The organism is Pseudoalteromonas sp. M8 (assembly GCF_018141365.1).
In the GTDB taxonomy this organism is placed as follows: domain Bacteria; phylum Pseudomonadota; class Gammaproteobacteria; order Enterobacterales; family Alteromonadaceae; genus Pseudoalteromonas.
This window is the reverse complement of the sequence record NZ_CP047240.1, coordinates 3,687,501-3,802,843: the sequence shown is the minus strand read 5'-3', so window position 1 is coordinate 3,802,843 and position 115,343 is coordinate 3,687,501. Positions and strand designations below refer to the sequence as shown.

At 43.3% G+C, this 115,343-nt stretch carries 109 protein-coding genes, 2 tRNA genes and 1 pseudogene (1 of these 112 only partly in view); 70 read left to right on the top strand and 42 right to left on the bottom strand.

Annotated elements, in window-relative coordinates; genetic code table 11:
- The 4 genes from GSF13_RS21965 to GSF13_RS21950 all read right to left on the bottom strand — a co-directional run.
- Positions 1-984, bottom strand: partial view of a LysM peptidoglycan-binding domain-containing protein gene (locus GSF13_RS21965; protein WP_174170636.1) — the 5' portion only. The gene continues 375 nt to the left of window position 1, outside the view; 984 of the gene's 1,359 nt are visible here — the first part of the coding sequence; its start codon is at positions 982-984; the stop codon falls past the left edge of the window.
- 165 nt (positions 985-1,149) lie between these two features.
- Positions 1,150-2,130 carry a hypothetical protein gene (locus GSF13_RS21960; RefSeq protein WP_211867099.1) on the bottom strand — a complete coding sequence of 327 codons (981 nt, stop codon included), beginning with the start codon at positions 2,128-2,130 and terminating at the stop codon, positions 1,150-1,152.
- Positions 2,130-2,414, bottom strand: coding sequence for a cell division protein ZapA (locus GSF13_RS21955; protein ID WP_010607148.1), 285 nt, complete (start codon positions 2,412-2,414; stop codon positions 2,130-2,132). The genes GSF13_RS21960 and GSF13_RS21955 overlap by 1 nt, the downstream gene beginning before the upstream one ends.
- Positions 2,414-2,641, bottom strand: coding sequence for a hypothetical protein (locus GSF13_RS21950; protein WP_010374211.1), 228 nt, complete (start codon positions 2,639-2,641; stop codon positions 2,414-2,416). The genes GSF13_RS21955 and GSF13_RS21950 overlap by 1 nt, the downstream gene beginning before the upstream one ends.
- A gap of 234 nt (positions 2,642-2,875) precedes the next feature.
- Between GSF13_RS21950 and rlmJ the strand changes: the two are divergent.
- A pseudogene (gene rlmJ / locus GSF13_RS21945) lies at positions 2,876-3,720 on the top strand (23S rRNA (adenine(2030)-N(6))-methyltransferase RlmJ).
- 337 nt (positions 3,721-4,057) lie between these two features.
- Positions 4,058-4,249: a hypothetical protein gene (locus GSF13_RS25010; RefSeq protein WP_320076050.1), complete on the top strand. Its 192-nt coding sequence runs from the start codon at positions 4,058-4,060 to the stop codon at positions 4,247-4,249.
- Positions 4,250-4,256: 7 nt separating this feature from the next.
- On the opposite strand, the gene GSF13_RS21940 is transcribed toward GSF13_RS25010, so the two are convergent.
- On the bottom strand, positions 4,257-4,826 hold the full coding sequence (locus GSF13_RS21940) for an alkylphosphonate utilization protein (RefSeq protein WP_010374208.1): 570 nt from the start codon (positions 4,824-4,826) through the stop codon (positions 4,257-4,259).
- 107 nt (positions 4,827-4,933) lie between these two features.
- The gene (locus GSF13_RS21935; protein ID WP_211867097.1) at positions 4,934-5,671 is read right to left on the bottom strand and encodes a transporter substrate-binding domain-containing protein; all 738 of its coding nucleotides are present in this window, start codon (positions 5,669-5,671) and stop codon (positions 4,934-4,936) included.
- Positions 5,672-5,880: 209 nt separating this feature from the next.
- Between GSF13_RS21935 and GSF13_RS21930 the strand changes: the two genes are divergently transcribed.
- On the top strand, positions 5,881-7,158 hold the full coding sequence (locus GSF13_RS21930) for an HDOD domain-containing protein (protein ID WP_029215901.1): 1,278 nt from the start codon (positions 5,881-5,883) through the stop codon (positions 7,156-7,158).
- A gap of 114 nt (positions 7,159-7,272) precedes the next feature.
- Here the strand turns inward: GSF13_RS21930 and GSF13_RS21925 are convergent, their stop codons facing one another.
- The 3 genes from GSF13_RS21925 to GSF13_RS21915 all read right to left on the bottom strand — a co-directional run bounded on the left by GSF13_RS21925 (position 7,273) and on the right by GSF13_RS21915 (position 11,497).
- On the bottom strand, positions 7,273-8,757 hold the full coding sequence (locus GSF13_RS21925) for an exopolyphosphatase (protein ID WP_211867095.1): 1,485 nt from the start codon (positions 8,755-8,757) through the stop codon (positions 7,273-7,275).
- A 17-nt stretch (positions 8,758-8,774) separates the two neighbouring features.
- Positions 8,775-10,871 (bottom strand): polyphosphate kinase 1, encoded by a 2,097-nt coding sequence (gene ppk1 / locus GSF13_RS21920; protein ID WP_174170598.1) that lies wholly within the window; start codon positions 10,869-10,871, stop codon positions 8,775-8,777.
- A 119-nt stretch (positions 10,872-10,990) separates the two neighbouring features.
- The gene (locus GSF13_RS21915) at positions 10,991-11,497 is read right to left on the bottom strand and encodes an ACT domain-containing protein (protein ID WP_010607154.1); all 507 of its coding nucleotides are present in this window, start codon (positions 11,495-11,497) and stop codon (positions 10,991-10,993) included.
- Between the two features lie 305 nt (positions 11,498-11,802).
- On the opposite strand from GSF13_RS21915, the gene GSF13_RS21910 reads away from it, so the two are divergent.
- From GSF13_RS21910 to GSF13_RS21865, 10 genes are all read left to right on the top strand, one after another.
- Positions 11,803-14,037 carry an ABC transporter permease subunit gene (locus tag GSF13_RS21910; protein ID WP_211867093.1) on the top strand — a complete coding sequence of 745 codons (2,235 nt, stop codon included), beginning with the start codon at positions 11,803-11,805 and terminating at the stop codon, positions 14,035-14,037.
- A gap of 15 nt (positions 14,038-14,052) precedes the next feature.
- On the top strand, positions 14,053-15,702 hold the full coding sequence (pstA, locus tag GSF13_RS21905; RefSeq protein WP_174170600.1) for a phosphate ABC transporter permease PstA: 1,650 nt from the start codon (positions 14,053-14,055) through the stop codon (positions 15,700-15,702).
- 27 nt (positions 15,703-15,729) lie between these two features.
- A complete protein-coding gene (gene pstB, locus GSF13_RS21900) occupies positions 15,730-16,557 on the top strand; it encodes a phosphate ABC transporter ATP-binding protein PstB (protein WP_010607157.1) in 828 nt (275 codons plus the stop codon).
- A 23-nt stretch (positions 16,558-16,580) separates the two neighbouring features.
- Positions 16,581-17,282 carry a phosphate signaling complex protein PhoU gene (phoU, locus tag GSF13_RS21895; RefSeq protein WP_010607158.1) on the top strand — a complete coding sequence of 234 codons (702 nt, stop codon included), beginning with the start codon at positions 16,581-16,583 and terminating at the stop codon, positions 17,280-17,282.
- 142 nt (positions 17,283-17,424) lie between these two features.
- Positions 17,425-18,102, top strand: a complete 678-nt coding sequence (locus tag GSF13_RS21890) for a TIGR00153 family protein (RefSeq protein WP_010607159.1) — start codon at positions 17,425-17,427, stop codon at positions 18,100-18,102.
- Positions 18,103-18,138: 36 nt separating this feature from the next.
- Complete coding sequence (locus tag GSF13_RS21885) at positions 18,139-19,407, top strand: inorganic phosphate transporter (RefSeq protein WP_010607160.1); 1,269 nt, start codon at positions 18,139-18,141, stop codon at positions 19,405-19,407.
- 108 nt (positions 19,408-19,515) lie between these two features.
- Positions 19,516-20,424 (top strand): hydrogen peroxide-inducible genes activator, encoded by a 909-nt coding sequence (locus GSF13_RS21880; RefSeq protein ID WP_010607161.1) that lies wholly within the window; start codon positions 19,516-19,518, stop codon positions 20,422-20,424.
- Between the two features lie 123 nt (positions 20,425-20,547).
- A complete protein-coding gene (locus GSF13_RS21875) occupies positions 20,548-21,087 on the top strand; it encodes an RNA polymerase sigma factor (protein WP_010607162.1) in 540 nt (179 codons plus the stop codon).
- Positions 21,080-21,652: a hypothetical protein gene (locus GSF13_RS21870; RefSeq protein WP_045962626.1), complete on the top strand. Its 573-nt coding sequence runs from the start codon at positions 21,080-21,082 to the stop codon at positions 21,650-21,652. The genes GSF13_RS21875 and GSF13_RS21870 overlap by 8 nt, the downstream gene beginning before the upstream one ends.
- A complete protein-coding gene (locus tag GSF13_RS21865; protein WP_206473670.1) occupies positions 21,649-22,539 on the top strand; it encodes a hypothetical protein in 891 nt (296 codons plus the stop codon). The genes GSF13_RS21870 and GSF13_RS21865 overlap by 4 nt, the downstream gene beginning before the upstream one ends.
- A gap of 107 nt (positions 22,540-22,646) precedes the next feature.
- On the opposite strand, the gene GSF13_RS21860 is transcribed toward GSF13_RS21865, so the two are convergent.
- Together GSF13_RS21860 and GSF13_RS21855 are read right to left on the bottom strand one after the other, a co-directional pair.
- Entirely contained in the window at positions 22,647-22,844 is a 198-nt protein-coding gene (locus GSF13_RS21860) for a hypothetical protein (protein WP_010607165.1), read from the bottom strand.
- Between the two features lie 158 nt (positions 22,845-23,002).
- On the bottom strand, positions 23,003-25,510 hold the full coding sequence (locus GSF13_RS21855) for an EAL domain-containing protein (RefSeq protein ID WP_174170601.1): 2,508 nt from the start codon (positions 25,508-25,510) through the stop codon (positions 23,003-23,005).
- Between the two features lie 320 nt (positions 25,511-25,830).
- On the opposite strand from GSF13_RS21855, the gene queA reads away from it, so the two are divergent.
- From queA to GSF13_RS21815, 8 genes are all read left to right on the top strand, one after another.
- The gene (gene queA, locus GSF13_RS21850) at positions 25,831-26,868 is read left to right on the top strand and encodes a tRNA preQ1(34) S-adenosylmethionine ribosyltransferase-isomerase QueA (RefSeq protein WP_010607167.1); all 1,038 of its coding nucleotides are present in this window, start codon (positions 25,831-25,833) and stop codon (positions 26,866-26,868) included.
- 214 nt (positions 26,869-27,082) lie between these two features.
- Positions 27,083-28,222, top strand: a complete 1,140-nt coding sequence (gene tgt / locus GSF13_RS21845) for a tRNA guanosine(34) transglycosylase Tgt (protein ID WP_010374167.1) — start codon at positions 27,083-27,085, stop codon at positions 28,220-28,222.
- A 20-nt stretch (positions 28,223-28,242) separates the two neighbouring features.
- Positions 28,243-28,581: a preprotein translocase subunit YajC gene (gene yajC, locus GSF13_RS21840; RefSeq protein WP_010374166.1), complete on the top strand. Its 339-nt coding sequence runs from the start codon at positions 28,243-28,245 to the stop codon at positions 28,579-28,581.
- A gap of 24 nt (positions 28,582-28,605) precedes the next feature.
- Entirely contained in the window at positions 28,606-30,465 is a 1,860-nt protein-coding gene (gene secD, locus GSF13_RS21835; protein WP_010607168.1) for a protein translocase subunit SecD, read from the top strand.
- 9 nt (positions 30,466-30,474) lie between these two features.
- The gene (gene secF, locus GSF13_RS21830) at positions 30,475-31,419 is read left to right on the top strand and encodes a protein translocase subunit SecF (RefSeq protein WP_010607169.1); all 945 of its coding nucleotides are present in this window, start codon (positions 30,475-30,477) and stop codon (positions 31,417-31,419) included.
- A gap of 132 nt (positions 31,420-31,551) precedes the next feature.
- Entirely contained in the window at positions 31,552-32,079 is a 528-nt protein-coding gene (locus tag GSF13_RS21825; RefSeq protein WP_010607170.1) for a hypothetical protein, read from the top strand.
- Between the two features lie 112 nt (positions 32,080-32,191).
- On the top strand, positions 32,192-33,973 hold the full coding sequence (locus tag GSF13_RS21820) for a bifunctional diguanylate cyclase/phosphodiesterase (RefSeq protein ID WP_010607171.1): 1,782 nt from the start codon (positions 32,192-32,194) through the stop codon (positions 33,971-33,973).
- Between the two features lie 86 nt (positions 33,974-34,059).
- Positions 34,060-34,863 (top strand): transporter substrate-binding domain-containing protein, encoded by an 804-nt coding sequence (locus tag GSF13_RS21815; RefSeq protein ID WP_211867091.1) that lies wholly within the window; start codon positions 34,060-34,062, stop codon positions 34,861-34,863.
- Positions 34,864-35,495: 632 nt separating this feature from the next.
- On the opposite strand, the gene GSF13_RS24955 is transcribed toward GSF13_RS21815, so the two are convergent.
- From GSF13_RS24955 to GSF13_RS21800, 4 genes are all read right to left on the bottom strand, one after another.
- Positions 35,496-35,618: a hypothetical protein gene (locus GSF13_RS24955; protein ID WP_264484056.1), complete on the bottom strand. Its 123-nt coding sequence runs from the start codon at positions 35,616-35,618 to the stop codon at positions 35,496-35,498.
- Positions 35,619-35,869: 251 nt separating this feature from the next.
- A complete protein-coding gene (locus GSF13_RS21810) occupies positions 35,870-37,501 on the bottom strand; it encodes a methyl-accepting chemotaxis protein (protein WP_010607174.1) in 1,632 nt (543 codons plus the stop codon).
- 126 nt (positions 37,502-37,627) lie between these two features.
- Positions 37,628-38,338 (bottom strand): 16S rRNA pseudouridine(516) synthase RsuA, encoded by a 711-nt coding sequence (rsuA, locus tag GSF13_RS21805; protein ID WP_174170605.1) that lies wholly within the window; start codon positions 38,336-38,338, stop codon positions 37,628-37,630.
- Between the two features lie 23 nt (positions 38,339-38,361).
- Entirely contained in the window at positions 38,362-38,691 is a 330-nt protein-coding gene (locus GSF13_RS21800) for a 5-carboxymethyl-2-hydroxymuconate Delta-isomerase (RefSeq protein WP_211867089.1), read from the bottom strand.
- Between the two features lie 81 nt (positions 38,692-38,772).
- Here GSF13_RS21800 and GSF13_RS21795 point away from each other — a divergent pair, with 81 nt between their 5' ends.
- The 5 genes from GSF13_RS21795 to GSF13_RS21775 all read left to right on the top strand — a co-directional run bounded on the left by GSF13_RS21795 (position 38,773) and on the right by GSF13_RS21775 (position 43,335).
- The gene (locus GSF13_RS21795) at positions 38,773-39,564 is read left to right on the top strand and encodes a hypothetical protein (protein WP_211867087.1); all 792 of its coding nucleotides are present in this window, start codon (positions 38,773-38,775) and stop codon (positions 39,562-39,564) included.
- On the top strand, positions 39,548-40,171 hold the full coding sequence (locus GSF13_RS21790; RefSeq protein ID WP_010607178.1) for a LysE family transporter: 624 nt from the start codon (positions 39,548-39,550) through the stop codon (positions 40,169-40,171). The genes GSF13_RS21795 and GSF13_RS21790 overlap by 17 nt, the downstream gene beginning before the upstream one ends.
- Entirely contained in the window at positions 40,171-40,701 is a 531-nt protein-coding gene (locus GSF13_RS21785; RefSeq protein ID WP_211867085.1) for a gamma-glutamylcyclotransferase family protein, read from the top strand. Before GSF13_RS21790 ends, GSF13_RS21785 begins: the two co-directional genes overlap by 1 nt.
- A gap of 46 nt (positions 40,702-40,747) precedes the next feature.
- Positions 40,748-42,310 (top strand): serine hydrolase, encoded by a 1,563-nt coding sequence (locus tag GSF13_RS21780; protein ID WP_211867072.1) that lies wholly within the window; start codon positions 40,748-40,750, stop codon positions 42,308-42,310.
- Between the two features lie 104 nt (positions 42,311-42,414).
- Positions 42,415-43,335, top strand: a complete 921-nt coding sequence (locus tag GSF13_RS21775; protein ID WP_211867070.1) for a histone deacetylase family protein — start codon at positions 42,415-42,417, stop codon at positions 43,333-43,335.
- Here GSF13_RS21775 and GSF13_RS21770 read toward each other — a convergent pair.
- Entirely contained in the window at positions 43,332-43,631 is a 300-nt protein-coding gene (locus tag GSF13_RS21770) for a DUF4144 family protein (protein WP_211867068.1), read from the bottom strand. The genes GSF13_RS21775 and GSF13_RS21770 overlap by 4 nt on opposite strands.
- 76 nt (positions 43,632-43,707) lie before the next feature.
- Between GSF13_RS21770 and GSF13_RS21765 the strand changes: the two genes are divergently transcribed.
- Entirely contained in the window at positions 43,708-46,224 is a 2,517-nt protein-coding gene (locus GSF13_RS21765) for an EAL domain-containing protein (protein WP_211867066.1), read from the top strand.
- Here GSF13_RS21765 and GSF13_RS21760 read toward each other — a convergent pair.
- From GSF13_RS21760 to rsmD, 12 genes are all read right to left on the bottom strand, one after another.
- Positions 46,197-47,018, bottom strand: coding sequence for a DUF2797 domain-containing protein (locus tag GSF13_RS21760; protein ID WP_010607184.1), 822 nt, complete (start codon positions 47,016-47,018; stop codon positions 46,197-46,199). The genes GSF13_RS21765 and GSF13_RS21760 overlap by 28 nt on opposite strands.
- Before the next feature lie 114 nt (positions 47,019-47,132).
- On the bottom strand, positions 47,133-48,416 hold the full coding sequence (purD, locus tag GSF13_RS21755) for a phosphoribosylamine--glycine ligase (protein ID WP_211867064.1): 1,284 nt from the start codon (positions 48,414-48,416) through the stop codon (positions 47,133-47,135).
- Positions 48,417-48,431: 15 nt separating this feature from the next.
- Positions 48,432-49,268, bottom strand: a complete 837-nt coding sequence (locus tag GSF13_RS21750; RefSeq protein ID WP_102057551.1) for a class I SAM-dependent methyltransferase — start codon at positions 49,266-49,268, stop codon at positions 48,432-48,434.
- Between the two features lie 100 nt (positions 49,269-49,368).
- On the bottom strand, positions 49,369-50,955 hold the full coding sequence (purH, locus tag GSF13_RS21745; protein ID WP_174170610.1) for a bifunctional phosphoribosylaminoimidazolecarboxamide formyltransferase/IMP cyclohydrolase: 1,587 nt from the start codon (positions 50,953-50,955) through the stop codon (positions 49,369-49,371).
- 211 nt (positions 50,956-51,166) lie between these two features.
- A complete protein-coding gene (gene fis, locus GSF13_RS21740; protein WP_010374122.1) occupies positions 51,167-51,457 on the bottom strand; it encodes a DNA-binding transcriptional regulator Fis in 291 nt (96 codons plus the stop codon).
- Between the two features lie 45 nt (positions 51,458-51,502).
- A complete protein-coding gene (gene dusB, locus GSF13_RS21735) occupies positions 51,503-52,468 on the bottom strand; it encodes a tRNA dihydrouridine synthase DusB (protein ID WP_211867062.1) in 966 nt (321 codons plus the stop codon).
- 303 nt (positions 52,469-52,771) lie between these two features.
- A complete protein-coding gene (gene prmA / locus GSF13_RS21730) occupies positions 52,772-53,644 on the bottom strand; it encodes a 50S ribosomal protein L11 methyltransferase (protein ID WP_211867060.1) in 873 nt (290 codons plus the stop codon).
- 74 nt (positions 53,645-53,718) lie between these two features.
- Entirely contained in the window at positions 53,719-55,569 is a 1,851-nt protein-coding gene (gene rpoD, locus GSF13_RS21725) for an RNA polymerase sigma factor RpoD (RefSeq protein ID WP_211867058.1), read from the bottom strand.
- Positions 55,570-55,690: 121 nt separating this feature from the next.
- Positions 55,691-57,430, bottom strand: coding sequence for a DNA primase (gene dnaG, locus GSF13_RS21720; RefSeq protein ID WP_010607191.1), 1,740 nt, complete (start codon positions 57,428-57,430; stop codon positions 55,691-55,693).
- A gap of 177 nt (positions 57,431-57,607) precedes the next feature.
- Positions 57,608-58,054 (bottom strand): GatB/YqeY domain-containing protein, encoded by a 447-nt coding sequence (locus GSF13_RS21715; protein ID WP_010607192.1) that lies wholly within the window; start codon positions 58,052-58,054, stop codon positions 57,608-57,610.
- Positions 58,055-58,074: 20 nt separating this feature from the next.
- The gene (gene rpsU, locus GSF13_RS21710; RefSeq protein WP_010362466.1) at positions 58,075-58,290 is read right to left on the bottom strand and encodes a 30S ribosomal protein S21; all 216 of its coding nucleotides are present in this window, start codon (positions 58,288-58,290) and stop codon (positions 58,075-58,077) included.
- Positions 58,291-58,476: 186 nt separating this feature from the next.
- The gene (gene rsmD / locus GSF13_RS21705; RefSeq protein ID WP_174170612.1) at positions 58,477-59,061 is read right to left on the bottom strand and encodes a 16S rRNA (guanine(966)-N(2))-methyltransferase RsmD; all 585 of its coding nucleotides are present in this window, start codon (positions 59,059-59,061) and stop codon (positions 58,477-58,479) included.
- Positions 59,062-59,323: 262 nt separating this feature from the next.
- On the opposite strand from rsmD, the gene ftsY reads away from it, so the two are divergent.
- The 7 genes from ftsY (at position 59,324) to GSF13_RS21670 (ending at position 67,084) form a co-directional block, all read left to right on the top strand.
- On the top strand, positions 59,324-61,411 hold the full coding sequence (gene ftsY / locus GSF13_RS21700; protein ID WP_211867056.1) for a signal recognition particle-docking protein FtsY: 2,088 nt from the start codon (positions 59,324-59,326) through the stop codon (positions 61,409-61,411).
- A gap of 113 nt (positions 61,412-61,524) precedes the next feature.
- Entirely contained in the window at positions 61,525-62,202 is a 678-nt protein-coding gene (gene ftsE / locus GSF13_RS21695; RefSeq protein ID WP_017218471.1) for a cell division ATP-binding protein FtsE, read from the top strand.
- A complete protein-coding gene (gene ftsX, locus GSF13_RS21690; protein WP_010607197.1) occupies positions 62,199-63,185 on the top strand; it encodes a permease-like cell division protein FtsX in 987 nt (328 codons plus the stop codon). Before ftsE ends, ftsX begins: the two co-directional genes overlap by 4 nt.
- A gap of 298 nt (positions 63,186-63,483) precedes the next feature.
- On the top strand, positions 63,484-64,341 hold the full coding sequence (rpoH, locus tag GSF13_RS21685) for an RNA polymerase sigma factor RpoH (RefSeq protein WP_010374102.1): 858 nt from the start codon (positions 63,484-63,486) through the stop codon (positions 64,339-64,341).
- 194 nt (positions 64,342-64,535) lie between these two features.
- Entirely contained in the window at positions 64,536-65,249 is a 714-nt protein-coding gene (locus tag GSF13_RS21680; RefSeq protein WP_029215903.1) for a 1-acylglycerol-3-phosphate O-acyltransferase, read from the top strand.
- Positions 65,249-65,584 carry a ribonuclease E inhibitor RraB gene (gene rraB / locus GSF13_RS21675; RefSeq protein WP_128727710.1) on the top strand — a complete coding sequence of 112 codons (336 nt, stop codon included), beginning with the start codon at positions 65,249-65,251 and terminating at the stop codon, positions 65,582-65,584. Before GSF13_RS21680 ends, rraB begins: the two co-directional genes overlap by 1 nt.
- Before the next feature lie 225 nt (positions 65,585-65,809).
- Positions 65,810-67,084, top strand: a complete 1,275-nt coding sequence (locus tag GSF13_RS21670) for an HD domain-containing phosphohydrolase (protein ID WP_211867054.1) — start codon at positions 65,810-65,812, stop codon at positions 67,082-67,084.
- Here the strand turns inward: GSF13_RS21670 and GSF13_RS21665 are convergent.
- Positions 67,081-67,398, bottom strand: coding sequence for a hypothetical protein (locus GSF13_RS21665; RefSeq protein ID WP_010374094.1), 318 nt, complete (start codon positions 67,396-67,398; stop codon positions 67,081-67,083). The two genes, GSF13_RS21670 and GSF13_RS21665, sit on opposite strands and share 4 nt — an antisense overlap.
- A gap of 373 nt (positions 67,399-67,771) precedes the next feature.
- Here GSF13_RS21665 and GSF13_RS21660 point away from each other — a divergent pair, with 373 nt between their 5' ends.
- Positions 67,772-69,028 (top strand): outer membrane protein transport protein, encoded by a 1,257-nt coding sequence (locus GSF13_RS21660; RefSeq protein WP_102057547.1) that lies wholly within the window; start codon positions 67,772-67,774, stop codon positions 69,026-69,028.
- Positions 69,029-69,074: 46 nt separating this feature from the next.
- Here GSF13_RS21660 and mutS read toward each other — a convergent pair whose 3' ends face one another.
- Positions 69,075-71,666, bottom strand: coding sequence for a DNA mismatch repair protein MutS (gene mutS / locus GSF13_RS21655; RefSeq protein ID WP_206473685.1), 2,592 nt, complete (start codon positions 71,664-71,666; stop codon positions 69,075-69,077).
- 24 nt (positions 71,667-71,690) lie between these two features.
- Here mutS and GSF13_RS21650 point away from each other — a divergent pair, with 24 nt between their 5' ends.
- The 4 genes from GSF13_RS21650 to GSF13_RS21635 all read left to right on the top strand — a co-directional run bounded on the left by GSF13_RS21650 (position 71,691) and on the right by GSF13_RS21635 (position 75,841).
- Positions 71,691-72,182 (top strand): nicotinamide-nucleotide amidohydrolase family protein, encoded by a 492-nt coding sequence (locus GSF13_RS21650; protein ID WP_102057545.1) that lies wholly within the window; start codon positions 71,691-71,693, stop codon positions 72,180-72,182.
- Between the two features lie 66 nt (positions 72,183-72,248).
- Entirely contained in the window at positions 72,249-73,304 is a 1,056-nt protein-coding gene (recA, locus tag GSF13_RS21645; RefSeq protein ID WP_095729681.1) for a recombinase RecA, read from the top strand.
- 339 nt (positions 73,305-73,643) lie between these two features.
- Positions 73,644-74,960 carry an adenylosuccinate synthase gene (locus GSF13_RS21640; protein WP_211867052.1) on the top strand — a complete coding sequence of 439 codons (1,317 nt, stop codon included), beginning with the start codon at positions 73,644-73,646 and terminating at the stop codon, positions 74,958-74,960.
- Positions 74,961-75,202: 242 nt separating this feature from the next.
- The gene (locus GSF13_RS21635) at positions 75,203-75,841 is read left to right on the top strand and encodes an SEL1-like repeat protein (RefSeq protein WP_010378945.1); all 639 of its coding nucleotides are present in this window, start codon (positions 75,203-75,205) and stop codon (positions 75,839-75,841) included.
- A 347-nt stretch (positions 75,842-76,188) separates the two neighbouring features.
- Here GSF13_RS21635 and GSF13_RS21630 read toward each other — a convergent pair whose 3' ends face one another.
- Entirely contained in the window at positions 76,189-78,060 is a 1,872-nt protein-coding gene (locus GSF13_RS21630; protein ID WP_174170617.1) for a sodium:proton antiporter, read from the bottom strand.
- 571 nt (positions 78,061-78,631) lie between these two features.
- Between GSF13_RS21630 and proB the strand changes: the two genes are divergently transcribed.
- Positions 78,632-79,732 carry a glutamate 5-kinase gene (gene proB / locus GSF13_RS21625; protein ID WP_017218481.1) on the top strand — a complete coding sequence of 367 codons (1,101 nt, stop codon included), beginning with the start codon at positions 78,632-78,634 and terminating at the stop codon, positions 79,730-79,732.
- Between the two features lie 3 nt (positions 79,733-79,735).
- Positions 79,736-80,983: a glutamate-5-semialdehyde dehydrogenase gene (locus tag GSF13_RS21620; RefSeq protein WP_211867050.1), complete on the top strand. Its 1,248-nt coding sequence runs from the start codon at positions 79,736-79,738 to the stop codon at positions 80,981-80,983.
- Positions 80,984-81,127: 144 nt separating this feature from the next.
- On the opposite strand, the gene GSF13_RS21615 is transcribed toward GSF13_RS21620, so the two are convergent.
- Positions 81,128-81,203: transfer RNA gene (locus GSF13_RS21615), tRNA-Ala, on the bottom strand.
- Positions 81,204-81,332: 129 nt separating this feature from the next.
- Here GSF13_RS21615 and GSF13_RS21610 point away from each other — a divergent pair.
- Together GSF13_RS21610 and GSF13_RS21605 are read left to right on the top strand one after the other, a co-directional pair.
- A complete protein-coding gene (locus tag GSF13_RS21610; RefSeq protein ID WP_095729676.1) occupies positions 81,333-81,728 on the top strand; it encodes a hypothetical protein in 396 nt (131 codons plus the stop codon).
- Positions 81,725-82,237 (top strand): prolyl-tRNA synthetase associated domain-containing protein, encoded by a 513-nt coding sequence (locus GSF13_RS21605; protein ID WP_174170620.1) that lies wholly within the window; start codon positions 81,725-81,727, stop codon positions 82,235-82,237. The genes GSF13_RS21610 and GSF13_RS21605 overlap by 4 nt, the downstream gene beginning before the upstream one ends.
- On the opposite strand, the gene GSF13_RS21600 is transcribed toward GSF13_RS21605, so the two are convergent.
- On the bottom strand, positions 82,196-83,329 hold the full coding sequence (locus GSF13_RS21600) for an MFS transporter (protein ID WP_211867048.1): 1,134 nt from the start codon (positions 83,327-83,329) through the stop codon (positions 82,196-82,198). The two genes, GSF13_RS21605 and GSF13_RS21600, sit on opposite strands and share 42 nt — an antisense overlap.
- Before the next feature lie 188 nt (positions 83,330-83,517).
- On the opposite strand from GSF13_RS21600, the gene GSF13_RS21595 reads away from it, so the two are divergent.
- From GSF13_RS21595 to GSF13_RS21580, 4 genes are all read left to right on the top strand, one after another.
- Positions 83,518-84,054 (top strand): DUF2058 domain-containing protein, encoded by a 537-nt coding sequence (locus tag GSF13_RS21595; protein WP_010378951.1) that lies wholly within the window; start codon positions 83,518-83,520, stop codon positions 84,052-84,054.
- A 72-nt stretch (positions 84,055-84,126) separates the two neighbouring features.
- Entirely contained in the window at positions 84,127-84,450 is a 324-nt protein-coding gene (locus GSF13_RS21590) for a c-type cytochrome (protein WP_010607213.1), read from the top strand.
- Positions 84,451-84,571: 121 nt separating this feature from the next.
- Positions 84,572-85,339, top strand: coding sequence for a class II aldolase/adducin family protein (locus tag GSF13_RS21585; protein ID WP_010607214.1), 768 nt, complete (start codon positions 84,572-84,574; stop codon positions 85,337-85,339).
- Between the two features lie 8 nt (positions 85,340-85,347).
- On the top strand, positions 85,348-86,523 hold the full coding sequence (locus GSF13_RS21580; RefSeq protein WP_211867046.1) for a mandelate racemase/muconate lactonizing enzyme family protein: 1,176 nt from the start codon (positions 85,348-85,350) through the stop codon (positions 86,521-86,523).
- 129 nt (positions 86,524-86,652) lie between these two features.
- On the opposite strand, the gene suhB is transcribed toward GSF13_RS21580, so the two are convergent.
- Positions 86,653-87,456: an inositol-1-monophosphatase gene (gene suhB, locus GSF13_RS21575; protein ID WP_010607217.1), complete on the bottom strand. Its 804-nt coding sequence runs from the start codon at positions 87,454-87,456 to the stop codon at positions 86,653-86,655.
- Positions 87,457-87,671: 215 nt separating this feature from the next.
- Between suhB and trmJ the strand changes: the two genes are divergently transcribed.
- The 16 genes from trmJ (at position 87,672) to GSF13_RS21495 (ending at position 101,451) form a co-directional block, all read left to right on the top strand.
- Positions 87,672-88,400, top strand: a complete 729-nt coding sequence (gene trmJ, locus GSF13_RS21570; RefSeq protein WP_010607218.1) for a tRNA (cytosine(32)/uridine(32)-2'-O)-methyltransferase TrmJ — start codon at positions 87,672-87,674, stop codon at positions 88,398-88,400.
- A gap of 291 nt (positions 88,401-88,691) precedes the next feature.
- Positions 88,692-89,183: a Fe-S cluster assembly transcriptional regulator IscR gene (gene iscR, locus GSF13_RS21565; protein ID WP_010378960.1), complete on the top strand. Its 492-nt coding sequence runs from the start codon at positions 88,692-88,694 to the stop codon at positions 89,181-89,183.
- A gap of 23 nt (positions 89,184-89,206) precedes the next feature.
- Positions 89,207-90,421, top strand: a complete 1,215-nt coding sequence (locus GSF13_RS21560; protein WP_010378962.1) for an IscS subfamily cysteine desulfurase — start codon at positions 89,207-89,209, stop codon at positions 90,419-90,421.
- Between the two features lie 60 nt (positions 90,422-90,481).
- Complete coding sequence (gene iscU, locus GSF13_RS21555; RefSeq protein WP_010607219.1) at positions 90,482-90,865, top strand: Fe-S cluster assembly scaffold IscU; 384 nt, start codon at positions 90,482-90,484, stop codon at positions 90,863-90,865.
- 9 nt (positions 90,866-90,874) lie between these two features.
- Positions 90,875-91,198: an iron-sulfur cluster assembly protein IscA gene (iscA, locus tag GSF13_RS21550; protein ID WP_010378967.1), complete on the top strand. Its 324-nt coding sequence runs from the start codon at positions 90,875-90,877 to the stop codon at positions 91,196-91,198.
- A 60-nt stretch (positions 91,199-91,258) separates the two neighbouring features.
- A complete protein-coding gene (hscB, locus tag GSF13_RS21545; protein WP_010607220.1) occupies positions 91,259-91,783 on the top strand; it encodes a co-chaperone HscB in 525 nt (174 codons plus the stop codon).
- A 41-nt stretch (positions 91,784-91,824) separates the two neighbouring features.
- Positions 91,825-93,687 carry a Fe-S protein assembly chaperone HscA gene (gene hscA, locus GSF13_RS21540; RefSeq protein ID WP_010378972.1) on the top strand — a complete coding sequence of 621 codons (1,863 nt, stop codon included), beginning with the start codon at positions 91,825-91,827 and terminating at the stop codon, positions 93,685-93,687.
- A gap of 1 nt (position 93,688) precedes the next feature.
- Complete coding sequence (fdx, locus tag GSF13_RS21535; RefSeq protein ID WP_010607222.1) at positions 93,689-94,027, top strand: ISC system 2Fe-2S type ferredoxin; 339 nt, start codon at positions 93,689-93,691, stop codon at positions 94,025-94,027.
- Between the two features lie 88 nt (positions 94,028-94,115).
- The gene (locus GSF13_RS21530) at positions 94,116-95,549 is read left to right on the top strand and encodes an NAD-dependent succinate-semialdehyde dehydrogenase (protein WP_211867044.1); all 1,434 of its coding nucleotides are present in this window, start codon (positions 94,116-94,118) and stop codon (positions 95,547-95,549) included.
- Positions 95,550-95,659: 110 nt separating this feature from the next.
- Positions 95,660-96,541, top strand: a complete 882-nt coding sequence (locus tag GSF13_RS21525; protein ID WP_211867042.1) for an NTP transferase domain-containing protein — start codon at positions 95,660-95,662, stop codon at positions 96,539-96,541.
- Between the two features lie 46 nt (positions 96,542-96,587).
- Positions 96,588-97,661, top strand: a complete 1,074-nt coding sequence (locus GSF13_RS21520; protein WP_211869058.1) for an aminoglycoside phosphotransferase family protein — start codon at positions 96,588-96,590, stop codon at positions 97,659-97,661.
- Positions 97,662-97,802: 141 nt separating this feature from the next.
- Positions 97,803-99,179 (top strand): Gfo/Idh/MocA family oxidoreductase, encoded by a 1,377-nt coding sequence (locus GSF13_RS21515; RefSeq protein ID WP_211867040.1) that lies wholly within the window; start codon positions 97,803-97,805, stop codon positions 99,177-99,179.
- Between the two features lie 80 nt (positions 99,180-99,259).
- Entirely contained in the window at positions 99,260-99,760 is a 501-nt protein-coding gene (locus GSF13_RS21510; RefSeq protein ID WP_227386846.1) for a nuclear transport factor 2 family protein, read from the top strand.
- A 29-nt stretch (positions 99,761-99,789) separates the two neighbouring features.
- Positions 99,790-100,056, top strand: coding sequence for a YkoF family thiamine/hydroxymethylpyrimidine-binding protein (locus tag GSF13_RS21505; RefSeq protein ID WP_174170626.1), 267 nt, complete (start codon positions 99,790-99,792; stop codon positions 100,054-100,056).
- Positions 100,056-100,676, top strand: a complete 621-nt coding sequence (gene pnuC / locus GSF13_RS21500; protein WP_039493061.1) for a nicotinamide riboside transporter PnuC — start codon at positions 100,056-100,058, stop codon at positions 100,674-100,676. The genes GSF13_RS21505 and pnuC overlap by 1 nt, the downstream gene beginning before the upstream one ends.
- Positions 100,639-101,451, top strand: a complete 813-nt coding sequence (locus GSF13_RS21495) for a phosphotransferase (RefSeq protein WP_249122725.1) — start codon at positions 100,639-100,641, stop codon at positions 101,449-101,451. Before pnuC ends, GSF13_RS21495 begins: the two co-directional genes overlap by 38 nt.
- A gap of 66 nt (positions 101,452-101,517) precedes the next feature.
- Here the strand turns inward: GSF13_RS21495 and GSF13_RS21490 are convergent, their stop codons facing one another.
- Positions 101,518-101,700 (bottom strand): helix-turn-helix domain-containing protein, encoded by a 183-nt coding sequence (locus GSF13_RS21490; protein ID WP_010607231.1) that lies wholly within the window; start codon positions 101,698-101,700, stop codon positions 101,518-101,520.
- 197 nt (positions 101,701-101,897) lie between these two features.
- Between GSF13_RS21490 and GSF13_RS21485 the strand changes: the two genes are divergently transcribed.
- Positions 101,898-101,972 (top strand) — tRNA-Arg (locus tag GSF13_RS21485).
- Between the two features lie 14 nt (positions 101,973-101,986).
- On the opposite strand, the gene GSF13_RS21480 is transcribed toward GSF13_RS21485, so the two are convergent.
- Positions 101,987-102,952, bottom strand: coding sequence for a zinc transporter ZntB (locus tag GSF13_RS21480; RefSeq protein ID WP_010607232.1), 966 nt, complete (start codon positions 102,950-102,952; stop codon positions 101,987-101,989).
- A gap of 277 nt (positions 102,953-103,229) precedes the next feature.
- Between GSF13_RS21480 and GSF13_RS21475 the strand changes: the two genes are divergently transcribed.
- The 3 genes from GSF13_RS21475 to GSF13_RS21465 are packed head-to-tail and all read left to right on the top strand — an operon-like array spanning position 103,230 to position 105,581.
- A complete protein-coding gene (locus GSF13_RS21475; protein WP_088531788.1) occupies positions 103,230-103,664 on the top strand; it encodes an ATP-dependent zinc protease in 435 nt (144 codons plus the stop codon).
- Positions 103,661-104,566: a 30S ribosomal protein S6--L-glutamate ligase gene (gene rimK / locus GSF13_RS21470; protein WP_010378991.1), complete on the top strand. Its 906-nt coding sequence runs from the start codon at positions 103,661-103,663 to the stop codon at positions 104,564-104,566. The genes GSF13_RS21475 and rimK overlap by 4 nt, the downstream gene beginning before the upstream one ends.
- Positions 104,553-105,581 carry a succinylglutamate desuccinylase/aspartoacylase family protein gene (locus GSF13_RS21465; RefSeq protein WP_010378992.1) on the top strand — a complete coding sequence of 343 codons (1,029 nt, stop codon included), beginning with the start codon at positions 104,553-104,555 and terminating at the stop codon, positions 105,579-105,581. The genes rimK and GSF13_RS21465 overlap by 14 nt, the downstream gene beginning before the upstream one ends.
- On the opposite strand, the gene GSF13_RS21460 is transcribed toward GSF13_RS21465, so the two are convergent.
- The 4 genes from GSF13_RS21460 to recQ all read right to left on the bottom strand — a co-directional run bounded on the left by GSF13_RS21460 (position 105,571) and on the right by recQ (position 110,113).
- Positions 105,571-106,134: a mechanosensitive ion channel domain-containing protein gene (locus tag GSF13_RS21460; RefSeq protein ID WP_211867038.1), complete on the bottom strand. Its 564-nt coding sequence runs from the start codon at positions 106,132-106,134 to the stop codon at positions 105,571-105,573. The two genes, GSF13_RS21465 and GSF13_RS21460, sit on opposite strands and share 11 nt — an antisense overlap.
- Before the next feature lie 58 nt (positions 106,135-106,192).
- The gene (locus GSF13_RS21455) at positions 106,193-107,860 is read right to left on the bottom strand and encodes a POTRA domain-containing protein (protein WP_130127004.1); all 1,668 of its coding nucleotides are present in this window, start codon (positions 107,858-107,860) and stop codon (positions 106,193-106,195) included.
- 151 nt (positions 107,861-108,011) lie between these two features.
- Entirely contained in the window at positions 108,012-108,299 is a 288-nt protein-coding gene (locus tag GSF13_RS21450) for a DUF3630 family protein (protein WP_039493070.1), read from the bottom strand.
- Positions 108,299-110,113, bottom strand: coding sequence for a DNA helicase RecQ (gene recQ / locus GSF13_RS21445; protein WP_029215907.1), 1,815 nt, complete (start codon positions 110,111-110,113; stop codon positions 108,299-108,301). Before recQ ends, GSF13_RS21450 begins: the two co-directional genes overlap by 1 nt.
- Positions 110,114-110,357: 244 nt before the next feature.
- On the opposite strand from recQ, the gene rarD reads away from it, so the two are divergent.
- Positions 110,358-111,197, top strand: coding sequence for an EamA family transporter RarD (gene rarD / locus GSF13_RS21440; protein ID WP_211200999.1), 840 nt, complete (start codon positions 110,358-110,360; stop codon positions 111,195-111,197).
- Here rarD and GSF13_RS21435 read toward each other — a convergent pair.
- Positions 111,186-112,421, bottom strand: a complete 1,236-nt coding sequence (locus GSF13_RS21435; RefSeq protein WP_029215908.1) for a response regulator — start codon at positions 112,419-112,421, stop codon at positions 111,186-111,188. The two genes, rarD and GSF13_RS21435, sit on opposite strands and share 12 nt — an antisense overlap.
- A 229-nt stretch (positions 112,422-112,650) precedes the next feature.
- A complete protein-coding gene (gene maoP / locus GSF13_RS21430; protein ID WP_010607241.1) occupies positions 112,651-113,022 on the bottom strand; it encodes a DUF413 domain-containing protein in 372 nt (123 codons plus the stop codon).
- A gap of 87 nt (positions 113,023-113,109) precedes the next feature.
- Here maoP and GSF13_RS21425 point away from each other — a divergent pair, with 87 nt between their 5' ends.
- Positions 113,110-113,955 carry a LysR family transcriptional regulator gene (locus GSF13_RS21425; RefSeq protein WP_010607242.1) on the top strand — a complete coding sequence of 282 codons (846 nt, stop codon included), beginning with the start codon at positions 113,110-113,112 and terminating at the stop codon, positions 113,953-113,955.
- A gap of 148 nt (positions 113,956-114,103) precedes the next feature.
- Positions 114,104-115,033, top strand: coding sequence for a porin (locus GSF13_RS21420; RefSeq protein ID WP_010607243.1), 930 nt, complete (start codon positions 114,104-114,106; stop codon positions 115,031-115,033).
- Positions 115,034-115,343 lie beyond the last annotated feature (310 nt).

Genomic DNA, 115,343 nt, shown 5'->3' with positions numbered 1-115,343 from the left:
AACTCGGATCAAATCAGAGCGCTTATTGTTCAGCGCTTTTAGTGCACTAACACTCATCCCCGCATTTAATGCGATGCGGTAGAGTGTGTCGTTAGCTTTGACAGTGTAGCCTTGGCTGAAGTTTTCCCTGAAAAATGCACTTTCCAATAATGCTTGCTCGGATAATGGCAATAACACTTTGTGTGGACCGTTTGGAGAGCTTCTATGTTTTAAGATCCCTTGATTGAGTGCGTATAGTTGACGCTTTTTGATACCACTGAGTTTAGCCAGTTGATTGACGTCAAATTGCTGTCCAATATCAAGTATCGACGTAGTGGCCTTGTTGGGCAAACTTGGTATCTTAAAACCCTTGGGTGAGGTTTTTAGTAAGTGGCTGAGCGCTAAGAGTTTGGGCACGTAGTCTGCGGTTTCTTTTGGTAATGTTAAGTGCCAAAAGTGGGTCGACTTTCCTGCTTTTTTATTCTTTGCGATGGCTTTTTTGACACGCCCTTCACCTGTGTTGTAGGCCGCAAGCGCGTGTAGCCAGTCGCCATCAAAGCGTTCATGCAAATACAGCAAATAATCAAGCGCGGCGTCAGTCGATGCTAACACATCCTGTCGACCGTCATACCATTCGTCTTTCTTGATGCCGAAATGGTAGGCAGTGGCATCCACTAACTGCCAAACTCCAACAGCATTTTGTTGCGATTTGGCCTTTGGTCTAAAGTCACTTTCGACAAAAGGAAGTAATGCGATTTCAACAGGAAGACCTTTGCGCTCTACCTTTTTTACTACGTGATAAAAGTAGGGGGCGGCGCGCTTATTTACCACATTGAGATAATTAGGCTGTGATAAATACCATTTTATGCGCTTATCAAGCCTTGGGTGAGATGCAGTATTAAAACTGAGCTTTTGGCGTATGTGTTGCCATAAATCATCGTCTCTGAGGGGGGCTTTAACGGTAGTGGCTTTGGGTGGTTTTACCTCAACTATAGCTGGAGGCATGACTGGCTTTTCTACGGGCACTTGTGTGAGAGCCGACAAAATGGCTTGCCTACTCACTTGTGGACTGCTACTGCTTTTACACCCAGAGAGCATGGTTAGTAATATTAACCCGCTTAGCTGTATTAATACTCTGTTCATCCTTTAACTATACCGAGAGGTTAAGTTTTATTCAAAATTTCTTTGCTGCTGAAAGTGTTGCCACTGTAATAACGCGCGTTGCTGCATGTGTTTATTTGGATATAGAATGCTTATCTTTTCAACCACTTGTTGACTATCTTGTAACGCTAATAAAGCCAAAAATTGTGCTGGAGTGCTCAGCATTTCAGGACGATAGGGTTTTCCTGTTGCAGGTAATATCCAATCGAGTGCATAGCGATTAAAGCGAGCAATAGTTTGCTGCCACTGTGTAGTATGCGGTAAATGTGCAAGTGGGATCTGATCCACGCTATAACCTGCTATCAAGCCTTGATATTTTGGCAGATAAACACTGATGTCATGACCGCTAAAGCCCGTGACTTGAGTAAGCTCAACCACTACACCTCCTAGCTCCACGGTTTTAGGCGCGTTATCAATGGCTTTACTTGATGGTGCTTGTGTGGCGAGCTTGGACCACGTTGCAATCCTACTTTTTGCCAGTGCAAGTTTGGTTTGCCACTTCGTTCGTTCACTTGGTTCTAGAGACGCGATACGATTTTCACTAAGCATGACGCTTTGGTTAAAAAGCTCAAGCTGTGCGTGAAAGGCAGTCGTCAATGCGTTGGCTGATGTTGCCGTTGGGCTTAGCCATTGTAAATTTGGATAAGCATGCTTGAGTAGCACTATGCTGGTGTCTTGTTTGATATCGGCATGCAAAGAGATTACGTAACAAAGCGGAACGGTGAGGCGCTTTTCTAATTCGTGGATCAAGGCCTCTGTGGTGACAAGATCGCCATGTGTGGATGCCAACAGTGCACACTGTTTGCCGATAACTAAAGCTTGATTGGGCTGTAAAGCGCTATCTTTTCCTTTGATAAAATAAACCGCGTCATTGACTTTATGGAACTGATTAGCATTGGCGGCAGTACTTTGAAAACTCGCCGCCAATAGAATGAGACCCCAAACTAGAGAGATGCTACATAAGATAGGGTTGCTCCAGTATGTCGGCATTATTCGCCTGCAGGCAGCACTAACTTGTCGATGAGCGTGGAAACGAACTCTGCGTCTTGCTGTTGCTTTGCTTCCAATGCTTGTAAATCATGACAAAGGTGTAAGGCTGCGAGTAGTAACGCATTGTGATCATTGCGAACGGTTGAGCGTTTACGCATTTCTTCTACACGTCGGTCTAAAAGCGCTACGGCGTTATGCAGCGCTTCTTCTTGATCTGGCGCACATGCAAATTGATGTGACTTGCCAAGTAACGTCACTGTTACTTGGTTATTCTGCTCAGACATTAGCTAGCCTGTTGAGTTTGCAACTTATCAAGTAGGCCAGATAAAGATGAACTAAATTCTTTTTGCTTTTCTTCGCTTTCTAGCATTTCAAGCTGTAGGGTTTCATTTTCATCGATGAGTTTTTGATTTTGTTCCTTCAGTGCCGAAACTTCCGATTTTAACTGGTTATTTTGGCTCAAAAGTTGGTCAATCAACTGGTCGAGTTTTTGGAGATCTTGGTTATTCATAAATGCGCTCATATGACTGTGATTTGTCATGCAAATGTAAAACAAAGCGGCTAAGGATGCTAGTGTTTACGCGACTTTCTGCTGATTTTTCTCAACTTTTAAGAGATAATGCCGATATTGGAATATTTTGTTCAGAAGTGATTCAGTCTAAAGTTAAAAATTGATGAATCATTGCTCAAATTTAGCTCAGGTTTATTTCACCTGTGTTGTTATTATTTTTATCAAGGCGGGGTTATGCTCAGTTACCGACATTCTTTTCATGCAGGAAACCCTGCCGATGTGATCAAACATTTAGTATTGGCAGAAGCTTTGTCATATACATGGCTAAAAAAGATAAGCCGTACGATTACGTGGATACGCACTCTGGCGCTGGTTTTTTTGAGCTAGCGAGTAGTGATGCACAAAAAACTCAGGAGTATCTGCAAGGCATCGCTAAGCTGTGGGATTATTCTGGATCCGTGTCGGCAATTAGCGATTATGTTGCATTAATCAAATCATTTAACGAAGGCGATAAATTAAGCCATTATCCCGGTTCTCCTAAGGTAGCGGAGCACTTCTTACGTCGTCAGGATAACGGTTGGTTTTTTGAGCTACATCCAAAAGATCTTGAGCTGTTAAAGCAAAATACGGCACATAAAAAGTCACTGCGCGTCACTGGGAGTGACGGTTTTAAAGGGCTATTAGGATTGGTGCCTCCAGCTTCACGCAGAGCCTGCGTGCTAATGGATCCTCCTTATGAGATCAAATCCGATTATGATGTTGCGGTCAAAAGCATCATAAAAGCGCACAAAAAGTTTGATTCCGGCGTCTATATGATCTGGTATCCCGTTGTTGACCGTGAACGCATTGATGCAATGGAGTCGAGTCTGATTGAATCTGGAGTGCGTAATATTCAAGTGTTTGAACTTGCCACCCGCGCAGATACACAAGAACGAGGCATGACGGCTTCTGGTATGATGGTGATCAATCCGCCTTGGACCTTAAAGAAAATCATGGATAAAGTGTTGCCTGAGCTGGTTTCGTTATTGGCTGAGGATGATGGTGCGTTTTACCGCAGCATTCAATTAGTAGAAGAATAGTAAAAATAAACTGCTAAGCTATCTAACCTGAGGTTTGGATAAGGAATGTTCCAACTCATTGTTTCTAAAGAACAGATTAGTTATTTCCTTTTCTAGCCAGAGAGTTTTAGGGAAAACAAGGCGAATTTACGCACCAATAGCTGGCTATTGGAAGTGAATTCAACGCAGTTAGCGCTAAAACTGGCTGCTAGAAAGGCATTAATTATCCGCAGCTCAGGTTATCTAGGGCCTGTTTACCTTTCAAGTTTGTTTTTGCAGCAGTTTGATTGGAATTTGTACAAGGCAGAGCCTGCGTAGCATAGTTATTCTATGTGAGTCAGGCGAGAACACAGTAGAAATGCTAATCAAGCGCTGCCCTTTGGGTTCACCTGAGTGCGCTTCGTTCATTGTTGCTCAACTTTTGCCTAGATTACTAGGCGGCAAGTCGAGCGTCGCGACCAAAACACACTCAGGAGAACAAAAATCAAACAGCAAAGATCAACAGGCCCTAGTCGATAAAGTATTGAAGAGACTTAGCAGTTTATCTTAGGGCCTAGTTATTTCTTAACAAACTTCGTTAAAATAACGATGTTTTGACCTTCTACACGACCTTCAATATGCTCTGGGTTTGAAGGCGAGAGGCGAATGTTACGTACCGCAGTGCCGCGTTTTGCAACTAGGCTACTACCTTTAACATCCAAGTCTTTAATCAAAGTCACTGTGTCACCAGCACTCAGTTTCACCCCGTTACTGTCTAGGTGAACAAGGTCGTCATCCTCTGCAAGTGCTTGATCTGCCCATGCTCGAGTCTCATCTTCTAGATACAGCATGTCTAATGCATCTTGAGCCCAACCATTATCTGGCGCGAGGCGTTTAAGCATACGGTAGGCAACAACCTGAACGGCAGGAACTTGGCTCCACATACTATCGTTTAAACAGTGCCAATGGTTGGCTTCTAAATCCTGTTGACCTTCAACCTGTGGTTTGCACTGGCTACAAAGATAAACACATTTGTCAGAATGCGCCTCGGCGACTGGTGGTACTTCGTATACTTCGAGACCATCCGTTGAGGTACATAGCTCACATTGATTGTTACTGCGCTCAGCAAGCGCGGCAGCGATAGTCATAATGATTTCCCAAGCTGTAAAAGCGCCATTATACCAAATGCGTCAATTGATGCTCAATTTATGGGAAGAATTTATGCGTATAACTTGATCTATGTCCAGAGCAGAGGTTATCTGCCACCTTTTGCGTGTATAGGTAGTTGGGAAATATACTGCTGTTCTATTTTTTCGATTTCACCTGAGAGTTTGAGTTGTGCGATAGCTTGATTTATCCGCTTAAGTAATCCTTGATGCTTAGCTAACAGGCGTAGCTGCAACATCCCTTCTGAATGTAGCTGGTTGAAGCTAAAAGTAATACCAAGTTGTTCTGACCAATATAATGCGGGTAAATCACCAATGATAATATGCTCAATCCGCCGTAAGTTTAAGGCCTGAAGTAGTTCCTTTTCGGATGCGAAATCAACTCGCTCGAATAGTTGGTCATCATGGTAGTAGTAGCCTCTCACTGTGCCAACTTCGATACCCGCTAGGGTTAGTACTGGTGGTTGAGACTGACGGGTAACAACGTACTCTTTAATAGGTAGAATGGGGTCTGAATAGATAAATCTATCATCTTGCTTTTGCTGTTCGTTCAACCAATCTGGGCTGATAATATCAAAATCAATTTGCTGCTTTTCTAAATAAAAGTTAGTACGTTTAGCTGGGAGAAGTAAGTTTTCGCCTTTGATATTTGCCTTTACCAAAATGGCTTCCACCATTTCGGGTAGGATCCCGGGCGCATCTTCGCTGTGAGTAAAATAAGGGTAAAAGCTTCCCGAGCCACTTAAACTGTATTTTAAGTAGGGGACTTGTTCTGCCTTAGTCAAACCGGCAAAGGCGAATAACCAGACGATCAAAACTTGCTTCATGCACTCATCTTAGCTTAACTTTTCTTAGACAGGCAAGCCGCTGGCGTTCTGTGAATTAAAAGCCTACTCTTTATAAGGACTTAGTTTAATAAGTTGGTAACTTTTGGTTATAAGTGTTGTAAAATAGCGAAACTTTTTTATTGCTCGGGGCGTTACCATATTATACGCTCCATGATACGTGGTTTCCTTTTACCTAATAAAGGATACGAATGTTAATGAGTGGTCCGGTGACTGAAGTACGTAAATCAGCAGTGCAGTATATTGCACGACAGGCCATTTTGCGGCCAGATCAAGAAGTCTTTGCCTATGAGTTGCTTTACAGAGACTCAGATAACAATGCTTTCCCTGTAGGGGTGAGCGATGGGCAAGCGACTGGGCGAATGTTTTTTAACTCCTTAATGTTTATCGGCGTAGACCGTTTGGCCGCGGGACAGCTTGCCTTTATAAACCTATCCGACGAATCCTTGCTGCAGGAATTACCTAGCTTATTAGCGCCACAGAAAATTGTGGTGGAAATCGTTGAGCGCTCTAAAAATATTCCTTCACTGGTGAATACGGTGACTAAGTTAACAGAGAAAGGCTACCGCTTTGCGCTAGATGACTACGATGGCACGTCAAAGTGGGATCCGTTGTTACCACTCATGGAATTCGTCAAAATAGAGGTTGAGCAGCCAATTATAAAAACCAATATGACGGTAAAAAAGCTCAAGCGTCAGTATCCAGATATTAAGGTGATTGTTGAGCGTATCGAATCAAAAGAAGAGTTCGAGATCATCAAATCATCTGGAGCAGACTTTTTCCAAGGTTTCTTTTTCGCCAAGCCTGAAATGCTCAACCATGGCAACGTGGAACCGTCGAAAATGGTGGTGTTTCAGCTGCTACAAGCAACAGCAAGAAAGTCTTTATGCTTCAAAGAAATACAAACTAGAGTAAGTAAAGATCTGAGTTTAACCGCACGACTACTAAAACTGGCGAACGCGAAAGCCGGTGAAGACAGGTTAGAAATTAAGTCTATCTCTCAGGCCGTAGTGTATTTAGGTGAAGACGCAATTAGGCAGTTTGTTAAAGTACTCGCGTTGAGCGAATTGGGTTCAGATAAACCCAGTGAGCTGACAAGAATGGGGTTAACTCGTGCCAAGTTTGTGGAAACATTTTTGATGCCAGGGGGCGAAGAAATGGCTGAAACCGGCTATTTGCTTGGTCTTATGTCCATCCTTGACGTGATACTTGATGTTGATCTTGCTGTGATAGCAGCAGAATTTTCACTCGATGATTCGCTTTCCAGCGCGCTACTGAGTTATCAAGGGTTGCTTGGTGGAGCGCTACGTTTAGCATTCGAAATTGAGCGCAATGACTGGCGAGAAGCTGAGCTTATTTTACAAGCCATTCGACCTGCTACACCGACCAATTATCTCTATGATATGGCGCTTTCTAGTCGAGCTTACGCAGATGAAATCCTCTCTATTGTGGCAGGTGATGAACAGTAGCTCTCACCTGTCAATGTGAGAAGGTAAGTAACTTGAGCTGTGGATAGTTAGCGCCTTTCTAGCAACCTGTTTCAGTTCTAACGACGTCGAATTCCCTTCCAATAGCCAGCATACTTATCCAAAGCTCAGGTTAAATTGAATACCTATTGTTTTTAAGTAGTTTTGTTCTTGCTCTAAATCTGCTTGAAACAGTGAATGTGATTCGAGCCACTCAGTTGCTATGTGAAGTATCAAGGCGTTATCAACAGCCGTGATGCTGAGCTCTGGAAGTTGGTCTTGTTGGCGTTTTTGGTTCACTAAAACGCTGAGACGAAACACAGCCAAAATACGGTTGAAGTGTATTAGCTCTTCTTCGATTAACTCTGTTAACTCTGGCATTTTTATCTTTTTTCGATAAAAGCGTACAAGTGCACTTAGCCTTAATTGCTGGGCTTGAGTAAAGCCTGGAAGTTGACTGTGCCTGACAATATAAGCACCGTGTTTATGCATGCCAGAAGAGTTAATGGCAAGCCCAACTTCGTGGAGTTTTGCTGCCCAACATAACATTTCGACATCATAAGAGGATAGTTGCCATTGCGCTTTTAGTTGAGTGGTAAAAAGTTTGATGGTTTCACAAATATTTTCGGCGTGTTGTTTATCAATATTATAGTGATCGCTGAACGTGTTAATTGTGCGAGTTCGAATATCAAACTCGTCGGTTTGATGCATTTCAAACAATAAACCTTCTCGCAATGCATATTCACTAAGGCGCATGCGCTCGAGTCCTAACTGTCTAAACAGTGCTATCAATACAGCAAGGCCGCCAGCAATACTGGTTTTTCGCTCCTCTGGTAGTGCTTTTAAGGAGACGTTGTCTATGTGTCCTGCATCAATAAATAACTGCTTAATTTGCTCCAAAATAGGCAGGGTAATTTCATCGGCTTGAGTGAGTTCGTGAACCATGGCCGCAATCGCTTTAATGGTACCAGAAGTACCGATAACGGTATTCCAGCCGAGTCTTAAGTAGCTCGCGGTAATACTTTCAATTTGTTGTTCTGCTTTTATTTCTGCCTTTTTGAATCGTTTTGCAGATAATTTACCATCAGCAAAGTAGGCTTTTTGCATGGTTACGCAGCCCACATTGCGACTACTTAACAGTTTGTGTGTAAGGTGCTGACCAATGACCAACTCTGTGCTGCCTCCACCGATGTCGATAACCAAACGGTTATGACTATCATGTTCATGGTTGGCGACCCCTTGGTAAATAAGACGAGCTTCTTCTTGACCTGAAATCACATTGATTGGATATGGAAAAACTTGTTTTGCCTTCGCGAGAAAATAATTAAGGTTTTTGCAATTTCGCAGCGTATAGGTTGCTACTACTTGCACGGACTCTTTCGGAAAATCATGTAGTGTCGTCGCAAATTGCGAGAGGGTATCTAATGCTCGGGCGATCGCGTCGTCACTTAAATTAAAATCATCATCAAGGCCCGCGGCCAAGTACACACGCTGCTTTTCTTTATGGAGGAGTTGAAGGCGACCATCTACTTCTCTTGCTACAACAAGGTGAAAACTATTTGAACCTAAGTCTACTGCGGCAATAGAAGGGTAGTCGCGCATATATTCTTCCTCAACGGTTATTCTTTCGCTTCATTTAATTGGTGTAACTCCCATTTTTTTAAATGGTCATAAATCGCGATCTGAGAGCGAATTTTTTTACGGTTACCTCGGCGAACGTACAGATTCTTCTGTTCGGCGTCAATAATTCTGGCTTTGGTGCGATCTTTAAACTGCAGTTCAATAATATCGATAATTAGTTTCTTCAAATGCTCGGCATAAATAGGCGTGCCTACTTCAACTCGGTGGTCGAGGTTACGGGTCATCCAGTCTGCTGACGAAATATACACCTTGGGGTCGCCGTTATTATCGAAAATCATCACTCGCGGGTGTTCTAAGAAACGATCGACGATACTAATGATCTTTATATTATCGCTAAACTGTGTAAGGCCTGGTACAAGGGCACACATACCTCGCACAATGAGGCGGATCTTGACGCCTTTACGTGATGCTTCGTAAAGTTTATCAACGAGCTGCTTGTCAACTAAATTATTGATTTTAATTGTTACTTTTCCTGTTCTCCCTTGCTCTGCATGAGTTATCTCTTCATCGATCAACTCTACAATTCTACTGCGTGCATTGATGGGGGAAATCATCAGGTGTTCGAATTTAAACGGTAGATAACTACTCTCAATAAAGCGAAACACGCTATCGCATTCTTCCGTAATATCGGGGTGTTTGGTAAACAGACTGAAATCAGTATAAATCCGAGCCGTCTTTTCGTGGAAGTTACCCGTTCCTATGTGTGCATATTTGACGATTTTGCCTTTTTCTCTACGGTGAACCACACAAAGCTTACTATGGACCTTAAGCGCTGGTATGCCAATCATGACCTTAATACCGTATTCACTCATGAGTTTTGCCCACTCAATATTATTTTGCTCATCGAAGCGGGCTTTCAATTCAACCATCACGGTGACTTTTTTGCCATTTTTTGCTGCATTGATCAATGAAGCGATCAATCGAGATTGCTTTGCCACACGATAAATGTTGACCTTGATTTGCGTCACTCTGGGGTCAAACGCCGCTTGGCGGATATATTCCAGCATGTGATTGAAGGTATGGTAGGGGTAGTACAGTAAGATATCTTGAACTGAAATTGCGCGAAAGACACTGCTATATTTTGAAAAGGCTGCGCTTTTAAGCGGCGGCAGGGGCTTGTTTTCTAGATAGCCGCGACCAACATTTGGAAAAGAAATAAAATCCCGAAAATTGCGATATCTACCGCCTGGGATCATGGCATCTTGACCTGTCACTCCTAAGCGCTTTTTCATCAGCTTGATCATTTCTTCCGGCATAGATTCTTCATATACCAAGCGCACTGGTTCGGCATATAAGCGCTGTTTGAGACCTTTAGACATGGTATCTAACACGCCTTCTTCAAGCTCATCATCTAAGTTGTATTCAGCGTCACGAGTGAGTTTCATCGAATAGGCGTCAATGCGTTCAAATTTGAAGAAACTCTTAAACACATCGGCTATAAAAAATCGAATAACGTCATCGAGCAACACAATCGTTTTATGCCGACGAGTTTTTTCTGGCGGCAGTTGGACAAAACGATTCAGGCGATCAGTAGGGACTTCCAAAAAAGCGTGATGCTGCTTTTCACCATTTAGCTCCACAAAAAGGTGGGTCATGGTGTCATTGATATTGTCTGAATAGTCCTTACTTTCGTTAATCATCATTGGCAATAGGTGAGGTAGTACTTGGTCTTTAAAATAGTTGGCTAGCCAATTCTTATGGAAATCCGATAGCGCATCCGGTTGCTTAATATGAATGTGATGCTCATTTAAGTCGATGAGGATCTGGTCATAAATAGCATTAAACTTTTTACCTAGTTCCAACACTTTCTTCTGAATGTCGGCGAGCAGTGCTTCGTCTTCGTCGAAATTCGTTTCAGGAAGGTTATTTAATAAGATACGGCGTTTTACATCTGCAACTCGTACTTGGAAAAACTCGTCTAAGTTGTTGGAAAATATACCAAGAAACCGGATCCGTTCAATGATCGGGTTGGTTGGGTCCTTGGCTTCTTGTAAAACACGTTCGTTAAAAGAGAGCCAGCTTAATTCTTTGGCAAAGTACGTGATAGTTTTATGCTCTGGAGATACGGCCTGCATGGTTCTTTCCATAGGTACAGCTTATTTTTACAGCTTAAGCAGGGTGTGTGACATAATTATGACAAACACAACGCGCCTGTCGTGTTTGTCATGTAACTATCATGAGTATAGTGAAGGTTTTAGCTTTCTTCTATGTCCACGATCAAATCACTGGTGATTGACTCGAGTGCTTCAATTACGTTTTCCTTGACCGTGCCTGCAGGTAAAGTCACGGTTGCGAAAGCGCTGAAAATAGGTAGTCCCCAGTTTGGAGCACTACGTTGTTTTGAGGTTAGGTGCGTGATGTTTGCGCCTTTGTGACGAATAACCGTAGCAAGCTCTTGCACAATTCCCGGTCTATCGTTGCCTGTAATGATTAAATTTAATGTGTCTGGCTCATCCTGCACTTGCAAGCTTTCGCCTGATTCAACGCTAACGTCTAAACCAGGCAATTTATGCAATGCATCTTGTATTTCTTGCAAATGTTCTTCTGCAACTTCAACCTGTACGATGCCCGCGAATTGTCCGGCAAGATGGCTTAAGTTACTGGTTAACCAGTTGCCATGGTTAGAAAGAATAGTGGAAGAGATTTCCTCAACGAGACCCGGTCGGTCCTTACCTATAAGTGTTAATATTAACTGCTTCATATCATGTCTCTTTTTTTGTGGCGCCCGTGGGCGAAAAAACGAATTCGGCGCATGATTTAGACTAGTCTAAAAACTTACTTTGTCCAGTGTCTAAAAACACTTAATGTAAAGAAATGCAACGGAATTTTTGTATTTACTCTAGGCTAACAATCAGAGCACTTTTTGAGCCGATTAGTTCCATTATTTTTATAATGAATTTGAAGGCCAAGACCGATTGAAGAAAGTGCAATTGTGTCTCGGGTGTAACACAACTGTCATCTTGATGAAATATAATGCCCCCAATTTTTAAACCAAAGGGTATATTGATGACTTCAAATCCGCAAAAGCCATCCTTTAAAACGGATAGAAGCCGTCTCTTTAAAGACAGGTTTGCACAATTTGGCATTACTTCTGGTGGAGTAATGGTATTAGTCGCACTTTTACTTATCTTCTTCTACTTACTATATGTTGTTCAACCAATCTTTGAATCGGCAAAGGTTGAGAAGCGTATGGATATTCAGCTTACACAAGACAAAACATATTTAGGTGTAGGGGTAGAAGAACAAACGGAAATTGCGTACTTACTCGGCAGCAGAGGTTCGGTAGATTATTACCAGATCAAAGGTGAAAGCGCCGGTAAATTACTAGATACATTGGATGTTGAACTTGACGGTAATATTACAGCATTTGCAGAAAGTGCGCCTTTCTTAGGGCAATATGCATTTGGTCTGGATAACGGTCAGGTACAACTGGTGAAGCCGATGTTCACGATAAGCTTTCCGGGAAATCAACGTGTCTTAACTCCTCGCTTAAGTTATCCACTTAATGCGAAGCAACTAATTGTTGATGAACAAGGGCAAGCAATTCGTAAATTCGCCTTTAGTCACTTCGAAGACAAAACCGCTGTTGTTGCACAGACTGCGGATAAACGTGTGATTTTTGCCTCCTTTGTTGCAGAAGAAAACATGTTTACTGGAGAGGTTGAATGGGCGGTTGAGCGTACCGAGCTAGATATTGATGGTCGCGTTGATGAGTTACTTATTTCTCCAGACACGTCGCGCACATTTGTTCGCTCAGCAAATCAAGTTTACGTCTTTGATTCTCGCTATGCTTCTGAAGTTGAGTTATTCCAGTTGCTTGCTGCAAATGAAGAAAATGCCAACTTGGTCGATATGAACCTGCTAGCGGGTGCCAACTCATTAATGCTTGCTAACGACAACGGTGAGGTTTCACAGTGGTTTGAAGTCAATACCGATGATGGACGCCAGTTTGCTAAGATCCGCTCTTTTGAAACGCCAAAAAGCAAACAGGTCAAACTATTTAGTGAATATTATCGTCGTACTTTCTTCACGACTAATGAAAATGGTCAATTAGGTCTATATTACACCACCAGTGAAGCACACTTATGGCAAGGTAAAATCACAGATAAAGCTGTACAAAAGTTTGCGGTAGCACCACGTGCTAATGCGGCTTTGTTACTCGCCGATGATACGTTAACGGTGGTAGAACTACACAATGAACACCCAGAAGTAACTTGGTCTGCTTTGTGGCAAGAAGTGTGGTACGAAGGGTATCCTGAGCCTGCTTACACTTGGCAATCAACCTCTGCGAGTGATGACTTTGAGTCGAAATTCTCATTAGTGCCTATTTCATTTGGTACCATTAAAGCGGCGCTTTATGCCATGTTGTTTGCTGTTCCTATTGCATTAGCGTCAGCAATCTACACCGCCTATTTCATGTCGAGTGAATTACGCCGTGTGGTGAAACCAACAGTCGAGATAATGGAAGCACTACCAACGGTTATCTTGGGCTTCTTGGCGGGCCTTTGGCTTGCTCCTTTAATTGAAACGCATCTACCTGCCGTGGTCGCTTTATTGGTGCTATTGCCAATCGCGATGATAGCAACGGCATTTGGCTGGACTAAGTTACCTGCAAAAGTGAGACACGTTGTGCCTGAAGGCTGGCATTCAATCTTACTGATCCCTGTTGTGCTTATCGTAGGCTGGATTTCATTTGCCATGAGCGCTGGTATTGAGTCTTGGTTGTTTGGCGGTAATGTGCGTCAGTATCTAACCAATGAGTTAGGTCTAACATTTGACCAGCGTAACTCGCTAGTCGTGGGTATCGCGATGGGTTTTGCGGTTATTCCTACAATCTTTTCTATTGCAGAAGACGCGGTATTTAGCGTACCTAAGCACCTTTCTAATGGCTCATTAGCACTCGGTGCCACGCAGTGGCAGACTTTGGTTCGTGTTGTATTACTAACAGCAAGTCCTGGTATCTTCTCTGCGATAATGATGGGTCTTGGCCGCGCCGTAGGGGAAACCATGATTGTATTGATGGCAACCGGTAACACGCCAATCATGGACTGGAGTATCTTCCAAGGTATGCGTACGCTTGCTGCAAACATTGCGGTGGAAATGCCGGAGTCTGAAGTTGGCAGCTCTCACTATCGCATCCTGTTCCTAGCTGCCTTTGTATTGTTTATTTTTACTTTCGTATTTAACACCGTTGCTGAGTTTGTTCGCCAGCAGCTGCGTGAAAAGTACAGCTCAATGTAATTGGAGTGACATGACATGGTAAAACAGTGGTTTAAGTCAGGTTCTCCGTGGATCTGGATGACAGGTGGCGCGGTCAGTATTAGTTTGATTTCAGTAATTGGACTACTTGCGATGATAGCGTGGAAAGGACTGAGCTTCTTTTGGCCATCAGAAGTTGTAGAAATGCATCTCGACGGTTCTGTTGCTAAGCAGACTGTTATTGGTGAAATATATGATCGCGAGATGGTGCCGAAGTCTCGCCTTGAAGCGGCTGGATTCGACCTTTCAGGCTACAACAGCGAGCAAATCGAGCGTTTACTCATTAAAACGGGTAACCGTGAATACGTAGAACTTGATTTCCGTTGGGTGTTATCAACAGACATCAAAAGCCAGTCTACGCCAGCGGAATTAGCGGTATTTGAGCGTAGTAAAAATGGTAATTTCTATGGTTATGTTGCTCGCGTTTTAGAAGACGGTAAAGTAGTAACTGACCAGCCGATAGAAAGGTTACATGAGCTTGTTGAGCGTGCCGTTGACCTTAATGACGAGGCGCTTGATCTACAAAATAGCGAAATCGGGCACATTAACTATGAGCTTGAACGTCTACGTTTAAAAGAAAAGTCGTATCAACTCGGTAATGACCTGACAGAGGAAAAGTTAGCAGAGTTAAATGCACGCCGTGCTGAGCTACGTGAAGATTACAAAGTCTTCGAAAAACGTTTATTTGAGCTAAGGAAGCAAGCAAAGCGTGACCAAGTTGTAGTGCGTGATATGCGTGGTGAAGAAGTGACTTTGCCGCTGTACCAAGTGTTGGACGTTTGGTTTCCAAATGACATGGGCTTTTTTGCCAAAGTGGGTCACTACTTAGTGCAAATCAGCAAGTTTGTGAGCGATGACCCGCGTGAAGCAAATACCGAAGGTGGGGTATTCCCTGCAATCTTTGGTACGGTATTTATGGTTATGCTGATGGCGGTGATCGTGACCCCATTCGGTGTTATTGCCGCAATTTATCTTCATGAATATGCAGCAAAGAACGCTGTGACTAAGATGATCCGCATCGCGGTGATCAACCTTGCAGGTGTTCCATCCATTGTATATGGGGTGTTTGGCTTAGGATTCTTCGTTTATATGCTAGGTGGGTCAATTGACGAACTTTTCTACCCTGAGGCTGCGCCAAGTCCTGTATTTGGTACACCAGGTGTGATTTGGTCTGCACTTACACTTGCTATCCTTACTTTGCCTGTGGTTATTGTATCCACGGAAGAAGGTCTGTCTCGGATCCCAAGCTCAGTACGTCATGGTTCACTTGCGCTTGGTGCGACTCAAGCTGAAACCCTATGGCGGATCATTGTACCAATGGCAAGTCCGGCAATTATGACTGGTCTTATTCTTGCTGTTGCGCGAGCAGCGGGTGAGGTAGCTCCTCTGATGTTGGTTGGTGTAGTAAAGATGGCACCTACACTACCACTAGACGGAAACTTCCCCTATATTCACTTGGATCGTAAGTTTATGCACTTAGGGTTCCATATTTATGATGTTGGCTTCCAAAGCCCGAATGTTGAAGCTGCTAGACCTTTGGTTTATGCAACCGCGTTCCTACTGGTTACGGTGATTATTGCACTGAATATCACAGCGATTGGTATTCGTAACCACTTACGCGAAAAATTCAGATCGTTAGAGCATTAATAGTAAAGATTTTTAATAGGTAAAAACATGATTACAGTAGCGCCAGAAGTCAATCAAGCAAACGGCAATAACAAGCTTGATTTAGCAAACTTAAGTCCAGAACTCACCGCACTAGAGATCAAAAACCTAGATCTTTACTATGGTGATAAACAAGCCCTTAGCAACGTTAATATGTTGATCCCAAAAGGGCAGGTAACCGCGTTTATCGGTCCATCAGGTTGTGGTAAGTCAACGTTACTGCGTTGTATTAACCGTATGAACGACCTTGTTGATAGCTGTCGTATTGAAGGAGAAATCAACCTTCAAGGACAGAACATTTATGACAAGAGCGTAGATGTTGCGGCACTGCGCCGTAACGTAGGTATGGTATTCCAAAGACCAAACCCTTTTCCTAAGTCTATTTATGAGAATGTGGTTTATGGTCTGCGTCTGCAAGGTATCAAAGATAAGCGCAAGTTAGACGAAGTGGTTGAAAAGTCACTCCGTGGCGCCGCACTTTGGGATGAAGTAAAAGACCGACTTCACGACAGCGCATTTGGTTTATCTGGTGGTCAGCAGCAGCGTTTGGTGATTGCTCGCTCTATCGCGATTGAACCAGAAGTATTGTTACTTGATGAACCAACATCAGCACTCGATCCGATTTCAACATTGGTTATCGAAGAACTCATTAACGACCTGAAAAACAAGTATACTGTAGTTATCGTTACACATAACATGCAACAAGCTGCGCGTGTATCTGATCAAACTGCGTTTATGTACATGGGTGAGTTAATTGAGTATGCAGATACCAATACCTTATTCACCACGCCGTCTAAGAAGAAAACAGAAGACTATATTACAGGTCGTTACGGTTAAGGCGAGCTTGCGAGGAGAATATAATGGAACACAATATTAATAAGCACATTTCTGGCCGCTTTAATGAAGAGCTAGAAAACGTGAGAAACCACGTACTCAGTATGGGTGGATTAGTAGAGCAGCAACTAAACACTGCGCTTGATGCGGTTAACCACAATGATGCTGAAAAAGCGAAAAAGGTCAGTCAGAACGATTACAAAGTCAATGCGATGGAAGTGAATATTGACGAAGAATGTACACGTATCATCGCGAAAAGGCAGCCTGCAGCCAGTGACTTGCGTTTGGTTGTTGCCATCGCAAAAACGATTGCAGATCTTGAACGTATCGGAGACGAAGCGGAGCGTATTGCTAAAGTTGCATTGGATTCGTTTACCAAAGATCAGCAAGATCTATTGGTGAATATTGACAATATGGGTCGCCAAGTGTCACAAATGCTGCATGATGTGCTCGATGCGTTTGCCCGGATGGACGCGCAAAAGGCATTTGAAGTGCATAAAGCTGATGCCAAAGTGGACCGTGAATACGAAGCAGTAACACGCCAAATTATGACCTACATGATGGAAGACCCACGCTCGATTCCAAAAATTATGGATTTAATTTGGTCTGTGCGCTCATTAGAGCGTATCGGCGATCGTTGTCAGAATATTGCGGAATATGTGATTTATTTCGTAAATGGCAAAGATATTCGTCATACATCTCAAGAAGATATCGCAAAAACCTTGTGATGCTTATCAATTAGTTGCGCGCTTTCGGCGCGCAATTTCATAGTAAGTTCATCTAAACTTGCAATAAAACCGTTCACAACAGCGCTCAATGCTGTAAAATTACACTTTGCACATGCATACAAATATGATTTAAGGGTCAGTTATGCCTAGTAACGCGTTTTTAGGAGTATTTGCTAAATCTCCTATTAAGCCAATTGAAGAGCATATAAAAATAGTCCATCAAGCCAGTGCGGCTTTGATCCCATTTTTTAACCATGTCTTCAAAGGGGAGTGGACAGAAGCGGATGCAATTCGCATTGAAATCCGCAACCTAGAGCGTGAAGCAGATGAACTAAAACGTGAAGTACGTTTACATTTGCCTCGTGGTTTATTCATGCCAGTAGAACGGACTGACTTACTGGAACTTATCACCCACCAAGATAAGATAGCCAATAAAGCGAAAGATATCGCAGGTCGCGTTATCGGTCGTGAAATGGTCATCCCTGAATCCATTCAAAAAGACTTTCTTGCTTACGTCACTCGTTGTGTGGACGCAACTAAACAAGCATCAGAAGCGATTAATGAGTTTGATGAACTGCTTGAGACAGGCTTTAGAGGCCGTGAAGTCACTTTAGTTGAAAAAATGCTAGTTGAGCTCGATGCCATCGAGCAAGATACCGACGATATGCAAATTAAAATTCGTCGAGAGTTACGCGCTGTTGAAAGCGAGCTTAACCCAATTGATGCGATGTTTTTATACAAGATCATCGAATGGGTCGGTGGGCTTGCAGATATCGCAGAGCGCGTTGGTTCACGTCTTGAGCTGATGTTAGCTCGTTAATAAAAATCGATCTTTTAAAATAAAGTAAGGTTTCTTATGGATATCATTGCATCCTACGGCACAGTATTGGTTTTAATTGCCGCAGCAGTTGGTTTCTTTATGGCTTATGGTATTGGCGCAAACGATGTTGCGAATGCTATGGGTACTTCGGTAGGTTCAAAAGCACTTACCATCAAACAAGCAATTATCATTGCTATGATCTTTGAATTCGCTGGTGCTTATCTTGCGGGTGGTGAGGTAACATCAACGATCCGAAAAGGGATTATAGATTCAACCCCTTTCATTGATATTCCTGAACTGATGATATTAGGAATGATCTCCGCGCTTTTTGCTGCAGGCGCATGGTTATTAATGGCTTCAATGCTAGGTTGGCCTGTATCTACGACGCACTCAATCATAGGTGCAATCATTGGTTTTGCGCTAGTAGCTGTGGGCAGCGAAGCAATCCAATGGGGCAAAGTTGCAGGCATTGTTGGGAGCTGGATTGTCACCCCTGCCATCTCCGGCTTTATTGCTTACCTCATCTTTATGAGTGCCCAAAAGCTCATTTTTGATACCAATAAGCCACTAGAAAACGCCAAACGCTTTGTGCCTATTTACATGGGTCTTGCGGGCTTTGTTATGTCTTTGGTTACAATCAAAAAAGGTCTTAAGCATATTGGTATCAAGCTTGGCACATTCGAAGGTTTTGCGCTTGCTATCGGTATCGCTATTATCATTGCTATTATCGGTAAGATTGCGATTTCTAAGCTGAAAATGGATCCTAATGCAGACAAGCAAATGCAGTTCAACAATGTTGAAAAAGTATTCGCTATCCTTATGGTACTAACAGCATGTTGTATGGCGTTCGCGCATGGTTCGAATGACGTTGCTAACGCAATTGGTCCATTAGCTGCAGTGGTAAACATTGTTGAAAACGACGGTGAAATTGCTAAGAAAGCGGCGCTAGCTTGGTGGATCTTACCACTAGGTGGTTTAGGTATTGTTGCGGGTCTTGCGATTCTTGGTAAGAAAGTTATCAAGACCATCGGTGAAGGCATCACGCATCTTACTCCTAGCCGTGGTTTCGCAGCTGAACTTGCAGCTGCTTCAACAGTTGTAATCGCATCAGGCACAGGCTTACCAATCTCTACAACTCAAACCTTAGTTGGTGCGGTATTGGGTGTGGGTATGGCACGTGGTATTGCGGCATTAAACATGGGTGTTATTCGTAACATCGTAGTTTCTTGGGTAATTACATTGCCAGTTGGTGCTGCCCTTGCTATTGTTATATTCTATATTTTGAGATTAGTGTTCGGCGTATAAAAATAAACCGCACTTTTCAAAAAGACAGACTTTTAGCTTGAAAAGATCTCAACACCTTTGGTGTTGGGGTCTTTTTATTTGTGCTGTTGAAAATTAAGAGTAAAGCTTGTGACGAATTTACCTAGTATCAAACAACTACAATACCTGCTTGCGGTGCATCAGCACCAACATTTTGGTCGTGCAGCGGAAGCATGCTTTATCGGCCAATCGACGCTAAGTAGCGCGATACAAAACCTTGAAGAGACATTGGGATGTCAGCTAATTGAACGCGAAAATCGCAGCCTAATGTTTACCGATATTGGTGAGGAAGTGGTTGAACGAGCGCGGAAAATTATCGACGACACCATGAGCGTTAAAGAGCTGACTAAAAGCTATAAAAATCCATTATCTGGCAAGTTGACGTTAGGGATCATTCCCACCATTGCGAGTTTTATTGCTGCGCCACTTTATCAGGCGTGTAAAAAGGAGTTTGCAGCACTTAATTTGGTACTGGTTGAAGATACCAGTGATAACTTACTGGACAAATTAGAGCATGGCCATATTGATATGGCCATGTTAGCGCTGCCATATAGAACCGATAAGTTTCATACTCAAGTGCTTGCAAAAGATCACTTTAGCTTGGTTCGCCATACCGAGTACAGCGTACCAGAGCCGATTGAGGACTTTAACCTGTTACCTGAGCAAAGTGTATTTTTACTCGAAAAAGAGCACTGTATGACGGGACATGCTCTTAGCGCTTGCCACTTAAACCGTAGCGCGTGCATTAATCCATTTGAGGCGGCAAACCTACATACTTTATTAAGTATGGTGGAATATAAAAATGGCGTAACCTTTTTACCTCAAATGGCGATCAATGCAGGGATTTTGGAAGGGAAACCTTTAGTGGCTATGCCACCACAAGATCATGCATATCGTGAGATTGGCTTAATTTGGCGTCGTACTACGGGGCGGATCAGAGATTTTAGACTGTTTAGCGACTTTGTTGGTGGCTACATCAGCGGCCAATGTCAGCCATAGTAATAGTAATGATAAGAAGCACCCCCTCGGTGCTTTTTTTTTCAAAAAACTTTCCCGTCTGAACAACTTTTTTTGCAGCCGCTACGATTAATAGTTAGTGAGAAGATTGGATGAGTGAACTGCGTGTTTTTTAATAGCGAAAAACAATTAATAAAAAGAGCACTGCAAGGTAATCAAAGAGCATGGTCAAAGCTTTGCGCCCAGCATCATAGCCGTGTGTATAACCAATGCTTGAGGCTGGTTGGTAACCCGCAAGACGCGCTAGATATAGCTCAAGATGTATTTTTAAGTATGTATCGAAATCTGCATACCTTTAATGGTGATGCTAAGTTCTCGACTTGGGTATTTAAAATCACCCATGCAAGGATAGTGGATCACATGCGAAAACATAAGTTTGAATCGATTGAAGGTAAAGAACCTGAGACGCCGCAACACGGACCTGACAGCAAAATAGCGCAACAACAAAGTAATGAAGAGATATATATCGCGCTGAAACAACTACCATTTGAGCAGCGCATTGTCGTGGAGCTAAAGTTTTTCCAGCATTACACCTTTGATGAAATTGCGCTGCAGCTTGAGTTATCAAGTAATACGGTGAAGGCTAGGCTATACAGTGCGTTAGGTAAGATGAAAGGGCAACTAGAGGTGCAAAATCATGGCTAAATTAGCACACTTATTTGAGCAGTGGTTAGATGGCAAAGTGCTGTCTGAGGCAGAGTTGGCCGAACTTCAGGCAGATAGTGAATATCGAGAAATGATGAGTGCTGCTATTACTTGGCAACAGCGAGCTGCTAGCTTCGAAGAGCAAGCGCCACCCCCACAGCTCACTTTGCAGCATCAAACTCGCGCTTGGCCAGTGGCTGCCGTCGCAGCTTGGCTGGTCGTTGGGCTTGGTGTGTCAGGACTTTGGCTACAGAACTTAGGCTTACATCAACAGTTGAGTGCTCAACAAACACAACTGGCACAGCAGCAAAGCGCTATGCAGGCCATGCTTGCAAAACTTGATGAGACTAAGCCAATAGATCAAGCTACGCTTGCCAAGTTAGCAACGCAAGTGGTTGAACAAAATCGTAAAGAGCGCAGTTTGGCAATGAATAATCTCGTTGATCTGATCCAAGCACAAAGAGCGCAAGATCAAGCCCTACTTAGGCTGCAATTGAATGAATTGGCAGAGCAAGTAGAGCAAACACCGACACAAAATTTAGCACAGTATCGAGGTAAACCATGAAGTTAATTCCACTTTGTTTTGGCGCTGTCGCAGCCATTGCTACAAGCTTTGCTCAGGCCCAAGTTGTTGATGAAGCGCTAAAGCGTGAGGTTGCTATTTTTGAGCGGGTATTAATGAGTGCACTACAGCATGATACACAAGATCAAGTTCGTAGTGTTTCTGGCTATTATTTAAAAGATCAGGGAGTTGTGTTTGAACTGGCATTAAAACGCCGGCACCGTTTAGAGTGGATCTCTCATATCGATAATCTCGATGATGTGGCTGCAATAGGGGAGTTTGAACTGCCGGAATTTGATATGGACATCGCGGAGATTGAGATTTCACAGCCGATAGCTGAAGCTTTTTCTCAAGCTTATTCGGATGCAGCTGAGAAAGTGAGAGCAGGAGCCGAGAAGGTCCGCGAAGCCGTAGAGCAAGAAAGAGAGAATAGAATTCAATTGAGGGAACTTGAACGCCAAAAAGCGGAGCTGGAGTTTGCGAAAAGGCACGAAAGTGAGGATCAAGTAAAAGAATTTACGGAGTCATTGAGAGAAGTTGAGAAACGCATAGAAAAGCTTTCACTTAAGGATTCGGAATTAAAAGAGCTTAAGGATAAGCTGAAAGCAAGTCTTGAAGCTTCTCGGGTCAAACGAGCGAAAGAGAAAGCAGAAAAGCAGCAGGCGCTTGAAAAAATGCTAGTAACCAGCTTAGCCCGAAGTTTATGTGACTATGGTGCAGGTTTAAGAAGTTTACCTAGAGATGAGCATATAAGCTTTATTTACAATGAACTCAGCAACCCAAACAATAAACAGGTGTTTGTTTATCCAAAATCCTTGGTGCAGCAATGTGTAAAAGGTGAGAAAACGGCTAAGCAGCTTGCCGAGATAGTAACTAGCTATCGCTTTTAGTTAGCCTAATTTTGGGATAAAAAGCGCCTTCTTCGAACTTGGGGGCAAGAAAATGACAACACAAAAAACAGCATGGCTGCATGCTGTTTTGTTTTAAAAAGGAGCTATTAAGCCTGCTCGATGTTTTTTGCAGTAGTTAAATTTGGTAAAAAGAGTAAGTAAACCCAAACCACTAGATTAAAGTAGGGTAGCAAACCGAGCCCTGTGAACAATTTTACCGGATATCCTTTTGTGTTGGCATAGCGGTAACATTGATAAGCAATGAGCAAGTTTGCAAGTAGTAAAAACAGTGATAATGACAGCATAATTTACCCCTTGAAGTCCATAGCAAGATGTAACTCAATCCTTTGAATGTCTATAAAATTAAGGTGTTACCTTAAAATTTGGTGACATTTTAAACTGGTATCTTTAATTATAGTGGACTTTGCAAGAAGTAAAAGTAACCTTTAGTATAAAAATGTTACTACGCTGTTTTTAGAGATAAAATAGTTTTTGCACTGCTCGCTAGTTGTTCAATAGGGAGCGGTCTAGAGATAAAGTAACCCTGTCCATAGTCCACACCTATTTCCTTAAGTTGTTGAAATATTTCTTTGTTTTCGACATATTCGGCAACTGAACACTTATCTAACGAGTGACTAATATCGTTTACAGCTTTGACCAGCGCCAGGTCAATTGGGTCGTTGAGCATGTCTCGAACAAAGGAGCCATCTATTTTAACATGCTGTGCGGGTAGCTGTTTTAGGTAGCTAAAAGTGCTGAAGCCTGTCCCGAAATCATCAATAGCGAAATGGCAGCCAAGATCGTTCAGATTTTTAATCATTGTCTGGGTTGCGTTAAGGTTATTGATACTGGCAGATTCTGTGATTTCAAAAATAACGCGATTAGCTGAAACTTGATGCTCTTTTAAACAAGCCTGAATGTGGGGTTGCAGTCGTTCATCTAAAAATGAATGAGCAGATAAATTAATCGCCACTTGGCTCAAAATCTCATGTTCAGCCAGTGCTTTAATGGCAGTTCTGATCACACATTGATCCATCAAAAATGTATCATTAAGTAGCTCTAATGCAGGAATAAACTGATTTGGGTAAACTGTCTCACCGTTAATCTTTAATCTAAGCAGTGCTTCGTAATAGGCTATTTGTTGTTTTTTGAAATCCCAGATCGGTTGATAGTGGAGTTCTATGCTGTCGTTCTGAAGCGCTTGCCTAACACTATGGCCCCATTCTAAACCGGTTTGCAGTGTTTGGTTTTGTTCATCTTCTTTATTATAACAATGAACCAAGTTGCGGCCGAGATTCTTGGCGATATAAAGGGCTATGTCAGCTTGTTTCAAACACTCGCTGGGATCCGCATTTTCATTGGTAATTTGCGTTAACCCGATAGAACAACTGAGAGAGTATGCATTATTTTCAAAGTGAAATTTATGTTCTTCGATAGCCATGCAAATGCTTTCAGCGCACATATGAGCATCAAGTAAATTGGTGTGCTTAAGCAGTACAGCAAATTCGTCTCCACCAATACGGAAAGTGAGATGCTCTTCACCTATTTTGTCACCAAACAACTCAGATACTTCTTTGAGTACAATATCTCCTTGCTGATGGCCTTTACTGTCATTGATGATCTTAAAGTGATCTAAGTCGATGTAAATTAGTGCATGTTCTATCTCTTGTGCAGACTTTACTTCATTGCACAGCTGATTCAGTTGTTGGTCGAAGTAGTAGCGGTTGTGTAAGCCGGTAAGCGTATCATGCAATGCTAAGTGTCTGAGTTGCAGCTCAGCTTGCTTGCGTTCGTGAATATTATCGAGTGTTGCAGTTATTGCGACCGAACTTGAGGTATTCTTGATAAGTTGTAGGCGACACTCGACCCACACTAGATGTCCTGCTTTGTGGCAGAGTTGCAGCTCTAATTGCGCATGTTGCCTGACTCCATTTTGAATTTCTTGAATGACTTTGTTGAAGGTCGGCAATTCATCTTTGGCAATATAATCGCGGAGCTGGGTATTGAGGCTTGACTTAATACCAAAGCCTGAGAGGTATTCCCATGCTGGGTTTATAAAGCGGATCGCGCCTTCCAATTCCAATTCAACGACAACTGTTCTCAGGTGGAGTAAAATCCGTTGGTGTGCAGAAAACAAATCTTTATAGCGACTTTCACTGCGACTGAGTTGCTCGACTTTATTAGCAAACTCGGCATAGCTCACCATAAAATCTTCTCGCCGCGCTGCATGGTCGCATACTTTGCTTAAAAAGGGCATATCGTATGGTGCTCGAACAAAGTCGGTAACACCTAACAATAATAGTTGTTCGGCATGGTCGGCATCGCGTTTGTCAATAATGGTTACAATGGCTTGGCTTGGACGATGTTTGAGAATACTTTCGACTAAGCTTTCTGCGGAACCTGATAAATCAGACGTAGTGTCCATTAAAACAATGGCGTAATGATCTTGTAGAAATAGTGATAAAGCGCTGGCCGCCGAGCTTACATGTGTGCAAACGAAATTGTGCGATAGGTGCTCACATATTTTTTGCGCACGTTGTTGGTTGGGCTCTAACAAGAGCAAGTTGAGGCGGCTGCTTTTATCTAAATGCGTTGACAACACATTGGCCAAAATTTGCGGCAACATGTCTTGACGTTCAAATGGCAGCACGGCATCAATACTGTAGCTACGAGCGGTGGTTTCGGCTATTCGTTCACAATAAGTCGGTGGAATAAGTACGATGGGTGTATTTTTGGGCGTTGCCAGCAGACCTGAGCGGATCATGCGCGAGAATCGCCAGCCGTCAATTTTGCCAACATCCAAGCCGGTGATCACTAGATCTACAGCTTGCGTCTTTAGTAAGCTTAGGGCATCTTGAGAGTCGGATTTGGCAATGATAGTAAAGACATCTAATGCACTAAGAGTTTTAGTCAAGGTTTGACGCTCGTGAGCACTGGCGTTAACAATGAGCAACGTTAGTTGTCTAGACACAATAAAAAAACCTCACCAGATACTGCGACACAATCATTGGGCTTGTCTTAAAGTTAGCAAATCGTACTTAACCGCTGCTTGATAATAATCAAACAGTGACACGAACTTTGCTCGGTAATCATAGCCGATAGCGATAAGTTATTGTTTAAACGTAAAGAATAAAGAACGTACTAAACAAAGGTGCACACCGTACAAAATTTTACATGGTGATTACCGTTTTAGACTCGCTAGGTTAAAGGTATTTACGCAAGGTTACAAGCACTTGATTTCGCCAAAACACCGCACTAGACTTGGCGCACTTTTAGAAATGAGGCCTTTCCATGCGCGTAGCAGACTTTAGTTTTGATCTTCCTGATGAGTTGATTGCCAGACACCCAATGAAGGAACGCTCTAGCAGTCGTCTTCTTACCTTAAATGGCAATAGTGGTGAAATAGAACACAAAGTATTTAGAGATATTTTGGCACTCATTAATCCAGAAGACTTAATTATCTTTAATAACACTAAAGTTATTCCTGCGCGTATGTTTGGTCAAAAAGCCAGTGGTGGAAAACTAGAAGTACTGGTTGAGCGCGTTGTAGATGAGCGGACTGTGCTTGCTCATGTAAGAGCGAGCAAGTCGCCAAAACCTGGTACTAAAATTGAGCTTGAAGGCCAAGCAACCGCAGAAATGGTTCAGCGCCACGGTGAATTATTTGAGTTGAGATTCGAGGGCGAAGAAAATGTATTGGCTATTTTAGATAAAATTGGCCATATGCCTTTACCTCCTTATATCGACAGACCGGATGATGAAGAAGATAAAGAGCGTTATCAGACTGTGTATGGTGAGAAACCAGGCGCAGTCGCTGCACCTACCGCCGGACTGCACTTTGATGATGAATTGATGGCTAAGCTAAAAGACAAAGGTGTTGAGATGGCCTTTGTTACTTTACACGTGGGCGCAGGTACGTTCCAGCCGGTGCGAGTCGATTCGGTGGAAGAGCATGTTATGCACTCAGAATATATCGAGGTCTCAGCAGAAGTCGTGGAGGCAATCAAAGCGGCAAAAGCCAGAGGAGGACGCGTCATCGCGGTAGGTACTACGTCGGTGCGCTCACTTGAGTCTGCGGCTAAAGCAAACGGCGGTGAAATTGCTCCACTTTACGGCGATACCGATATTTTTATTTATCCGGGCTACCGTTTTAACGTGGTAGATGCAATGGTGACTAACTTTCACTTACCAGAATCAACGCTAATCATGTTAGTGAGTGCGTTTGCAGGGCAACAGCATATTATGAAGGCTTACCAAACCGCCATTGAACAGAAATACCGCTTCTTTAGTTACGGTGATGCGATGTTCTTGCAAAAGCAAGATAAGTAACTCACGCCATACAACTATTAAAATGCCCAGTGTTGCTGGGCATTTTGCGTTTTATGGCTGTAAAGTTGCAAGCTCGATATGGACTTTGTGTTTTTTATCCCAATATTAGAATTGCGCTAGTAATCTTGGTAGAATCGAAAGATCACTGCCCTAAGCATTGGCTTAGCACGTTTTTTAGTCAAGGTTGGACTGTTTTTCCGACAACGAGGTAACAATGAAATTTGAATTAGATAGCAAACAGGGTAAGGCTCGCCGAGGTCGCTTGATTTTTGACCGTGGTGTGGTAGAAACGCCTGCATTTATGCCTGTTGGTACTTACGGCACAGTAAAAGGCATGACCCCTGATGAGCTCAAAGAAACGGGCGCACATATCTGTTTAGGAAATACCTTCCATTTGATGCTAAGACCTGGCACTGAGATCATCAAGCAGCACGGCGATCTGCATGATTTTATGAACTGGGATAAACCGATTCTGACCGATTCAGGCGGCTTCCAAGTATTTAGTCTTGGTGCAATGCGTAAAATTTCGGAAGAAGGTGTGTTGTTCAAGTCACCAGTTAATGGTGAGAAAATCATGTTGTCTCCAGAAAAAGCGATGGAAGTACAGCGCGACTTAGGGTCAGATATCGTCATGATTTTTGACGAATGTACGCCGTATCCAGCGACAGAAAAAGAAGCAAAAGACTCGATGGAGCTAAGCTTACGTTGGGCTAAGCGCTCCAAAGATGCACATGCTGATAATCCTTCAGCGCTATTCGGCATTATTCAGGGCGGTATGTACCCAGAGCTTCGTGCCGAGTCGCAAAAGGGCTTAGAAGAAATCGGTTTTGATGGTTATGCACTTGGTGGTTTATCAGTTGGTGAGCCAAAAGAAGACATGATCAATATTCTTGACCAATGTGCCTATAAAATGCCAGAAAACAAGCCACGTTACTTAATGGGCGTTGGTAAACCAGAAGATTTGGTTGAAGCGGTACGTCGCGGTATCGACATGTTTGACTGTGTAATGCCAACGCGTAACGCTCGTAATGGTCACTTATTTGTGACAGGTGGCGTGGTAAAAATCCGCAATGCAGCACACAAAACAGATACTAGCCCACTAGATGCGGAGTGTGATTGCCACACTTGTAAGAATTACTCTCGAGCGTACTTACATCACCTAGATAAGTGTAATGAAATTCTAGGCGCTCGACTCAATACCATCCATAACTTACGTTATTATCAACGTCTGATGGAAGGAATGAGAAACGCCTTATCTGAAGGTACATTTGATGAATTTGTCGAAGACTTTTATGCGCGCCGTGGCATTGCGGTGCCAGAGTTGGCTGACGTTGGTTTGACAGAAAATAATTAATTTATAAACGAGGAAGTGAAATGAGCTTTTTTATCTCAAACGCGCATGCTAGCACCGCAGCAGCTGCACCTGCTGGTGGTGGCATGGAAATGCTAATCATGTTAGGTATTTTTGGTCTGGTATTTTATTTTTTAATTTACCGTCCACAAGCTAAGCGTGTTAAAGAACACAAAGACCTAATGGGTGCATTAGGCAAAGGTGACGAAGTACTAACTCAAGGTGGACTTGTGGGTAAAATCACTAAAGTTGCTGATGATAAAGACTTTGTTGTAATCGCACTAAACGACCAAACTGAAGTAACAGTGCAAAAGTCAGCGGTTTCAGCTGTGTTACCTAAAGGTACAATGAAATCTCTATAAGAATAACAATAAAGGGATAGCCCAGTGTTAAACAAGTTTCCAATGTGGAAGTACTTACTTGTTCTCGCTGTGTTGGCTATCGGTATTCTTTATGCCACACCTAACTTGTATGGTCGTGATCCGGCCATACAAGTTTCTGGCACAAAAGGTGCTGATGCGACGCTCAGTGTATTAGATCAAGTTAACGAAACCCTACAAAAGAACAACCTTGCCGTAAAATCTTCTGTGTTAGAAGACGGTCAAATCCTTGTTCGCTTCAAAAATGTTGAAGATCAGCTTAAAGCACAAGATATTTTGCGTAATAGCTTAAGCGATGATTACATTTCAGCAATCAATATGTCTCCGGCACAACCTGAGTGGTTAAAAGACTTAGGTGCAAATCCAATGAAGCTTGGTCTAGATTTAAGCGGTGGTGTTCACTTCACTATGGAAGTGGATATGGTCACGGCGATGGACAATGCACTTGAGCAAATGGAGCAAGATTTCAAGAGTGATTTACGTGAAGAAAAATTGCGTTATCGCTCGGTGCGTCGGGTTTCTAATAGTGAACGTGTACAAGTAACGATGCGTTCGGAAGAGGACAAAGACGCGGCAATGAGCTTCTTGAGAAAGCGTTACCCGGGTAACGACTTTATCAATGATAGCAGCGACAGCCTTGCTTTCTTCTCAAGCCTTAGCGACCTTAAATATAAAGAGCTGCGTGAATACGCTATCAAGCAAAACGAAACCATTATTCGTAATCGTATTAACCAACTAGGTGTTGCTGAACCAAATGTTCAACGTCAAGGTGGTGAGCGCATAATTGTTCAACTTCCAGGTGTTCAGGACACGGCTCGCGCGAAAGAAATTCTCGGTGCCACGGCGACGCTTGAGTTCCGTGAAGTAGACGAAAATGCCGACGTGCGTGCAGCAGCACAAGGTCGCATTCCTCCAGGCACAGAAGTGATCCCACATAAAGATGGCTATCCTGTTGTGCTTAAAAAGCGCGTTATTCTTGAAGGTACGCATATCACAGGTGCGCAATCTGGTATGGATGAATATCAGCGCCCTCAGGTGAATATCAAACTTGATAGCAAAGGTGGGGCAAAAATGAATGCCTTTACTAAACGCGCCATCGGCAAACGTATGGCGACGGTTTTCATCGAATACAAACCATCTGGCAAGAAAGATGAAAATGGCAAAGCGTTACCACCAATCAAAGTGGAAGAAGTGATTAACGTTGCCACGATTCAAGCGCGTTTAAACAGCTCTTTCCGTATTACCGGTATTGATAGCCCAGCAGAAGCGCATAACTTAAGCTTGCTACTACGTGCAGGTGCACTGGTTGCGCCAATTCAAATCGTTGAAGAACGTACTGTAGGTCCAAGCCTTGGTCAGGAAAATATCGAAGCGGGTATGACTGCGGTTGTGCTTGGTTTTGCTTTTGTTCTTGCCTTTATGTTGCTGTACTACAAAGGCTTTGGTCTGGTAGCAAACTTGGCGCTTGCGGCTAACCTCATCATGATTGTGGGTGTGATGTCGATGATCCCAGGTGCGACGCTGACGCTGCCAGGTATTGCCGGTATCGTATTAACCGTCGGTATGGCCGTTGACGCTAACGTACTTATCTTTGAGCGTATTCGTGAAGAAATTGCGGAAGGTCGCAGTCCACAGCAAGCCGTTCACCATGGTTACGATAGTGCATTTAGTACGATTTTTGATGCAAATATCACCACTTTAATTGCAGCTGTGATCCTATTCTCTGTCGGTACAGGCCCAATTGCAGGCTTCGCGGTAACCTTAGCTATCGGTATCATTACCTCGATGTTTACAGCGATTGTTGGTACGCGTGCAGTTATTAATGCCATCATCGGTGGCAGACGTATCACAAAGCTATCAATCTAGGAGACGGACATGCAATTATTAAACTTAAAAGGCACTATCCGTTTTATGTCGGCAAGAAAGCTTTCAATGGCTTTCTCGGCATTGTTGATCTTGGCTTCAATCGGCTCATTTATGGTGAAAGGACTAAACTTTGGTTTGGATTTTACCGGTGGTACGGCAGTTGAAGTTGGATTTTCACAGCCAGCAGACTTAGCAAAGGTACGTAGTGTATTAGCCGAGAGCGGTTTTGCCGATGCCTCTGTGCAACTTTTTGGTTCAAGCCAAGAGGTATTAGTACGACTCGCCCCTCGTGGGGACGACGTGAAAGCTGAAGTATTAGGTAACCAACTCATCTCCGCGCTGAAACAAGCGGATGAAAGTGTGGTGATGCGCCGCATTGAATTCGTAGGTCCAAGTGTTGGTGAAGATCTCAAAGAGCAGGGTGGCTTGGCGATGCTAACCGCGCTTATCTGTATCTTGATTTACGTTGCTTTTCGTTTTGAATGGCGCTTTGCAGTAGGTGCTGTATTTGCACTTTTCCACGATGTTGTACTGACAATGGGTCTGTTCTCAATCTTAGGTCTGGAATTTGATTTAACGATTTTGGCGGCAATATTGGCGGTAATAGGTTACTCACTCAACGATACTATTGTTGTGTCTGACCGTATTCGTGAAAACTTTCGTAAAGTACGTATTGATGACACCTTAGAGATCATCAACATTTCACTGACACAAACGCTTAATCGTACATTAGTGACCTCAATCACGACTATTCTCGTTTTGATTGCGCTATTCGTATGGGGTGGTCAAACCATTCATGGTTTTGCGACGGCCTTGCTGTTTGGTGTGTTTATCGGTACATATTCTTCTGTTTATGTAGCGAGCTCAGTTGCAGTAGCAATGGGCGTTAGCAAAGAAGATTTGATCCCGGTAGAAGTTGAAAAAGAAGGTGCAGACCTAGACGCTATGCCTTAATCATGGAATTTGATGTAATAATCGAAAGCGGCTTTTTGGCCGCTTTTTTGTTGCCTGTAAAACGTCATTTTATTGTTTCTAAAATATTACATTACTATATAATGATAATCGTTATCAATAAAGGAGATACTTATGTACAAATTTGCGATGGCGGTTGGTGCACTGACATTAATGGCCGCATGTTCTAAGCAACCTGAGCTTGAGCAACAAACCGGATCTGTAACTACAGAAGCAACCTCATCTTTAGCACAATACAAAGTTCAAGCAGAGGCCTTACTTGCAGATATTCGTATCGAGAAAGATGCTGCAGCACTTGAAACACAATCCGCCGATCTTGTGGCTCTCTCTAGAACTTTGCTAAATGAGTTTGTGGCTAAGTACCCTCAGTGCCAGACTTATCTAGATGCCTTGGATAAGGCTGCGGATATCATTCCTACTTTACCACTTGAAGAGATCGAAACGGGCTATCACGCAGATGGTAAATTACCCAAGTTTGATGACCCTGTTTGCTACCATGCAAAAGATTTATTAGTGCATCCAGCAACGGTTCAAGCGATTGCGATGAAAGGGTTTAGTGGCGCTGAAGACTATAAGAGCGCAGAGATGGAAATTGTGGAAGTGATTGCACACTTTGATCAGGTAGAACGAGCGCTGAAGTAAGCGGTTGAAAATCATTCAATTGCAAATTGGGTACATTTCACCCGATTGACATATATCTGTCATACTCTGTTGCTACCGTGCGCGATTATACTTTTACAGTGAGTTTAATGCTGTGGATCCTTCGCGCACGTTAGTACTTAATACAATAATAAAAGAAAAAGCTGTATTTACTCTGTTTCAGCCAATCTACGATCTTGCGAAACGGCAAATCTTAGGGTTTGAAGCATTAAGTCGCGGCATGTCCGGCTCATTGTTGGAATCTCCAGACAAGCTTTTTGCGATCGCAAGTAAGCAGGAGCGTTTGTCAGAGCTGGAGATTATCTGTCGTGAAGCTGCTATTAAGCAGTTCGTTTCACTCAACCTTCCTGGTAAGTTATTTTTAAACGTTAGTCCAAAAGCGTTACTTGATCCGAGCCACCCAAAGGGCGAAACCAGACATCTTACAGAAGTGTATGGGCTCGATCCCAAGCGTGTCGTCATTGAAGTGACTGAGCAAGACAAAGTAGATGACGCGAATCTGCTACTAACTACAATTACCCATTATCGTGAACTTGGGTTTCAAATTGCGATTGATGATTTGGGAGCTGGTTATTCTGGTCTCAGAAAGTGGTCGGAGTTATGCCCTGACTACGTCAAAGTCGACAGATATTTTATCGACCATTGTGACCAAAGTGTGGTGAAACGCGAGTTTTTAAAGTCTATTATCGAGCTTGCTAAAGCCACTAGCACTCAAGTAATTGCCGAGGGAATTGAGCGGATGGAGGAGCTAAAGCTGATAGAGCAGCTCGGTATTGTAAACGCTCAAGGCTTTCTGCTCGCGAAGCCAACTCGAAAGCCACCGACAGAGCTGGCGTTGTTAAAATCCCTTCATTCGGAAGTTCGTTCCAGTGTCAATCAATTTGAGCAGTCGATGGCAATCGGTTGGCTTGCCAAAGAGGCCAATGCTATCCATGAATGTACGCAATGTATCGATGCTCATAGGCTGTTTGAACAAGATCGCAAGCTAACCAGCCTTGCAGTGGTTAATGATGCTAGAGAGCCTGTTGGGCTGCTACACCGAGATCAACTGACTGAGGTCTTTGCGGCACCATATGGCCATGCACTCTTCGATAAGAAATCAGTGATTAAGTTGATGGATAAACAGCCGTTAGTGGTGGATGAGCAGCAAGAGCTTGATACGGTGAGTAAGCAAATAACCGACCATGAATTTGATATTCGACGTCATATCATTATTACTAGAGATGGTCGTTATCTTGGCTTAGCGCCCTTGAGAGACATACTCAAGCACATCACAGAAGAAAAAATTCGTCATGCTCAACATGCCAATCCATTAACCATGTTGCCGGGCAATGTCGCGATAAATGAGGCAATAGAGCAAAGGTTACGTTCACATCATGACTTTTCTCTTGCATATATCGACCTTAATCATTTTAAACAGTTTAATGATTTATATGGATATGCCAGTGGCGATAGCGTGATTAAGCTACTTGCCGAGGTGACAGTTGATGTATGTGTACAGAGCTCAAGTTTTGTTGGGCATATCGGGGGTGACGACTTTATGGTGGTGTTCGATAATAATGATGCAGAAGTGTTGTGTCATGAGATCATCACTCAGTTTGAGCTTAAATCAAAAGCCTTTTTTACTCCCGAGCATGTTAGTGCTGGCGGTTACTGGGCAACAAATCGTGAAGGGCAAAAGCAATTTGTACCTTTACTCACTTTATCGATTGGTTTAGTGAGACCAGATTTACAACACTGTATCAATTCGCACCAAGTTGCAGCTTTAGCAACGGATGCTAAGAAAGAAGCAAAGCGCTATCGTAATAGCTATTTATTTGTATGTAACCGTCGCAAGCCGACAGTATCGACTGTACGATTGGAAAATGCAGGTTGACTATATTTTTAATTACGCAATAGTAATAGCAATCCGTAAGAATACTCTTGATTGTAGTATTGTTTCCCCTAAAAGAGGGTTGTGCGATGAAGTTAAAGTCGAGTGTAATTATCTCTGCTCTGGTGTTTCAAAGTGCTTGTATTGCAGCGCAATCCCCCGAGTTAATCTATGTCGCGAAAGAAGCGCGAACCTTGTACGATCGCGATCTTTATCTTTATGAATTACTAGAAAAGGCACTGGCTGCTGCTAAGTACTCAGCTCAAATCGAACACATCAAGATCCATCCTCATCAACAGCGTACGTTAATGGCACTAAGCCGAGGTAAGGTTGATTTACACTGGTCTATGACCAGCCCCGCACGCGAGCAAATCGCTATTCCCATTAAAGTCCCACTGTATGATGGACTTATTGGTAAACGCGTGCTGATTGTTCATAAAGATGTTTATCCAGCCATAAAAACGGTTCGTTCGCTTGATGAATTAAAGCGCTTTACCGCGGTACAAGGACACGATTGGCCCGATACTAAAATTCTTAGTTATAACGGTCTGAAGGTCAGGCCTATTTCCGATTATCAAACCATGTTTAATTTAATCGCGGATAAAAAAGCGGATTATTTTCCACGCTCGGTGATTGAGGCAAATTCAGAATTGATCGCACAAAATAACGAAAATCTCATGATCGTACCTGATTTTCACCTTGAGTATTCAACCGCTTTTTACTTCTTTGTGAATAAAGACAAGCCAAAACTTGCTTATGCACTCGAGGAGGGGCTTGCTAAGCTTAAAGAGTCTGGTGAATTAAAACGATTAAAACAAAAATATCGTTTAGTGTTACCGCCTGAAGGTGAAGGCATCAAATTGAATAACCCTTACTTTGCAAAAAACTACTAGCGTTTCTTGCGCAAGCTTGGGAGTGCGTAATCGTACTCTTCTTTGTATGTTAGGGCTGTTAAAGCTATCATAATTCCACATTTTGCTGAGTACAGAATATATCCTGCAATATCGGAAGAGTAGAAAAAGAAAGTCACATCATAGCCTTTACCATTTCTTAGGTAATTTTCGACAATAGTAGCGAATGTGAACAAAGCTCCTAAGATAGCCAACCATGGAAATATATTATCCGCAAAGGTGTATTTAATTTTATATCTTGGGAAAAGTTTTTTGGTTAATTCTGTCCGGTAAGTGAGTGGGGCGAGCACTATTAACTCGATAATTAGGTGAATGCCGAAAATCAAACTATTCTGAAATAATCTATTCTCAGGGGAAGATGATAGGCTAATTAATCCGGTTGAAAACACGAGTGTTTCAAGAACAAAGGGAGTCAGGCATAAGATGGACAGAATACATATGTTCACATCCTTCAGTCGTAATCCCACACCAAAACAGAGAGATATAAGTGCCGTGTACGTCAGAAAAAAGTGAAAATTAACATCGTGTATAATGAAGACTCCTACTACAACTAAGACATATGGTAGTAGTAAGTCTCCGAGTGCGAATTTTCTTTCCATAACTAACAATAATCTTTAATTGGCTTTGCTAGATTTGGTATTTGCATTAGCTTCAGCACTGTTAGCTGCTGGTTCATCTGGCATCCAAATACCACCACCAGAAACTTTTTTACATTCTTTCAAATTTAGTTTTTGCATTATCATAGTCCTTATTAAGTTTGCTTGATCTCTACGCAATCAAGCATTCAAACTTTAGGTTGCATATATTATTGCAATTATAACAAACAAAGAAGTCTCTTGAGACTACTAAAACTGAAACTCTCTGTGGGTACAAACTTAACACCAAATAAACACAAGGTGAATGAAAAATTAAAGAAATTTTTCAATTAACAGTTTAAATAAATTTACACTTGGCTAATTGTATGAAAAATAAGAATAAAGTTGACTTATTACACTTTGAATTTGGCCATCTCAATCTCTAGATTTCCAGATAAAGATTTAATTGTATCAGTCGCTTTATGTGCTTTTTCAGACACACTTGCCGTCTGTGAGGCCGTGTCAGAGATAACAACGACACGTTTGGCTGTATCTTCTCCTGCATCCAACTGTTCTTTGGCTGCTTGAGCTATTTGATGACTCATCTGCGATATAGATTTTAAAGAATCGGCGACTTGTACAAGCGCTTGAGATGCCTTAGATGACATACTCACCGTTTTTTCGCTTGTTGCAATGCTCAAGCTTACAGAAGCCTTCGCATCTTGAGTTGCACTTTGCAGTTTAGTGATCATGGTACGGATCTCTTCTGTACTGGTTTGAGTGCGCTGAGCAAGCTGTCTGACCTCGTCCGCTACGACAGCAAAGCCTCGTCCTTGCTCTCCAGCTCGAGCAGCTTCTATTGCAGCATTGAGGGCTAATAAATTGGTTTGCTCGGCGATAGATTGGATAACGGTAAGTACATTAGCGATATTAGATACTTCTTCATCTAGTACTTGAATATTATTACCAGCGCTGTCAATTTGTTGCTCTAATAATGCAATTTCAGTTGCTGCTTGAGCTGTCAGTTTGTCGGCAGCATTACCTTGCTTTTCAGCCTCTTGAACTGAATCCGCAGCTTGCTCCGCATGTTCGACAACGGTTTGTGCTGATGCTGTGAGTTCGGTAATTGCTGAAGCCACCATTTGAGTTTCTGCATTTAAACTACGAGTTAGATTCTCAAGTTCTACTGAGCGTACCTCACTGTCTGATGTTTGGTTTTGTAGCGCCTTAGTTGCTTCTTTAAGCCCTTCAACTACTCCTTTTAATCCGCCTTGCATATAGTCCATGGCTGCGAGAATACTATAATCTTGGCAGTCAGCAGTATTGATAGGTGTAGTTAGGTTTCCTCTTGAAACATGTTTTACGATTTCGAGCACATCATTGATTTCAGCACCAAGTTTGTTATTCAAAGACAGTCCAAACCGCGCAAGTGCGGTGGTCAATGCAATGGCAACCGCTAAAGAAAGTGCGACTAACCAGATTGCGGTGTCCCAATAACGATCGTTTACTTCTTTGTAGCTAATACCTGTGCCGACATACCAGCCAAACCCTGGTGTTTTTTGTACCACTGAAGTCAGGTCGACAACTTCTCCATCTCGCAGTGAAGTCCAATTGTAGGTAATGATCCGATCAAATTGGTTACCGACTAAGCGCTTCACCATGCTGCCTATGCTTTTGCCGTCAGCATCTTCAAAGTCATTAAAGCTGGTGTTATGCAGCTGGGGGTCATGAGGTGTTGCTACGAAGTCCATTTTGTCATTAACAACATACACATACTCAGAGTCATGGTATTTATTTTCTCTTAAAACCTGAATTGCCATCTCTTTTGCTTGTTGCTCAGTCAGTTTCCCTTGCTCTGCAAAGCGCTCAAACTGTTTAACAATATTAACGGTGCTTTTCATTAATTGGTTGATACGCGCAATATTATCGCTTTCACTGGCATGGCGCAGAGCTTGAAGACCTACAAAGGCAACGGCAAGTAATGAAACAAATATTGCGGCGGCAAAGGTAATTATTTTTGCTTTTAATGTGAAACTAGAAAACACAGGATCGCCCCCTAAAAATACTCTCACTACATGATTTAGCATGTTTAGGGGGAAGTTGTAAGTAGGTTAATGCCCTAAGGAGGCGATTTTGAGATGATATTTACTCATACTACCTAAAGACGATGACTAACTTGCATTAATTATGCTTATTTCTTCATCAGTTAATGGGCGGTATTCGCCCTCAGCAAGGGTTGGATCAAGTTCGATCCCTGCAATATTTTCTCTATGAAGTTCAACTACTTGGTTGCCAACTGCGGCAAGCATGCGTTTTACTTGATGATATTTTCCTTCGCAAATAGATAAGCGTAGTGCAAATTTATCAATAAGCTCCGCTTTTGCTGGCAGGGTTGCTTGTTTCTCACCATGTAGTTCAACGCCTTGTTCAAGCTGTGTTAGCGCTTCTTCAGTGAGTTCGTCGCGACTTTCTAGTACATAGGTTTTAAACTTTTGTTTCTTCGGCGAGGTGATTTGATGAGACCAATCACCATCGTTAGTGAGCAGTACTAAACCCGTGGTATCGATGTCCAGTCGACCTGCAACATGAAAATCTTTTAAGTTAGGTTCTTCAATTAAATCGAATACTGTTGGGTGTAATTCATCACTATTTGCACATACATAACCTTGTGGTTTGTTTAGCATATAGTAGCGTAAACCCAAATACTCTAGGCGTTCGCCATCAAAAGTAATGTGGTCTGCTGGGGTGACTTGGATGTCGCCTTTTTTGACGATATTGCCATTGACGGTAACGAGACCTTTTTTAATATTAATTTTGACCTTGCTGCGTGGCATCTCTGCAACGTGGCTCAAAAATTTCTCCAATCTACATGGAAATTTCATAGTTAAATAACTCGAATAATAAATTAGTTTTTGCGATAAATATCGGATAATAAATCATAGCAATGGACACTGAGCGCAAAATGCTCCCCGACCTTTGCGAGCAAAAGCTTCAGAGCACCTTCCGTGAGCATTTGTTTTTGCTCTAATGTTCTACCAGCCATCATATGGATCTGCAGGTGAATAAACCCTTGTTTGCCATCACCTAACTGAAAATGCTCAAAAGCAACAGCACGGGTTTTGACGGAAGTTGGATCAAACAAGCCACTTGCACAGGCAAATTGCTGCACCTGTAATACTAACGCCTCGGTTTCAATTGGCAAATTAGCTGAGTGTTCAAGAATAAAGTGTGGCATGTGAAACTCCATGTTTTTGCATTAGGCTCAGAGTTTATGCTATTTATCAGGGGTTATTCCAGAAAAGAGTGAATTATTAGCATGCTGTCCTTATTTAAAGTCTCACCTTTGCTTAGCGATGAAGAAACCCAATGGTTAATTGATACCTTTGTCTGGGCATTTGAGCATTTTGATGGCGAGTACTTTTTAAATGAAACGCAGATCATTACTCCGACTCTCAGTTGTTTTCCTGAGCCGGTATCCAGTATTGAAGAGATGGCGGCGGTGGTTTTCTCCCGCGTAAAGTCCTACGCGGGGTTACAACAGTGGCCAATCACTTTGGTTGCGCCTGAACGCATGCTCGCGTCGACCAGCATGACTAAGCTAAACATTGCAGGGCGTTGGCGCGGTGAGCAAGCGGTTATCGCTGAATCGGCTGCGCCTATTTTGATTTCTTATAATCCTAACCAAATAAATCAGCCTCAAGATCTGATTGCCAGTTATGCAGGTGTCATGGCAAAAGTTTTAATTTTACAGCGTGGCGTGTTACCTCCAGGTGGGGAAGCGCAATTAGACGCGGCTTGTGATGTGCTGGCGAGCTTTTTTGGCTTTGGAGTCATGGTGTCTAATACCGTATATCACTTTAGGGGAGGATGTGGTTCTTGCTACAACCAATATGCCAACCGAAAAGCTGCACTGACGGAGCAGCAGAGTGTTTTTGTGCATGCCCTCGTATGTCATTTTAAAGGGGTGAAAGATGGTCATAAGCATCTTAAGTCACATCTTGTGAGCCAGTATAAAAAGGCGAAAAAGCAAATTAATACCTTAATGGATAACTCAGAGCGGGGTGATTTACTGGCCTTACAGGAGCATGCACATGCTCGTTTATCTTGATGAGTTTATTTTAATTGCGCTGGCACATTTTTTTGCTGTCGCAAGTCCAGGTCCCGATTTTGCGATAGTGCTTAAACAAAGTGTACAGCAGGGCAGAGCAAACGCCCTTTGGACAAGTTTTGGGGTTGGTCTTGGTATTTTAGTACATGTCAGTTATTGCTTATTGGGAGTTGCGTTACTGCTATCTCAATCTGAAACCTTGTTCACAGCAGTAAAATATATAGCCGCGCTTTACCTTGCTTACCTTGGTGTGCAAGCGTTGCGATATGCAAAACCCAATTCAGAGCAAGAAAATATCACTGCACATGCTGTTACTGAGTCTAATTGGACTGCGTTAAAACGGGGTTTTTTGGTCAATGCCTTAAATCCTAAAGCAACGCTGTTTTTCTTATCGCTTTTTACCCTAGTGATTGAGCCAACCACACCAAGCAGTGTGCAGTTGTTTTACGGTGTTTATATGGCATTGGCTACGTGGGCTTGGTTTTCGTTTTTATCTTTAGTTTTATCAAAAACAACGGTAAGACAATTTTTTCGTCGTGCAGGACATTGGTTTGATCGCGGGATCGGTGTGATCATGTTACTGCTTGCAGTAAGATTGGTGATCTAATGTGTGACAAAAACATTATTAACTTTAGCTTTGGTTCAAATATGTCGACTGCACGTTTGCTTGCTCGCTTACCACAAGCGAAGTTACTTGGAGTGGGGAAATTGCATGGCTATCGGCTGACTTTTGATATGTTGAGCACCGATGGTTCAGCCAAGTGTAGTATTACGCCGAGTACTGAAGCAAATAGCCATGTTTATGGCGTTTTGTATGCCTTGGATGAGCGAGAAAAAGCGCGTTTGGACGACATTGAAGGGGAGCGATACAGCTGTCATTGTTTGCCTGTTGAAAGGCAAGGTGGCGGTATGGTGGAGGCCTGGTGCTATATTGCTAACACCTTTGTGGAACATCAATTACCTTTCGATTGGTACGTACATCATGTGTTGGCCGGGGCAAAGGAGCATCAGTTTCCGACCAGCTATTTACAGGCTATTTCGGCACAATCACACGTTACAGATAATAATAGTGACAGACAACAACAAGAATTAGCCATCTATCAATGTGATATTACGAAGTTAAATCGCAAAGCTTGACTGGTAACATCATGATTGGTTGTGGCAAAAAAACCAAGGAAAAATAATGAAAATAAAACAATGGCTATTAACCTCAGGCCTAGTTGCTGCAAGTTTTCTTAGTGCACAGGCAAGCGCGGCAGTAAACCAACAGGATGTTGAAACTGCGGTAAAAAGCGCAATGACAAAGTTTAATATTCCAGGTTTGGCAATTGGTATCGTAGAAGATGGTAAGGTTGTGATGACCAAGGGCTTCGGAGTGACGCATTTAAATAAGCCAGCTAAGGTCAATGCGGATACCTTGTTTGGTATTGCATCCAACACCAAAGCTTTCACGGCAGCAGCACTGGCGATGTTAATTGATCAAGGCAAACTGAGTTGGGATGACAAAGTCATTAAACATATTCCAGAATTTAAGCTTTACGATAGTTATGTTACTCAAGAGATGACTATCCGAGATTTATTAAGTCATCGAAGTGGATTGGGCCTTGGGGCAGGCGATCTTATGATCTGGCCTGATACTGATAAAACCATGCCAGAATTGCTAGCTGGTATTTCACATCTCAAACCTGATTCAAGTTTCCGTAGCCATTACGCTTATAACAATTTGATGTTTGTTGTTGCAGGAGAAGTCGTAAGCCGAGTCAGTGGCAAAGATTGGCGCGATTTTGTTGAGCAGGAAATGTTTACTAAGCTGGATATGGATGACTCAAAGGCTGGATTCTCTCGGATCCCGGCTAACAATAGTAATTGGGCGACTGGCCATATTCCGATGGATGGCAAACTTACACCGTTCTTTGTTAATTACCTAGAAGATTTCCGTGGTGCTGGTGCCATTGCGTCTAACGTGGATGACATGACCAAGTGGTTACAAACTCAGCTTGAAGGTGGTCGCTTACCTTCTGGCGAGCAGCTATTTAGCCAAGAGCAACAAGTGCAAATGTGGCATCCACACATTACGCGTATTCCCGCAGCAAAAGCCGCAGAAGTATACCACCAACAGTTTAGAGGGTACGGCCTTGGCTGGGCGGTAGAAGACTACTTTGGTTATAAAAAGGTAGGTCACGGCGGTGGGATTTTAGGTATGGTGTCGCAAGTTGCGATGATCCCAGAGAAAAAATTGGGTGTGGTGGTCTTATCAAACCAACAAAAATACCCCGCACTTTCCGCGATTATCAATGAAGTGTTTGAAGATGCGCTTGGCCTAGAAGATAAAGACTGGGTGCAGATCATCGCCGATGATTACTTTAAGGCGCAACAAGATAAATACGCCAAAGCTGGGATAATCGAAGTTGCAAAACCACAGCCTGCTTTACCATTAAACAACTACACGGGAACACTAACTAGCGCTTGGTATGGCGATGTGGTAGTGGAAAAGCTCGGTAAGGAACTGCGCATTGATTTTACGCATACTAAGCGCTTAAAAGGGAAACTTGAGCACCTAACCGGTAACACCTTTGTGGTACGTTGGGATGAGCCATTACTTGAAGCAGATTCTTACATCAATTTTGTGATGGATAAATCTCAACGGGTTGAGTCTGCTGCGATGGAATTTGTTAATCCGGAAATAACCGACTTTAGTTTCGATTTCCATAACTTGGATTTAAAGGCGAAAGAAATCCAGCATTAGGATATACCAAAGTATCAAAGCCACAATTATGTGGCTTTGATATAGTGAAAGGATAGCTATTTAAATCAACCACGTCGCAAACTAACATAGGATGTATATTCGTTATGCGTACTGCAATTATTACTCATCCGTATTGCCGCAAGCATAAAATGACCGAGGAACATCCTGAGTGTCCTGCGAGGTTAGATGCGATATCAGACCGGTTGCTAGCGTCTGGACTTGATATCGCCATTGAGCACAAAACGGCGCTGAAAGCCGATACGTCACACTATGCATTGGTTCATGATCAAGCTATGATCAAAGAAGTAATGGATAAAATCCCTAATGAAGGGTTAACCGAGTTAGACGGCGACACTTGGCTTTGTCCTGATTCTATGAAAGCGATTGAACGCGCTGTTGGCGCAGGAATACTCGCGGTGGACGAAATAGTCGCAGGTAAACTTGATGCTGCATTTTGTTCTGTTAGACCTCCTGGGCACCACGCCAATCAAAGTACTTCATCGGGATTTTGTGTCTTTAATAATGTTGCCATTGCTGCCGCTTATGCCAAGACAAAGGGTGTAGATCGAGTGGCTATATTGGACATCGATGTACATCATGGTAATGGCACGCAAGATATTTTCAAAGACGATCATAGCGTATTACTTTGCTCTTTATTCCAACACCCTTTTTATCCAAATACCGCGATTGAGAATCATCAAACGCTAATCAATTCCCCGTTGAGTGCAGGAGCGGATGGCACAGACTTAAAAGCCTTGGTGGAGCAGCAATGGTTGCCTAAGCTGCGATCATTTAAACCTCAGCTCATTTTTATCAGTGCAGGGTTTGATGGTCATTTAGAAGATGATATGGGCGGACTCAAGTTTGTTGAACAAGATTATCAATGGTTTACTGAGCAAGTAGTCGAGTTTGCAAACTCATCGGACTGTTTGGGGATTATTTCCTACTTAGAAGGGGGCTATGATCTTTCTTCTTTAGGCCGCAGCGCCGTGACACATATCAAAGCGCTGGTTGAAGCCGGTTAGCTTAGACTTAATAAATCAAAAGCCTGCTGAGTATTGCTCAGTTGGATTTTGCTGACGCAACACTGGCCTTCGTCAACGAGATATTGTTGCACTAATTCGGTTAAATATTTCAAATCAATACCTTGTACGGGCGCACCTTGTGCGTTGCTGCAGCAATCGTTTGGGTATACTAGAATTAACCGTTTGAGTGACGCATCATCGAGCAGATGCGTTGCATCTCTAAGTGCTTTTTCATCTTCGATAAACTCTATACTTTGGTCTAATACCAGCAATAAAGGGTAGGTTTTTATCGCCATAATTTGTTCTTGGTCAAGTTATCAAAAGTGTCGCCCAGTATACTTCAAATTGGAATAATATTGCGAGAGTGTGCTTATGGTTGGTGATTCACGTCAGTTACAGATCAAAGAAGTATTTACCAATAGCTTGTTATGTTGCGATGAGCAAACCAGTCTATATGATGCGGTTGCGCAAATGCGAGCGAGCAGAGTGAGCTCGATCTTTATTACCCGTGCCGATGACATTATTGGTATCTGGACTGAGTCGGATTGCGTTAAGCTCAACTTTAACGACCCTGATTTTGCTCAGGTGCCGATCCGGGAAGTGATGACTACACCGGTGCAAAAAATTCAAATTGATAAAACCTTGAGCGAGGCGACGGTCAAATTCCACCAACTAGGGATCCGTCACTTACTCGTGGTGGACTCGGATAATCTGCCTTGTGGTGTGGTCTCTTTATCCGATATTGTGCGCAGCCAAGGGCTCGACCATTATTTACATTTTAGACCAATTGAGCAGCACTTTGACTCGAGCATTGTGATTTTAGACAGTGAAGACTGCGTCTCTGATGTTATCAATAATATGCGTGAGCTTAAGCTTACCGCTGTGCTGGTGTATAACCGTGAATTAAATGAGTATGGCATTATTACTCAGCGTGATATTGCGTATATTATTCTCAACCCAGATTGGCGTCAGCCTTGCTGGCAATTAGCCAGTTATCCGATGCTCTCCATGACGCCAAAAGACAGCCTATTCGATGCTTATCGGTTGATGACGGTAAACTCCATTCGTCATTTGGTGGTGACGTCACCAGATTCGCAACAAGTGATAGGGCTATTAGCGCTCAAAAATGTCCTGACTGAAATTGAAACTGCGTATTGTAGCGAGCTGGAAAAAGTCCTAGTACAACGTGATATTGCACTGCAAAAATCGGAGAAGAATCTTTATCTAGCTAACCGCATCATTGATGCTTCTCTCGATGGCATTATGATCACCAAAAGTTCAGGTGAAATAATCCAGATCAACCCAGCGTTTAGTGCGCTTACCGGCTACAAAGATTACGAAGTACTAGGGAAAAACCCAAGCATATTGAGCTCTGGGCTACATGATGAATGCTATTATCAGAGCATGTGGCAAACGCTCAGAGAAACAGGTGTGTGGCAGGGCGAGATCTGCAATCGTAAAAAGAGCGGTGAGATTTATGTTGAATGGCTTACGATTATTGAGATCAGAGAGCCGTACAGTGACGACATGCTCTACGCAGCCATTTTTAGTGACATTACGGAGCGTAAAAATGCTGAAGAAAAAATTGCTCGCTTAGCCTATTTTGATGAATTGACTGGGTTGCCTAATCGCCGCTTATTTTACGACAGACTCTCTATGGCATTGGCATCAGCGCACCGCTACAAGCAAAAACTCAGTGTGATGTTTATAGATTTAGACCGCTTTAAGGAAGTGAATGACTCTCTTGGCCACAGCGCCGGAGATGAATTATTGGTTCAGGTTAGCGAGCGGATAAAGTCTATTCTAAACGAAGGTGACACGTTAGCGCGACTTGGGGGCGACGAATTTGTTGTGCTACTGAGTGAAGTGAATGGCATGTCGGAGGTTATTGAGTTTGCTGACCAAATGTTGATGGCACTATCGAGCCCCTTTCAACTTGGTGATATGCAGGTGGCTGCAACAGCCTCAATGGGGGCTGCTATTTATCCCGAAGATGGTCATGACACGGAAACATTGCTTAAACACGCCGATGTTGCTATGTATCGCTCCAAAGAAGTAGGGCGCAACTCCTTTCAGTTATTCGAAGCTTCGATGAATGCACGCTCATTTGAGCGTTTATCCATGCTAAGTCGTTTTCAGAATGCCTTAGAAAATGATGAGTTTGAACTGCATTTTCAACCCTTGCAGTGCTTAACCAGCAGTCGTATTTCCAGTGTTGAGTGTTTACTGCGCTGGCGTGACCCAAATCTTGGGATGATCTCACCGGCTCAATTTATTCCACTTGCTGAGGAGCTTGGGCTTATTATTCGCTTAGATCAGTGGGTAATAGATAAAGCCTGTCAGCACCTGGCTAAATGGCAACGCGCAGGTGTTGAGATTAGGCGCTTGGCGATTAATATCTCGGCGTCACATGTCACTCAAGGTGACCTGTATCAATGTGTTGCGCAGGCATTAAAAAAGCACAGCGTCGACGGCAAGTATCTTGAGCTTGAGCTTACTGAAAATAGCTTTATCGGTAATCTGCTTGAGGCTAAGTACACCTTGAAAAAACTCAAGGAGCTGGGTGTAAAACTGGCGATTGATGACTTTGGTACAGGGTATTCTGCGCTCAGTTACTTGGCTAAACTGCCCATCGATATCCTAAAAATAGATGCTAGTTTTATTGCTAAAGTGCCCGATGAATATGGCAACAGCGAAATTGTTTCGGCAATTGTGGCGATGGCTAAGGCACTCAACTTGCAAGTTGTAGCTGAGGGCGTAGAAAAGCCTGTACAGAAACGTTACCTGCGCAAGTTAGGTTGTCATACAATCCAAGGTTACGTCTTCTGTAAGCCACTTACAGAAGACGATTGGCATGCATTTTATTCGTCAGAGAAGGTAATTTCGTAAGAAGTAAACTTACGGATATTGATCACACCATTATCAAAAATAAGGTATTGGCCTTTGATCCCTTCAAGCACGCCTGATACTACAGGGTCTTTATCAAAGTTAAACGAGCTGATTTTACTCGGGTGCTGCTCTACAGGGAAAGTGAGATCAACCACTTCCTCGTCCAGCACTTCAATGGCGGTTGCACCAAAGAGTTCAGCAAGTTCGTCGAGCTTTGCTTGGATCTCGGGAATAAGCTTAGCAGCTTCTGCTTTGAGGTCTATTTCAGGATTGATGCCTTTGAGCATATTGCGCCAGTTAGTCTTATCGGCAATAAACTGAGCCAGTGCCACTTCCACTAATCCTGACTGGTGACGGGTCTGCACCTTAAAAATCGGCAGTGCTTGCGTTGCGCCTTGATCTATCCAACGTGTTGGGATCTGCGTATGACGAGTGATCCCAACTTTAAGACCTGAGGTATTGGCCAAATACACATAGTGCGGGATCATACAGTTCTCTTCGCCCCATTGGGGTTCACGACAGGTGCCTTGATCATAGTGGCAGGTCTCTGGCTTCATAATGCACATGTCGCAGCTAGCGAGTTTTCTCATGCACACGAAACAGTGGCCTTGCGAATAGCTCTTTTTGGTTTTTTTACCACAGCTACTGCAAAATATATTGCCAGTGAAGGTAAGGGTAACTGGTTTACCAAAGTATTCGTTGAGCGATACTAAGTTATCACCCACGGGTAATTGATATTGAATAGGTTCAACAAGCGCTGACTTTAACTTGCTGAGTGTACCTTGTACTTGCATCTTTGCCCCTAAAAATGCTCATAAAAGGGTAGGATACCATTACAAACTTAGAAACGCAGTGTGTAAAAATGAAAAAGGCCAGCGTCGGGCTGGCCTTGCAAAGCTTAATGTGAATTAGCTTTCGCGTGCGATTGCACGATATGCGATATCTGTGCGGTACTCTACACCATCCCAGTGAATGTCTTTAACTAGAGAGTAGGCGCGTTTTTGCGCTTCGGTTACCGTGTGGCCAAGGGCCGTTGCACATAATACTCGACCACCTGCGGTGACTACATGCTCGCCATCTTGTTTAGTACCAGCATGGAACACTTTTTCACCTTCAGGATAGTTCACTTGAAGACCTGAAATAGCGTCACCCTTAGGGTAGTTCCCTGGGTAGCCACTAGCTGCAAGCACAACACCAACGGCAGCTCGCGGATCGAATTCGATCGATGTTTGATCAAGCTCTTCTCGGTTTGCCGCTTCAATCAGCTCAACTAAATCAGACTGAAGGCGCAACATGATAGGTTGTGTTTCTGGGTCGCCAAAGCGGCAGTTATACTCGATAACTTTTGGTGTGCCGTCTGCTGTGATCATCAAACCAGCGTATAGAAAACCTGTATAAGGGTGACCTTCTTTCGCCATACCTTCAACCGTTGGATTGATCACTTCAGCCATGATGCGTTCATGAATATCTGGCGTGACTACAGGAGCTGGAGAGTATGCACCCATACCACCTGTGTTTGGGCCTTTATCACCATCGTATGCACGTTTGTGATCTTGGCTGGTGGCAAAAGGAAGTACATTTTTGCCGTCAACCATGACGATGAAAGAGGCTTCTTCACCTTCTAAAAACTCTTCAATAACCACACGACTGCCCGCTTCGCCAAAAGCGTTACCCGCAAGCATATCGCGGATTGCTTCTTCCGCTTCCGCTTCGGTCATTGCCACAATGACCCCTTTACCAGCAGCAAGCCCATCAGCCTTAACGACGATAGGTGCCCCTTGTGCTTTCAAGTAGGCAAGCGCAGGCTCAATCTCTTCAAACGTTTGATAAGCCGCTGTTGGAATATCATGACGTGCTAAAAAGTCTTTAGTAAACGACTTCGAACCTTCCAACTGCGCTGCCGCTTGAGTAGGTCCAAAAATAGCTAAGCCTTCTTCACGGAAACGGTCAACTACACCGATAACCAGTGGCGCTTCAGGGCCAACAATGGTTAATTGCACATTGTTTTCTTTAGCAAAGACGACCAAGGCATCGATATCTTCAACGCCGATAGCTACGTTTTCGAGTTTAGGCTCAAGCGCAGTACCTGCGTTACCAGGTGCTACAAAAACCGTTTTTACAGATGGGTTTTGTGCGGCTTTGAACGCAAGCGCATGCTCACGTCCACCGCTGCCAATGACTAGTACATTCATGGCGAAATTTTCCTATTAAAGCTTTTTGAATTTTAAGGTCATGCGGTCGCTTTCCCCAATCGCTTTATATTGCGCTGCTTTTTCATCACCTAGCGCTAAGCGAGGTGGCAGAGTCCAGACGCCTTTTGGGTGATTGGCGCTGTCTAGTGGGTTGGCGTTAATGTCGCTGCTTGCAACTAATTCAAACCCAGCTTGCTTGGCGATATCAACAACATAACTTTGCTTCATATAACCTGACGACTTTTGATCATCAAGTTGACGGTGCTCAGGTAGGCGGTGTTCAACCACACCTAAAATGCCACCAGGTTTCAGTGCCTTATTAAACGCGTTGAACGCGCTAAGTACACCTTCATCCCCTTTACCCATGTACCAGTTATGTACGTTACGGAAGGTAAGTACCACGTCTGCACTGCCTTGTGGCGCAATATTACTGTGCGTCACTGGTGCAAATTCCGTGATCTTTACTTCACTATAGTCTGGGTTGGTTGCTACTTTTTCTTTGTAGCCTTTTAATGAGCGTTGATAGTAGCCAACATCTGAATCAGCAGGGAAGTGCGCTGCATAATAGGTGCCTTGACCTTTAACCAGCGGCGCTAAAATCTCACTATACCAACCACCACCAGGTGCAATTTCTACCACGGTCATTGATGGCTCAATGCCAAAAAAAGCAAGCGTTTCACTTGGGTGGCGATATTGGTCTCGGGCTCTATTGCTCTCAGCTCGATTGTCGCTAGCAACGGCTTTTGCAATCGCGCTTGGTACTGCTTGGCTGGAGTTAGATTCTGTCGCGTTACAGCCCACTAAAGTGGTAAATACTGCAGCAGCGATAAGAGATTTCATACCTAGATTCATCGTTAGCTTCCTTCATTCTGTTATGATTATGCTGTAGCCAGAATACTGGAAATTAGCTGAAACAAAAAGCGCGAAACTCATAAGTTTCGCGCTTTATTGATTAATGGCGGAAGTGGCGCATGCCGGTAAACACCATTGCCATTCCCGCTTCATCAGCGGCGGCAATCACCTCTTCATCACGCATTGAACCACCCGGCTGAATTACCGCAGTGATACCCGCAGCCGCAGCGGCGTCAATGCCATCACGGAATGGGAAGAACGCATCAGAAGCCATCACAGAACCCGGAACTTCTAGGTTTTCGTCTGCGGCTTTGATCCCTGCGATTTTTGCAGAGTATACGCGGCTCATTTGGCCTGCGCCCACACCAATAGTCATGCCATCACGGGCGTAAACAATCGCGTTGGACTTAACAAATTTAGCGACTTTCCAGCAGAACAGTAGATCTTTTAGTTCTTGCTCTGTAGGTTGACGTTTTGAAACCACCTTAAGGTCGTCCAAACCAACCATACCTTGGTCACGATCTTGTACTAAGATACCGCCATTAACACGCTTAATATCAGTACCTGTGGTTTTGTTTGACCACTGACCACATTCTAGTAAACGTACATTTTGCTTCGCAGCAACGATTTGTGCGGCTTCTTCTGATACGCTAGGTGCGATGATAACTTCAACAAACTGACGCGCTACGATGGCTTCCGCCGTGTCGCCGTCTAGCTCTCGGTTAAAGGCGATGATACCACCGAAGGCAGAAGTTGGGTCGGTCTTAAACGCGCGGTCATAGGCGGCAAGAATGTTTTCATCTACCGCAACACCACAAGGGTTTGCGTGTTTTACGATAACACAAGCCGGCTTATCAAACTCTTTAACACACTCAAGTGCGGCATCGGTATCAGCGATATTGTTATAAGACAGCGCTTTACCTTGAAGTTGTTTAGCCGTCGCGACGGATGCTTCTTCAATGTTGTTTTCAACATAGAAAGCAGCGTCTTGATGCGAGTTTTCACCGTAGCGCATATCTTGCTTCTTAGTGAATTGCATATTGATAGTGCGAGGGAATTTGGTTTCCTCTGCTGCTTCTTCCGTATAATCCGGAACCATTTTACCGAAGTAGTTGGCAATCATGCCGTCATACTGTGCGGTATGCTCGTAGGCCGCAATAGCAAGGTCGAAACGTGTCTTGTATGTTGTAGAGCCAGAGTTCGCCTTCATTTCTTCAATGACGCGGCTGTAGTCACTCGCATTTACAACAATGGTCACGTCTTTGTGGTTCTTAGCCGCAGCACGAACCATAGTTGGACCACCAATATCGATATTTTCGATTGCATCTTCTAGGCTACAGTCAGCTTTCGCAACAGTTTGTGCGAAGGGATATAAGTTGACTACTACCATATCGATTGCTGAAATATTGTTTTCAGTCATGACGTCTTCGTCTTGACCGCGACGTCCTAAGATACCGCCGTGCACTTTTGGGTGAAGCGTTTTAACGCGACCATCCATGATTTCTGGGTGGCCAGTGTAATCAGATACTTCTGTTACTTTAATGCCGTTGTCTGCAAGTAGTTTGCAAGTACCGCCAGTTGATAAAATTTCTACGCCTTGAGCTGCAAGTGCTGTGGCGAATTCAACGATACCGGTTTTATCTGACACGCTTAGTAGGGCGCGACGAATTGGACGATGTATATCCATGATGGTTCAGGTTTCCTCAATGATTAGTTAAGGGCTAGCTTAGAAAGCCGGTATTTTAGCGCATTATTGTTAAGATGACGATGTTAAAAGGCGAGATAAACATGAGAAAAGTGCGATATGAAAAGGATAAATGTCCGCTAGTTGCTGAATATTAAACAATAAAAAAGCACCCGAAGGTGCTTTTTTATCAACTAAATTTTACCAGCAATGCTTAGTTCATGCCGTATTTTTTTAGCTTCTTGCGAAGTGTGCCACGGTTGATACCTAAAAGGATCGCTGCACGAGTCTGGTTACCACGAGTATAAGTCATAACCTCTTCAAGTAGAGGTGCTTCAAGCTCAGAAAGAACTAACTCATAAACGTCTTGTACGTCTTGACCATTAAGCTGCTTTAGGTAGTGATGTACAGCTTTTTTAACTGCATCGCGCAAAGGTTGCGGTTTCTCTTGTGACTGAACATGAGCGTTAGTAATAAATGGAGAAGTCACATTTTGTTCGAACATCGTTATGTCTCTTTCTTAGTTAGCCTGAAGGATGAATAAATTCATTCACCCTAATGTTTCAAAATAGTCTTCTAATGCCTCGATTTGCGCTTCTGGCGTCTCCAAGGCATTGAATACTCGCCTAAATTGACCTTCTTGGTCATGGGCCTGCAAATACCAAGATACATGCTTGCGTGCGATGCGCGCTCCCATTGGCTCACCGTAGAATTGATGGAGATTTACTAAGTGCTCCATCAATATTGCTCGAACCTCTGCTATTTCAGGTTCTGACAAATGTTCACCGGTTCGCAAATAGTGGTCTATTTCTCGGAAAATCCAAGGACGACCTTGGGCGGCTCGACCAATCATAATGGCATCTGCGCCCGTGTATTCCAGCACCTGCTTCGCTTTTTCAGGAGACGTAATGTCACCATTTGCTATTACAGGAATAGATACTGAACGTTTAATTTCTCTGATCGTGGCGTATTCAGCTTCGCCCTTATACATACATGCTCTTGTACGGCCATGCACGGCTAGCGAAGCAATGCCTCGACGTTCAGCTATGCGAGCAATCTCAACACCGTTACGATTGTCTGTGTCCCATCCTGTACGGATTTTTAACGACACAGGTACGTCAACGGCAGCAACCACAGCGGTGACGATTTCGTCAACCAACTCTGGATATTGCAACAATGCTGAGCCTGCAAGCTTCTTGTTCACTTTCTTAGCGGGGCAGCCCATATTGATATCTATGATCTGCGCACCGTTTGCGACATTAAATTGTGCTGCTTGCGCCATCAACTCAGGATCTGCTCCTGCGATTTGTACCGAGCGAATGCCCGATTCACCGCTGTGATCCATGCGATTTTGCGACTTATCGGTTTTCCACACTTTTGGATTTGAAGACAACATTTCTGATACCGCAAGCCCAGCACCTAGACGTCGACACAGTTGTCGAAACGGTCTGTCGGTGATCCCAGCCATTGGTGCTACGATAAGATTGTTTTCAAGTTGGTATGGACCAATACGCACTACAGTTTAATCCGCCTTACCTCAAGGGGCGCTAAGTTTACGGTTTTTTTCGCAAAAATCAAAGGTTATAAATTGAACATAATTGCTTTTTTTTTGAACTTTATGGGTTGACATTTGATAACAACCTGAGAGCCCAGATAATTTGCACGAAATTTATGCAAAAACAATTTTAAAGGTACAATTTGAGCCGAAAATTTAAGCTGTGAAAAATGCGTAAAGCCTGTTAATTACAGGCTTTACCAGTTAAAACTTACTAACTTTCATTGACTCGCTGATACTTTTGTCAGCGTTACGTTAGCAGCCTTATTTTTTCACACCGCTGACGCGCGTCCATTCACCCTGTTGAGTAATGTTGTCTAGCTTTAAAAATGGCGCATAAACATCCGCAACAGATTGCGCTTGCTCTTCTAAAATACCAGACATGGCGATGGCACCTTTGTCGCCCAAGAAGCCGAGAATGATTTCGTGTAGCTCTCTCAGCGGCTGTGCAAGAATATTAGCAACAACGATATCAGCACTGAATTGCGGCTGATTTTCAGGTAAATACACTTCTAGTTTATCTGCAACGCCATTGCGCTCGGCATTATCGCGGCTTGCGATAAGCGCTTGTGGATCGATATCAATACCAATCACACGCTCAGCGCCTAATTTGATTGCTGCGATGCCTAAAATCCCAGAGCCACAGCCAAAATCAACGACCGTTTTGCTGCTGAGGTCTTGTTGTTCTAACCATTGCAGGCAAAGTGCGGTTGTGGCATGGGTACCAGTACCAAATGCAAGACCAGGATCCAGTAGCACATTGACGGCATTGGGATTTGGCACATCACGCCAGCTTGGGCAAATCCATAATCTCTCGCCAAACTTAATTGGGTGGAAATTATCCATCCACTCGCGTTCCCAGTCTTTGTCTTCTAGCTGTTCAAGCTTGTAGTTTAACGGCTTGTTATATTGTGACTGGACAAAGTCAACGACTGCTTGCATATCATGATTCGCTTCAAATAAACCGATCACCGTTGTCTCAGGCCATAAGATGACTTCGCCAGGTTTTGGTTCGTAAACGGGATTGTTTTTACTATCCATGAATGTGACAGACGGACAACCGACATCCATAAGCATATCGCTTAACGCATCGGCATCGGCTTTATCTGAATAAATTCGGATTTGGATCCAAGCCATGTGTGTATACCTATTTAATCCAATTACTATAAAAAAGGCCGCTGAATAGCGGCCTTAATCTTATTTGCTACTTTTTAGCCCTTAACGTCTAAAAAGCTCTTTAATAGATCTGAGCGAGAAGGGTGGCGCAGCTTACGTAGTGCTTTAGCTTCAATCTGACGAATACGCTCACGTGTAACATCAAACTGTTTACCCACTTCTTCTAACGTGTGGTCTGTATTCATATCGATACCAAAACGCATACGTAGTACTTTAGCTTCACGAGCTGTAAGACCTGCCAGTACTTCGTTGGTCGCGCCACGAAGACTTTCCATCGTTGCTGAATCAATCGGCGACTCGATAGTTGTGTCTTCGATAAAGTCACCAAGATGTGAATCTTCATCATCACCAATTGGCGTCTCCATTGAGATTGGCTCTTTGGCGATCTTTAACACTTTGCGGATCTTGTCTTCAGGCATCATCATACGTTCTGCCAATTCTTCAGGACTTGGCTCTCGGCCCATTTCCTGTAGCATTTGACGAGAGATACGATTCAGTTTGTTGATTGTTTCAATCATATGCACTGGAATACGGATAGTTCTTGCCTGGTCCGCAATTGAGCGAGTAATCGCCTGACGGATCCACCACGTTGCGTATGTTGAAAACTTGTAACCACGACGGTATTCAAATTTATCAACCGCTTTCATCAGACCGATGTTACCTTCTTGGATTAGATCCAAGAACTGCAGACCACGGTTGGTATACTTTTTAGCGATTGAAATTACAAGACGTAAGTTCGCTTCAACCATTTCTTTCTTCGCACGGCGAGCTTTTGCTTCACCAATACTCATGCGACGGTTGATGTCTTTAATACGCTCAATGCTAAGGCCAGTGCTATCTTCAAACGCTTTAAGCTTGTTAACACAACGCTCGATTTCAGGTTTTACTTCAGCAAGTTTTACTGAGTGTTTTTCACCTGATGCAATTTCAGCATCGATCCATGCGGTATCGGTTTCGTTATTAGCAAAGTGCTTAACGAAAACCTTTTTTGGTACCTTGGCAATTTGAACTGCTTGTTTCATGATGATGCGTTCTTGAACACGCACTTTATCCATCATGTCGCGCATGTTATTTACCATGCGGTCAAATTGCTTAGGAACTAACTTGAAAGTACGGAAGTGATCACCGATTTCCTGAATTGCAGCTTTCGCATCTGGGTGCGAGCGACCTTTACTTTCAAAAATTTCTCGCGCGGCATTGTACAGCGTACGAAGATGTTCAAAATGCTCGCGAGCTTCTTCAGGATCTGGGCCAGAATCGCCTTCTTCTGAGTCGTCATCGTCATCATCTTCATCATCATCTTCGTCATCCAAGTCTTCATCACTTAGCTCAGAACCGATGTGTGTTGCTGAAATTGGTGCTTCGTTTTCCTCGACAGCATTAGGATCAAAGAAACCAGAAACAATGTCGCTTAGGCGCATTTCTTCCGCTTCGTACTTGTCCCATTGTTCTAGAAGATAAGTAATGGCTTCAGGGTATTCTGCAACAGAAATCTGTACTTGGTTGATCCCTTCTTCGATACGCTTAGCGATTTGGATTTCGCCTTCACGAGTTAGAAGTTCAACCGTACCCATTTCACGCATGTACATACGAACAGGGTCAGTTGTGCGGCCAATTTCTTTTTCTACTGTTGCTAAAGCCGCAGCTGCCGCTTCCGCAGCATCCTCATCTGTTGTTGTTTCTTGCATCATCAACTCGTCAGCATCAGGCGCGTTTTCAGAGACCTGAATACCCATATCGTTGATCATGCTGATGATATCTTCTACCTGATCTGAGTCTATGATGTCTTGTGGAAGATGATCGTTAACTTCTGCAAAAGTTAAATAACCTTGCTCTTTACCTTTCTGAATCAGAAGTTTGAGTTGTGACTGAGGAGATTGATCCATAGAGAAATTTGCTTCCACTCTGAAAAGTTGATACAACAGGCGCCAGCTATTTAACAGCTAAATTTTGATGACGCAGTGAATAGAACATTATAGCACCGAAAATTGCTATTGACTAGAACTTCTACTGTTTAAGCGCTTGGGTAAGGAGTGCGCATTCTAGCCGCTCATCATTTGTTAGGCCTTCGGTTTTCTCCTTTATTAATAGGGTCTCTAGGCGATAATTTAAACACTGATCTTCAATAAATTGAAAAGTATTTTTAAATTCGTCTTCTAGCCTATCTTCAGCAACGCCATGTTGCCACACCGCAAGCTTTTTCAAGGCATCGAATTCAGCTTGGTCGCGATAATGTTCAAGTAACTGCGCTGTGTTTATTTGCGGGTTATCGTGACATAACATTTGTAAGCTCAGTAGCAGCTGAATACCTGGGATCGCCATTTCACCGAGTTCAGGCATATACTCAACCGTTTGCGCAAGCTGTGGATGTTGGAGCAGTAAGCCAATCGCTCGACGCATTGGCGTGACTTTAAATTGGCGCTCAATTTTATTCTGCTGTTTGTTACTTGCCAATTTAGCACTAAGTTGCTCACGAGTACGACCAATTAATCTAGCTAAGGTAGTTAACAAACTCTCTTGGTAGTAATCACTGGGTATTTTGCTGATCAGTGGAATGGCATCGGTAAGCAGCTTGGATTTGCCTGCATCATTTGTAAGGTCGCATTGCTCGCGTAATTTGGTAAACAATACTTGCGTATAATCGGTTGCCGTGTCCAGCCGCGCTTCAAAGGCGTCTTTGCCTTCTTGCTGTACTAATGAGTCTGGATCTTCACCATCAGGTAAAAAGACAAACTGTAGAGACTTACCGTCTTTTAAGTTAGGTAAAGCATGGTCAAGTGCACGCCAAGCCGCATCGCGGCCAGCTCTGTCACCGTCATAGCAGCATATCACTCTGTTGGTATTTCGAAACAAAGTTTGCATATGTTCAGCTGTGGTTGCAGTGCCTAACGCGGCAACGGCGTAATCAATGCCTTTTTCTGCAAGGGCAACGACGTCCATATAGCCTTCCACAATCAACACTTTATCTAATTGCTTGTGGGCTTGTTTAGCTTCATAAAAACCATAAAGTTCGAAACTTTTATGGAAAATGCGTGTTTCAGGCGAGTTTAGATATTTAGGGCCTTGATCTGCACCCATTATCCTTCCGCCAAATGCGATGACACGACCACGTTTATCACGAATAGGGAACATCAAGCGATCGCGGAAGAAGTCAAATTGGCGGCCAGCTGACTTTTCTGATGCTAATTTCAAATCAAGTAGCTGTTGTTTGTGCTCAGGCTTGCGGGCTATTTGATTACACAATGATTCCCATTCAGGTGGTGCATAACCAATCATAAACTTTTGTACAGTTTCGCCACTCAGGCCGCGGCCTTTTACGTAGTCAATTACTTGAGTGGCATTGCTATGGTGTTTTAACTGATGCTGGTAAAACTTAGCGGCTTGGAGCATTAAGTCATAGTCAGACTTTTTTTCTTCCATTGAACGCTGCGGCCCTTGCGGGGCGTTTTCGCGTGGTACTTCTAAGTTTAATAGGGCGGCTAGTTCTTCAATGGCATCGACAAACTCAAGCTTGTCGTATTCCATTAAGAAGGAAATTGCGTTGCCATTGGCACCACAGCCGAAGCAATGGTAAAACTGTTTATCACGTGACACGGTAAATGAAGGTGTTTTCTCATTGTGAAATGGACAGCAGGCTTGGTAGTCTTTTCCTGCTTTTTTCAATCCCACACGACCGTCTATGAGCTCGACAATGTCCGCTCTTGCGAGCAAGTCATCAATAAACTGTCTAGGGATTTTGCCTTTCATTTAAGTTCCGAAGTTGTATTAGTGAGTGAGCGCATTATATCAAGTAGCAACGAGAAAAAATCAACTTAATTCAATTAAGGTATCTTATTAGCGCTGCATTGATACGCATGACGCCTAAAACGAAGAAACCGAGCACTAGGCTCGGTTCACTTATCAATCATACAATTGTATGTGGGCTTAAGCGGTAAGTCTTTGCTTAATTAAACCAGAGACTTTACCCATATCAGCACGACCTTCAGCTTCTGCTTTAATCGCACCCATTACTTTGCCCATGTCTTGCATGCCTGACGCACCAGTTTGTGCAATCACGGCATCAATTAGCTCGACAAGTTCATCTTCGCTAAGTGGCTTAGGAAGGAATGTCTCAAGTACGCTAATTTCGTTAGCTTCGATATCAGCTAAGTCTTCACGCCCTGCATCTTTATACTGGGTATAAGAATCGCGACGCTGCTTAACCAATTTAACTAAAACCGCAGTAATGCCTGCGTCGTCTAGTGTAGTTTGGTTGTCGATTTCTCGCTGTTTAATTTCAGCAAGTACCGCACGAATCGCGCCAAGACGAAGTTTCTCTTTGGCTTTCATCGCTTCTTTTTGCGCGTCTTTTAGCGTAACTAATAAGCTCATTGATACAAGACCAATACTGATTAGTATAATTTAACGCGACGTGCGTTTTCGCGAGAAAGCTTCTTCATGTGACGCTTAACCGCTGCAGCTTTTTTGCGCTTACGCTCAGCAGTTGGCTTCTCGTAGTGCTCGCGACGACGAACTTCAGAAAGGATACCTGCTTTTTCACATGAACGTTTGAAACGACGTAGTGCAACGTCAAACGGCTCGTTTTCTCTTACTTTAATTACTGGCATTAAAAATTCACCTACCTAATTAATGAGCTTAGCTCTATCTGGCTAAAAACTAGCCAATTGGTTCAAAAATGGTGCGGTATTGTAATCTGAAGCAAGACCGCATGTAAAGCCTAAATTATAGCTAAAAACACCAGCCCTGTCATGTCATACGCTAGCGGCTGTTTTTTCATTCTTTATGAGGGAATTTCAGCGCTGATACAGGCGGCAGATCACTTGTCCTGCATGCTTTTCTTTAATCACTTGCCAATTTTCTGGTGTTTCAGGCTGTGCCTCTTGTTCAAATTCAACATAGATGAGTGCTTCTTCGCTGAGCCAAGATTGTGACTCAAGTAAGGCACAACAAGGAGTCACAAGCTCTTTGCGAAAGGGTGGGTCAATAAAAACCAAGTCATATTGCTGTTGCTTAAGGTTATTTGCCAGCATGGTTAACGCGTCGGTATTAATGATTTCAACGTTATCCAGTTTGAGTAAAGTTGCATTATTGCTAAGCTGCGTCGCCGCGGTTTTATCCAGTTCGATAAAAGTTCCGCTTGCAGCGAAGCGTGAAATGGCCTCAAATCCTAGACTGCCAGCACCAGCAAAGCAATCGAGTACTTTTGCGTCTCTTACGTCCTGCATGAGCCAATTAAAAACGGTTTCTTTCATTCTATCTGTTGTTGGTCTTAATCCCGCAACATCATGAACTGGTAATTTGCGACCTTTATGCTTACCACTGATCAGGCGGATGAAACCAGACTGTTTGGTATTTGACTTAGGCTTAGATTTTCTCATAGCGACGTAATTTGCTTCTTTATTAAAGGTTCTTGGTGTCAGGATTTTTCATCCTTACGGAACATGGTACACTTGCACGCAATTTTGTCTAAGCACTAAGGTTGCCATCCTCGGCTTGCCTTTCGAGCCCAAAATTAAGTGTGATATCAATCCAAGTAAAAGCAATAAGCTGATGCGGATTGGCGTTTTCGAGTATGGTAGCAAGATCATCAACATTTTGCTTTGGGTTTATGCAATTTATCTAACACGGTCATAAGTGAATATGGGAAAGAAAAACAAATTTTTATCTTGGTTGGGCTTTGGTAAATCCGATAAAGAGCAACAAGAAGCTGAACGCCAAGAACAGTTAGCAAAAGAACAAGCTGAGCGTGAGGAAGCAGAACTTCAGGCACAACTTGCGAAAGAACAAGCTGAGCGTGAGGAAGCAGCACGCCAAGAACAGTTAGCGAAAGAACAAGCCGAGCGTGAAGAAGTAGAACGCCAAGAACAGTTAGCAAAGGAACAAGCTGAGCGTGAGGAAGCAGCACGCCAAGAACAGTTAGCGAAAGAACAAGCTGAGCGTGAAGAGGCTGAGCATCAGGAACAATTAGCAAAAGAACAAACTGAACGTGAAGAGGCCGAACGTCAGGCGCAACAAGCAAAAGAACAAGCTGAGCGTGAGGAAGCAGAACGTCAGGCGCAATTAGCGAAAGAACAAGCTGAGCGTGAGGAAGCAGAACTTCAGGCACAACTTGCGAAAGAACAAGCTGAGCGTGAGGAAGCAGCACGCCAAGAACAGTTAGCGAAAGAACAAGCCGAGCGTGAAGAAGTAGAACGCCAAGAACAGTTAGCAAAGGAACAAGCTGATCGTGAAGAAGCAGAACGTCAGGCGCAACAAGCAAAAGAACAAGCTGAGCGTGAGGAAGCAGCACGCCAAGAACAGTTAGCGAAAGAACAAGCCGAGCGAGAGGAAGCCGAACGTCAGGCACAATTAGCGAAAGAACAAGCTGAGCGTGAAGAAGCAGAACGTCAGGCACAATTAGCGAAAGAGCAAGCTGAGCGTGAAGAAGCAGAACATCAGGCACAGCTAGTTAAAGAACAAGCCGAGCGTGAGGAAGCAGAACGCCAAGAACAGTTAGCTAAAGAACAAGCTGAGCGTGAAGAGGCAGAACGTCAGGCACAATTAGCAAAAGAACAAGCTGAGCGTGAGGAAGCAGAACGCCAAGAACAGTTAGCCAAAGAGCAAGCTGAGCGTGAAGAGGCAGAACGCCAGGCGCAATTAGCGAAAGAACAAGCTGAGCGTGAAGAGGCAGAGCGCCAGGCGAAATTAGCGAAAGAACAAGCTGAACGTGAAGAGGCAGAACATCAGGCACAGCTAGTTAAAGAACAAGCCGAGCGTGAAGAGGCAGAGCGTCAAGCACAATTAGCTCAAGAACAAGAAAAGCCGAAAAAAGAAGGTTTCTTCTCCCGCCTTAAAAAAGGCTTGTTGAAAACCAAGGCCAATATCGGCTCAGGCTTTGCTTCGGTATTCAAAGGCAAGAAAATCGATGATGAGCTGTTCGAAGATCTAGAAACGCAATTGCTAACGGCTGATATTGGTGTTGAAACCACGATGAAGCTGATAGATAACCTGACTGATGCCGCTGATAGAAAGCAGTTAAAAGACGGTGAAGCTTTATATGATCTAATGAAAAAAGAAATGTCAGAGATCTTAAAAACGGCTGAGCAACCGCTTGAGATCCCTGCCGATAAGAAACCTTTTGTTATCTTAATGGTCGGCGTAAATGGCGTTGGTAAAACGACAACAATCGGTAAGCTTGCCAAACAGTTTCAAAGCGAAGGTAAATCTGTCATGTTGGCGGCTGGCGATACTTTCCGCGCGGCTGCGGTAGAGCAGTTGCAGGTATGGGGTGAAAGAAACAGTATCCCTGTTGTTGCCCAGCACACAGGTGCTGATTCTGCGTCGGTGGTATTTGATGCCTTCCAAGCCGCTAAAGCGAGAAATATCGATGTATTAATAGCGGATACAGCGGGTCGATTACAAAATAAAGATAACCTAATGCAAGAGCTTGAGAAGATAGCTCGAGTAATGAAAAAGTTAGACCCAGACGCGCCACATGAAGTGATGTTGACGATTGATGCCGGAACTGGTCAGAATGCGATTAGCCAGGTAAAACTGTTTAATCAAGCGGTTGGCTTAACTGGTATCACGTTAACTAAGCTTGATGGTACAGCCAAAGGTGGGGTTATCTTTGCTGTGGCGGATCAGTTTAAGGTGCCAATTCGATATATCGGTGTAGGTGAAGGCATTGATGACTTACGCACCTTTAAGAGTGATGATTTTATCGAGGCATTGTTCAGTCAAGAATAAATAGAGACATCAGTTGCAATAAAGCGGGCAAATTTGCCCGCTTTATTCGATTGCCGAATTGCTACAATGCCACGGACTGAGTGTCATGGTTAAAATAAGTATAAGAGGCCAACATGATTAAATTTGAGCAAGTGAGCAAAACTTATCCTGGTGGGCACAAAGCACTGGAAAAAGTGAGCTTTGAACTTGCAAATGGAGAACTCGCATTTTTAACCGGCCACAGTGGCGCTGGTAAAAGTACATTATTAAAGTTGGTTAGCGTGATGGAAAGGCCATCAGCAGGCCGTGTCTACATTAATGGTGTCGATCTCAATACGGTATCTAACCGGCAAGTTCCTTTTGTTCGCCGAGATATTGGGATTATTTTTCAAAACCACCGCCTACTCGAACGTTACAGCGTATTTGATAACGTCGCACTACCTTTAGTTATTGAAGGTACTCACCATAAACAGATCACCAAAAGAGTACATGCCGCTCTGGACAAGGTGGGTTTGCTTGATAAAGCAAAGTGCCATCCGAGTGTGTTATCTGGAGGTGAACAGCAACGTGTTGGCATAGCAAGAGCGATTGTTAACTCGCCGCCTTTGCTGCTTGCAGATGAACCTACGGGGAACTTAGACCCAGAACTATCGATGGAAATTCTGAACCTATTTGAAGAATTTAATCGCCGTGGTACATCCGTTCTTATCGCTACTCATGATTTGGGGTTAATAGCACGTATGAAATACCGTAGCTTCACGCTTAATCAAGGACGCATGCTACAAGATCCGCTAGCGGAGGACACGCTATGAGTTTGCTGTTTAAAGGACGGGGAAATCAGGCTGAACAGAGTAAAAAATCGATATTTCATCATTTTTACTTTTTTTGTTTGATGATTATTCGTCAAGGTGTACAGAGCCTTGGGGAAATGTGGCGTACGCCAATGGCCTCTTTAATGACTATTCTAGTTTTGGGACTCAGCCTGACATTGCCCGCGACGCTTTATGTGGTAGTGAAAAATGTACAGCAGGTAAGTAGCGGGTTTAAAGAGGCATCTGAAATATCATTGTTCGTTAAAGATGAAATGACAGAAGCACAGACACAAACCTTGGTGAAGCGGCTTGCACTCTATCCAGAAATAGAAAAAGTAGTACTGATTAGTAAAAGCCAAGCTCTGGACGAGTTTAAGTCAATGTCAGGCTTTGGTCAGGCGCTTAACTATTTAGAAGAAAACCCGCTGCCCAATGTTGTGTTGGTAACGCCTGTTAGTCGTTTTAGAAAACCACAAGCCGCAACTGAGCTTCTTACTAAACTTGAAAAAGAACGTGAGGTCGAGTTTGGTAAGCTGGATATTGAATGGCTAGAGCGCCTAAATGCACTACTGGGGTTACTAAAAGAAAGTGTGATCACCGTGGGGTTTCTTTTGCTTAGCGCCGTTATCTTGATTATTGGAAATACCATACGCTTATCCATCATGGACAAGAAAGAAGAAATTCAAGTGCTAAAACTGGTGGGAGCGACCAATACCTTTATTCAGGCTCCGTTTCTTTGGACTGGTGTATGGTATGGGATAGTCGGTGGTTTGGTTGCCTTTATCTGTGTTGGCCTTATGTTGTGGTGGCTGGAGTCAGCTGTATCTACAGTTGTTGGGGTATATCAAAGCAACTTTGTGCTTCAGGGAATGGCAGGGAATGAACTTTTAGTGCTACTTGGCACTGCAATTACTTTAGGGTTTGTAGGCTCTTTTCTTTCTGTACACCGTTATATCAAAGAGATTGAACCTGAAAAGGTATGATTTAACGCTACAAACACCAATCGACTGCTAAAGTGTAGCAGTCGGTTGCCAATTACTATCAGATTTTAGCACTCAAACAATCAGAACTAATTAAATTTAGCACTGTCATAAAAAAATAATATCGTAAAAAGAAGCCTAGTTAATTCAATATTTTTAATATTATTCAGCAGGTTATATTTTATTTTTGAAGTTCTTCTAAAAAGGTTGATTTTAAAAATCAGATAAAGTAGATTGCATTTAGCACTCTAGATGTTAGAGTGCTAAATATACACGAAACGGTTTATCACTGAGGTGAAACATGACTAAAGATTTATACGCATTAGCACTAACTGGGCAGCAAAGCGCAAGCGTTGAAGGTTACCTTCAATCTGTAAGCACAATACCTATGCTTGGCGCTGAGGAAGAGAAAAAACTTGCGACACGTCTTCAGGAAGAAGGGGATCTTAACGCGGCTAAGCAACTCATTATGTCTCATTTGAGATTTGTTGCTCACATCGCAAAAAGTTATTCGGGCTATGGCCTACCTCAGGCTGATTTAATCCAAGAAGGAAATATTGGGTTGATGAAAGCAGTAAAGCGTTTTGACCCAAGCGTGGGTGTGCGCCTTGTTTCTTTTGCGGTACATTGGATTAAAGCAGAAATCCATGAATATGTATTAAAGAACTGGCGTATTGTTAAAGTTGCGACGACAAAAGCGCAGCGTAAATTATTCTTCAATCTACGCAAAAATAAAAAGCGTTTAGGTTGGTTTAACCAAGACGAAGTGACAACGGTTGCAAACGAGCTTGGTGTAAGTGAGAAAGAAGTTCGCGAGATGGAGTCTCGTATGGCAGGCCAAGATATGGGCTTTGACCTATCTGCTGACGATGATGAAAGCCAAGCGGGTAACTTCTCTCCAGTACAGTATTTAACAGACACAAGTAGCGACCTTGCCGAAGAAGTTGAGCAAGAACAGTGGCAAGAGCAGTCACATAATCGCCTATTTGCAGCACTGAAAACGCTTGATGAACGCTCTCAAGATATCGTAAGTGCACGTTGGCTTGCTGACGAAAAAGCAACATTACAAGATCTTGCTGAGAAATATAGCGTGTCGGCAGAGCGTGTACGCCAGCTAGAAAAGTCAGCAATGAAAAAGCTGCAAAACGCAATGAGCTAAATTTTGCAAAAATGATAAATCGTGTGTCAAATGCCGCTACTCAGCGGCATTTTTATTTTCTATAAATAGATCAGTATCTTAACTATCATACTCTGAGATTCCTCTGGTAGCCTCTAAACTATCATCATTTTGAGCTTACAAGTGTTCGCTTATTTTACTATAATGCGCAAGATTTTAATTCTGGAGTGGTTAAATTGATTGCCATTATACGAATTCTCTTATTAACAGTGTTTATCATTGTTAGTGGTATTTGCGGATTGTTATTGTGCATTGTGCGCCCTTTTCATGCTAACAATGTGCACACGATAGCCAAATGGTATGGCTATATGTCAAAGTTGATAGGCGTTGAGTTGGTGATAACGCAGCATGAAAATGCCAAGCATGTTGTCCCCGCGATGTATGTTGCAAATCACCAAAATAATTATGATCTCTTTACGCTGCCGGCCGTGGTGCCAAAAAACACCGTCAGCATGGGAAAAAAAAGTTTAAAGTGGATCCCGTTTTTTGGACAAATGTATTGGCTATCTGGCAACATTTTGATTGATAGAGCCAATCGTTCTAAAGCCTTAGGAACACTGACCAAATCAGCAAAAAAAATCACCGAGTCAAAACTATCGGTTTGGATGTTCCCTGAAGGGACCAGAAGCTATGGTCGCGGTTTGTTGCCATTTAAAACCGGGGCATTTCACACCGCAATGAGCGCCAATGTGCCTATTATCCCAGTATGTATGAGTTCAACGCATGAGCAGATAAAGCTCAATCGTTGGAATAATGGTAAGGTCTATATCGACATGCTAGAACCGGAATATTTAGACCCTGAAGTGCCAGCAAGGGATCACGCTGCTCAGATCCATGCTAAAATGGCTCAAAGAATAGCTGAATTAGATGCAAAAGCGAGATTAAAATAATGGAAAACTGGCGTGAGATAAGTGAAGACATCGTTTCTTCATTGCTAGAAGACGGTTCAAACCCTGAAACGCTTTATGAAGTAGAACATCACTTTGTAAGTGAGGATTTTGACAAGCTGGAAGCAGCAGCATTAGCGGCATTTAAATTGGGCTATGATGTTGAAGAACCAGCAGAGCTTGAGCTCGAAGACGGCGGTAAAATTTGGGGCTTTGATGTTGTAGTAGAAGCCGAACTGGATACCGACGTTATCATGGAAGACGTAGACAAGTTAGAAAAGGTTGCACTAGACGCTGACGTTGAATACGACGGCTGGGGAACTTATTTCCAAGAATAGCAACTGTATAAAACCCAGCATGTATATGGTGTTGGGTTTCCCCTTCTGCAACACTTCATAAATACCTCAAATTAAATCACTTAATTAAGTAAACTGGTATAACAAGCGTTTCTGAGTGGTTGTAATTTCACCATACCTTTGTGTGAATTTAATCTGAATAGATGGTGTTTCACCTCATTCAATGGTATTAATATTCATTGGCTAACTACGTAGTGTAAGCGATTCATGCAGATTGTCCTCCCAATTGAAGATCTTAGACCTGGCATGTTTGTGGATAATGTTCACAAGCATAAGTCTGACGCGGGTATTAAGATCAAATCTCGGGGAATGGTCAGAGATGAAGCCATCATTCAAAAGCTGATTGACAAAGGAGTACTGGAGCTCACTATAGACTTTACGCAGAGCGATATTCCTGTACCACAGAAATACCAGCAGCCAGCAGAACCGGTCACTGAAGCGCCACAAGCCCCTGAAGAACCTGCCGCCAAAAATGGCATGGATGGCAGTCTTTCCACCGCTCGCAGCAAACCAAAATCCAAAGCCAAAACGGTGAGTAAAGAACAAACTTTGCAGCAAGAATTTGCGGTTGCGATGCAAAAGTTTGAAAAGAATAACCGTCAGATCCAAAGCCTCTATGGAGATGTAACATCGGGTTTGAAGGTCGATATGAGCCTCATCAATGAGGTAAGTAAAGACATCGTCGATTCGGTACTGCGTAATTCAAATGCGATGGCGATTTTAACTCGGATCAAAGACAAAGATGCCTACAATTGGCGTCATATGACCAACTGCGCCATTCTGATCACCGTATTTGCCAAGCACCTCGGTTTGCAACATCACATTATTGAACAGTTAGCCATGGGGGCGATGTTGCATGACATTGGTCACGCTAAGTTACCGCAAGGGCTGATCAATAAGCCGGGCAATTTTACCGATCTTGAGTATCGTGCGGTCAAAAAACATGTGGCACAGTCTTTAGGGTTGAGCAAAGGTGAGTCTGGGATCACGCCTATTATGCTGGACATGATCATCAACCATCATGAACGCTTAGATGGTACAGGTTATCCGAGAGGGATTAAAGACGACGCACTCAGCACCGCGGCAAGAATGATGGCGATTGTGGATGTATACGACGCCATAACCTCAGATCAGCACCACAAAGAGGCTGATGAACCAATTAATGCGTTACGTTTTTTACTGTCGAGTAAAAAGCAATTTGATCCTATTTTAGTGCAGCGTTTTATTAAGTGTATGGGGGTTCACCCCGTAGGGACTATTGTTAAACTGACCAACGAGCGATTAGGATTGGTACTAGAAGGCAATAAGCATGCACCAACCGCACCTCTTGTACGTGTGTTTTACAATACCAAACATCTCCACCATGTTACGGCAAAAGATTTGGATTTAAGCGAGTCAGAGATAAAAGTGATCGCAAGTGTCAGGCCGCTTGATTATCAAATTAACCTCTCACGATTGCTAAGAGATCAATTACTGATTTAAGGTTTGGATTGCGCGACAGGGAAGAAAGCGTTTTTACAGCGTCTTTTGAGATTTTGCCATCTAGCAGAGAGCATCGCGCCAGTCATACAGCTTGCCATCATTAATATCCACAGTAATGTTCCCTTTTCCGAATGTAACGCCGCACAGCTTAGCAGCAGTGATAGCAGCGCTGCAACAATAGCACCTAACCAGTATTGACTGACCGGGTTATCGCACTCTCCCGCGTGGCGACAGGCACAGTAGTTTGCTTTACACAGGCAATATACGCTGAGACCGCAAAATACCAATGCGCAAACGATTAATGCTATCGACATGTTGTTCTCCTTAGCACGATTAACACACTGAATGACTCATACTCAGATTGAAGAGTGTATATAAGGGATGAAGGTACGTCAATGATATTGGTAATTATTATCATTTGATAATTTATCTCATCCGATGAGTTTACAAAGTGCGTAATTTGTTCGTTATATGTTCACTTAATCAACGAAAAGTCGCAAAAAAGGAGATTTCTACTCCACTTTTAGGTAGGGTGTCATGAATTTATTATTCTGCCAATTTGGTGGGTGTGTGGCATAGCTGGATATTGGCTAGGTGAGCAAGGTCAAAGTGAGGCTGCGCAGTGTTACTCGAATTGGTTTTTTTAACCATTACTCAGGAAATGGTTAGTTCACAGGGGATTAGAGTATGAACAAAGTATTATTAGGTCTTATCGCATCAGGTGCGATTTTATCGTCATCACAAGCACTAGCTGCCGCCTTCCAACTTGCGGAACAAAACGTCTCTGGCCTTGGTCGTGCTTATGCGGGTGAAGCATCTGCAGCCGACGATGCGTCAGTGGTTGCACGTAATCCAGCATTGATGGGTAAGCTATCAGGCACGCAATTATCAGTAGCAGCTATGTATGTTCAACCGGACGTAAGCCTGACGGGAACAGGTACTAGCAATGGTATCCCTGCATCAGCGTTAAATGACAACAGCATCGCACCAAGTGCTATTATTCCTGCTATTTATGCAACGCACAAATATAACGACCAATGGTCGATTGGTGCTGGTATCTATTCACAGTTTGGTCTATCTACAGAATTCGATAAGGATTATGTTGCAGGTCAAATCGCGGGTGAAACTGAAATTAAGACCGTTAACTTAGGTATTTCTGCTGCTTACCAAATTGATGAGCAATGGAGCGTAGCGTTTGGTATTAATGAAGTTTATGCCGATGCTAAAATCGTTCGTAACCTTGGTGCGACAACGACAGGTTTGCCAGCCAGTACTCAGGCGGTACACTTAGAAGGTGACGATTATGGCTTTGGTTGGAACCTAGGCGTTGCTTATCAAATCGATGAAAACAACCTAATCGGCTTCCATTACCGCAGTGAAACAGATATCACATTTGATGGTCACTTTAGTAACGACTTACCAGCAGCGATGGGCGGCTTGAATGGCGCGTCACTACCAGGTTCAGTGGATGTAACGTTACCTGCGATTGCTGAGATCTCAGGTTCTCATAAATTAAACCAAGAAACCTCACTACACTACAGCGTACTTTGGACAGGTTGGAATAGTTTTGATGAACTTGAAGCTGTAGTTGGTAACGCAGGTTCAGTATTCACTAAAGAAGAGAATTTCTCTAATTCATTACGTTTTGCAGTTGGCGCTGACTATCAGCTTAGTAATGCGGTGAAACTACGTGCAGGTATGGCATATGATGAGTCACCAGCGGATGAAAACCATCTATCTATCTCAATTCCTGATACAGACCGTACTTGGTACTCATTTGGTGCGGAGTATACACTTGCTAACCAAGCAACTGTAGATTTCGGGATCAGTGTTTTAAGAGGTAAAACACAAACTTTCACTGAAGCTGACAGATTCAGTGAGTGGGGCTATCGCTCTAAAGGCCATGCGATGATCTTTGGTCTTCAGTATAACCACAAGTTCTAATTATGAGAGAACATTAAAAAAGCGGCTTTTAGCCGCTTTTTACTTTCTATAGCATAGATTTAAGTTGATATAGCAAAGCATGAGCTTGCTTTGGTGTCATATCATCGGGATCCATATCTGCAAGTAGCGCTTCAACCTCAGAAGGCTCATTGGCAAGCATTAAGCTCTGCTGTACAGGTGCGGCTACATGAACAGGCTTATCGCCAACGACACTCTGATGTTGCTCTAACAAAGCGAGTTTCTGTTTCGCTAACTTAATCACTGCTTTTGGCACGCCGGCAAGACTTGCTACCTGTAAACCAAAACTCTTACTTGCAGCCCCTTCCATCACTGTGTGTTTGAAGGCAATAGTATCGTTATGTTCAACGGCATCCAAATGCACATTAACAAGGCCTGCTTGCTGCTCAGCCAATTCGGTTAACTCAAAATAATGAGTAGCAAACAGTGTTTTTGCTGCAATTTTGCTGGCGAGATAATCCGCTGTCGCATAAGCGAGTGATAAACCGTCATAGGTGCTTGTCCCACGACCAATTTCGTCCATTAGCACCAATGATTGGGCGGTTGCATTGTTTAAAATGGTTGCAGTTTCGGTCATTTCAACCATAAAGGTTGAGCGCCCAGAGGCAAGGTCATCACTGGCACCAATGCGAGTAAAAATACGATCGACAATTCCGATGGTGGCTGCGCTTGCCGGTACATAGCTGCCAATATGCGCCATCAACACAATTAACGCGGTTTGACGCATATAGGTCGATTTACCACCCATATTTGGTCCAGTAATAATGAGCATTTTACGTTCATCGTTGAGTTTTACTGGGTTGGCAATGAATGGTTCTTTACTTACTTGTTCTACGACTGGGTGGCGACCATCCACTAAATCAATTTCAGTGCCCTCGGTAAGCGTGGGCTTGCAATAGTCTAGTGTCTGAGCACGTTCGGCTAAGGTGTTTAATACGTCCAGATCGGCAAGCGCTGCAGCCATGACTTGCAATTGTTCAATATAAGGAGCGATGAGTTCAAAGAGCTCTTCATATAGGCGCTTTTCAAGTGCTAGTGCTTTCGATTGGCTACCAAGCACTTTGTCTTCATGTTCTTTTAGCTCAGGAATAATGTAGCGTTCGTTATTTTTCAGTGTTTGTCTGCGAATGTATTCCGCAGGCACTAAGTGCGAATTGGCCCGGCTGATCTCAATATAAAATCCGTGAACGCGGTTATACCCAATTTTTAATGTCGAGATCCCTGTGCGTTCGCGCTCTCTTTCTTCAAGTTTTTCTAAAACATCCGTGGCACCTGCGCTTAATGCGCGTAGCTCGTCAAGCTCTGCATTGTAGCCCTGTGCTATTACTCCACCATCACGAATGAGAACAGGGGGATTGTCGATAACCGCTCGTTCTAACAAATCTTGTAACTTAGGTAATGCAGGTGAATGGCTAATAATAGACTGAAGTCTCGTATCCGTCGCATCTTGTAAAATATCATGCAGTGGCGGTAACGCTTGTAATGCACTTCTTAAGCGCGTTAGATCACGCGGACGAGCGGTAAATAACGCTAACCGGGCTACGACTCGTTCAATATCGCCAATGTGTTTTAGTGCATCGTAAACTTCCATACATAGTTGTTGTTCGATAAGGCTCGCAATCGCATTGAGTCGAGCATTGAGCTCTTTGCGTTCGCGCACGGGCGTATGAATGCGGCGTTTTAGTAAGCGCGAACCCATGGCTGTTGAAGACTTATCTAAAATCTGCGCTAAGGTGTTTTCAACACCGCCAGAGAGGTTTAGAGTTAGCTCTAAGTTTTTGCGCGTCGCGGCATCTAAGATCACCGCGTGCTCATTCTTTTCGAGCGTGATCGCACGAATATGAGGTAATGCAGTGCGTTGCGTGTCTTTCACGTATTGCATGACACAACCCGCGGCGATTAAACCCATATTGGCATTGTCGACACCAAAACCGACTAAGTCGCGGGTTGCAAACTGCTGACAAAGTAAATGCTTTGCTGTGTCTAAATCAAACTCCCAATCTGGACGGCGACGACTGCCTTTAATGCTTTCTAGCACTAAAAGGTTCTGAAATGATTCTGGATATAACAATTCTGCGGGCTGCAAGCGCTGTAGCGTGGAATTAAGTGCTTCGTCAGTCTGTAGCTCTACGATATTAAATCGGCCCGAGTTAATATCAAGATAGGCAACGCCATAACCTAAGTTTTTTGGATGTTGGTAGACCGCCGCAAGTAAATTATCTTGGCGTTCTTGCAATAGTGCTTCGTCGGTGACGGTACCTGGAGTAACAATACGCACAACTTTACGTTCTACAGGACCTTTACTGGTCGCTGGGTCGCCAACTTGCTCACAAATAGCAACAGATTCACCCAGTTGTACCAAGCGAGCTAAGTAGTTTTCAACTGCATGATAGGGAACACCTGCCATTGGAATTGGATTGCCACCGGCTTTACCGCGATAGGTTTGAGATATATCGAGAAGCTGCGCCGCTCTGATAGCATCGTCAAAGAAGAGTTCATAAAAGTCGCCCATGCGATAGAACAGCAAGATTTCTTGATGCTGAGCTTTAATTCGCAGGTATTGCTGCATCATTGGGGTTTGTTGGTTTATAGTGTGTTCTGAATATAGATCTGACGACATTGTTGATACCTAAAAGGTTTTCCTATGGAGCACTACAAAGAGATAGCCGAATATGCGGCACAATTGGGCGCTATTCTAACGAATAACGGCGTAACAATCACTACCGCAGAGTCATGTACAGGTGGTGGGGTGAGTTATGCGTTAACAGATACGCCGGGGAGCTCCGCTTATATCGAACGTTGTTTTGTGACATACAGTAATCAAGCTAAGCACGAATTATTGGGAGTATCACAACAAACCCTAACGCAATTTGGTGCCGTGAGTGAGCAAACGGTTTTGGAGATGGTCAAAGGTGCTCAGCAGGCAGCTCATGCTGAAGTTGCCATTGCTGTGTCTGGTATCGCTGGACCAACTGGAGGCAGCGTTGATAAGCCCGTAGGTACTGTATGGTTTGCTATTGCGAATAGTGATAGAGTTCAGGCATTTCACCAAGTATTTACTGGGAATAGGGCCGAAATAAGACTTCAAGCCATTGAATTTGCATTAAAAAATGCTATAGCGATGGTGAAATCATAAAATTCTACTTGATACTGTAATTTCATACAGTATACTAGGTGTCATTACGCTGAATTGGAGAAGCAAATGAACGATAACAAGCAAAAGGCATTAGACGCAGCACTATCACAAATTGAGCGTCAGTTTGGTAAAGGCTCAATCATGAAACTGGGTGAGAACAAGGCGCTAGATATTGAAGCCATCTCAACGGGTTCATTAGGTCTGGATATTGCACTTGGTATCGGCGGCTTACCAACTGGTCGTATTGTTGAAATCTATGGTCCAGAATCATCAGGTAAAACAACGCTAACATTACAAGCGATTGCAGAAGCGCAAAAAATGGGAAAAACATGTGCGTTCGTTGATGCTGAACACGCACTCGATCCAATCTATGCCGAAAAGCTAGGCGTTAATGTTGATGAGTTATTAGTATCACAGCCTGACACCGGTGAACAAGCGCTTGAAATTTGTGACATGCTAGTTCGTTCTGGTGCGGTTGATTTGGTTGTTATTGACTCGGTAGCAGCACTTACCCCTAAAGCTGAAATCGAAGGCGATATGGGTGACTCACACGTTGGTTTGCAGGCTCGACTCATGTCACAAGCATTGCGTAAGCTTACAGCTAATATCAAACGCTCGAACACATTATGTATTTTCATCAACCAAATTCGTATGAAGATTGGTGTGATGTTTGGCAACCCTGAAACCACAACTGGTGGTAACGCACTTAAATTCTATGCATCTGTACGTCTTGATATTCGTCGTATCGGTTCAGTGAAAGAAGGTGATGAGGTTGTTGGTAACGAAACTCGTGTTAAGGTTGTGAAAAACAAAGTAGCACCACCATTTAAACAAGCTGAGTTCATCATCATGTACGGCGAAGGCACGTCGAAACAAGGTGAGTTGATAGACCTTGGTGTGAAGCACAAACTGGTTGATAAAGCGGGTGCTTGGTTTAGCTATAACGGCAGTAAAATTGGCCAAGGTAAAGCAAACTCAATTAAGTTCTTAAAAGAAAATGTTGAGATTGCCAATGAAATTGAAGGCAAGTTAAGAGAAATGCTCCTAGCGCAAGCGGTTATTATGCCTGAAGAGGGTGAAGATAAAGGCCTTGCTGAAGTTGAAGATGATTTAGAGCTATAGGCTAACCACTCAAGCTTAACGGCTCGCCAGCAAGCTTGAGCTATATTTTAAAAAGCCCAAAGGTTAACCTTTGGGCTTTTTACATTTTATAAAAGTTTACTTTTGATAACAAAGAGATAGTTATCGATTAATCCGAACAATACAGCTATTTTGATATAAAAATAAAATACGTTGTTTGATTTTCAGCTATTAACCCACCTTTTCAACAAGTTATGTAACTTGCCTTGATGCTTTACATCATCAATCTTATTGAAAGCAGAAAAATTAGGCAAATTGGGGTGATTTCGACTATGGTTTTCTGGTAAAATCTGCGCCTAATTTTTTCTAAGTGAATTTGCAATGGGTAAAAACGTCGTTGTATTAGGCACCCAATGGGGTGACGAAGGTAAAGGTAAAGTAGTTGACCTACTTACAGATAAGGCTTCTTTAGTTGTTCGCTACCAAGGCGGACACAATGCTGGCCATACACTAGTAATTAACGGTGAGAAAACGGTACTACACTTGATCCCATCAGGTGTACTACGCGAAGACGTTAAATGTGTAATTGGTAATGGTGTAGTACTTGCACCAGATGCACTAATGAGAGAAATCCACATGCTTGAAGCGCGTGGCGTTCCTGTACGTGAGCGTCTATTGATCAGCGAAGCATGTCCTTTGATCTTGCCTTACCACGTTGCACTAGACCAAGCGCGTGAACTAGCGCGTGGTGAAAAAGCCATTGGTACAACTGGCCGTGGTATTGGTCCTGCGTACGAAGATAAGGTTGCACGTCGTGGTTTACGTGTTGGCGATCTTTTCAACCCAGAGCAATTTGCTGCGAAGCTTAAAGAAGTACTAGAGTTCCACAACTTCGCCTTGGTTAACTACTACAAAGTAGATCCAGTAGACTTCCAGAAGACATACGATGATGCAATGGAAGTAGCAAAAGTACTTAAGTCAATGATTGTTGACGTTACTGAACTACTTGATCAAGCGCGTAATGCTGGCGACCATATTCTATTTGAAGGTGCGCAAGGTACATTACTTGATATTGACCACGGTACTTACCCGTACGTAACCTCATCAAACACGACGGCTGGTGGTGTTGCGACTGGTGCAGGTTTTGGTCCGCTACACTTAGATTACGTTTTAGGTATTGTTAAAGCTTACACAACTCGTGTTGGTTCAGGTCCTTTCCCTACAGAGCTTTACGATGGTCAAGACAAGCAAGACCCAGTTGGCAGACACTTAGGCGAGAAAGGCAACGAGTTTGGCGCAACAACTGGTCGTTTACGTCGTACCGGTTGGTTTGATGCAGTTGCAATGCGCCGCGCAGTTCAAATCAACAGTATCAGTGGTTTCTGCTTAACTAAACTAGACGTACTTGATGGTCTAGAAAAAGTGAAAATCTGTACTGGTTACCAATTAGAAGACGGCACTGTGACTAATGTGACTCCTCTTGCTGCTGAAGGCTATGAGAAAGTGACTCCAGTCTACGAAGAAATGCCAGGTTGGAGCGAAAACACCTTTGGTGCAACTTCTGTTGAGCAGCTTCCTGAAGCCGCTATCAACTATATCAAGCGCCTAGAAGAAATCACTGGCGTGCCAATTGATATCATCTCAACAGGCCCAGACCGCGTTGAAACAATGATTGTTCGCAACCCTTTTGCTGAATAATCCTGCTGTCGATTGATAAAGAAAAAAGCTGCTTCGGCAGCTTTTTTTGTGTCTATTACCCTATAAGTTTTTGTCTTCCTGCCGATAAGTAAGCGAATGTTTGCTCATATGATAAAATTAGACTTCGCTTTGGCGTAAATAATGCTTAATCAAATTTGAGTGTCGATGTTGCTGCAGAGCAAGTAATTTGCCTTTGTAGCCTGCTATAGTTAAACAATCAGCTTTACTTTGATGGGTCTTCGATGAATTACTTACTTCGTTATTTTGCAGCTTCAGCATTGAGTGTTTCCTTAAGTCTCAGTATACAGAGCAAAGTATCTGCCGAAGAGGCTATCGAAGCTGTGCCTTTGTATACGCAGCAAGAGCTACTAGCGCTCATTGAAAAAAATCAACACCTTGCTCGGGTTAAAGCGGATGAGTGCCAGCTGGTTAAAGATATTGAAGCGCGTGCTGAGATCATGGCGCTGCCTTCGTATCAGTTTCTTTATGGTGACATGTTAGCTTATGCCGTGTGTGTAGACAGAGATGTTGAGCTCGGCCTTTATTATATGAAAAGGGCTGCAGAGCAGGGCCTTGCCGCGGCGCTTGAACAATTAGGTCGCTACTATGATGTTGGCCAGTTAGTGCAAGAAGATAAAGCGATGGCGGTAACCTATCTGAGAGAAGCCGCAGCACTTGGCAACTTAAACGCTCAATTAAGACTCGTAGATGTATTTAATCAAGGTCATGGTAGTCCTAGAGATTATGAAGACGCCTATCGATGGCTGTTCCATTCCGCAGTTGCAGATAAAAAGCTACATAAGCGGATTCAGGTAGCACTAGGTCAACTGGCAAACAAAATGCCTGATAGTGTGGTCAAGCGTGCGAGATTGCCTATATAACCTGAACTCGGGATAACAACTTGTTCTCTAGCAGCTGCTATCCCTTACTACTGCGTTAAATTTGCTTGCAATAGGCCAGCTATTGGCGCACAAATTTGCCTTGTATTAAGAAATAACTTCTGGCTAGAGTGACACTACGCTTTTGAACTTAGTGATTTTAGTGGATTAACTTACTTCTTATCCCGAGTTCAGGTTGTATAACCTGAGGCTCAGGTTAACTCCGTTGGATCAATAGATATTACTTCAGCAGGTTTTGAGTGCAAAGTAAAAGCGGCGTAAGTGACGCCGCTTTGCTTGTTTCTAAATAAAGCTCGTAAAGTTAGCTTATTTCTTATCCAAATCTCAGGTTAAGTAATTTGCTGGCTGCTAAGCTTTGCACCAATTTGGCTTTCTTTATTCACATTTGGATCTTTAAGCACCGTTAACTTAGGCGGTTGTAACGCCAATACGCGGTCGCCTTCCTCTGGAAGCTTTTTCATGTCAGAGGTAAACGGGCGGATCAAGATGGGTTCCTCATCTTTGTTCTGCTCTGTGAGTACAAACAGCGGGATTGCTTCACTGTTAACCTCTTTATACTGTTCCCATTTAAACTCTTCTGAGATCCGCGTTACGCTCACTTTGCCGCCCTTAGCCATCATGCTACTTAGCTTGGCGTAATTACCTTCGTCACCAAACAAAATTTGGCGAGAAAGGAAAGTGGCGCTATCTTTGTTCGCCTTGGCGTGGTTAGTGGATGATTTGAGCGAATAAACACATTGATCGCCAAGTAAGTGAGAAAAGTACTGTACACCTAAAGCGTTGTGATGACGGTTAGGTGAAAGCGCTAGCACTGACTTTAAGCTGGTCAATGGGAGGTAACGCTCTGCATGTTCCGACTGTGGGTTACCATAGTAACAAGGCAGTCCGTCCATTCTCGCCATCTTGCAGTTTTCCCAAGCGGGATCGGAGAGATAAACATCAATATTTTGGTCTTTTAAGCCTTTAGCCACCGCTCTAGCTACATGGTTTGCACCAATGATAAGTAAGGTATTGGGCTTTGGTTGACGCACTCCTAAAAGACGTGCGAAAGGCGTTGCCGTTAGGCTTTGTAGTACCACGGTGACAATGATGACGGTGAAGATAAGCGGCACCATTTTATCCGCATCTGCTATCTGTGATTTGGTCATACTCAACGCAAAAACTGAGCCTACAGCTGCAGCAACAATACCTCGAGGAGCTATCCAACTTAACAGAATGCGAGACTTTATCGGTAAGTCAGTATTGAACGTCGATAAGAATATCGACAGTGGTCGAGCAATAAATAATACTACGGCTAGAAAGATAAAGACGTCGGTGTCTAACAGCATTAAATCTTCTAACTTGAGTCGTGCCGCGAGTAAGATAAATAAGCTCGAAATCAGGATCATTGAGAGATCTTCTTTAAATTCTAACACTGAGTCTATTTCCAAGTCATCTTGGTTAGCGAGCCAAATACCAAAGATAGTCACGGCTAGTAAACCCGACTCATGGCTCAGATGATTCGATAGCGTAAAGCTAAACAACACTAGCGCTAAAATGGCGAATTTGTGAAGCTCGAAAGGAAGCCACTCTTTTCTTATTAGGTAAGTGGTGAGGTAACCTGATGCGACGCCAATACTTATCCCCACACCAAGCGTTGATACGAGCGCCCACAAGGTGTGACTGAAGATACCTTCGCCACCAACTAAAGAGACGGCTTCAAATACGAGTACCGCAAAGAGTGCACCAATTGGGTCTATGACTATACCTTCCCAACGTAAAATACGGTCTATGTCTTTGTCTGGGCGCATGGCGTTCAGCATCGGGGCAATAACTGTTGGACCAGTCACGACAAGTACTGCGCCCAAAACGGCGGCAACTTGCCAGTTAAGCTCCAGCACAAAAATTGCGGTCGTTGCTATCACCGCAAAGGTTGCCAACATCCCGATAGAACAAAGATTCCGTACAACCTTACCGATTCCTTTGAGTTCTTTAAAATGCAGGGTTAGTGAACCTTCAAAGAGGATTACAGCAACGGAAAGTGAGACGACGGGAAAGAGTAAATCCCCGAGTAAGGCATCTGGGTCCAGCGTGCCACTAAATGGCCCCAAAGCAAGACCTATAAGAAGTAAAAACAAAATTGCTGGAACCTTAAAGGCCCAAGCAAGCCATTGTGCTATTACAGAACATACTGCAATACCTGCAATGTAGATTGCTGACATAGATTCTCCCCGGTTGGATTATCCCAACATTTTTATCAGTATAGCTAGCATCCAGTTATAACACAGCGCGAATGAGGGTAAAGTGAATAAATTACTGAAAATAAGGTATTATAAAATTGATTTATGGTGGTCATAAATAATTAACATGGGATAGGGTTGCAATCTTACCCTTGCTTACGTTAAGGTAATAAACGTTCAAGGCGTGGAGTAAATCGCGCCGTCATTCACAATCTACTCATTACGCAATTATTCATTGCGGTACAGCCTTTCCGGCCGCACCAAACCATGGTGGCCCTGTTGGAAACGGCTCGACATCAAAGGTTAAGTACTTGATGTCACAATCAATCTTCTATTAGTGAAATGTCAGCCAGTTAACGATTGTTACTGCGTCTGGGTTTAGCATGTGTGGCGACATGATGGGACTAAGGTCTTCGCCGCCGCACGTCTGTTTGTTTTATCTATTTGCCGACTTTTTGGTCGATGCATTGCGCTTTCTGTTGTCTTCTAATAGGAGATATTTGGAGTACCAACTCGTGAGTGGGTGGTTAATTTAATGCAGGAATTTATGTCGATGAAACAGTCAAAACGTATAGTAATCAAGATCGGGAGTGCGTTGATCGCGCCAGAGCAAGATGGGTGTCGATCCCGCTATTTACTCAGCATCGCGCAATTCATCGTGCGTTGTCGAGCCCGAGGTATCGAAGTGATCCTCGTCTCTTCAGGTTCAGTCGCAGCAGGGTCGCACTTATTTCCAAACTCAGAGCAGCCGAGCATTGCGGTGAAAAAAGCGATGGCGGCAGCTGGCCAAACTGAGATGATGGCTACGTGGGACCGTTTCTTTGACTTCCCGTCGGCGCAGATATTGCTGACTCACGGCGACCTGCGTGACAGGGAAAGATATACCAGTATTCGTGAAACAATATTCACTTTACTCGATCATGGAATACTGCCTATTATCAATGAAAATGACACCGTGACCACAGACGATCTGAAGGTAGGTGATAACGATAATTTGTCTGCAATGGTAGCGGGGGCTGCAGATGCAGATGGGCTAATTATTTGCTCCGATGTCAGTGGTTTATATAACAAAAATCCTAATTTACATGCTGATGCAGAGCTGATCTCTGAGGTGACAGAGATCACTGAAGAAATCTACGATATGGCAGGTTGTCCAACGAGTAAGGTTGGTACCGGTGGTATGAAGACCAAAATTGAAGCTGCTGAAAAGGCGACGTCTCACGGTATAGATACCTATATTGTTAACGGCTTCGAAGAAACAACCTTTGAATTATTGTTGGCGGGAAAAAATCCAGGCACGGTATTTACAGCCTATGATAAACCGATGCAAGAAGCGGTGCATTGGATGACTCACACAGCATCAGAGCAAGGTGAGCTGGTCGTTGATAGCGATTATGGCTCAGGCGAAAATCAAGTGGTGGGTCAGTTAAGTGGTGATGAAATCACTGAAGTAAAAGGTGAGTTTTCTGTTGGAGATACCGTGCTCGTGAGGAGCAAAGATGGTAAGCGCTTAGCCAAAGCAACCACCAATTACAGTAGCTGCCTATTAAACTTTTTAACTGAACATGAAGAGAATCCGATCAGCGAAAGAATTCAAGATAGTATCGGACCCGTTATTTCAGAACAAGATATTGCATTATTGGAGAAGTCATAAGACATGAGTTTAATCACAGATATTTCATCACAGGCTGCAAAAGCAGCGAAACAGTTAGCATTATTATCTACAGAGCAAAAAAATGCGGTGTTAGCAGATATGGCAAAAGGGATCCGTGAAAACAGCGATGCCATTATTAAAGCCAATGAAGCTGACTTGGCTGCTGCTCGTGATAACCAGCTTAGCGACGCCATGATAGATAGATTAACGCTTAACCAAGCGCGGATTGAAAGTATGGCTGAAGGTATCGAGACTATCATTCAACTGGACGATCCAGTGGGTGCACGTAGAGACATGGGTGTAAGACCAAATGGCATTAAAATCAGTAAAATGCGAGTGCCACTTGGTGTTGTCTGCATGATTTATGAGGCGCGCCCCAATGTCACCGCTGACGCCGGTGCACTATGTTTTAAATCAGGTAATGGTGTTATTTTGCGTGGTGGTAAAGAAGCGTTATCAAGTTCTTTAGAGATCGCAAAAGCGATGCATCAGGCGCTCGAAAAACATAATCTACCTGCCGCGTTGGTTTCTGTTATTCCGGATCCAGATCGCGCGTTGTTAATGGAGCTGATGCAGCAAAAAGAATATATCGACCTTATCATCCCACGTGGCGGTGAGGGTCTAATCAATTTCGTTACTGAGAATAGTACGGTGCCAGTGATCCAGCATTTTAAGGGCGTGTGTCACTTGTATATAGATAAAGCGGCCGATCTCGATAAAGCAATGGCGCTTCTGTTAAACGGTAAAACGCAGCGTACTGGTGTATGTAATGCGCTTGAAGGGTTAATCGTTCATCAAGATATCGCTCCGACTTTTTTACCGAAAGTTGCTGCAGCACTAGCAGAAAGGGGTGTGAAAATTAATGCGTGTAAGCAAACCGTAGCTTATTTTGATAATGCAGTTGAGTTAAGCGATGACGAATTTGGCGAAGAATACTTGAGTCTTGAAATAGCGGTTCGTCAGGTTGCTGATTTTAATGCAGCGCTTGCACATATTGATCGCTTTGGTAGTCACCATACCGAAGTTATCTGTACGGAAGACAAAGCAGCTGCTGATTTGTTCCAACGCGGTGTAGATGCTTCCGTCGTGATGGTTAACGCCTCTTCACGCTTTAGTGATGGTTCAGCGTTAGGTTTAGGTGCCGAGATTGGTATTGCTACCACCAAATTGCACGCTTACGGACCTATGGGCTTGGAGTCGCTAACAACCGAAAAGTTTTTAGTGAATGGTGAAGGCCAAATCAGAGAATAATGAACTGATGCTGCTTGAGTAGATGGAAGAATTATACTCAGTGGTATACACAGAATGACATAAGTAACTGCAAAGCTCGGGTCGAAAGACTTGGGCTTTTTTCTTTTCGATTTAGAGGGTCAATTTTGTAAGAAGTGCGGAAAGTGGTGGAGCTAAGCAGGATCGAACTGCTGACCTCCTGCGTGCAAGGCAGGCGCTCTCCCAGCTGAGCTATAGCCCCACATTCCGTCAGTGGACGAAGCGAAATTTAATCATTTTTTATATTCCCGTCAACCCCAGACAAAAAATTTCGCTATTTTTTTATAGTCTTTGTTACACTGAACTGAAAATAAAACGAATTAAGCGAATTATGGTTCTGCGTCATATCTTTTCTATTCTCATTATTGGGCTGCTAGCGAGTTGTGCATCACAGCCTGATGAGCCTGAACTTATTATCGAAAAACAATCTCTTCATAAGCGTCTTTCGCCAACTGGTGATAAAGAATTTGCTTTCATTGTAACGGTACAAGCAACACCTCGAATGGAGCTGGATGCAAGTAAGCCAATATCAAGAAGAGAGTTAAAACGCTTTGCCGAGTTTGAGCGTATTGAAGATTCTCCCGCTCTAAAACTCAAGCTAGAAGAGCAAGCTGTCGCCTTATTAAAACCAGCTTTGATTGAGGCGGACTACTGTAATTCAGGTCATAAAATTACCGATGTATACTGGCGACAGCGTAGCGTTCAGTTACGAGGTAAGTGTTTGTGATCAGAAACAATCCAAGTGCACTTGCAGAGCGGCTCGCTCAGTTAGATATCAACTATCTCAATTATGAGCATCCACCGTTACATACTTGTCTAGATGCTGACAACTTGAAGTTAGAGAGAAAAGGGACGCGACTGAAAAATCTCTTCCTCCGAGATAACTATGGAAAGCGACACTTTCTTTTTATTATTCCTGCAGATAAGCAAGTCGACCTAAAAGCGCTGTCTAAATCTCAAGGGGTGTCGCGTTTAGGTTTTGCATCGACGGACAGATTAGCGAAGTATTTAGGGGTGGAACAAGGCTGTGTGTCAGTACTCACACTGCATAACGACAACGAGCAACGAGTCGAATTATGGCTTGATAGTGAACTGCAATCTGCGCACTTATGGCAGTGCCATCCCCTAGTGAATACTAAAACTTGGGTGTTAACGCTCGAAGATTTAAAGCGCTTTTGGCAAGTCACAGGACATTCACCTCACTGGGTTGACTGTGTTTCTCAAACTCAGAGCTAAGCCGACTGTACAAACGATAAAAAGTGACGCACAAAACCAAGCGATACCAGCTTGCTCATAAATCAAACCCGGAAGGTAAGATCCCAGCACGCCTCCGGAATAATAAAATGAAACATAAGCGCCATTGGTGACGGTTGCAGGTGCCTGACTAATACTGTTGGCTAATGGTGCAGCGGTAGAATGGATCACAAACATACAGCCGCAGAACAGCGTAAATAAGACTACAAAAAAGAACACAGACGCCACGGGTAATAGCGCAATGGTTGCAGCGTAGACTAAAAACATCACAGCTAAAAATCGCCAGGTAGAATGAAATTTACTTTGTAGCCAAGGTGTAACAATAGACCCTAAAGCACCAACCAAATAGCCTGTATAGACCCAGCCCACTTTACTGGGATCGGTTAAATTAAAGTCGTACTTGAGTATAAACGGTAAAAAGTTGAGTAGCCCCGCGAAGCAGAAAAACATACAAAATACAGAGCTGTATAATCTCACTAGGCGCGATTGCTTGAGTGGTGCCAAGTAATCCCTGATCCTTGTCGCGTGAATTATTGGTGGTTTGTTTTTGCTGGCTCGAATGCTAAATGCCAGCACAATCAATAACAATGCGTTTAGGTAATAGAAACTTTGCCACTCAAACCAGACAGTAAAGTTGGCTGCAAGTGTACGGCCAAAATAACCTCCGGCTATGGTACTTCCGATGTACAAGCTCATGTTTCTTTTCAACTGTGAGCCACTAAATTGTTGGCCGATATAACCTGTCATCGCAGTGAGTGCTGCAGGTAATAATAGCCCTTGAATTAACCGAGCAAACAATAGCCCTGAAAACGAAGTCATTGAAGCAAATGCTAAACTGCTGAGTGCCAAGAACAGCATGGTCCATTTTAAAATGCGCAGCGGATTGGACTTTGCCAGCAATAACCCGTAGCAGATTGGCGCGATAGCCAGAGGTAGCATAGTTGCTGACATCAGCATGCCCGCATCTGACGCCGATACATTAAATTGCTCTGCAAACTCGGCCAGCAGCGGCTGCGGCGCGTAAAGCACAAAAAAAATGGTCACAGAGCAAAGCAATAGATGAATAACGGGCATTAAGCAATAAGGCTTTTAATTTCGATGAGTTAGCTTAAATTAAAGCAAACTAGATGACAATTTTTTGCGCTAAATCACGATGCGCAACAATAATTTTGGTAGTTTTACATTAGATTGACCGATTCCTCTCTGGTCAATCGAAATTGCTGAGTTAAAATAGTGAAAAGTCTATTTTACGGAGTTGCATGATGGGTTCACTGCAAGATCAGTTGCTAAAAGCAGGTCTAACAACTGAGCACAAAGCGAAAGTTGCAAAAACACAAAAGCGTAAACAGCAGAAGAAAAAGAAAAAAGGCGCAACGAGCGACCAAACAGACCTTCAAAAACATATTGAGCAGACAAAGCTTGAGCAGCAAAAGCGTGCCGAAGAGCTAAATAAAGCGAAGCAAGAAACGCTAAAAGATAAAGAGCAAATTGCTCGCGTGAAGCAGATCTTAGAACACCATAACCAAGATGAGATCCGCGGTAATGTGACCTTTAACTTCACATATCAAAATAAGGTGAAGGAGTTAGAAGTTAATTCCGAAACACAAAAAGCGCTATCAAAGGGGCGTTTAGCGATTTGTGTATTAGAAGAGCAGTTCTACGTGCTACAAGATGAACCTGCTAGAAAGATTGCAGAGGTAGACGAGAAGTATATCGTTTTCCATGTTGAGGACAATCAGCAAGGTGATGAGGATGACCCTTACGCTGACTTTGAAGTCCCAGATGATTTGATGTGGTAGTGATTAGGCTTTAGGTCAAACTTTAGTCTACACTGACTTACAACGTTAACCGTCAATAAAAAGAGTAATGATATGAGCAAGATGAAAAAACTACTAGTAGGGACTACGGTGGCAATTTGCGCACTAGGTTCAGCAAGTTCAATGGCTGCAGATGGTAAAGCATTGTATACAGCAAAGATGTGCCAAACCTGTCATGGTGCAGAAGGTAAAGCACCGATCATGCCTCTGTATCCGAAGGTAAATGGTCAAAGTAAAGAGTATTTAGCGGCGCAAATGAAAGATATCAAATCAGGTAAACGTAATAACGGTATGACAGCAGCAATGAAAGCGATGGTTGCTAATGTCACTGATGCTGAAATCGATGCGATTGCAGAGTATCTATCTAAAGTTGAATAACATCAAAGTTAGATATCAAAGATGATAAAAAACCACCGTTCGCGGTGGTTTTTAGTTGAAGATATAATTAAGCTAATTTAGACTTCTATACATCCAGATGTGGAGTCAATAAGGGATCCCCATGTTCGAATTACCTCAGTTAAATTTAAAAGACAAAGTAAGCGCAGAAGAATGGCAGCTGCGTGTTGACCTTGCCGCTTGCTATCGACTGGTTGAGCACTTTCGCTGGGGAGACTTAATTTATACGCATATGTCGGCGCGTTTGCCGGGTACGGATCATTATTTAGTAAACGCCTTTGGCCTGACCTTTGATGAAGTCACCGCTTCCAATTTGGTGAAGGTCGATCTTGAAGGGAATATTCTTGATGATACGCCATTTAAGATTAATCCAGCGGGCTTTACCATTCACAGTGCAATCCATGAGGTGCGAGAAGATGCGCATTGCGTTATCCACCTCCATACCAAAGAGACGATCGCAGTCGCAAGTGTAGAATGTGGTTTATTGCCTTTGAGTCAGCATAGTATGTTCTCCTTACCATCACTATCGTACCACGGCTATGAAGGCTTAGCGGTGAATATGGATGAGAAAAAGCGCTTGCAGGATGACTTAGGTACAACCAATCATATGCTGCTGGTGAACCACGGTGGTTTAACTGTTGGACCAACGGTAGGCGATGCCTTTATGCGTTTTTATGACTTACAGCGTGCATGCGAGATTCAAGTTGCGATTCAAGCAACGGGACAACAAGCCGTACCTGTACCACAACCCATTATTGATAACATATATAACCAAGCGAATGTCGTGCATAGCGGTAGCACCGGTGGTCAATTAGCATGGCCCGCAATGCTTCGTAAAGCTTACCGCCTAGACCCAAGCTTTGCTCAATAGGAGTCAACATGAAAGTTAATCGCGTCGAAGTTTTCGATATTCATTGTTCAGATAGACCTGCTTGGACACCCGTTTTTGTTCGTATTCACACCGATGAAGGCATTTCAGGGGTTGGTGAAGCTGGGCTTGCATACGACCTCGGCCACAGCGCTGCGGCCAGTATGATCAAAGAAATGGCTGAAGCCTTTTTGATTGGTCACGACCCTTTTCAAACCGAGCTGCTTTGGTCGCGTATGCTGAGAGAAAGCTTTTGGGGTTTAGGTGGTGGACCTGTGGTGTATGCGGCGATGTCAGCAATAGATACCGCGCTTTGGGATATTAAAGGTAAAGCCCTAAACCTACCTGTTTATCAATTGCTTGGTGGAAAAGTGAATCCTGAACTTCGTACCTATGCCTCGCAATTACAGTTTGACTGGGATAGCGAATTTAAGGCGCTTGTTCAGCCACACGAGTATGCTGAAGCTGCACATAAAGCCATTGCAGAAGGGTACGATGCGGTTAAAGTTGATCCAATTCAGTACGACAAAGATGGCAACACGTATTACGATAGAACTAAGCTAATCTCGCGCGCGGAAATGAAATTATACCGTGCAAGAATGAAAGCAATACGTGAAGCGGTAGGTGATGAAGTCGACATTATTTTTGAATGCCACAGCTTACCAGGCGCGACATCAGCCATTCAAATTGCAGACATCGCTGAAGAATTTGATTGTATGTATTATGAGGAGCCAGTGAATTATCTTAACCACTCTTTACATGCAAAGGTAGCCAACAAGACCTCTGTACCAATCGCTGGTGGTGAGCGTTTGTATAATCGCTGGGGTGTTCGCCCTTATTTTGAAGATCAAAGTATTGATGTACTGCAGCCAGATATTGGCCTATGTGGTGGCTTTACGGAAACTAAGAAGGTATGTGATTACGCCGATATCTTTGATATCCGTATTCAGGCGCATGTCTGTGGCGGCCCGGTAGCAACCGCAGCTTCATTACACTTGGAAACCGCGATCCCAAATTTCCTGATCCATGAGCACCATACTTACGCAATCAAAAAATGGAACAGAGAGCTATGCTTGCAAGATCCACAGCCTAAGAACGGTATCTTTAGAGTGTCAGAAGAACCGGGGCTTGGTATTGAGCTAAACGATGAAATCGTGATGCGCTCAGCCCGTGTTGAAATTAAGTAGGTATCCGACGCTCAACGTAAATACCTGAGTTTGGAATAACAGTTAGCTCTTACTATGGTTATTCTTAGACTCAATCAGATACAAAAAAACCCAAGCAGAGCTTGGGTTTTTTCATCTAAGCCAGAGTTATTATTTTAACAATGACTCAGTTAATACTGGACGAATTTCTTTTACAATCGCTTGGCAAAGCTTAGGCGCGCCACAGATGATGTTGCCGCTACGGTTAAAGTTAGCACCGCCTGCAAAATCAGTGACCATACCGCCTGCTTCTTTTACTAACAGCTCACCGGCTGCTGTATCCCAAGGCTTAAGGCCAATTTCAAAGAAGCCATCCATACGACCTGCAGCAACATATGCCATGTCTAAAGCTGCAGAGCCCGCACGGCGGATATCAGCTGTATGAATGAATAATGCTTTGAACGCTTCTAGGTAGGCATCCATGTGGTGCTTTTGCTTGAAAGGGAAACCTGTTGCAAGCACAGTGCCTTGTAATTCAATAGACTTAGATACACGAATACGTTTGTTGTTTAGCTGTGCGCCTTGGCCACGAGAAGCGGTAAATAATTCATCGCGAATTGGATCGTATACAACAGCTTGCTCTACGCGACCTTTAACTCTTAGCGCGATAGAAACAGCATAATGAGGGATACCTTTAACGAAGTTAGTTGTACCGTCTAGAGGATCGATAACCCAAAGGTAGTCTGCATCTTTGCCTTCGTGATGACCAAATTCTTCACCAACAATAGCGTGATCAGGGTAAGATTTTAAAATTGTGTCACGAACGATTGATTCCGCATCTTTATCGATGTTAGTTACTAAATCATTTGTGCCTTTTTGAGTAGCTTCAACGCGCGATAAATCTTCACTTGCACGTAGGATAATCTTACCTGCGTTACGCGCAGCGCGTACCGCAATGTTCAACATTGGATGCATAGCATTACCTTTAGGTTGTAAAAGAACAGGATCATTTTGAGCCGGCGTATTCTAGCGGTTTTTTCTCTAAAGTAAATAACCAATTGTGAATTTCTCTGGTTGTTTTTTGTACTTCGTTGCTACATAAAGATTTTTAATTTCTGGTTGTGGAGCTTGGAAAAACGCAAATTAGATATGCTACACTGCGCCATTATTTTTGTTTGAGACTCGTGTAAATGGCTTTAGAAGATATTCGAATTGTATTAGTGAACACCTCACACTCTGGCAATATTGGCTCTGTTGCGAGAGCGATGAAGACGATGGGGTTATCTAAGCTTTACTTAGTTGACCCTGCATGTGAAGTGGACAGCCATGCAAGTGCATTGGCGGCTGGCGCAACCGACGTGTTGGGTGCAGCGACTAAAGTCGATACACTTCAAGAGGCGATTGCTGATTGCGCTTTAACTATTGGCACGAGTGCGCGCTCACGCACTTTGTCGTGGCCAATGGTAGACCCGCGTGAGTGTGCACAAAAATTGGTTGCTGAATCGGTGAATGGCCCAGTTGCATTGGTATTTGGTCGAGAAAACAGTGGCTTGTCGAACGAAGAGCTGCAGTTGTGCAACTATCACGTATGTATTCCGGCTAATCCTGAGTATAGCTCGCTTAATCTTGCGATGGCAGTGCAAACGTTGGCCTACGAAACGCGTATGACATACTTAGACACGCAACAAAAGCAGCCAGAAGAAGTGGATGAAACGATTTACCCATCATCAAAGCAGATGGAGTTATTCTACGAGCATCTTGAAAATACCCTGAATGACACTGGCTTTATCATCAAACAGCATCCGGGCATGGTAATGACCAAGCTAAAGCGTTTGTTCAACCGTGCTAGACCGGAAGATCAAGAACTTAATATTCTACGTGGGATCCTAAGTTCGATAGATAAATCTACTAACAAGTAAACCAAAAAAGATAACAGTATTGGCCAACTCGGCGCGCCAATACTGTTATATTTCTACTGTCTAAATATCAACCATTCCTTTTGTGAAATCTTGCATAAATCTTCATCACTAATACTTGACTAAAATACTCAGGTAATTACAATATCCATAATACCTGATTAAATTACTCGGGTATTTTGGGTAGGCATACGAGGGTTGCAGATTTAAAGCCGTTATTATGCTTGGTTAATACTTGACTATCTTAGTCAAGTAATTAAAATTTGCGGCTTGGTAAATTAGCGGGGGTTATGCATGAAACTGACATCAAAAGGCAGATACGCCGTGACAGCAATGTTAGATGTTGCGTTACATGCAAGTATTGGCCCTGTTCCACTAGCCGATATCTCTGAACGACAAGAGATTTCGCTATCTTACCTTGAACAATTATTTGCCCGTCTACGTAAACATGGCTTAGTTAGCTCTGTACGTGGTCCTGGCGGCGGCTACTTATTAGGCCGTGATGCACACACAATTTCCGTTGGTGATGTGATTAATGCTGTTGACGAGTCCGTTGACGCAACACGTTGTCACGGCGAAGGCGGCGGTTGCCAAAGCGGTATGCGCTGTCTGACTCATTCATTGTGGTCTGATTTAAGTGTGCGAATTGAAGAATTTTTAAACAGTATTTCCCTAGCCGAGTTAGTCGCCGACGCGGATGTTCAATCCGTAGCAACGCGGCAAGATAAGCACGTTAAACGTGTTATCGAGCAATTAGACAATATTCAAGTGAGCTGTCAACTCTAGGTTGACGTCAAGCGGAGAGATAAATGAAATTACCGATATATCTAGATTATGCAGCAACCGCTCCGGTTGATCAGCGTGTTGCAGACGAGATGATGCAGTGCCTGACAATGGATGGTAACTTTGGTAATCCAGCTTCTCGTTCACACCGTTTCGGTTGGCAAGCAGAAGAACTGGTTGATCAGGCGCGTAATGATATCGCTGATTTAATCAACGCTGATCCGCGTGAAATCGTTTTCACATCTGGTGCAACTGAGTCAAACAACCTTGCAATCAAAGGTGCTGCACAGTTCTATAAAAAGAAAGGTAAGCACATCATCACCGTTCGTACTGAACATAAAGCAGTACTAGACACCTGCCGTGAGCTTGAGCGTCAAGGCTTTGAAGTGACGTATATGGATGTTGAAGACAACGGCTTACTTGACTTGAAAAAGCTTGAAGCAACCATGCGCGAAGACACTGTTTTAGTGAGCGTAATGCACGTTAATAACGAGCTAGGTGTTATTCAAGATATCGCGACTATCGGTGAGATGTGTCGTGAGCGCAAGATCATGTTCCATGTTGATGCGGCACAAAGCGCTGGCAAGGTACTAATCGACCTACAAACATTGAAAGTAGACTTTATGTCATTTTCTGGCCACAAAGTTTATGGCCCTAAAGGTATCGGTGCGTTGTACGTACGCCGTAAGCCACGTGCGCGTTTAGAAGCACAAATGCACGGTGGTGGTCATGAGCGCGGTATGCGTTCAGGTACTCTTGCTACTCACCAAATCGTGGGTATGGGCACAGCATTTAGAATTGCTAAGCAAGACTTTGAAAAAGACCATGCACACATCAGTGCGCTTCGTCAGCGTCTATTGGACGGCCTAATGGATATGGACGAAGTTTATTTTAATGGTGCTATCGACCAATCAGTACCTGGCATTGTAAACATCAGCTTCAACTTTGTTGAAGGTGAAAGTCTACTGATGGCAGTTAAAGACATTGCGGTTTCTTCAGGTTCTGCATGTACATCGGCGAGCTTAGAGCCATCTTATGTACTGCGTGCTCTAGGTCGTAATGATGAATTAGCACACAGCTCAATCCGTTTCAGTATTGGTCGTTTTACGACAGAAGAAGAGATCGATTACACCGTCAATCTTCTTAAGAATTCTATTGGTCGCTTACGTGAGATGTCACCACTTTGGGAAATGCACCAAGATGGCATCGACTTAGATAGCGTTGAATGGGCACACCATTAAGCAAGTTTTAGCCGCTGGCTGGATACTATCCAGCCGCAAGCAGGTAGTGAGGAAATAGTTATGGCTTACAGTGATAAAGTTATCGACCACGTTGAGAATCCACGTAACGTAGGTTCTTTAGACAAGAACGATCCAAGCGTAGCAACGGGCATGGTGGGGGCACCTGCATGTGGCGACGTAATGAAACTACAAATTAAAGTGTCAAAAGAAGGCATCATCGAAGATGCGAAATTCAAGACATATGGTTGTGGCAGCGCGATTGCATCATCATCCCTTGTGACTGAGTGGGTGAAAGGTAAATCGTTAGAAGAAGCTTCTACTATCAAAAACACTGATATCAGTGCTGAGCTTGAGTTGCCACCAGTGAAAATCCACTGCTCAATTTTGGCAGAAGATGCGATTCAAGCTGCGATTGCAGATTATAAGAGTAAACAAGCGAAGTAAGAGACTATTATGGCAGTGACGTTAACAGATGCAGCCGCTAATCGCGTATTAGCCTTTTTGAGTAACCGTGGAAAAGGCATAGGGCTGCGCGTTGGTATTAAAACCACGGGCTGTTCAGGTCTTGCTTATGTTCTCGAATTTGTCGACGATTTAGATGAAGGCGATGAAGTATTTGAAGACAAAGATGTCAAAATCATCGTTGATGCAAAAAGCTTAGTTTATATCGACGGCACAGAGCTTGATTACACAAAAGAAGGTCTGAATGAAGGGTTTAAATTCAATAACCCAAATCAGAAAGACGAATGTGGCTGTGGCGAAAGCTTCACCGTATAGTTTGCAACAGTGAATAGCTTAAAGCCCTGCCTTGGTGGGGCTTTGCTGTATTAGGTGCGTATGCGTTATTTTGAATTATTTGATTTACCTGTTGATTATCACGTTGATTTGAACAAACTAAATCAAGGTTATTTAGAGCTACAGCGTGCAGTTCACCCAGATAGATTTGCTGGTAAAAGTGAGCGTGAGAAGTTGCTCGCGGTACAGAAAACCGCAGAGATCAATGACGCGCTAGCGGTGCTCAAACACCCAGTTAAACGCGCCGAGTATATGCTAAGCGAAAAGGGTGTAGACATACGTGCAGAGCAACAAACGTTGCAAGATCCGATGTTTTTAATGCAACAGATGGAGCTGCGCGAAGCATTAGAAGAATTACCTGATGCGGCGGATCCTGACAGCGCGATTACAGAGTTCGAAACACAGATTAAAGCGTTAGATACAAAGTTTAGCGCTTCCCTTGCCGAGCAGCTTCAAAGCGATGACATGAGCACATTAGAAGCCGCAGCAGACAATATTCGTAAGCTAAAGTTTGTCTACAAGTTACGCGACGAATTAGCACGTATCGAAGATGAATTATTCGATTGATGATGTGTAGCATCAACAAACGTTAAAGTGAAAAGAGCATTATGGCATTATTGCAAATTGCTGAGCCGGGGCAGAGCGCGGCACCTCATGAGCATAAATTAGCGATTGGTATTGACTTAGGTACCACGAACTCTCTTGTGGCAACAGTACAAAGTGGCGAAACGAAGACTCTTAGCGATTTAATGGGTAAACCTATGCTGCCGTCGGTAGTAAGGTACACCGACTCAGAGGTTATTGTTGGTGAACAAGCCCAAGCTGCTTCTGCTGAAGACCCGACTAATACGCTTATTTCTGTAAAACGTTTTTTAGGTAAAACGCAATCTGAAATAGAACAAAGCTATGGTCAGTTGCCTTATAATTTTGTCGATAATAACGGTTCGCTTGCTATTGAAACCGTAGCTGGCGCTGTAAGCCCAGTGCAAGCCTCCGCTGAAATTTTAAAAACATTACACCAACGTGCTATTGATAGCTTTGCTGGTGAGGATGTAATGGGCGCGGTGATCACTGTACCTGCATATTTTGATGATGCACAAAGGCAAAGTACAAAAGACGCAGCCGAGCTTGCTGGTCTAAAAGTATTAAGACTTCTCAATGAGCCGACTGCAGCTGCAGTAGCTTACGGCCTAGACTCTGGTCAAGAAGGCGTGATCGCGGTTTATGACCTTGGTGGTGGTACGTTTGATATTTCTATCTTACGCTTAAACCAAGGAGTGTTTGAGGTATTATCAACCGGTGGTGATTCAAGCCTCGGTGGTGATGACTTTGATTCATTGTTGGTCGATTTCTTTAAACAGCAAACGCAGCTATTTGATTTAAACCCAAAAGAGCTACGCTTGTTTATCAATAAGGCAAGAGCCTGTAAAGAAGCGCTTTCAAGCTATGAAACGGTAAACGTAGAGCTACCAGTTCGCGAGCAAAAGTTGGTTGTTACGATCACGCGTCAAGCATTTGCTGAAATGGCAATGCCTTTAGTTAAAAAGACTTTACGCTCTTGTCGCCGCGCGTTAAAAGACGCCGGTGTCACAGCAGAAGAAGTCTTGCAGGTTGTGATGGTCGGTGGTTCGACTCGTATGCCAGTGGTGCGTGAAGAAGTCGGGAGTTTCTTTGCCAAAGAGCCGCTAACATCAATCGATCCAGACCGTGTGGTGGCATTAGGTGCTGCTATCCAAGCTGATATTTTAGTGGGTAACAAGCCTGACTCTGATATGTTACTGCTTGATGTATTGCCATTGTCTTTAGGCCTAGAAACTATGGGTGGATTGGTTGAAAAAATCATTCCGCGCAATACCACTATTCCTGTTGCACGTGCACAAGAGTTTACCACTTTTAAAGATGGTCAAACCGCTATGTCATTGCATGTATTGCAAGGTGAGCGTGAACTCGTTGATGATTGTCGTAGCTTAGCTAAATTTAGTCTAAAAGGCATTCCACCAATGGCGGCAGGCGCTGCGCATATTCGAGTCACTTTTAGAGTTGACGCTGATGGTCTATTGAGTGTTTCGGCTGAAGAAAAGTCGACAGGCGTGCAGGCTGAGATCCAGGTAAAACCGTCGTTTGGTTTGAGCGATGACCAAGTAGCACAAATGCTAAAAGATTCGATGAGCAATGCCAAAGAAGACATGAGCGCTCGTATGCTTAAAGAGCAGCAGGTTGAAGCACTGCGTGTATTAGAAGCGTTAGAGGCATCGCTTGCAACGGATGGTCATTTGTTGGCAGAAGATGAGCTCAATACACTGCGCGGTGCAATGACTGAACTTGCACAAATTCGCGAAAGTGCAGACAATCCAGAGCAGATTAAAAAGGCGATCGAAGAAGTCGATCAGGCGAGTAGTGATTTTGCTTCACGCCGTATGGATGAATCAATTAAAAAGGCACTGCAAGGGCAGTCGGTAGACGAGGTGTAATATGCCACAAATTATCTTTTTACCCCATGAAGAGTTATGTCCGGAAGGTGCTGCAATCGAAGCGAAAACGGGTGAAACTGTACTCGATGTGGCTTTGAAAAACGGAATTAGTATTCCACATGCCTGTGAAAAATCATGTGCATGTACTACGTGCCATATCGTTGTTCGTGAAGGTTTTGACTCGCTGGAAGAAAGCGATGAGTTAGAAGATGACATGCTAGATAAAGCATGGGGTCTCGAAGCTGAGTCTCGTTTGGGTTGCCAAGCGATAATTAGTGATGAAGACTTAGTGGTTGAAATTCCAAAGTACAATCTCAATATCGTTAATGAAGACCATTAAGTGCTGCTAACAACCTAGGTTGTTACTGACAAATTTAATAAAGCCGTAGTCTTATACTACGGCTTTTTGCTTTTCTAGGAGGAACGCTATGTCACTCATCAGTAACCCCGAATTTTCACTTATCTATGGCCAAGCACATCATAGTAAAACGCATGTCGATGTGGTTAATCCTGCAACTGGAGAGCACCTTGCTCAGGTTTCGGAGGCGGATAATCAGGCTGCCGATAAAGCGCTGCAAGCAGCGGCTGAAACCTTCGAAAAACTCGCTAGCACGACAGCACATGCCCGTAGTCAAGTACTTAGAAAATGGTACGAATTGGTAATAGAGCATCGCCAGGCCTTGGCTGAAATCGTCACTAAGGAACAAGGCAAACCGCTTAAGGAGGCACTTGCCGAGGCGGATTATGCTGCAGGATTTATTGAATGGTATAGCGAAGAAGCCAAGCGCGCCTATGGTCAGCTTATTCCCAGTCATTCTCAATCACATGAGCTAACTACAATCAGGCAAGGGGTTGGTGTTGTACTTGGGATCACACCGTGGAATTTTCCACTGGCGATGATCACCAGAAAAGTAGCACCAGCTTATGCAGCAGGCTGTAGTTTTATTTTAAAGCCCTCTGAGAAAACTCCTCTTGCGGCCATCGCCCTTGCAAAGCTGGCTATTCAGGCTGGAATGGAAGTTGGCGCTTTTCAGGTGTTAGTGACTAACGACTCTAAAGGGTTAGTCGCACACCTTACTGAGTCACCACAAGTGCGAAAACTCACGTTTACGGGATCAACACAAGTGGGGAGTGCGTTGTTAAAGCAATGTGCCGACACAGTGAAAAGAACGTCAATGGAGCTTGGTGGTAATGCACCATTTATTGTTTTCGACAGCGCTGATGTTGAGCAAGCGGTAAGTGGTTTGATGGCAGCGAAGTTCAGAAATGCAGGACAAACTTGTGTGGCCGCAAATCGTGTGTTTGTCGCGAAAGGTATCTCGGCAGAGCTACTCAATACACTCACTCAGCAGGTTAGCACGCTCACCTTGGGAAATGGTCTAGAGCAGGGTATTGATATTGGTCCACTCATTTCACTTGAAGCCAAACAAAAAGCACAGCAGTTGTTAGAAGATGCGTTAGCTAAAGGTGCGAGCATCGCTTATCAAGGTGATAAACAAAGCGGCCAATTTATGGCACCGGTAGTTATCACGGGTGTAAATAGCACCATGCGGATCTTCCATGAAGAAATTTTTGCACCGATTGTCAGCATTATTGATTTTGAGAGTGAAGATGAAGTGGTAAGAATGGCAAACTCTGTGCCAGAAGGGCTTGCTGCTTATTTTTATTCGAATGATGGCAATCAAATAAGGCGAGTAAGTCATGCGCTTGAGTATGGCATGGTTGGGATTAATGAAGGGATCATATCCAATCCAGTAGCGCCTTTTGGTGGTGTGAAGTTTTCAGGTCTTGGTCGAGAAGGGGCACAGGAAGGATTGCTTGAATACCAAGAAATAAAGTACTTATGTCAAAAGTTTAGCTAGTTCACACTGGTGTAAGACTAATTGCGAGGACGTCTTTCCTCGCAATTGCTTTTATTCTGCGCAAAAGCTCAGTACACTTACCCGCTTATTTGAGTTTTGATATTTTTTCAATGATAGGAATCGAACAACCCCCTAAGCTGATCATTTTGGCAGGTGGATTAGGAAGCCGCTTTGGTGGTAATAAGCAGGTTGCTGAGCTGCCAAGTATCGATAAAAGCATTATGGAATTGAGCATAATTGACGCGCATCATGCTGGTGTGCAAGATGTTATTTTGATCATCAATGACAAAGTGCGAAGCCTAATCGAAAATGTGATATTGCCACGATTGCCGAAGGCGCTGAACATTACTTTAGTGCAGCAGCGGCTTAGCGATATTCCGAATGAATTTATCGACTGTTTGGCAGGGCGAGAAAAACCATGGGGCACAGGACATGCGCTGCTGTGTGCAAAACCATACGTTGATAAGCCTGCGATAGTTATTACGGCGGATGATTATTACGGGCCAGATGCATTTGAGCAGCTTGTTGAACATTTTCAGCATCATAGCAATATGGCGATGGTCGCATACCCAATTATAAATACCTTATCAGATCAAGGTGGAGTAAACCGTGGCGTTTGTCAGGTACAAGCGCAACAACTACACTCGGTTGAAGAGGCATTGGATATTCGCTTTGAAAACGGTGAGTTGTCAGGTGATATTGCAGGTAAGCGGTGTAAGATAGCAAGCTCTGCACTTGCTTCGATGACCTGCTGGGGTGTGACGCCGTCACTTTTTGATTCATTAGAAGCCGGGTTTAATGCGTTTTTAAGGAATTATGACAACGGTGTCAAAAAAGAGTATTATCTGCCAGATTGTATCCAACACAGTATCAATAAGGGCCTACAAACCGTGTCGGTCTACCAAGCTAAATCACATTGGTACGGTATAACTTATAAGAGCGAACTAGACATTGTCGCGAGAAAGATTTATGAAGCACGTCAGGGAAGATAATCATCTCCACACAACTACATCCGACTTAACTCCTTTTGAGGTGAATATGGAGTATCAAGCCGTTGCGCAACAACTTGCTGATGAATACGGTCTCATTAGTGAAGAAGCTAAAATGAAGCCGATCGGTAGTGGTCATATCAACACGACTATGCTGTTGCAGGACAACCACAAAACCATGGTAGTACAAAAGCTAAATACCACGGTATTTCCAAATCCTTTGCATCTTGTTGAAAATGCGCGAGCGATTGAGCAGCACTTAACAGCAAAAGCCTTAAATGGTGAATATAGTCTCGCTATCATAAAGCATCTAGCGACGAGTTCAGGCCAATATTTAGTCGATATTAATGATGAAGTTTGGCGTGCGCTTGCATTTATTGGCCGCAGTTATAGCGAAGACGTAGTGGCAAACGAACAACAAGCATTAACGGCAGCAAACGCCTTTGGGCAGTTTGCACATGCGCTAAATGATTTTGATGCGGCGCAGTTACATCATGTCATTCCAAATTTTCATAACTTGGCGATGCGTATTGATGCATTTAACCAAGTGCTAGCGAAAGACGAGCATGGTCGCGCGGAAAAGTGCAGTGATGTTATCGCCGCTTTTCAGCAGCAATTTGCACTTGCAGAAGAATTGCAGCAGGCACAAAAACAAGTACCACTTAGAGCTTGCCACAACGATACCAAAATCAACAACATGCTGTTTTCAACACAGAGTGATGCAGCGAGAGCCGTTATCGACTTAGATACGTGTATGCCGGGTAACTGGTTGTTTGATTTTGGCGATATGGTACGTACCTTCTGTTCACCAGAAGCTGAAGACTCAACGAACTTGAATAATGTGCAGGTAAGAGAAAATATCTTTGCTGCGTTGGCGCAAGGGTACATTGAACCGTTACAAGACAGTGTGACTGAAGCAGAGAAAGACAGTTTTATTCTTGGCGCAAAAGTGATGCCATTCATGATAGGTCTGAGATTTTTAACAGATCACTTAGATGGAGATAATTATTTTGCAACCCACAGAGCCAATCATAATCTTGACCGTGCGAAGAACCAGTTTGCGTTGTATTCCAGTGTGCTAGAAAAAGAGGATTGTCTGAATAATATTATCAGAGCAATTTAACGATTTAGTATATTTTAAGAAAAAGCGCTTCAAGCGCTTTTTTTGCGGCTTTATCGCAATGTTTTGAACCTAAGATTGGGATAGGTTAGCTTGATAGCGAGCAGTATTAGTGCTGTTAAGAAGTATCGTTTAGGAGTAAGAATGAAAAATATAAACCGCCGCGACTTTTTAAAAGCCGCAGGAGCGGCAGCGGCTGCGAGTGTAGTAGCTGGGTGCGCAAGCTCGAATCAAAATAATAGCATTGTACCTAAGCAACAAGGCCGCTCTGTCATTGGGCTCGTAGCACCAAAAATGGACGTGGTTCGGGTAGGTTTTGTTGGGGTTGGCCAACGTGGCTATGGTCATGTAAAGCGCATGAGTCACATCGATGGTGCACGTATTGTCGCGATTTGTGATACCCATGATGAAGTGCTTGAAAAATCGGCTGACTATCTTGTGCGCGAGCGAGGTTTGCCGAAACCTGCGCTGTATCGTGGTGGTGACTTAGCTTATCAAGAAATGCTAAATCGGGACGATATTGACATCGTTATCATTTCAACGCCTTGGAAATGGCACGCGCCGATGGCAATTGATACCATGAATAGTGGTAAGCACGCGTTTGTTGAAGTGCCTTTAGCGTTGACCGTGGAAGAAATGTGGCAGATAGTCGACACCGCAGAGCGCACGCAAAAGAACTGTATGATGATGGAAAATGTCAATTACGGTCGCGATGAGTTGATGGTACTGAATATGGTTCGCCAAGGTGTATTCGGTGAGTTATTGCATGGTGAAGCTGCATATATTCATGAGCTACGTTGGCAAATGAAGGAAATTGAGCACAAGACCGGCTCATGGCGTACACACTGGCATACTAAGCGAGATGGTAACCTATATCCAACTCATGGTTTAGGTCCAGTATCTCAGTACATGAATATTAACCGCGGTGACCGTTTTGATTACTTAACTTCTATGAGTTCTCCCGCCCTAGGTCGTGCAGCCTATGCAAAACGCGAATTTCCGGCAGATCATGAACGCAATCAACTACATTATATTGCGGGTGATATGAATACCACGATGATTAAGACCATCAAAGGACGCAGTATCATGGTACAACATGATACGACCACGCCTAGGCCTTATTCTCGTCACAATCTAATTCAAGGAACTAATGGGGTCTTTGCTGGTTTCCCTAATCGTATCGCGTTAGAGCAAGGTGGTACTAAGAGCTTCCATGAATGGGATTACGAAATGGATCCTTGGTATGAACAATACGACCATCCGCTTTGGACTAAAATGGGTGAAGAAGCGCAGCGCAATGGTGGTCATGGTGGTATGGACTTTTTAATGTTCTGGCGCATGATCTATTGCCTGCGTAATGGTGAGGCGCTAGATCAAGACGTATACGACGGTGCCGCTTGGTCGGTAATTTCTCCATTATCGGCTCAATCAGTCGCTAATCGCAGTGAATCATTGAGTATTCCAGACTTTACCCGTGGAGCGTGGAAAACCGCTAAGCCATTGGGTATAGTGACAGTATAAAAATACACATTTTATCATCGTCGAATTAAGCGCTACAGGCGCTTTTTTTATACTCGATTAATACGGCTTTTGGAGTGGCTATGATGCGCTATCGGTTCTTGCTATTCTTTATATTAATACTGAGTGGTTGTAGTAACTCGATTAATATCAGTAAGAAAAATACATTCATCAGCCATGCCGATGCTTACTTTAATACCTATGCTCAGCGGCAGAACTTTACCCAGTTTATCGAGTTCTATGCAGAAGATGCCGTGCTGGAAGATATGGTTTTTGGCCATAAGGCACAAGGTAAAGATCAAATTACGGCTTTTTTAAATTGGTCTGCTGGGAATTTTGCTGTGCTGGATGAACAACCCGTCTTAGTGGTAGAAGATAAGATAGTCGATACCACGGCTAGAACTGTGGTTGCTAGAGGCGTTTTTAATCGCTTTAATTATGCGTCACGCGAGTTAGGGCCTTGGCGATTTCTGATAGTGCTAAAGTTTGACGAAAAAGGTAAAATTATCTATCAGCAAGACTGGATTAACTATACCCCAAAATCGGATTTTACCGGTGGGGAAAATCTAAACCAGCAATATTAATAATCGGCTGCCATTTGTAAGGAGCGCCCATGCAAGTTTCTGTTGAAATAAGCAAGTACCCACTGCACCAAGACTATATCCCTTTTATTAAAGATTTTATTGATAGGCTGAATGAGCATGAAGGGATCAAGGTGATCACAAACACGATGTCAACTCAGGTCTTTGGTGAATTTGATTTAGTGACTTCAGTATTGAATCAAGAAATGAAACACTCATTTGAAGCTTACGGAAAATGTATTTTTGTTTGTAAGTTTATCTCAGGCGATTTATCTCCAGCTGATAGTGCCTGCGATTAATGGACTGGTTTACTGAAACCTTTGCAGGGTTCACAGCGATGTCGAGTTGGGAGTATATCGCTGTGGTGCTGGCTGTAGCTTATTTACTGCTGGCAATTCGAGAGAATATTTGGTGTTGGCCAGTGGCCTTTATTAATACCTTCATCTATACCGTGCTGTACTGGAACGGAGCACTAGTGATGGAATCACTGCTGCACTTTTACTATATGGTCATGGCCGTTGTTGGCTGGTGGATGTGGCGTCAGGGTGACAAAAACAAGCCCAGTGATATTGTTTCTTGGTCGTTATCAAAACATCTTTCAATCATTGTTATCACTTCAGTGGTTTCCGTTGTGCTCGGGTATTTCACCAAGCATTATATGGCAGCAGATCTCGCCTATTTAGATAGCTTTACCACGTGCTTTGCGGTGGTGACGACCTATTTAGTGGCTAAGAAAATTCTTGAAAACTGGTTATATTGGGTCGTGATTGATGCAGCCTCCATCTACCTTTATTACCTTAAAGGTTTCTATCCTACGCTGGTACTATTTATTTTCTACACCTTGATGGCGTGTTGGGGCTACAAGCGTTGGTACGAAGAATATGAAGCTAAGCAAGGAAAGACGCTTGCAGCACTCTGAGCTTGAAAAATTAAAAGTAAAGGTGGATACCGTATTCAAGGTTTCAGCTGAGCGATTAGAAAAGCTAACTAAGGGTGTGAGTAACAATAATTACCTGATGGTGAGTAAGGGCGAAAGCTACCTATTAAAATGCTATAGCCATGGTATTCCTACTGAGGCATTAAAGGCACAGAATGAGTTAGCACAGCAAGGCATTACTTCTAAAGTACTGCAGTACGACCTACGCACTCGTATGGCACTGTTCACCTTTATGCCAGAAGTGTGTGCTGAGCCAAAGTTAAATACTGCGTTGTTAGCACAAGTTATTCAGGTGCATAGCTTAGAGCTTGAAGTATACGAGGTGCTGGACTTAGTCGGTTATGTTCAGGCTATTGATGAGAAACTGCGTCACTTAGTTGACATCGAATGGCTTATCGAAAGCTTAGCTTCTTTACCCGTGGAGCAAGCGTTTTGCCATAATGACTTAGTCATGAGCAATATTATTCAAAGCCCAGAGGGGATTCGGTTAATCGACTTTGAGTATGCTTGTCATAGTGACATATTTTTTGATTTAGCAGCGCTGGTGTGTAGTTTTAGCTGTGGTGTTGAAGCAGCACTTACGGTGGTTGAGTCTTATTTTTCTCTAAAGCGGCAAGCCATGCCTTCATACGCTCAAGCTAAACTGACGGTATTTTGCCAAATTTATTTGATTGTTAGTATTCAATGGTACGAGCAGCGCGGCGTAATGATAGAAGCCGAAAAGCTTAGGCAGTTACTGAAGCAGTGGATATTGTAGCTACAAGCTGAGCCAGTAGTATGTGATATTCCTTGATCACATTACTGGCCATCACTATTGGGTAGTTTAAATCCCACCCAGTCGCTGTGCTAGCTCTTTGTATTTTTCAACATCGGCTTTGTCAAAGATAGGTTCGCCATTGGCATCTGTGTCTTTGGCGACTAGCAAGTTTTCTCGTGCGAGGCGTCTTACGCGCTCAACCTTTACGTCAAGAAACTCTGCAACTTGCTCTGTTGTCATCGGTGTCATATTTGGGATCCTCAATGATGTATCGCGATATTTCTGAACGGGCAGCAATATCAGTCTATTTTATTATTTTCAAAGCATAGTTGAATAACTGGTTTTTTGCCCAAAGTACAGCTTTTTTTAAAAAATAGGTTACTAATTAGTCATATAGCAAACATTGTCTGGCAATTGTCTGCACTTAGCATTATTATGTTGGCGACGCTCTCGTGGTGAAATGGATATCACGTAGCCCTCCGGAGGCTGAGTTCTAGGTTCGATCCCTAGCGAGAGCGCCAATGATTACTCCTACTTACAACCAGCCTTTGCGTTTAAAGTACACGCCAATACCGCCAGTTAGTACCACCAACATAATAACAAAAAAGGCAAATGCGCCACCCCATTCAGTGCCAGGAATACCGCCAATATTCACCCCTAACAAGCCTGTTAAAAATCCAAGTGGTAAGAATAACGCTGCAACGACGGACATCACGTACATTCTTTGGTTTAACTGTTCATTTTGATGGTTGGTGATCGCATTTTGGATCACTTGTGCACGTTCAATCGCAGCCTCTAATTCTTCGATATATCGACTTAAGGCATTGCTCGCCTCTTCAATCATGTGTCGATGATCTTCATCTAGCCAAGCAATCTTTGCCAATAGCAGTTCGCTAATAGCAAGCTTTTGTGGCTTAAGATAGCGTTTTAAACCAATGGTTTGCCTTCTTAATGTTGAAAGTTGCTGATAGTTTGGCAGCTGCTCACTGCTTTCCATCGCGTCTTCAAATTCATCAAGCTGTTCTTCTATTTGCCAGATGATGTCTTGCATTCGCACAGAAAGTCGCATCACCAATGTAGACAGTAACTCACCGATACTTTTTGCGCCTTGACCCTTTTTAAGCGATGCCAACATATCTTGGGCAGACATAATATGGCGCTTACGACAGGTGATAAGTAGTTTATCGTTTGCAAAACAGCGAATAGAAACCATGTCTTCAGGGCTTTGCTTGGGATTAAGGTTCACGCCACGCAAGAACACTAGCAAACCTTCATCGCCATTAGCCGTTCTCGGACGAGTTTCATCTGCGGTTAGCGCTTCTCTTTCCCAGTCATCCAAAAACGTTTGTTGCTTCAGCCATTCGGTCGTTTCGTCGAAGCTGTAGTCAAAATGGAGCCAAAGTGGCTCCTTGTGAATTACGGATTTTACTTCACTCAGATCGCAAAGTAGCCTACCGCCACCTTGACCGTCGAGCACAAACGCATGGAGTAATCCAGTCATAGCTAATTCCTATTAAAAAGTTCGTCCCAAGACTGACATAGATAATTTAATTTTCAAATTCATTTAAAAATCTTGGCGATGAAATAAATTGTTTGAATACTCTATTTTACTTTAGCTCAGTATAGGGCTTTACCTTGAAAAATGTGTAAGTGGTGTTACTGTAAGTTAAGGTGCTTGGCTTAACAGAGCGTTTTTATCTTTAGGATAAATTTATTTTGTTTTTCAAGTGACTTGAATCAGCGTATAAGTCCGAACTCATTTTGTACGAGAGCATAATATGATCACAGTTGGTTGGAGAGAGTGGCTTTCCTTACCCGATTTAGGTATCGAAAAAATCAAAGCGAAAGTAGATACTGGAGCAAGAACATCATGTCTGCACGCCTTTAAGGTTGAGCCTTTCAAAACAGAACAAGATGAACTTTGGGTAAGGTTTTGGATCCATCCCAAACAAGACAATACCGACTATGAAGTCTGTAGTGAAGCAAAAGTAGTAGATGAGCGCGTTGTTACCGATTCGGGCGGTCATAAAGAACTACGTTATGTAATAGAAACAAATTTAACTATCGGCAATCAGGCTTGGCCAATTGAAATCACGCTAAGCGATAGAGAAACAATGAAATTTAGAATGTTACTGGGTCGTACGGCGATGCGAGGCCGCATCCTTGTTGATCCAGAACAGTCATATTTAAGTAATAAAACGGATAAATCATGAAAATTGGCATTCTTTCAAGGAATCAATCTTTATATTCAACACGTCGTTTAATTGAGGCGGCAGAGCAGCGTGGGCATGAAGTTGAGGTTATTGACGCGCTACGTTGTTATATGAATATCAATAGTAGTGAGCCTGAAATTCACTTTAAGGGTCAGCAGTTGAGCGGCTTTGATGCGATTGTCCCGCGAATTGGTGCCTCTGTGACGTTTTATGGTTGTGCGGTACTCAGACAGTTTGAAATGATGGGGGTGTACCCATTGAATGAGTCTGTTGCAATCACTCGCTCAAGAGATAAGTTGCGTTCATTACAGCTACTGTCAAGAAAAGGCGTAGGCATGCCAATCACAGGCTTTGCCAGTAAGCCTGATGACGTTAAAGACTTACTGGAAATGGTTGGCGGCACACCGGTTGTGATCAAGTTACTAGAAGGCACACAAGGTATTGGTGTGGTGTTAGCTGAGACTCGTAAAGCGGCGGAAAGCGTTATCGAAGCATTTATGGGCTTAAAAGCCAATATTATGGTGCAAGAGTATATTAAAGAAGCTGGTGGTGCGGACATTCGCTGTTTCGTTATCGGCGACCGTGTCATTGCCGCGATGAAGCGTCAAGCGCAAGAGGGCGAATTCCGTTCAAATCTGCATCGTGGTGGTTCTGCGACATTGGTAAAAATCACTCCGGAAGAGCGCCGCACTGCAATTGCTGCAGCAAAAGCCATGGGCCTAAATGTTGCCGGTGTAGATTTATTGCGTTCAGAGCGAGGTCCTTTGGTGATGGAAGTGAACTCATCTCCGGGCCTTGAGGGCATTGAAAAGGCAACAGGTAAAGACATTGCTAGCTTGATCATCTCCTTTATCGAGAAGAATGCAGCGGCGAAAAGGACTGCTACACGTGGCAAAGGTTAAAATCAACCAACCCTTTACATTATTAGATACACGAGTGGGTGTTGCTGAAAGGCAGACTGTCCAGTTGGAAGTGGCCAAGCTCTACACTCACACACCAATGACCATTCCGATTGAAGTCGTTAATGGCGCAGAGGCCGGACCGGTACTTTTGGTCTGTGCCGCAATTCATGGTGATGAATTGAATGGCGTAGAGGTTGTGCGTCAGCTATTAAGTAAAGTCGATGCGGCAACGCTACGTGGTACCTTGATAGCGGTGCCTATCGTAAATATCTTTGGCTTTATTCATAAGTCTCGCTATTTACCTGATAGACGAGACCTAAACCGCTGTTTTCCAGGTTCTGAGCAAGGCTCGTTAGGGGCTCGAATGGCATCTATGTTTTTCGATTTGGTGGTAAAAAAGTGCACCCATATTATCGATTTACATACTGGCGCGATTCATCGCTCTAATTTACCGCAGATCCGTGGTGACTTGTCCTGCGAAATGACCAAAGAAATGGCCATGGCGTTTGGTACGCCGGTTGCGATAGATGCGCGACTGCGTAACGGTTCGTTGCGAAGTGAAGCGGCGGGATTGGACATTCCTGTTATCACTTATGAAGCGGGAGAAGCGTTGCGGTTTGACTCATTGGCCATTGCAGCTGGATTGCAAGGGGTTGAAAATGTCATGCGTAAACTCAGAATGCTGCGTGGGCGTCGTAGGAAACAACGTCATGATGCGGTTATCGCGGCAGCGACAAGTTGGGTGCGTGCAGACGTTGATGGTATTGTTCGAGCACAAGTTAACTTGGGGGAACGCGTATCAAAAGGTCAAATCTTGGCTTATATAGACAGTCCATTAGGTCAAAGCGAAGAAGCGATTATCGCACCTCGTAGTGGGATAGTGATTGGCCAACAAATGCTACCTTTGGTGAATGAAGGAGACGCAGTTTTTCATTTGGCTTACTTTGCACATGCAAATAGCATTGTTGAACAACAGCTAGAAACTTTTATTGACGATATAGGCCCTATTTCTTAGGGCCTAATGTTCTTCTTGGTGTTGGAACCTGTTTAGGTTTAGTCGGTTCTTGACTAAGCACCATAACGGGTCGAGTAACAAACAAGTTATTAGGATATACGACCTTATGGCCGTCAACATGGCGCAGCACTACACTCATCAACCCCATCTCTACAATACAGCCTTCAACAAAGTTTGCACCGTCAACAATTCTTACCCAATTCCCAACGCGATAATCGTTTTGAATAAACATAAGTAAAAATGAAGTCAGATTGGAAAGTAATGACCAACCGGCAAACATGGCAACACCAAGCATCGCAAATAACGATGAACCAAGCACCAGTAAACCACGAAGTTCTATGCCCCAGAATACAAGCATAAAGCAGACGAATACAAAGGCAACAAGTACACGAACGAGTAAGTCGGCACGTTGTTTACGATGAGAGTCTATTTTTCCGCGTGTTACTTTTTCTAAGAGTTTGCAACATGCCTTCATTAATAGTGGGAAGGATAATAGCGCCACCAAAGTTACAATTAGCTTGTATTGACTGAGTGCGAAATCTAACAAATGCAAAATCGTATCCTAAGAAATTTTTTCTGCTTTATATCATGTTTATTGTTGTGCGACACCGTTAAAAGCGATTTTTTACCGTTAATAGCCACTGTACGCTATCGACGTTATCCGGGCCATTAATTGGTGCGGCTAAATCAATATGAACCATGATATCTGAATTGGCTCGGCTAGGTGCTAAACGCAAGCCAATACCGACATTTTTTAGGACTGATTCATCTGCTTCAATCGGCAGGTGAGAGTGGTACGCGCGCCCTACATCAAAAAAAGCTGCACCACCAATTTTGAATAAGCGCAGTAAGTCATATTCCCAGTAATAGCGTTTTTCGATATTGAGTAGCATACTGCGACTACCTTGCTGATATTTTATTGGGTATCCGCGAAGCCCGGTTTCGCCCCCTAACGTAATTTGATTATCAAAGGTCAGGTTATTCCCATAGGTATAGCTTGCGTTGATAAACCAAGACTCATACAAGCTGGTATTTAAATAGTATTGAAAGGTCGTTTTCGCTATTAGGTTTTCGGTTTTATCTGTGTCTTTGTTCCAGTTGCCACTGACATCAAAATAAAAACGCCACAAGCTGTGATCTGAGGTGTAGTGTGCCGTATTGGCAGAAAATGAATAGACAAGACGTTCAGTATCGTCACTCCAAGATTCGGCTGAATAGCCAAATAGAGCATTAATATTCCAACCTAAATTAAGATCCTCTGTACGATAAATCGAGTCGAAGTTGCGTACTTTTACATAGGAATCTTCAAACCACTGAGCTTGAACATAAGGGTAGGTGAGCGTTCTATCTTGTGCAATGGGTAAAGTGGTATCTGCTATCTCACGGAAGGTATGTTGCTCATGTCTAACGCCTGCGATGAGACGGCGAGTCCAACTGCCCGATAGCGCTTTTGAGTGTCCGAAGTAGACTTGCGTGACATCCGTGGATTGACTGAACTCTGAGATTGTTTCACCTTCAGAATATATGGGTTCTTCGCGTTTGTCGGAATAACTCGTAAAACCATAACTATATGGAGTATCGGTTGCAAAAAATGGATAGCTCACATCGATATAGTGGCGCTCACCATCGTCATTATCTGAATATTCTACGCGACCACGATATCTTGAGTTTAAAATATTAGGGTCATCATAGACAAACTGATAACCAGAGCGGTCGACCTCTTGTATGTGGGTAAAAGAAAGGCGCTTTCCCCAGCCAAATAAATTACTTTCTCTAAACCCAATTCGAGAAGTGTTTTCCCCACCACTACGACTAAAACTTAAATCGGGCAATAGTGTCCAAAGATCCCGCGTTACAACCGTAACTAAAATATCACCATCACAGTTTTCTACGGCATAGATACGTGCATCATATAGGTATGACTGATTGCGAAGGAGTCGTTCGGATTCACTGAGTTTTCTTGGGTTGTAAGCATCCCCTTCCTGAAATAGGAGCACGCTTTTTAATACTTCGGGCTTGGTTTGAATATGATAACGGTTGGCAAATCGGAATAGGGCATTGTCTTCTTCAGGTTTATCGGTATCGAAAACATTAAGTTGTTTTAGAGTGATAGCGACGACCTTTTTACCCTCTGCGGGCTCAGGATAGGCTTGTTTGCTGTCTAGCTGGCGTGAAAGGTTTTGGTCGCTTTGTGCTTCAACTCGGTTATTACCACAGCTATTAGCAAAATCAACAGCAGGCACTTTTTCAGCTTGCGCAGCTGCATTTAGGCTACACATTAGCACAATACTATTACACGAAATCCTCTTTACATTCATCACAGAGCCTTTAAGTCTAATATTCCTTTAGTATGGATTATATTGTTGCAGCTTGCTTTAGTTCTGCAACAAAAGTAATAATATTTATAGACTTAAAGAGCTTTATGTGGACTTAACGAGAAAGTTGTTGGCGTAGGAAAGGTAGGAGTTCTAAGGCATCAACGCCATCAGGAGCTATCCACACACTCTCACTGTAATGTTCAAAATTTAAATTAAAATTACAGCTTTTATATGAAAAACGCCACTGATGTCTATCCGCTCCAGCAGAGAATTCAATTAATTGAATCTCATCTTGATGTAAGAATATTTGCCCCCAAAGTTCAAATTCATCGTCTTGAGGTGTAATTTCACAGCTGACGATAATCACCTCGTGTGAATTATCCAAAGTGAGTGTAGTCATTATTCTCTTTCCAAATAATTGCGAATGAGCTGCATGAAAGGGGCACCGTACTTGCTGAGCTTAGTAAAACCGACACCAGATACTTGCAAAAACTCACTATCAGTTGTTGGCGTTCTTTGTGCCATTTCAGCCAACGTTCGGTCGTTAAATACAACATACGGTGGTACATCATCTTCATCTGCGAGCTGCTTTCTGAGTGCACGAAGCTTAGCAAATAGTTTCTTATCGTAATTAAACTGAGCCAGTTTATCTTGATAGACATGCTTTGCTACAAGTCTTGGTTCTGCGAGTTGTAGCACATATTCGCCGCGAAGTACGGCGCGGGCGGCTTCTGTTAATCTAAGCGTTGCGCCTTGAGTAATATCTTGACTCAATAAACCATGATGGATCAATTGACGTAAGATACTCAGCCAAAATTCATTGCTGTGCTCTTTCCCGATCCCATAGGTTGAGAGGGTATGGTGATTTTGTTCTCTGATCCTTGCGGTATTTGCCCCACGCAAAATATCCACAATGTAACTAATGCCAAAGCGTTGTTCTGCGCGGTATACGCACGATAACGCTTGTTGGGCAACTAATGTACCATCAAATTGTTTCGGTGGGTTAAGGCAAATATCACAGTTTCCGCATGCTTCACGTTGATATTCGCTGAAGTAATTGAGCAAAATTTGACGACGACAGGTTTGCGCTTCAGCGAAGCTCGACATCGCCTGAAACCGTTGTTCTTCAACCTTACGACGTTGCTCGTCTGGAATATCTTCAAAAAAGCGCCTAACGCGGGGAATATCCGCAGGATCAAAGTACATAACGGCTTCAGCTGCTAAGCTATCTCGCCCTGCACGGCCGGTTTCTTGATAATACGCTTCTACACTTTTAGGAATATCATAGTGAACCACAAATCGCACGTTGGGTTTATTGATCCCCATCCCAAAAGCAACGGTTGCAACTACGATTTGAATGTCATCTCGGGCGAAGCGGTTTTGTACAAACTGGCGCTGATCATTATCTAGACCTGCGTGATAACCTGCAGCATTGAACCCAGCATCAATCAGCTTTTCGGCAATATCATCAACACGTTTACGGCTACCACAGTAGATTATGCCACTTTGCCCCTTTTGCTCTTTTAAATAGCGGATCAACTGCGACAGGGGTTTGAACTTTTCTTCGATGGTGTAACGAATATTGGGTCTGTCAAAGCTACCGGTATAGATAAATGGTGCTTGCATACCTAATTGCTGGACAATATCTTTTCGTGTCGCTAAATCGGCCGTTGCGGTTAATGCCATCATCGGAACGGACGGAAAATGTTGACGTAATTCTTTTAAACGAAAATAGTGCGGTCTAAAGTCATGTCCCCAATGAGATACACAATGGGCTTCATCAATGGCAAACAAACTGATGTTACAGTTGGATATGCGTTCAATAAAGTCTCGTTGTAAGGCCTTTTCTGGTGCAACGTACAGCAGCTTTAAACGGCCTTGGAAAAGCGCGTCATAGGTATCTCTTTGCTGCTCCCAAGCGACGCTGTTGTTGATATATTCAGCGGCTATGCCTTGTGCTTTTAACTGCGCGACCTGATCTTGCATTAATGAGATAAGTGGCGATATAACAATTGTCACGCCTGCAAATAATACTGCTGGGACTTGGTAACAGAGTGATTTACCGCCGCCGGTAGGCAGTAGTACAAGCGTATCCTGACCAGCTAAGCTAGACTGAATAATATCAAGCTGACCATCTCTAAACGTACTGTAGCCAAACACATCTTTCAGTACTGAATGAGGGTCGTTAATTGGGGTGCTTACGAGGGTATCCATCGGTGTCATTTTAGAGCTTTTTTTGAACCTTGTCTTTGCTTTTTATCTAATCTTAAGAGACTTGAATAAGTTTTGAGCACTTGTAGGCTTTAAACTTTGTGATTGTGAATTCATCGAACTTTCATCGCCGTGATTAGTAAAAATGAGTATAATGATTGACCTCTTAGTTGATCCCTCCAAAGGTTAAACGCCCGTGATTGAAGAACAAAAGAAAGGCCACTTACTCGCTGTACTCGCCTTTTTTATGTGGGGACTTGCACCCATCTATTTTAAGCAACTCGTCCATGTTGACGCGATTGAGATACTCATTCATCGCGTTGTGTGGTCTGTCTTTTTTATTGCACTAATTGTGCTGGCAAAGCAGCAATGGCCCAAAATTAAGGCCATATTGGCTAATCCTAAATTGCTGGCGATGTTGACACTCACTGCGTTGCTGTTGGGTTTTAACTGGGGTTTATTTATTTGGTCTGTGAATAACGGCTTTATGCTAGATGCGAGTTTGGGTTATTACATCAATCCATTACTTAACGTGCTATTGGGAATGTTATTCTTGTCGGAAAGGTTGAGAACGGCGCAAAAGTTTGCTGTGTTATTAGCGATAGTGGGTGTGGTATTACAGTTAATCAGTTTTGGCTCATTCCCAGTCATTGCGTTTTCACTGGCAGGATCGTTTGCAATATATGGATTGTTGCGTAAGACCTTAGCGGTTGAGTCACTTCCTGGATTGCTGGTGGAAGCCCTTATTCTCACCCCAATTGCACTGGCTTATTGGTGGTGGGTTGAGCCCAGTGCCACAAGCAACCTTTGGAATAATGATTGGTACACCAACACGCTTTTGATAAGTGCGGGTGTGGTGACAACTTTGCCTTTGTTATGCTTTACCGCAGCAGCAAAACGGATACCCTACACGACACTTGGCTTTTTTCAATATATCGGGCCGAGCTTAATGTTCATATTGGCGGTACTCTTTTATGGGGAAGCCTTTGATGCAGAACGAGCAATAACGTTTGCCTTTATTTGGGGAGCGCTGGTGATGTTTAGCTTTGATTCTTATCGAGATAAAAGAAAGCGCTTAGTGAACTAAGCGGTTTCTTCCCGAAGCTTTCGCCTGATATAAACGCTCATCGGCTTGTTTTATCAGGCTTTCTATGTCCGTAGTCACCTGAGCGGCAAGTCCCATTGAAACAGTAAACGAGATCTGCTGTTCAGTCAGTTCGTTACTACTTTGCTCTAAATATTCCCTGAAGCACTCCAGTCTTTCTTTGCAATGTTCAGCCACCGTATCTTTAAAATATATCGCAAACTCTTCGCCGCCTAATCGAGCGACTAAATCATTGGGAAAGTATTGAGCAAACGCTTGGCCAATTGATTCAAGCACTGCATCGCCGCCTTCATGACCATATTTGTCATTTACTTGCTTAAAATGATCGATATCTATCATAGCGATCAGCCCGTAGAGCTCCTTTTTATGTCTTGCTTTTAGGCTTTTCTTTACGGTATCGAAAAAGTAGCGTCGATTTGGCAAGCTGGTTAAATAGTCTGTATTTGCTTGTCGGCGTATCGTTTGAATATGTTCTAGCATATCGACGTTCTGGCTCAGACGGCAGTAAAACTCTTCAGCGTTAAAGGGTTTTCTGAGGTAGTCATTAGCACCATTTTTCAAAAATCGTGTAGATAAATTTTCGGTTTCAACTCCAGATATACCAATTATCGCTTTATCATCATCAGTGTAGAGTCGCCTAATTTCGATACATAGCTCTTCGCCTCGCATATTTGGCATTTCATTGTCGGTAATGATCACTGAAATATCCGGGTTGTCTTTTAATACCGCGAGCGCTTCTATGCCATCACAGGCTTCTAGTACCTGATATTTATGGCGAGTGAGGAGTGCTGAGACATAGTGTCTCGACGAAATAGAGTCGTCCACAACCAGTACTCTGACATTTTCATTTCTTGGCAGGCGTTCTAATTGGCGACGTAAATAATGATAGGCTTGTTTATTTTCCTTGGTGATATAGTCGATGATGGGGTATTGCTCAACGATTGAGCGAGTCTGACTTTCAAGGTTACCAGTCATCACTATGGTAGGAATATCAGCTTTAACCGTGCAGGGAATAGCTTCTCCAAGCGGCGCATCTGGTAACACAAAGTCTACCACGGCACAAAAATAATCGTGCTGTGATAACAATGCTTTGGCTTCGGCCAAAGACTCTGCAATATCTACATGGTATCCCACAGTGGTCGCAATATGCTTTTGCACCTTCGCAATTGTGGGGGTGTCTTCAATGATTAAGATTTTCCGTAACACAACCTTCGCCAACCATTTCCTGTTTTACTAATTCTTAACCTAACTGCGCTTAATTGCAATGCTTGTGCTAATAAACAGGTAATGACTAAGAACAAAATACGAGACAGATAGAGGCTGATGAGGTAATCGAGATTGAAATGGGATTGATAATAGAAGTGCTTAGACACCAACGACAGAAATAAAGCCACTCTGTTGGCGTCTAAGCTTGATAGGATTTAGACGATTTTGCTTATAGCTCGTCGTCAATATCTACCGGGATCACCACGCTACCGTCGTTTTGAACTTTAGAGCGTCCAAATAGCGTGTGAAACTTTGTCTTACACGTAGTATGCTTCAAATATTTGGTCCAAGCTTTTTCTACAGCGTTAGTTGGGGGGATTAACCCTTCCATCACCTGAACAAACTGAGATTGGAAACTGTTTTGAGGTTCTTCCGCTTTGCTGTATAAGCTTCTTAATGTGGCACCACAGCGTTCAAGAATTTCGGCTTCTTGTAGCGTGAAGTGACCACTGCGTCCGAATCCTCTAGGGAAGTTGGCGTCATCATAAAAGGCTCTGGGGCTTGCAAATGCATTTTTCAAAGTCGCTAAATTATGATCCATAACTGAGTCCTCTAAGATTATCTGGCTGGAGTATGGACCAAGTTTTATAATTTTTTAAACGAGTAATTTTTATCGTCAGGAAGAAAAATGGACATAGATCTATTAAAAACTTTTGTCGAAGTTGTCAAAACCCGTCACTTCGGTCGAGCGGCAGAAAATTTATACATCACTCAGTCAGCTGTAAGTTTTAGGATCCGCCAGCTTGAGCAAAGTTTAGGGGTGAATCTTTTTATTCGCCAGCGTAACAATATTCAGTTAACTGCGCCAGGTGAAAGGTTGTTACCACACGCTAAAATGATCTTAACTGGGATGCAGCGCGCCAAAGTAGATGTTGCATTGGCAAACAATATGCACAAGCAATTGTCATTGAGCGGCACGGCTAATATTTGGGACGCATTTTTACAATTCGGGATTAACCATATTGTATCCGCTATGCCCGGAGTATCGCTTGTTGCTGAAGTGAAAGCACAGCAAGAAAGCACGCGACTATTATTAGAGAGAACATTGGATCTCGCTGTTCTGTTCGATCCGCCAAAAGTGGATGAACTGGTTGTTAAGCCGATCAGCGATCTTGCTATTATTCCTGTAAGCACTTTTGATAACGCAACAAAGGAAGACTTTTTTGACAACCAGTATGTTTATGTTGATTGGGGAACTGCTTTTTCTCTATGGCATGCAAAACAGTTCACTGGCGCAACCCCTCCTTATTTTAGAACCAGCACCGGCAGAATAGCGCTTGATCTTATTCTTCAGTGTGGTGGCTCTGCATTTGTGCCAGAAGCGTTAGCGTTAGAGTCCATTGAGGCTGGAAGGTTGACTCAAGTTGATGAAGTAGAAAGTAACTCAAGAGAGATATTTGTGGCATACCACAAAGACAACGACCAATTAGAGCAAATAGAAACCATCGTAAATTTACTGGGGGCGGTGAAGTAATTCTTATAATGAATCTTTTGTGACGTATTTCTTAAGGTTGGGTGTCATTTTATTTTCAGAAATATTTTATGTGTAATATTTTTGTCATTTACCAGTGTCAAACTGCGCGTGTTTTGAAAATACGTGTTGCGATATTGAGGAAATACACATGAAACTAACTAAGACTGCTTTAGCGCTATCATTACTAAGTGCATTCACTTTTCAAGCAAACGCTGAAGTTGATGTTTATGGTAAAGCGAATGTATCGGTACAATCTTCTGACGATGGTGCTGGCTCGGTTACTGAAATTAAAAGTAACGCCTCTCGCTTTGGTTTCAAAGGTTCTGAGAAATTAGACTCTGGTTTAGAAGTTATTTATAAGCTTGAGTTCCAAGTAGATGTCTCTGACGCTGATTCAAAAGGTGATAAAGACAATATTACTGCACGTAATCAGTATGTGGGTTTAAAAGGTAACTTCGGTGAAGTTGTTATCGGCCGTAATGACACTGCATTAAAACAGTCTCAAGGTAAGTTAGACCAGTTCAACGACCTTGAGGGTGACATTAAGGTACTCTTTAAAGGCGAAAACCGTTTAGGTGATTCAATTTCCTACAAGTCGCCAAGCTTTAATGGCTTTAGAGTACTAGGAAGCTTTATTGCTGAAGACAGCGAAGAAGGTGAAAACGGTTTCTCTACTGCGCTAACATACGGCGATGCTGGATTGAAAGAGTCAGCTGTCTATGCAGCGATTGCGGCAGATAGCGAAGTAAATGGCTATGACACGGTTCGTTTCACTGTTCAAGGTAAAGTAGCTGACTTCAAACTTGGTGCAATGTACCAGACACAAGAAAAGGTGGATGGAAGTGCAGAGGCCGATGGGTACTTACTAAATGCAGCGTACAAATTGGGCAATGCAACCTTGAAAGCACAGTATCAAGTTATTGACTTCGATGCCGGTGACAAAGTAGATGGTGTTTCTGTCGGTGTTGATTACAAGCTTGCTAAAAACGCGAAGGTTTATGGTTTCTACTCAACATTTGATGCAGACAACCAAGTAGAAAAGGATTATCTAGGCTTAGGTATCGAGTATAAGTTTTAATTTATAGACTCTATCCAAGCTTAAATGTAGTAAAACACCCGCCTAATGCGGGTGTTTTTGTTTGTTTTATATCCGGATTGTTTTCTTTTTGCTCGAACAAACGTTTTTTCGCAATTTTCTTTAAAAAAGGGTTGCACTAAAATCGGATCGCCCTATAATGCGACCCCACTGACACGGGGCGCTACGCTGAAAAGCAAAGCAGCAACGAGTTAGCGTCAAGTAAAACTTAAGTTCAAAACTTCTTCTAAAGAAATTCAAAATTAAGTGTTGACAAAAAATTGGGAATGCTTAGAATGCACATCCCTCGAAA

Bases quoted from the DNA above. Each gene is read 5' to 3' on its own strand.
- GSF13_RS21960 (WP_211867099.1), bottom strand. From the start codon at position 2,130: ATGCCGACATACTGGAGCAACCCTATCTTATGTAGCATCTCTCTAGTT.
- GSF13_RS21955 (WP_010607148.1), bottom strand. From the start codon at position 2,414: ATGTCTGAGCAGAATAACCAAGTAACAGTGACGTTACTTGGCAAGTCA.
- GSF13_RS21950 (WP_010374211.1), bottom strand. From the start codon at position 2,641: ATGAATAACCAAGATCTCCAAAAACTCGACCAGTTGATTGACCAACTT.
- GSF13_RS25010 (WP_320076050.1), top strand. From the start codon at position 4,058: ATGCTAATCAAGCGCTGCCCTTTGGGTTCACCTGAGTGCGCTTCGTTC.
- GSF13_RS21940 (WP_010374208.1), bottom strand. From the start codon at position 4,826: ATGACTATCGCTGCCGCGCTTGCTGAGCGCAGTAACAATCAATGTGAG.
- GSF13_RS21935 (WP_211867097.1), bottom strand. From the start codon at position 5,671: ATGAAGCAAGTTTTGATCGTCTGGTTATTCGCCTTTGCCGGTTTGACT.
- GSF13_RS21930 (WP_029215901.1), top strand. From the start codon at position 5,881: ATGTTAATGAGTGGTCCGGTGACTGAAGTACGTAAATCAGCAGTGCAG.
- GSF13_RS21925 (WP_211867095.1), bottom strand. From the start codon at position 8,757: ATGCGCGACTACCCTTCTATTGCCGCAGTAGACTTAGGTTCAAATAGT.
- ppk1 (WP_174170598.1), bottom strand. From the start codon at position 10,871: ATGCAGGCCGTATCTCCAGAGCATAAAACTATCACGTACTTTGCCAAA.
- GSF13_RS21915 (WP_010607154.1), bottom strand. From the start codon at position 11,497: ATGAAGCAGTTAATATTAACACTTATAGGTAAGGACCGACCGGGTCTC.
- GSF13_RS21910 (WP_211867093.1), top strand. From the start codon at position 11,803: ATGACTTCAAATCCGCAAAAGCCATCCTTTAAAACGGATAGAAGCCGT.
- pstA (WP_174170600.1), top strand. From the start codon at position 14,053: ATGGTAAAACAGTGGTTTAAGTCAGGTTCTCCGTGGATCTGGATGACA.
- pstB (WP_010607157.1), top strand. From the start codon at position 15,730: ATGATTACAGTAGCGCCAGAAGTCAATCAAGCAAACGGCAATAACAAG.
- phoU (WP_010607158.1), top strand. From the start codon at position 16,581: ATGGAACACAATATTAATAAGCACATTTCTGGCCGCTTTAATGAAGAG.
- GSF13_RS21890 (WP_010607159.1), top strand. From the start codon at position 17,425: ATGCCTAGTAACGCGTTTTTAGGAGTATTTGCTAAATCTCCTATTAAG.
- GSF13_RS21885 (WP_010607160.1), top strand. From the start codon at position 18,139: ATGGATATCATTGCATCCTACGGCACAGTATTGGTTTTAATTGCCGCA.
- GSF13_RS21870 (WP_045962626.1), top strand. From the start codon at position 21,080: ATGGCTAAATTAGCACACTTATTTGAGCAGTGGTTAGATGGCAAAGTG.
- GSF13_RS21865 (WP_206473670.1), top strand. From the start codon at position 21,649: ATGAAGTTAATTCCACTTTGTTTTGGCGCTGTCGCAGCCATTGCTACA.
- GSF13_RS21860 (WP_010607165.1), bottom strand. From the start codon at position 22,844: ATGCTGTCATTATCACTGTTTTTACTACTTGCAAACTTGCTCATTGCT.
- queA (WP_010607167.1), top strand. From the start codon at position 25,831: ATGCGCGTAGCAGACTTTAGTTTTGATCTTCCTGATGAGTTGATTGCC.
- tgt (WP_010374167.1), top strand. From the start codon at position 27,083: ATGAAATTTGAATTAGATAGCAAACAGGGTAAGGCTCGCCGAGGTCGC.
- yajC (WP_010374166.1), top strand. From the start codon at position 28,243: ATGAGCTTTTTTATCTCAAACGCGCATGCTAGCACCGCAGCAGCTGCA.
- secF (WP_010607169.1), top strand. From the start codon at position 30,475: ATGCAATTATTAAACTTAAAAGGCACTATCCGTTTTATGTCGGCAAGA.
- GSF13_RS21825 (WP_010607170.1), top strand. From the start codon at position 31,552: ATGTACAAATTTGCGATGGCGGTTGGTGCACTGACATTAATGGCCGCA.
- GSF13_RS21815 (WP_211867091.1), top strand. From the start codon at position 34,060: ATGAAGTTAAAGTCGAGTGTAATTATCTCTGCTCTGGTGTTTCAAAGT.
- GSF13_RS24955 (WP_264484056.1), bottom strand. From the start codon at position 35,618: ATGCAAAAACTAAATTTGAAAGAATGTAAAAAAGTTTCTGGTGGTGGT.
- rsuA (WP_174170605.1), bottom strand. From the start codon at position 38,338: ATGAAATTTCCATGTAGATTGGAGAAATTTTTGAGCCACGTTGCAGAG.
- GSF13_RS21800 (WP_211867089.1), bottom strand. From the start codon at position 38,691: ATGCCACACTTTATTCTTGAACACTCAGCTAATTTGCCAATTGAAACC.
- GSF13_RS21795 (WP_211867087.1), top strand. From the start codon at position 38,773: ATGCTGTCCTTATTTAAAGTCTCACCTTTGCTTAGCGATGAAGAAACC.
- GSF13_RS21790 (WP_010607178.1), top strand. From the start codon at position 39,548: ATGCTCGTTTATCTTGATGAGTTTATTTTAATTGCGCTGGCACATTTT.
- GSF13_RS21785 (WP_211867085.1), top strand. From the start codon at position 40,171: ATGTGTGACAAAAACATTATTAACTTTAGCTTTGGTTCAAATATGTCG.
- GSF13_RS21780 (WP_211867072.1), top strand. From the start codon at position 40,748: ATGAAAATAAAACAATGGCTATTAACCTCAGGCCTAGTTGCTGCAAGT.
- GSF13_RS21775 (WP_211867070.1), top strand. From the start codon at position 42,415: ATGCGTACTGCAATTATTACTCATCCGTATTGCCGCAAGCATAAAATG.
- GSF13_RS21770 (WP_211867068.1), bottom strand. From the start codon at position 43,631: ATGGCGATAAAAACCTACCCTTTATTGCTGGTATTAGACCAAAGTATA.
- GSF13_RS21765 (WP_211867066.1), top strand. From the start codon at position 43,708: ATGGTTGGTGATTCACGTCAGTTACAGATCAAAGAAGTATTTACCAAT.
- GSF13_RS21760 (WP_010607184.1), bottom strand. From the start codon at position 47,018: ATGCAAGTACAAGGTACACTCAGCAAGTTAAAGTCAGCGCTTGTTGAA.
- purD (WP_211867064.1), bottom strand. From the start codon at position 48,416: ATGAATGTACTAGTCATTGGCAGCGGTGGACGTGAGCATGCGCTTGCG.
- GSF13_RS21750 (WP_102057551.1), bottom strand. From the start codon at position 49,268: ATGAATCTAGGTATGAAATCTCTTATCGCTGCTGCAGTATTTACCACT.
- purH (WP_174170610.1), bottom strand. From the start codon at position 50,955: ATGGATATACATCGTCCAATTCGTCGCGCCCTACTAAGCGTGTCAGAT.
- fis (WP_010374122.1), bottom strand. From the start codon at position 51,457: ATGTTCGAACAAAATGTGACTTCTCCATTTATTACTAACGCTCATGTT.
- prmA (WP_211867060.1), bottom strand. From the start codon at position 53,644: ATGGCTTGGATCCAAATCCGAATTTATTCAGATAAAGCCGATGCCGAT.
- rpoD (WP_211867058.1), bottom strand. From the start codon at position 55,569: ATGGATCAATCTCCTCAGTCACAACTCAAACTTCTGATTCAGAAAGGT.
- dnaG (WP_010607191.1), bottom strand. From the start codon at position 57,430: ATGAAAGGCAAAATCCCTAGACAGTTTATTGATGACTTGCTCGCAAGA.
- GSF13_RS21715 (WP_010607192.1), bottom strand. From the start codon at position 58,054: ATGAGCTTATTAGTTACGCTAAAAGACGCGCAAAAAGAAGCGATGAAA.
- rpsU (WP_010362466.1), bottom strand. From the start codon at position 58,290: ATGCCAGTAATTAAAGTAAGAGAAAACGAGCCGTTTGACGTTGCACTA.
- rsmD (WP_174170612.1), bottom strand. From the start codon at position 59,061: ATGAGAAAATCTAAGCCTAAGTCAAATACCAAACAGTCTGGTTTCATC.
- ftsY (WP_211867056.1), top strand. From the start codon at position 59,324: ATGGGAAAGAAAAACAAATTTTTATCTTGGTTGGGCTTTGGTAAATCC.
- ftsE (WP_017218471.1), top strand. From the start codon at position 61,525: ATGATTAAATTTGAGCAAGTGAGCAAAACTTATCCTGGTGGGCACAAA.
- ftsX (WP_010607197.1), top strand. From the start codon at position 62,199: ATGAGTTTGCTGTTTAAAGGACGGGGAAATCAGGCTGAACAGAGTAAA.
- rpoH (WP_010374102.1), top strand. From the start codon at position 63,484: ATGACTAAAGATTTATACGCATTAGCACTAACTGGGCAGCAAAGCGCA.
- rraB (WP_128727710.1), top strand. From the start codon at position 65,249: ATGGAAAACTGGCGTGAGATAAGTGAAGACATCGTTTCTTCATTGCTA.
- GSF13_RS21670 (WP_211867054.1), top strand. From the start codon at position 65,810: ATGCAGATTGTCCTCCCAATTGAAGATCTTAGACCTGGCATGTTTGTG.
- GSF13_RS21665 (WP_010374094.1), bottom strand. From the start codon at position 67,398: ATGTCGATAGCATTAATCGTTTGCGCATTGGTATTTTGCGGTCTCAGC.
- GSF13_RS21660 (WP_102057547.1), top strand. From the start codon at position 67,772: ATGAACAAAGTATTATTAGGTCTTATCGCATCAGGTGCGATTTTATCG.
- mutS (WP_206473685.1), bottom strand. From the start codon at position 71,666: ATGTCGTCAGATCTATATTCAGAACACACTATAAACCAACAAACCCCA.
- GSF13_RS21650 (WP_102057545.1), top strand. From the start codon at position 71,691: ATGGAGCACTACAAAGAGATAGCCGAATATGCGGCACAATTGGGCGCT.
- recA (WP_095729681.1), top strand. From the start codon at position 72,249: ATGAACGATAACAAGCAAAAGGCATTAGACGCAGCACTATCACAAATT.
- GSF13_RS21640 (WP_211867052.1), top strand. From the start codon at position 73,644: ATGGGTAAAAACGTCGTTGTATTAGGCACCCAATGGGGTGACGAAGGT.
- GSF13_RS21635 (WP_010378945.1), top strand. From the start codon at position 75,203: ATGAATTACTTACTTCGTTATTTTGCAGCTTCAGCATTGAGTGTTTCC.
- GSF13_RS21630 (WP_174170617.1), bottom strand. From the start codon at position 78,060: ATGTCAGCAATCTACATTGCAGGTATTGCAGTATGTTCTGTAATAGCA.
- proB (WP_017218481.1), top strand. From the start codon at position 78,632: ATGAAACAGTCAAAACGTATAGTAATCAAGATCGGGAGTGCGTTGATC.
- GSF13_RS21620 (WP_211867050.1), top strand. From the start codon at position 79,736: ATGAGTTTAATCACAGATATTTCATCACAGGCTGCAAAAGCAGCGAAA.
- GSF13_RS21610 (WP_095729676.1), top strand. From the start codon at position 81,333: ATGGTTCTGCGTCATATCTTTTCTATTCTCATTATTGGGCTGCTAGCG.
- GSF13_RS21600 (WP_211867048.1), bottom strand. From the start codon at position 83,329: ATGCCCGTTATTCATCTATTGCTTTGCTCTGTGACCATTTTTTTTGTG.
- GSF13_RS21595 (WP_010378951.1), top strand. From the start codon at position 83,518: ATGGGTTCACTGCAAGATCAGTTGCTAAAAGCAGGTCTAACAACTGAG.
- GSF13_RS21590 (WP_010607213.1), top strand. From the start codon at position 84,127: ATGAGCAAGATGAAAAAACTACTAGTAGGGACTACGGTGGCAATTTGC.
- GSF13_RS21585 (WP_010607214.1), top strand. From the start codon at position 84,572: ATGTTCGAATTACCTCAGTTAAATTTAAAAGACAAAGTAAGCGCAGAA.
- GSF13_RS21580 (WP_211867046.1), top strand. From the start codon at position 85,348: ATGAAAGTTAATCGCGTCGAAGTTTTCGATATTCATTGTTCAGATAGA.
- suhB (WP_010607217.1), bottom strand. From the start codon at position 87,456: ATGCATCCAATGTTGAACATTGCGGTACGCGCTGCGCGTAACGCAGGT.
- trmJ (WP_010607218.1), top strand. From the start codon at position 87,672: ATGGCTTTAGAAGATATTCGAATTGTATTAGTGAACACCTCACACTCT.
- iscR (WP_010378960.1), top strand. From the start codon at position 88,692: ATGAAACTGACATCAAAAGGCAGATACGCCGTGACAGCAATGTTAGAT.
- GSF13_RS21560 (WP_010378962.1), top strand. From the start codon at position 89,207: ATGAAATTACCGATATATCTAGATTATGCAGCAACCGCTCCGGTTGAT.
- iscU (WP_010607219.1), top strand. From the start codon at position 90,482: ATGGCTTACAGTGATAAAGTTATCGACCACGTTGAGAATCCACGTAAC.
- iscA (WP_010378967.1), top strand. From the start codon at position 90,875: ATGGCAGTGACGTTAACAGATGCAGCCGCTAATCGCGTATTAGCCTTT.
- hscB (WP_010607220.1), top strand. From the start codon at position 91,259: ATGCGTTATTTTGAATTATTTGATTTACCTGTTGATTATCACGTTGAT.
- hscA (WP_010378972.1), top strand. From the start codon at position 91,825: ATGGCATTATTGCAAATTGCTGAGCCGGGGCAGAGCGCGGCACCTCAT.
- fdx (WP_010607222.1), top strand. From the start codon at position 93,689: ATGCCACAAATTATCTTTTTACCCCATGAAGAGTTATGTCCGGAAGGT.
- GSF13_RS21530 (WP_211867044.1), top strand. From the start codon at position 94,116: ATGTCACTCATCAGTAACCCCGAATTTTCACTTATCTATGGCCAAGCA.
- GSF13_RS21525 (WP_211867042.1), top strand. From the start codon at position 95,660: ATGATAGGAATCGAACAACCCCCTAAGCTGATCATTTTGGCAGGTGGA.
- GSF13_RS21520 (WP_211869058.1), top strand. From the start codon at position 96,588: ATGGAGTATCAAGCCGTTGCGCAACAACTTGCTGATGAATACGGTCTC.
- GSF13_RS21515 (WP_211867040.1), top strand. From the start codon at position 97,803: ATGAAAAATATAAACCGCCGCGACTTTTTAAAAGCCGCAGGAGCGGCA.
- GSF13_RS21510 (WP_227386846.1), top strand. From the start codon at position 99,260: ATGATGCGCTATCGGTTCTTGCTATTCTTTATATTAATACTGAGTGGT.
- GSF13_RS21505 (WP_174170626.1), top strand. From the start codon at position 99,790: ATGCAAGTTTCTGTTGAAATAAGCAAGTACCCACTGCACCAAGACTAT.
- pnuC (WP_039493061.1), top strand. From the start codon at position 100,056: ATGGACTGGTTTACTGAAACCTTTGCAGGGTTCACAGCGATGTCGAGT.
- GSF13_RS21495 (WP_249122725.1), top strand. From the start codon at position 100,639: ATGAAGCTAAGCAAGGAAAGACGCTTGCAGCACTCTGAGCTTGAAAAA.
- GSF13_RS21490 (WP_010607231.1), bottom strand. From the start codon at position 101,700: ATGACACCGATGACAACAGAGCAAGTTGCAGAGTTTCTTGACGTAAAG.
- GSF13_RS21480 (WP_010607232.1), bottom strand. From the start codon at position 102,952: ATGACTGGATTACTCCATGCGTTTGTGCTCGACGGTCAAGGTGGCGGT.
- GSF13_RS21475 (WP_088531788.1), top strand. From the start codon at position 103,230: ATGATCACAGTTGGTTGGAGAGAGTGGCTTTCCTTACCCGATTTAGGT.
- rimK (WP_010378991.1), top strand. From the start codon at position 103,661: ATGAAAATTGGCATTCTTTCAAGGAATCAATCTTTATATTCAACACGT.
- GSF13_RS21455 (WP_130127004.1), bottom strand. From the start codon at position 107,860: ATGTGTAGCCTAAATGCAGCTGCGCAAGCTGAAAAAGTGCCTGCTGTT.
- GSF13_RS21450 (WP_039493070.1), bottom strand. From the start codon at position 108,299: ATGACTACACTCACTTTGGATAATTCACACGAGGTGATTATCGTCAGC.
- recQ (WP_029215907.1), bottom strand. From the start codon at position 110,113: ATGGATACCCTCGTAAGCACCCCAATTAACGACCCTCATTCAGTACTG.
- rarD (WP_211200999.1), top strand. From the start codon at position 110,358: ATGTGGGGACTTGCACCCATCTATTTTAAGCAACTCGTCCATGTTGAC.
- maoP (WP_010607241.1), bottom strand. From the start codon at position 113,022: ATGGATCATAATTTAGCGACTTTGAAAAATGCATTTGCAAGCCCCAGA.
- GSF13_RS21425 (WP_010607242.1), top strand. From the start codon at position 113,110: ATGGACATAGATCTATTAAAAACTTTTGTCGAAGTTGTCAAAACCCGT.
- GSF13_RS21420 (WP_010607243.1), top strand. From the start codon at position 114,104: ATGAAACTAACTAAGACTGCTTTAGCGCTATCATTACTAAGTGCATTC.